The sequence below is a fragment of the Ruegeria sp. BG9 genome, assembly GCF_056538305.1.
This window is the reverse complement of record NZ_JBQFSY010000007.1, coordinates 57,458-172,800: the sequence shown is the minus strand read 5'-3', so window position 1 is coordinate 172,800 and position 115,343 is coordinate 57,458. Positions and strand designations below refer to the sequence as shown.

99 protein-coding genes and 1 pseudogene (2 of these 100 running past the window's edge) are annotated in these 115,343 nt (G+C 59.1%); 40 read left to right on the top strand and 60 right to left on the bottom strand.

The genetic code is table 11. The features are described from left to right. The 21 genes and pseudogenes from tssM to tssA all read right to left on the bottom strand — a co-directional run. Nucleotides 1-2,931 carry the 5' portion of a type VI secretion system membrane subunit TssM gene (gene tssM, locus ACR0I8_RS13600; RefSeq protein ID WP_170689099.1) on the bottom strand. Its footprint begins 639 nt before the window's first position, so the window shows 2,931 of its 3,570 coding nt (coding positions 1-2,931); it begins with the start codon at nt 2,929-2,931; its stop codon lies beyond the left edge, outside the window. Next, a complete protein-coding gene (gene icmH / locus ACR0I8_RS13595) occupies nt 2,931-4,367 on the bottom strand; it encodes a type IVB secretion system protein IcmH/DotU (RefSeq protein ID WP_170689098.1) in 1,437 nt (478 codons plus the stop codon). The genes tssM and icmH overlap by 1 nt, the downstream gene beginning before the upstream one ends. A gap of 98 nt (nt 4,368-4,465) precedes the next feature. Then, nucleotides 4,466-5,806, bottom strand: a complete 1,341-nt coding sequence (gene tssK / locus ACR0I8_RS13590; protein ID WP_170689097.1) for a type VI secretion system baseplate subunit TssK — start codon at nt 5,804-5,806, stop codon at nt 4,466-4,468. A gap of 39 nt (nt 5,807-5,845) precedes the next feature. Then, nucleotides 5,846-7,273, bottom strand: coding sequence for a type VI secretion system-associated FHA domain protein TagH (tagH, locus tag ACR0I8_RS13585; RefSeq protein ID WP_170643324.1), 1,428 nt, complete (start codon nt 7,271-7,273; stop codon nt 5,846-5,848). A gap of 10 nt (nt 7,274-7,283) precedes the next feature. Continuing rightward, a complete protein-coding gene (locus ACR0I8_RS13580) occupies nt 7,284-7,589 on the bottom strand; it encodes a PAAR domain-containing protein (RefSeq protein WP_170467447.1) in 306 nt (101 codons plus the stop codon). 2 nt (nt 7,590-7,591) lie between these two features. Next, nucleotides 7,592-8,203: a DUF6931 family protein gene (locus ACR0I8_RS13575; RefSeq protein WP_170689096.1), complete on the bottom strand. Its 612-nt coding sequence runs from the start codon at nt 8,201-8,203 to the stop codon at nt 7,592-7,594. 12 nt (nt 8,204-8,215) lie between these two features. Continuing rightward, the gene (locus tag ACR0I8_RS13570) at nt 8,216-10,318 is read right to left on the bottom strand and encodes a type VI secretion system tip protein TssI/VgrG (RefSeq protein WP_170689095.1); all 2,103 of its coding nucleotides are present in this window, start codon (nt 10,316-10,318) and stop codon (nt 8,216-8,218) included. A gap of 34 nt (nt 10,319-10,352) precedes the next feature. Further along, complete coding sequence (locus tag ACR0I8_RS13565; RefSeq protein WP_480703300.1) at nt 10,353-13,625, bottom strand: type VI secretion system contractile sheath domain-containing protein; 3,273 nt, start codon at nt 13,623-13,625, stop codon at nt 10,353-10,355. A 654-nt stretch (nt 13,626-14,279) separates the two neighbouring features. Further along, a pseudogene (tssB, locus tag ACR0I8_RS13560) lies at nt 14,280-14,768 on the bottom strand (type VI secretion system contractile sheath small subunit); the annotation flags it as partial. Continuing rightward, a complete protein-coding gene (locus ACR0I8_RS13555) occupies nt 14,761-15,618 on the bottom strand; it encodes an ion transporter (protein ID WP_170689289.1) in 858 nt (285 codons plus the stop codon). The pseudogene tssB (ACR0I8_RS13560) and the gene ACR0I8_RS13555, both read right to left, overlap by 8 nt. Before the next feature lie 57 nt (nt 15,619-15,675). Then, on the bottom strand, nt 15,676-16,893 hold the full coding sequence (locus ACR0I8_RS13550) for a hypothetical protein (RefSeq protein ID WP_170689093.1): 1,218 nt from the start codon (nt 16,891-16,893) through the stop codon (nt 15,676-15,678). Nucleotides 16,894-16,977: 84 nt separating this feature from the next. After that, nucleotides 16,978-18,534 carry a hypothetical protein gene (locus ACR0I8_RS13545; RefSeq protein WP_170378418.1) on the bottom strand — a complete coding sequence of 519 codons (1,557 nt, stop codon included), beginning with the start codon at nt 18,532-18,534 and terminating at the stop codon, nt 16,978-16,980. A 41-nt stretch (nt 18,535-18,575) separates the two neighbouring features. After that, a complete protein-coding gene (tssH, locus tag ACR0I8_RS13540) occupies nt 18,576-21,293 on the bottom strand; it encodes a type VI secretion system ATPase TssH (protein WP_170689092.1) in 2,718 nt (905 codons plus the stop codon). A gap of 2 nt (nt 21,294-21,295) precedes the next feature. Continuing rightward, entirely contained in the window at nt 21,296-22,366 is a 1,071-nt protein-coding gene (tssG, locus tag ACR0I8_RS13535) for a type VI secretion system baseplate subunit TssG (protein ID WP_170689091.1), read from the bottom strand. Further along, entirely contained in the window at nt 22,330-24,207 is a 1,878-nt protein-coding gene (tssF, locus tag ACR0I8_RS13530) for a type VI secretion system baseplate subunit TssF (RefSeq protein WP_170689090.1), read from the bottom strand. Before tssF ends, tssG begins: the two co-directional genes overlap by 37 nt. Nucleotides 24,208-24,212: 5 nt before the next feature. Next, nucleotides 24,213-24,707, bottom strand: a complete 495-nt coding sequence (gene tssE / locus ACR0I8_RS13525; protein WP_170378426.1) for a type VI secretion system baseplate subunit TssE — start codon at nt 24,705-24,707, stop codon at nt 24,213-24,215. Next, the gene (locus ACR0I8_RS13520; RefSeq protein WP_170378429.1) at nt 24,700-25,521 is read right to left on the bottom strand and encodes a type VI secretion system accessory protein TagJ; all 822 of its coding nucleotides are present in this window, start codon (nt 25,519-25,521) and stop codon (nt 24,700-24,702) included. Before ACR0I8_RS13520 ends, tssE begins: the two co-directional genes overlap by 8 nt. An 81-nt stretch (nt 25,522-25,602) precedes the next feature. Next, the gene (locus ACR0I8_RS13515) at nt 25,603-26,097 is read right to left on the bottom strand and encodes an Hcp family type VI secretion system effector (protein WP_170378430.1); all 495 of its coding nucleotides are present in this window, start codon (nt 26,095-26,097) and stop codon (nt 25,603-25,605) included. Nucleotides 26,098-26,193: 96 nt separating this feature from the next. Beyond that, entirely contained in the window at nt 26,194-27,690 is a 1,497-nt protein-coding gene (gene tssC, locus ACR0I8_RS13510) for a type VI secretion system contractile sheath large subunit (RefSeq protein ID WP_170378432.1), read from the bottom strand. A gap of 3 nt (nt 27,691-27,693) precedes the next feature. Further along, the gene (tssB, locus tag ACR0I8_RS13505) at nt 27,694-28,209 is read right to left on the bottom strand and encodes a type VI secretion system contractile sheath small subunit (protein WP_170378441.1); all 516 of its coding nucleotides are present in this window, start codon (nt 28,207-28,209) and stop codon (nt 27,694-27,696) included. Nucleotides 28,210-28,276: 67 nt separating this feature from the next. Beyond that, entirely contained in the window at nt 28,277-29,323 is a 1,047-nt protein-coding gene (tssA, locus tag ACR0I8_RS13500) for a type VI secretion system protein TssA (protein ID WP_170689089.1), read from the bottom strand. 367 nt (nt 29,324-29,690) lie between these two features. Between tssA and ACR0I8_RS13495 the strand changes: the two genes are divergently transcribed. The 5 genes from ACR0I8_RS13495 to ACR0I8_RS13475 are packed head-to-tail and all read left to right on the top strand — an operon-like array spanning nt 29,691 to nt 32,926. Beyond that, complete coding sequence (locus ACR0I8_RS13495; RefSeq protein ID WP_170666648.1) at nt 29,691-30,107, top strand: hypothetical protein; 417 nt, start codon at nt 29,691-29,693, stop codon at nt 30,105-30,107. 3 nt (nt 30,108-30,110) lie between these two features. Then, nucleotides 30,111-30,731 carry a MotA/TolQ/ExbB proton channel family protein gene (locus ACR0I8_RS13490; protein WP_170643312.1) on the top strand — a complete coding sequence of 207 codons (621 nt, stop codon included), beginning with the start codon at nt 30,111-30,113 and terminating at the stop codon, nt 30,729-30,731. A 10-nt stretch (nt 30,732-30,741) separates the two neighbouring features. Next, complete coding sequence (locus ACR0I8_RS13485) at nt 30,742-31,170, top strand: ExbD/TolR family protein (protein ID WP_170689088.1); 429 nt, start codon at nt 30,742-30,744, stop codon at nt 31,168-31,170. Continuing rightward, nucleotides 31,167-31,577, top strand: a complete 411-nt coding sequence (locus ACR0I8_RS13480; RefSeq protein ID WP_170378451.1) for an ExbD/TolR family protein — start codon at nt 31,167-31,169, stop codon at nt 31,575-31,577. Before ACR0I8_RS13485 ends, ACR0I8_RS13480 begins: the two co-directional genes overlap by 4 nt. Beyond that, nucleotides 31,574-32,926, top strand: a complete 1,353-nt coding sequence (locus tag ACR0I8_RS13475) for a DUF4384 domain-containing protein (protein WP_170689087.1) — start codon at nt 31,574-31,576, stop codon at nt 32,924-32,926. Before ACR0I8_RS13480 ends, ACR0I8_RS13475 begins: the two co-directional genes overlap by 4 nt. Nucleotides 32,927-32,938: 12 nt before the next feature. Here ACR0I8_RS13475 and ACR0I8_RS13470 read toward each other — a convergent pair whose 3' ends face one another. Beyond that, nucleotides 32,939-36,427, bottom strand: coding sequence for a PA14 domain-containing protein (locus ACR0I8_RS13470; RefSeq protein WP_170689086.1), 3,489 nt, complete (start codon nt 36,425-36,427; stop codon nt 32,939-32,941). Between the two features lie 243 nt (nt 36,428-36,670). On the opposite strand from ACR0I8_RS13470, the gene ACR0I8_RS13465 reads away from it, so the two are divergent. From ACR0I8_RS13465 to ACR0I8_RS13455, 3 genes are all read left to right on the top strand, one after another. Continuing rightward, nucleotides 36,671-38,377 carry an ABC transporter transmembrane domain-containing protein gene (locus ACR0I8_RS13465; RefSeq protein ID WP_170689085.1) on the top strand — a complete coding sequence of 569 codons (1,707 nt, stop codon included), beginning with the start codon at nt 36,671-36,673 and terminating at the stop codon, nt 38,375-38,377. A 215-nt stretch (nt 38,378-38,592) separates the two neighbouring features. Beyond that, entirely contained in the window at nt 38,593-40,464 is a 1,872-nt protein-coding gene (locus tag ACR0I8_RS13460) for an ABC transporter transmembrane domain-containing protein (protein ID WP_170689084.1), read from the top strand. A 2-nt stretch (nt 40,465-40,466) separates the two neighbouring features. After that, nucleotides 40,467-41,795 (top strand): HlyD family type I secretion periplasmic adaptor subunit, encoded by a 1,329-nt coding sequence (locus ACR0I8_RS13455; RefSeq protein ID WP_170689083.1) that lies wholly within the window; start codon nt 40,467-40,469, stop codon nt 41,793-41,795. 6 nt (nt 41,796-41,801) lie between these two features. Here the strand turns inward: ACR0I8_RS13455 and ACR0I8_RS13450 are convergent, their stop codons facing one another. Genes ACR0I8_RS13450 through ACR0I8_RS13440 form a run of 3 tightly spaced genes read right to left on the bottom strand, consistent with a single transcriptional unit; the run spans nt 41,802 to nt 43,851 of the window. Next, nucleotides 41,802-42,596: an iron chelate uptake ABC transporter family permease subunit gene (locus ACR0I8_RS13450; RefSeq protein WP_170378462.1), complete on the bottom strand. Its 795-nt coding sequence runs from the start codon at nt 42,594-42,596 to the stop codon at nt 41,802-41,804. Then, nucleotides 42,596-43,336, bottom strand: coding sequence for a metal ABC transporter ATP-binding protein (locus ACR0I8_RS13445; protein ID WP_170526947.1), 741 nt, complete (start codon nt 43,334-43,336; stop codon nt 42,596-42,598). The genes ACR0I8_RS13450 and ACR0I8_RS13445 overlap by 1 nt, the downstream gene beginning before the upstream one ends. Nucleotides 43,337-43,338: 2 nt before the next feature. Then, nucleotides 43,339-43,851 carry a transcriptional repressor gene (locus tag ACR0I8_RS13440; RefSeq protein WP_170689082.1) on the bottom strand — a complete coding sequence of 171 codons (513 nt, stop codon included), beginning with the start codon at nt 43,849-43,851 and terminating at the stop codon, nt 43,339-43,341. 57 nt (nt 43,852-43,908) lie between these two features. Between ACR0I8_RS13440 and ACR0I8_RS13435 the strand changes: the two genes are divergently transcribed. Then, a complete protein-coding gene (locus ACR0I8_RS13435) occupies nt 43,909-45,045 on the top strand; it encodes a metal ABC transporter solute-binding protein, Zn/Mn family (protein ID WP_170689081.1) in 1,137 nt (378 codons plus the stop codon). Nucleotides 45,046-45,200: 155 nt separating this feature from the next. Further along, on the top strand, nt 45,201-47,384 hold the full coding sequence (locus tag ACR0I8_RS13430) for a Tex family protein (RefSeq protein WP_170689080.1): 2,184 nt from the start codon (nt 45,201-45,203) through the stop codon (nt 47,382-47,384). Nucleotides 47,385-47,386: 2 nt separating this feature from the next. Here ACR0I8_RS13430 and ACR0I8_RS13425 read toward each other — a convergent pair whose 3' ends face one another. From ACR0I8_RS13425 to ACR0I8_RS13405, 5 genes are read right to left on the bottom strand one after another with little or no spacing between them, the layout of a single operon-like run. Beyond that, entirely contained in the window at nt 47,387-48,499 is a 1,113-nt protein-coding gene (locus tag ACR0I8_RS13425; protein WP_170689079.1) for a TonB family protein, read from the bottom strand. Continuing rightward, a complete protein-coding gene (locus ACR0I8_RS13420) occupies nt 48,496-48,873 on the bottom strand; it encodes an ExbD/TolR family protein (RefSeq protein WP_170378474.1) in 378 nt (125 codons plus the stop codon). The genes ACR0I8_RS13425 and ACR0I8_RS13420 overlap by 4 nt, the downstream gene beginning before the upstream one ends. 4 nt (nt 48,874-48,877) lie before the next feature. Beyond that, the gene (locus ACR0I8_RS13415) at nt 48,878-49,204 is read right to left on the bottom strand and encodes a biopolymer transporter ExbD (protein WP_170689078.1); all 327 of its coding nucleotides are present in this window, start codon (nt 49,202-49,204) and stop codon (nt 48,878-48,880) included. Between the two features lie 31 nt (nt 49,205-49,235). Further along, nucleotides 49,236-49,901, bottom strand: coding sequence for a MotA/TolQ/ExbB proton channel family protein (locus ACR0I8_RS13410; RefSeq protein WP_170689077.1), 666 nt, complete (start codon nt 49,899-49,901; stop codon nt 49,236-49,238). Beyond that, nucleotides 49,898-50,332, bottom strand: coding sequence for a hypothetical protein (locus ACR0I8_RS13405; protein WP_170689076.1), 435 nt, complete (start codon nt 50,330-50,332; stop codon nt 49,898-49,900). The genes ACR0I8_RS13410 and ACR0I8_RS13405 overlap by 4 nt, the downstream gene beginning before the upstream one ends. 231 nt (nt 50,333-50,563) lie before the next feature. Between ACR0I8_RS13405 and ACR0I8_RS13400 the strand changes: the two genes are divergently transcribed. The 9 genes from ACR0I8_RS13400 (at nt 50,564) to ACR0I8_RS13360 (ending at nt 59,869) form a co-directional block, all read left to right on the top strand. Then, a complete protein-coding gene (locus ACR0I8_RS13400) occupies nt 50,564-50,914 on the top strand; it encodes an MbcA/ParS/Xre antitoxin family protein (protein ID WP_170378480.1) in 351 nt (116 codons plus the stop codon). Further along, nucleotides 50,914-51,426 (top strand): RES family NAD+ phosphorylase, encoded by a 513-nt coding sequence (locus ACR0I8_RS13395; protein WP_170689075.1) that lies wholly within the window; start codon nt 50,914-50,916, stop codon nt 51,424-51,426. The genes ACR0I8_RS13400 and ACR0I8_RS13395 overlap by 1 nt, the downstream gene beginning before the upstream one ends. A 49-nt stretch (nt 51,427-51,475) precedes the next feature. Further along, nucleotides 51,476-53,029 (top strand): caspase family protein, encoded by a 1,554-nt coding sequence (locus ACR0I8_RS13390; RefSeq protein ID WP_170378484.1) that lies wholly within the window; start codon nt 51,476-51,478, stop codon nt 53,027-53,029. Further along, nucleotides 52,999-53,700 carry a hypothetical protein gene (locus ACR0I8_RS13385; protein ID WP_170378486.1) on the top strand — a complete coding sequence of 234 codons (702 nt, stop codon included), beginning with the start codon at nt 52,999-53,001 and terminating at the stop codon, nt 53,698-53,700. Before ACR0I8_RS13390 ends, ACR0I8_RS13385 begins: the two co-directional genes overlap by 31 nt. 11 nt (nt 53,701-53,711) lie before the next feature. Next, nucleotides 53,712-54,116 carry a hypothetical protein gene (locus ACR0I8_RS13380; protein ID WP_170378488.1) on the top strand — a complete coding sequence of 135 codons (405 nt, stop codon included), beginning with the start codon at nt 53,712-53,714 and terminating at the stop codon, nt 54,114-54,116. 221 nt (nt 54,117-54,337) lie between these two features. Beyond that, entirely contained in the window at nt 54,338-56,434 is a 2,097-nt protein-coding gene (locus tag ACR0I8_RS13375) for a hydantoinase/oxoprolinase family protein (RefSeq protein ID WP_170689074.1), read from the top strand. Next, the gene (locus ACR0I8_RS13370) at nt 56,431-58,071 is read left to right on the top strand and encodes a hydantoinase B/oxoprolinase family protein (RefSeq protein WP_170689073.1); all 1,641 of its coding nucleotides are present in this window, start codon (nt 56,431-56,433) and stop codon (nt 58,069-58,071) included. Before ACR0I8_RS13375 ends, ACR0I8_RS13370 begins: the two co-directional genes overlap by 4 nt. Then, complete coding sequence (locus ACR0I8_RS13365) at nt 58,068-59,135, top strand: pyridoxal phosphate-dependent aminotransferase (RefSeq protein ID WP_480703250.1); 1,068 nt, start codon at nt 58,068-58,070, stop codon at nt 59,133-59,135. The genes ACR0I8_RS13370 and ACR0I8_RS13365 overlap by 4 nt, the downstream gene beginning before the upstream one ends. Further along, nucleotides 59,132-59,869 (top strand): aspartate racemase/maleate isomerase family protein, encoded by a 738-nt coding sequence (locus tag ACR0I8_RS13360; protein WP_170689071.1) that lies wholly within the window; start codon nt 59,132-59,134, stop codon nt 59,867-59,869. Before ACR0I8_RS13365 ends, ACR0I8_RS13360 begins: the two co-directional genes overlap by 4 nt. A 4-nt stretch (nt 59,870-59,873) precedes the next feature. Here ACR0I8_RS13360 and ACR0I8_RS13355 read toward each other — a convergent pair whose 3' ends face one another. The 7 genes from ACR0I8_RS13355 to ACR0I8_RS13325 all read right to left on the bottom strand — a co-directional run bounded on the left by ACR0I8_RS13355 (nt 59,874) and on the right by ACR0I8_RS13325 (nt 68,530). Beyond that, complete coding sequence (locus ACR0I8_RS13355) at nt 59,874-61,229, bottom strand: MmgE/PrpD family protein (RefSeq protein ID WP_170689070.1); 1,356 nt, start codon at nt 61,227-61,229, stop codon at nt 59,874-59,876. Between the two features lie 126 nt (nt 61,230-61,355). After that, entirely contained in the window at nt 61,356-62,381 is a 1,026-nt protein-coding gene (choV, locus tag ACR0I8_RS13350) for a choline ABC transporter ATP-binding protein (protein ID WP_170549346.1), read from the bottom strand. A gap of 3 nt (nt 62,382-62,384) precedes the next feature. After that, a complete protein-coding gene (gene choW / locus ACR0I8_RS13345) occupies nt 62,385-63,215 on the bottom strand; it encodes a choline ABC transporter permease subunit (RefSeq protein ID WP_170378502.1) in 831 nt (276 codons plus the stop codon). 86 nt (nt 63,216-63,301) lie between these two features. After that, complete coding sequence (gene choX, locus ACR0I8_RS13340) at nt 63,302-64,228, bottom strand: choline ABC transporter substrate-binding protein (protein ID WP_170643286.1); 927 nt, start codon at nt 64,226-64,228, stop codon at nt 63,302-63,304. A 340-nt stretch (nt 64,229-64,568) separates the two neighbouring features. Continuing rightward, nucleotides 64,569-65,348, bottom strand: a complete 780-nt coding sequence (locus tag ACR0I8_RS13335; RefSeq protein ID WP_170689069.1) for a carnitinyl-CoA dehydratase — start codon at nt 65,346-65,348, stop codon at nt 64,569-64,571. 3 nt (nt 65,349-65,351) lie between these two features. After that, nucleotides 65,352-67,367: an acetate--CoA ligase family protein gene (locus ACR0I8_RS13330; RefSeq protein ID WP_170689068.1), complete on the bottom strand. Its 2,016-nt coding sequence runs from the start codon at nt 67,365-67,367 to the stop codon at nt 65,352-65,354. Nucleotides 67,368-67,369: 2 nt separating this feature from the next. Next, on the bottom strand, nt 67,370-68,530 hold the full coding sequence (locus ACR0I8_RS13325; protein WP_170689067.1) for an acyl-CoA dehydrogenase family protein: 1,161 nt from the start codon (nt 68,528-68,530) through the stop codon (nt 67,370-67,372). Between the two features lie 99 nt (nt 68,531-68,629). On the opposite strand from ACR0I8_RS13325, the gene ACR0I8_RS13320 reads away from it, so the two are divergent. After that, nucleotides 68,630-69,547: a GlxA family transcriptional regulator gene (locus ACR0I8_RS13320; RefSeq protein ID WP_480703247.1), complete on the top strand. Its 918-nt coding sequence runs from the start codon at nt 68,630-68,632 to the stop codon at nt 69,545-69,547. Between the two features lie 45 nt (nt 69,548-69,592). Here the strand turns inward: ACR0I8_RS13320 and ACR0I8_RS13315 are convergent, their stop codons facing one another. Continuing rightward, the gene (locus tag ACR0I8_RS13315; RefSeq protein ID WP_170689065.1) at nt 69,593-70,720 is read right to left on the bottom strand and encodes a TauD/TfdA family dioxygenase; all 1,128 of its coding nucleotides are present in this window, start codon (nt 70,718-70,720) and stop codon (nt 69,593-69,595) included. Nucleotides 70,721-71,115: 395 nt separating this feature from the next. Between ACR0I8_RS13315 and ACR0I8_RS13310 the strand changes: the two genes are divergently transcribed. After that, nucleotides 71,116-72,150 (top strand): MDR family NADP-dependent oxidoreductase, encoded by a 1,035-nt coding sequence (locus ACR0I8_RS13310; RefSeq protein ID WP_170378518.1) that lies wholly within the window; start codon nt 71,116-71,118, stop codon nt 72,148-72,150. Nucleotides 72,151-72,233: 83 nt separating this feature from the next. Here ACR0I8_RS13310 and ureG read toward each other — a convergent pair whose 3' ends face one another. From ureG to ACR0I8_RS13270, 8 genes are read right to left on the bottom strand one after another with little or no spacing between them, the layout of a single operon-like run. Next, a complete protein-coding gene (ureG, locus tag ACR0I8_RS13305) occupies nt 72,234-72,854 on the bottom strand; it encodes an urease accessory protein UreG (RefSeq protein ID WP_170461571.1) in 621 nt (206 codons plus the stop codon). Next, on the bottom strand, nt 72,851-73,504 hold the full coding sequence (locus ACR0I8_RS13300; RefSeq protein ID WP_170689064.1) for an urease accessory UreF family protein: 654 nt from the start codon (nt 73,502-73,504) through the stop codon (nt 72,851-72,853). The genes ureG and ACR0I8_RS13300 overlap by 4 nt, the downstream gene beginning before the upstream one ends. Next, nucleotides 73,488-73,940 (bottom strand): urease accessory protein UreE, encoded by a 453-nt coding sequence (ureE, locus tag ACR0I8_RS13295; protein WP_170378524.1) that lies wholly within the window; start codon nt 73,938-73,940, stop codon nt 73,488-73,490. Before ureE ends, ACR0I8_RS13300 begins: the two co-directional genes overlap by 17 nt. Before the next feature lie 18 nt (nt 73,941-73,958). Then, complete coding sequence (gene ureC, locus ACR0I8_RS13290; RefSeq protein ID WP_170689063.1) at nt 73,959-75,719, bottom strand: urease subunit alpha; 1,761 nt, start codon at nt 75,717-75,719, stop codon at nt 73,959-73,961. Then, the gene (locus ACR0I8_RS13285) at nt 75,719-76,024 is read right to left on the bottom strand and encodes an urease subunit beta (RefSeq protein ID WP_170643278.1); all 306 of its coding nucleotides are present in this window, start codon (nt 76,022-76,024) and stop codon (nt 75,719-75,721) included. The genes ureC and ACR0I8_RS13285 overlap by 1 nt, the downstream gene beginning before the upstream one ends. Beyond that, a complete protein-coding gene (locus ACR0I8_RS13280; RefSeq protein WP_170378529.1) occupies nt 76,021-76,182 on the bottom strand; it encodes a hypothetical protein in 162 nt (53 codons plus the stop codon). Before ACR0I8_RS13280 ends, ACR0I8_RS13285 begins: the two co-directional genes overlap by 4 nt. A gap of 15 nt (nt 76,183-76,197) precedes the next feature. Further along, nucleotides 76,198-76,500: an urease subunit gamma gene (locus ACR0I8_RS13275; protein WP_170378531.1), complete on the bottom strand. Its 303-nt coding sequence runs from the start codon at nt 76,498-76,500 to the stop codon at nt 76,198-76,200. A gap of 1 nt (nt 76,501) precedes the next feature. Further along, nucleotides 76,502-77,275, bottom strand: a complete 774-nt coding sequence (locus ACR0I8_RS13270; RefSeq protein WP_170689062.1) for an urease accessory protein UreD — start codon at nt 77,273-77,275, stop codon at nt 76,502-76,504. Nucleotides 77,276-77,718: 443 nt separating this feature from the next. Here ACR0I8_RS13270 and urtA point away from each other — a divergent pair, with 443 nt between their 5' ends. The 5 genes from urtA (at nt 77,719) to urtE (ending at nt 83,682) form a co-directional block, all read left to right on the top strand. Continuing rightward, nucleotides 77,719-78,999, top strand: coding sequence for an urea ABC transporter substrate-binding protein (gene urtA, locus ACR0I8_RS13265; protein ID WP_170378535.1), 1,281 nt, complete (start codon nt 77,719-77,721; stop codon nt 78,997-78,999). 61 nt (nt 79,000-79,060) lie between these two features. Further along, a complete protein-coding gene (gene urtB / locus ACR0I8_RS13260; protein ID WP_170689061.1) occupies nt 79,061-81,013 on the top strand; it encodes an urea ABC transporter permease subunit UrtB in 1,953 nt (650 codons plus the stop codon). Between the two features lie 3 nt (nt 81,014-81,016). Next, nucleotides 81,017-82,246, top strand: coding sequence for an urea ABC transporter permease subunit UrtC (gene urtC, locus ACR0I8_RS13255; RefSeq protein WP_170689060.1), 1,230 nt, complete (start codon nt 81,017-81,019; stop codon nt 82,244-82,246). Beyond that, a complete protein-coding gene (urtD, locus tag ACR0I8_RS13250; protein WP_170689059.1) occupies nt 82,243-82,983 on the top strand; it encodes an urea ABC transporter ATP-binding protein UrtD in 741 nt (246 codons plus the stop codon). Before urtC ends, urtD begins: the two co-directional genes overlap by 4 nt. Before the next feature lie 3 nt (nt 82,984-82,986). Then, the gene (urtE, locus tag ACR0I8_RS13245) at nt 82,987-83,682 is read left to right on the top strand and encodes an urea ABC transporter ATP-binding subunit UrtE (protein WP_170689058.1); all 696 of its coding nucleotides are present in this window, start codon (nt 82,987-82,989) and stop codon (nt 83,680-83,682) included. Nucleotides 83,683-83,697: 15 nt separating this feature from the next. On the opposite strand, the gene ACR0I8_RS13240 is transcribed toward urtE, so the two are convergent. From ACR0I8_RS13240 to ACR0I8_RS13195, 10 genes are all read right to left on the bottom strand, one after another. Further along, nucleotides 83,698-84,795, bottom strand: a complete 1,098-nt coding sequence (locus ACR0I8_RS13240) for a M56 family metallopeptidase (RefSeq protein ID WP_170689057.1) — start codon at nt 84,793-84,795, stop codon at nt 83,698-83,700. After that, complete coding sequence (locus ACR0I8_RS13235) at nt 84,782-85,177, bottom strand: BlaI/MecI/CopY family transcriptional regulator (protein ID WP_170378547.1); 396 nt, start codon at nt 85,175-85,177, stop codon at nt 84,782-84,784. The genes ACR0I8_RS13240 and ACR0I8_RS13235 overlap by 14 nt, the downstream gene beginning before the upstream one ends. A 65-nt stretch (nt 85,178-85,242) precedes the next feature. Further along, nucleotides 85,243-85,644, bottom strand: coding sequence for a DUF2160 domain-containing protein (locus tag ACR0I8_RS13230; protein ID WP_170378549.1), 402 nt, complete (start codon nt 85,642-85,644; stop codon nt 85,243-85,245). 8 nt (nt 85,645-85,652) lie between these two features. Then, entirely contained in the window at nt 85,653-86,450 is a 798-nt protein-coding gene (locus tag ACR0I8_RS13225; protein WP_170378551.1) for a carbohydrate ABC transporter permease, read from the bottom strand. Beyond that, nucleotides 86,447-87,310: a carbohydrate ABC transporter permease gene (locus ACR0I8_RS13220; RefSeq protein ID WP_085807799.1), complete on the bottom strand. Its 864-nt coding sequence runs from the start codon at nt 87,308-87,310 to the stop codon at nt 86,447-86,449. The genes ACR0I8_RS13225 and ACR0I8_RS13220 overlap by 4 nt, the downstream gene beginning before the upstream one ends. Next, nucleotides 87,310-88,383, bottom strand: coding sequence for an ABC transporter ATP-binding protein (locus ACR0I8_RS13215; protein WP_170689056.1), 1,074 nt, complete (start codon nt 88,381-88,383; stop codon nt 87,310-87,312). The genes ACR0I8_RS13220 and ACR0I8_RS13215 overlap by 1 nt, the downstream gene beginning before the upstream one ends. Before the next feature lies 1 nt (nt 88,384). Next, entirely contained in the window at nt 88,385-89,434 is a 1,050-nt protein-coding gene (locus ACR0I8_RS13210) for an ABC transporter ATP-binding protein (protein WP_170461603.1), read from the bottom strand. Nucleotides 89,435-89,520: 86 nt separating this feature from the next. After that, entirely contained in the window at nt 89,521-91,260 is a 1,740-nt protein-coding gene (locus tag ACR0I8_RS13205; protein ID WP_170378557.1) for an ABC transporter substrate-binding protein, read from the bottom strand. A gap of 172 nt (nt 91,261-91,432) precedes the next feature. Beyond that, nucleotides 91,433-92,143 carry an aspartate/glutamate racemase family protein gene (locus ACR0I8_RS13200; RefSeq protein ID WP_170689055.1) on the bottom strand — a complete coding sequence of 237 codons (711 nt, stop codon included), beginning with the start codon at nt 92,141-92,143 and terminating at the stop codon, nt 91,433-91,435. A gap of 73 nt (nt 92,144-92,216) precedes the next feature. Next, nucleotides 92,217-93,143, bottom strand: a complete 927-nt coding sequence (locus tag ACR0I8_RS13195) for a LysR family transcriptional regulator (protein WP_170689054.1) — start codon at nt 93,141-93,143, stop codon at nt 92,217-92,219. 91 nt (nt 93,144-93,234) lie between these two features. Here ACR0I8_RS13195 and ACR0I8_RS13190 point away from each other — a divergent pair, with 91 nt between their 5' ends. The 14 genes from ACR0I8_RS13190 (at nt 93,235) to ACR0I8_RS13125 (ending at nt 111,288) form a co-directional block, all read left to right on the top strand. After that, the gene (locus ACR0I8_RS13190; protein WP_170689053.1) at nt 93,235-94,368 is read left to right on the top strand and encodes an enolase C-terminal domain-like protein; all 1,134 of its coding nucleotides are present in this window, start codon (nt 93,235-93,237) and stop codon (nt 94,366-94,368) included. Beyond that, a complete protein-coding gene (locus ACR0I8_RS13185; RefSeq protein WP_170689052.1) occupies nt 94,365-95,615 on the top strand; it encodes an NAD(P)/FAD-dependent oxidoreductase in 1,251 nt (416 codons plus the stop codon). Before ACR0I8_RS13190 ends, ACR0I8_RS13185 begins: the two co-directional genes overlap by 4 nt. Nucleotides 95,616-95,665: 50 nt before the next feature. Beyond that, nucleotides 95,666-96,646 carry a TRAP transporter substrate-binding protein gene (locus ACR0I8_RS13180; protein WP_170689051.1) on the top strand — a complete coding sequence of 327 codons (981 nt, stop codon included), beginning with the start codon at nt 95,666-95,668 and terminating at the stop codon, nt 96,644-96,646. Nucleotides 96,647-96,725: 79 nt separating this feature from the next. Then, nucleotides 96,726-97,250, top strand: coding sequence for a TRAP transporter small permease (locus tag ACR0I8_RS13175; RefSeq protein WP_419738744.1), 525 nt, complete (start codon nt 96,726-96,728; stop codon nt 97,248-97,250). Between the two features lie 4 nt (nt 97,251-97,254). Beyond that, a complete protein-coding gene (locus ACR0I8_RS13170) occupies nt 97,255-98,568 on the top strand; it encodes a TRAP transporter large permease subunit (RefSeq protein ID WP_170378567.1) in 1,314 nt (437 codons plus the stop codon). Between the two features lie 6 nt (nt 98,569-98,574). Next, nucleotides 98,575-99,507, top strand: a complete 933-nt coding sequence (locus tag ACR0I8_RS13165; protein WP_170689050.1) for a hypothetical protein — start codon at nt 98,575-98,577, stop codon at nt 99,505-99,507. A gap of 148 nt (nt 99,508-99,655) precedes the next feature. Continuing rightward, nucleotides 99,656-100,240, top strand: a complete 585-nt coding sequence (locus ACR0I8_RS13160) for an ANTAR domain-containing protein (RefSeq protein WP_170689049.1) — start codon at nt 99,656-99,658, stop codon at nt 100,238-100,240. Continuing rightward, nucleotides 100,237-101,406: an ABC transporter substrate-binding protein gene (locus tag ACR0I8_RS13155; protein ID WP_170378570.1), complete on the top strand. Its 1,170-nt coding sequence runs from the start codon at nt 100,237-100,239 to the stop codon at nt 101,404-101,406. The genes ACR0I8_RS13160 and ACR0I8_RS13155 overlap by 4 nt, the downstream gene beginning before the upstream one ends. 270 nt (nt 101,407-101,676) lie before the next feature. Then, a complete protein-coding gene (locus tag ACR0I8_RS13150) occupies nt 101,677-103,041 on the top strand; it encodes a CmpA/NrtA family ABC transporter substrate-binding protein (protein WP_170689048.1) in 1,365 nt (454 codons plus the stop codon). A gap of 71 nt (nt 103,042-103,112) precedes the next feature. Further along, complete coding sequence (locus ACR0I8_RS13145) at nt 103,113-104,195, top strand: ABC transporter permease (protein ID WP_170378572.1); 1,083 nt, start codon at nt 103,113-103,115, stop codon at nt 104,193-104,195. Between the two features lie 5 nt (nt 104,196-104,200). Beyond that, nucleotides 104,201-105,880: an ABC transporter ATP-binding protein gene (locus ACR0I8_RS13140; RefSeq protein WP_170689047.1), complete on the top strand. Its 1,680-nt coding sequence runs from the start codon at nt 104,201-104,203 to the stop codon at nt 105,878-105,880. Between the two features lie 4 nt (nt 105,881-105,884). Then, nucleotides 105,885-108,320, top strand: coding sequence for a nitrite reductase large subunit NirB (gene nirB, locus ACR0I8_RS13135; protein ID WP_170689046.1), 2,436 nt, complete (start codon nt 105,885-105,887; stop codon nt 108,318-108,320). Then, a complete protein-coding gene (gene nirD / locus ACR0I8_RS13130; protein ID WP_170689045.1) occupies nt 108,317-108,649 on the top strand; it encodes a nitrite reductase small subunit NirD in 333 nt (110 codons plus the stop codon). The genes nirB and nirD overlap by 4 nt, the downstream gene beginning before the upstream one ends. Further along, nucleotides 108,649-111,288 (top strand): nitrate reductase, encoded by a 2,640-nt coding sequence (locus ACR0I8_RS13125; protein ID WP_170689044.1) that lies wholly within the window; start codon nt 108,649-108,651, stop codon nt 111,286-111,288. The genes nirD and ACR0I8_RS13125 overlap by 1 nt, the downstream gene beginning before the upstream one ends. Nucleotides 111,289-111,428: 140 nt before the next feature. On the opposite strand, the gene glnT is transcribed toward ACR0I8_RS13125, so the two are convergent. From glnT to ACR0I8_RS13105, 4 genes are all read right to left on the bottom strand, one after another. Beyond that, nucleotides 111,429-112,757 carry a type III glutamate--ammonia ligase gene (glnT, locus tag ACR0I8_RS13120; protein ID WP_170689043.1) on the bottom strand — a complete coding sequence of 443 codons (1,329 nt, stop codon included), beginning with the start codon at nt 112,755-112,757 and terminating at the stop codon, nt 111,429-111,431. An 81-nt stretch (nt 112,758-112,838) separates the two neighbouring features. After that, on the bottom strand, nt 112,839-114,167 hold the full coding sequence (locus tag ACR0I8_RS13115; RefSeq protein WP_170639835.1) for an FMN-binding glutamate synthase family protein: 1,329 nt from the start codon (nt 114,165-114,167) through the stop codon (nt 112,839-112,841). A gap of 20 nt (nt 114,168-114,187) precedes the next feature. Further along, nucleotides 114,188-114,871 (bottom strand): GltB/FmdC/FwdC-like GXGXG domain-containing protein, encoded by a 684-nt coding sequence (locus ACR0I8_RS13110; protein WP_170639776.1) that lies wholly within the window; start codon nt 114,869-114,871, stop codon nt 114,188-114,190. 1 nt (nt 114,872) lies between these two features. Further along, nucleotides 114,873-115,343, bottom strand: the 3' portion of a protein-coding gene (locus ACR0I8_RS13105) for a class II glutamine amidotransferase (RefSeq protein WP_170689042.1). The gene runs 453 nt beyond the window's last position; only the last 471 of its 924 coding nucleotides appear in the window; its start codon lies beyond the right edge, outside the window — the gene reads right to left on this strand; it ends in the stop codon at nt 114,873-114,875.

The following is a 115,343-nucleotide window of genomic DNA, read 5'->3' as shown; positions in this document are numbered from 1 at the left end:
GCGATCCCCGACAACCTGCTCGCAGAAGGGCAGAACCGTCGATTGCCACCGCGCGTTGATGGACGAACGGGTGCTGTCCGAGGTGATCCCGGACGATCCGTCGATGATCTGCAGCGCCCAGCGTTCCATTGGGCCAGGAATACGCGCGGCCTCTTGCTGGAACTGCTGCAATGCCTGCCCGGTTTCACCGCCCGAGACACCGCTGAACGACATTTTGTTCAGCTCCTGATACACGCTCGTCAGCGACCCCATCAGCATGTCCAACTGCGAAGGCTGCCCTTCTTGCCTTTCAACCAGCTGATGCAACCAATCGAAGCGATCCTCGACATACTGCCCCGGCGCCTGCACAGGTTCACCTGCATTGACACCGCTGGTTTTGGCCAAGGCTTCCAACAGGATCTGTGTCTGGGCTGAGGTCGCGGATTGCAACTCAATCGCGGCGGCCCCGGAAACACCTTCGCTGATCGCATCGTTGCCCGAGAGAATTGACCGGTTTTCGGTCAGTTTCGTCTCATCCGAGATCGAATTCAGGACATTCACAATAGGCGAGGTCGGGCCTGACAGCACATTGGTGACCTCAACTGCGTGGCTGAGGCTTTCCATCGGTACGATGTCGATATCCCCCAGCATCGCATCATAGCGGGCGATGTAGTCGTTGTAGTAGAGGTCCAGAACATCACGGCTGAGGGCAGCAAGAGCCTGCTCGGTCTGTTCAGCCTCACCTCGGGGTCCCAGAACCCAGCTTTCCTTCTGCACGCGTTTGGCGACGCCAATCGCCTCACCAAGGAAGACGTTATTGAAGCCATTATAGGTGAAAATACCTTCAATCCCGTCGTTCAGAGGTTTCCCGGAGGACCGCACCAGAACGCGACCAACAGCGGGGCCGCCCACTTCGGTGATCCGCCACTCCGGCAGCGCTGTGGCCGCGGGGCTGGAGACGATGCCGTTATAGACACGCTGCGCCAGTGGGAGTTCCGACAGGATACCCTGAATCTGATCCACCATTGGGCCATTCAGAGCGATCTCTTGCATCGGCTGGCTCAACATGGCGTCGAGATGATCGTTCAGATCCGCGCGGAATTCCTCACGCGATGGGCCGGGGAAGGACACGCTCCAGTCAATGTTCATCCATTCCTTGACCAAATCCTGGTTCATCGGCCCCTGCAGACCCAGCATCAGATAGACCTTCAGCGCCTCATAGAGCACATCGGGGTTGTTGATGTTGGCGCTCATCTGCTCTTCCAGACGCAGAAGAAGACGCGGTAACAGGCGTTGATTCAATGCAGCACGATAGGTTTGCGCCGCCTGTGTGCCGATCACGTCACCCTGATAAAGGCCATAGGTCAGACGTGTTTCGGGCTCAGGATCCGATAGGGTCGGGTTGGCCGGGAGGTCGCGCAGCGTGTTGAGCGCTTGAACGACCGGAACCAGATCGGTGTCACCAACGGGGCTGGGCGGCAAAGTCGCAGCGGCGGCCTGATAGGCGGATACACCCTCCTGCGCCTCGGCGATCAGGTCGGTATTGCCCATAAAGCTGCGAACCAGCAAGGCTCCGACCGTGACGGCGGCAATGACAGTCGCGGCGATTGAGGCCCATTTGGTGATCTTGTAGCGCTTTTCCACCTTGTCATCGGCGCTGACCAGACCAGCCTCGCGGAAGATCACCTGATCGAACAGGCGCGTCAGAAAATAGGAGCGACCAGATCCCTGCCCCGAACCGATGGCCTGACGGCCAATCCCAAAGGTCCGCGCCATGCCCAGCATAAGACGGTCGATCGGTGTGCCCTCTTGCGTACCCGACGTGAAATACACCCCGCGCAGCATGTGGCGGTGCTGATAGCGGCTGTCCTGAAACACCTCGGTGAGAAACTCATGCGCGACTTTACGAACCGACGCGACCTGCATCGGGAACCCGGCAATCAGCGCTCGGCGCTGCGGGTCTGTCTCGGTCTGCATCCGCTCCAAGGACTGCGAGTTCAAACGACCCAGAAGCAGGGCGAATTCCTCATCAAATGCCGCGACCGGGGATTGTTCGCTGCGCGATTTGTCCAATGGCAGGGTAAAGCCCCAAACCTGCTCGCGATCTTCTTTGCCCAGATTGTCGTGGAATTCGGCAAAACCTGCGATCAGGTCTGCCTTGGTGAACAGGATATAAACCGGGAACCGCACACCCAGTTTCTCGCGCAACTCTTCCAACCTGCGGCGGACGGCCTTTGCGTGTTCCTTCTGCGTGACTTCATCCTGCAAGGACAGATCAGACAGCGAAATCGCAATCATCGCGCCATTGATCGGCTGCCTTTTGCGGTATTTCTTGAGCAGGTTCAGGAACCCGATCCAGGCCGCATTGTCGACCTCGGCATCGCTTTCCTGCGTGGTGTAGCGACCGGCCGTGTCGATCAGAACGGCGTTCTCGGTGAACCACCAGTCACAATTGCGCGTGCCGCCGACACCGCCAATCGCGGTTTTGCCCAGCTCATCCGCCAGCGGGAAGTTCAGGCCCGAGTTCACAATCGCCGTCGTTTTACCAGCCCCCGGAGGGCCGATCATGACGTACCAGGGCAGCTCATTCAGATGCCGCCGCCCGTTCTTGGACTTGCGCAATGCCGCCATCGCGGTTTTCAGCTTGCCGCGAAGCTCAGAAATCTCGCTGTCGATCATATCGCCGCCATCGGCGACGGATTCAGTGATCTCTTCCGTCAGCTTCTTTTCGCGACGTCGGCGCAATAGGAAGATGGTCAGGCCGATCAGGAAGAAGACCAGATAGATCACCCCGCACCAGATCAGGCGCGTCCCGACCCCGTCCAAGGGCCGCCACTCGTCCGAGCCGATCCACGGGCCGAAATAGAACAGACACCCGGCCAGAACAGTCGCCGTGAAGAACAGCACGGTGTAGATCGACATGAAAACATATCTTAAAACGCGGCGGATCATCAGTTCTCCTCCTGAACCAGCAGGACTTCGATCCGGCGGTTCGTGGCCCGGCCTTCGCGGGTCGAGTTGTCGGCAATCGGTTCGCTATCGGCACGGCCTTCGGCGCTGAGGCGGTCGGGATCGGAAATCTCACCCGCCATCTGATTCATCACCGATTTAGCCCGCGCCAGAGACAGCGCGAGGTTGGACGGAAAGCGCGATGAGCGGATTGGCACATTGTCCGAATGCCCGGTCACGATGACCCCTCCGGGTTCTCCGTCTAGCGCCACAGCGACGCGGCGCACCGGTTCCTTGAATTTGTCCTGCAGGTGATCCGAACCCGATCCGAACATGCCCGATCCCTTGATCCGGATAATCAGCGTGTTGCCCTTCTCAAAGACCTCAACCAACCCTTCGTCGATCTCAGGCTGCAGGAAAGCAACGACCTTTTCGACCTGCGGCTGCACTTGCGGCGGTGGCGGAGGAGGCGGCGGGGCGCGGCGCTGCAGCTCCGTCACTCGGCCAGCATCAATCACTGACATCTGACCCACAAGGTTTTCTGTCCTGTTGGACAACAGATAAGACAGCCCACCAAATTCGATTAACAGCAGCAGCGCGGTCACGCCAACAGCGATCCAGACCGGTTTCCAAAGGCTTAGGGCGCGGTAGGGTTTGTCGACCCCTTCCCAATGCGGGGCGAGGTCCCGTTCCACGTCACCTCGTTGAGCGCGAATGATCCGCGCCAGACCCTGACGGATCTGCATATGCTTGTCCGCGCCGCCCTGTTCGACGCGCAAACGCCCCTCGAACCCAAGCGAGAGGCACATGTAGACGAATTCCAGCAGCTCAATATTGTTGGCCGGGTCCTGTTCGAGACGCGCCAGCAGGTCATAGAAGCGATCACCGCCGACGGTCTCTCGGTGGAAGGTGCCGACCAGCGATTGGGTCGCCCAGCTGGATTGGCCACCCCATGGCGTATTCAAAACAACATCGTCCAAAGTCGCGCACAGTGCATATCGTGCGATCTTGACGGTCTGCGCCGCTATGCCCGCCTGCAAAGCGGCATTTTCAAACGCGCGCACCTCGGCCACAACGCTTTGGCGCAGCTTGTCCGGATCCATATGCTGCGCGCGATTGCGAATGCGGCTGATCAACGAAAACAGCGATGCAGCGCAGGCGTTCAGCCGGTTCATACCGGTAGTGGCGACCTCTTCCCCGCCCGAGGCAGGCCGGGATTGAGGCGTCTGGGGTTGAGGCACCCCGTATCCCGCGCCGCCCTGCGCCGGTTGTGCCATGGGCTCGGGCTGTGGCACCTGCATCGGATCGGGATATCCGGCCGGTTGCTGCGGAGCCGGCTGTTGCGGCATGCCACCCGCCTGACGTCGCCCACCGGGATTGGGGCGAATGACCGTCTTATCGGTGTCGTCCGGTTCGGCAAATGGATCTTTGTCGGACATTCTTTGACCTGTTCCCCTAAGGCTTCCGCGTCACGAGTGTGACCCACATATCAAGCCCTATCAAATTGTTTTGGCACCGCCAGTGATCACGTTCACTCTTATTGGTTGCGGATCGCCCACAGCTCCATCTCAAGTCCCGGATATTGCCCCGATACATGAACCGCGATCCCACCCGAGGTGGTCATCTTGCCCCAGTATGGGCTGGCGGCATCCAGTTCGAAATAGACGACGCCGGAGTGATATGGAATCTGCCGCGGAGCGACCGGCAACGGGCGCAGCGTGATACCGGGAAGCGCCGAGTTCACCAACTGACGGATCTCCTCAACTGGTCCGGTTTTGGCTTGCCCGGCGAAATGGCGGCGCACGTCCTCGGCCGGGATATCTGCGTTCACGGCCAGCACGAAACCGGCGTTGCCGATAAGCTTGCGGTCGGCAATCACGCCCACACTGATGCCGTATTTCCTCGCCTCCAGCGGAATCGAGACCGCTGTCTGCTCCAACACGGAACTCAAATATTGCCGCAGGGTCCGAATGACCGGCGCGAACGAGGCGGTCAGGTCGTCATGCTGGTAGGCCGGGAATTGCACGGCCTCTTTCTCAGTGCTCATGAAGGTCGCCAGCTCACCGGCGAGCGCGGCGCAGACACGGTAGACATGTTCGGGATGCACGTTTTCGATATTGGCGAAATGGCGCACCAAGGGCAGGTTGCGGTTGATGGTCATCAGCAGCAGGAAGTCCGAAATCTCGGCCGCCCCTTTGGCTGGCCCGCCATCCGAAAGACGCCCTGCTAAGGCCTGCATGCGGTGCGAAAGCATCCCCTCAAGTTCATTCATGAAACCGGCCAGTGCAGCGGCGGCGCGCACGTCCAGCACCGATGGGATGAAGCCCCGATCCAGAATGATCTCTTTGTCCGGGCGCACTTCGATGATCTTGGCAATCGGGATCGCTAATTTATCCGCCAAATCATCCACTTCCAGCGCGAACTGCAAGCGAAGTTTGCCCACACCCAAAGTAGCGGGCTTTTTCTGCTGGCTCATCACATCGGTGATTTCCTGCTCGGCCGGACGCAGTCGGCTGACCGATTGCTCGGCCCCGCTCAGATCCACCTCGGATGCGCCCTGCCGCCGTTGAGGAACCGTCAGGTAAACAACGCAATCCTTGATCGTCTCGGGCACTTCCAGCGCAGGAGGGTGATCTTCAGCCTGCGGCACGCGAAACACCTGCCCGTCAGGTGTCAGCCCCGAGCAGGATTTCAAGGCAAACTGACCGACCTTGAGCACTTCATCATCGATCTCTAAGGCACTGACACCCCAACCATAAGGCGTAACCCTGCGTGCGAGACCGGCCACCAGCGCCTCGGTATACCGATCCGCCTGCTGGAAGTGATGGGGCTGCAGAAACAACCCTTCGGTCCAAAGCACCTTGCTGTCCCAGGACAATGGCTGCCCTCCCTTGTTCTTGCCGCCCGCGACGGGGCGTTACTTCAGCTTTTCCAGCTGTTCTTTATACGCGCGCGCGAATTCCCGGCTGAAGAGATCGTGAAAGTCATTCTCTGCCTGATCCGAGATATCGGCATACATCTTCTCGTAAACTTCCCAGTATTGGGCTTTTTTACCTTTAAAAAGTGACCCAAGTTTGCCGGAACCTTCAATTTTTCCTGCCAGCACCTCGGGGTCAAGCCGGGCCAGAACGCCCTTGAGAGCGGCCTCCATGCCCGTGACCATCGCGACCTCATGCGCCTTGATGTCGTTCAGCGCCTGTTCGGTCGCCTCTTCCGAGGCTAGGTAGCCTTTAACACGCGGCTTGACCAATGCCTCAATCGCCTGTTCGGGGCTGATCGAGAACTTCAACGGGTTGTTGCCGCCAGCATTGATCATGGTCTGTTCGATACGGAACTCGGACTTGATCGATGTGCGGGTCATCAGGATTTCCCGCAAACCAGTGATCATCACCCGCAACACACGGCCCATACGGCCCATTGTGGCAGGCAGATCAGCGTCGTCGATGCGCAGATCGTCGACCTCCAACGCCTCCAGCAAGGCACGGGCAGCGGATTGATCGCCACCGCTGGTCGGAACGGGATTCTCTGCCTCAACCGGTTCGGGGGGCGGAGCTACCTCGGCCTGCCCGCCCGGCTTTGGCTTGATCGGAGGCGGCGCGGTGGGTTCCGGACGCGCCGGTTCAGGCGCGGCAAATGGGTCCGAGGCAGAGCCGCCCGAGGGCGAAAGCAGATCATCGTCCCAGTCATCAGGGATCAGGTTCGCTCCGCCTGCGGAGGGTGCGGTAAACGCGTCGCTGGCCGAGGGGTTATGCATCGCATCGCTTGCGCCCATATCCGCATGCACATCCTTGGGCTTTGCAAAGAACGGATCGTCATCCTCCAAGGGCGGCAGCAGTTCATCCATCGGGTCGGGCGTGGAAATCTGCCCGGGCCCTTTGGCTTCACCGCCCAAAAGATCATCAAGAAAATCCCCGCCTGGAGCGGCATCGTCCAGCAATGCCATCGGATCCGGCGCGTTCTGGGACATACCCGGTGACACCCCCGCCTGTTGCGCAGGCTGGGGGATCGATTCTTCGAAACTGGGCAGGTCCGCCCCAATTTCGACAACCATCTCGTACCCACCCGCAACCAGCACGTCGCCATTGTTGAGCGGCGTCGGCGTCCGACCTAGTGGGATTTTCGAGTAGTTCAGAAAAGTTCCGTTCGTCGACAGATCAACAATCACCACGTTTCCATTGTGATCTTCAATCACGAAATGGCTTTTGCTTAGTGTCTTTTCAGGGTCAGGCAGGACCAAGTCATTGGCCGGCCCACGCCCCACGGTCAAAGAGCCCCCCTGCATCGAGACCGGGCGCCCGTCGCCCGGCACCACGCCGGTGGATTGGAATTTCAAAGTGACCGTCATTCGTTTGTCTTCATCCTCCGACCAGTACGGTAAACTCGCCCTTGATGATCGGACCACCACAAGCGCAGGTATCCGTTACACGGGCGGCAGGCAGTTTGCCGATCAGGACGGTGGCCGAACCCTTGATGATCGGGTGCGGAAACGCCGGCGTCGCCATATCTGACAGACGCGCTGCGGGCAGTTTTCCCACCAGAACCGTCGTACAGCAGGGCGGCATGATCGGCATCGGCACCGGAGCAGGCGGTGGCGGCGCTGGCGGAGGAGCAGGCAGCGTACACGCATGCAAATCCAAGATTCGTGCTTGCGGGAATCCCATGCTTACTCCTCTTTCTCAGCGCTGGCCTTCTCGCGGTCCAGCTTACCATTTCCACCCCGAGCAATATCGACCCCACGGTCAATCAGCAACTGCACGTAGGAGTCAAAATCCTCTTCATGTTTGTCCATTGCAACAACATTCATCGCAAAGGCCACAACTTCGGCCGCGCCGAGAGGGGCGGGAACGTTCGCCAGATCACCCGAACCCAAGGTTCCGTCCGAGTATAACACGCCCATGGCGCAATTTACCGTCTCATCATCTGGTTCGGCGAGATCAATCGTCGCGCCCGCCTTGTCGCGGTTTTCAGGCGTAGGGCGAAACACCCATTCCTCGGACGCCGCCAGTGCGGGTGTGTTGTTGTCCGGGGCCTCACCGATATAGTCGCGCGCGGCCAGACAAGACCACCACACACGCTCTCGGGCAGGCAAGGCCACCCCCAGAAGGCGTAGGATATCGATCACTGCGCCTTTCTCATCCAATTCAGTCAACACCACATCCAAGGGCGCACTGGCCGGGGCCTCAAGCTTGACGCTCAGACGAGCGTTGGCATCGGCCAGCATGCGCGCAGCTGGCATCTGGGGCGTTTTGGTCATTCCGGAAAAACGGTCTGTCATCGCGTTGCCCCCTTAGTTGATCATTGTCAGGCCGCCCTTGAGGGTCAGCATGGCATCACCGTTGACCGTCGTCATCGGGCTTTTTGCATCCAACTTGGCATTAGCCTGGACTTTGATCATCGTGCTCTTGATCGTAATACTTGTCGGGTCCAGTTTGATCGACGAGCCACCAACCTTCAATTCGATCGACTTCATTGCGGTCATTGTGATCTTGCCCAATTTGGCATCGACCTGAATGTCACCCATCTTGACCGTCGTGGATTTGTCGCCTTCCTTGATCGTCTCGGCATGATTGCCCGTGACGGTGCGGGTGGACTTGCCCTCGATGGTCTCGGTCTGGTCAGTCTTGATGCTGACCGTCTGGTTACCCTTCTCGATGGTGAAGGTATGGTCACCTTCCTTGATCGTCTCATCCACGTTCTTCTTGACCACTTGGCTGAGGCAGCCGTCGCCGCCATTGCCACCCTTGTCCAGCTTGTCATAGCCAATGGTAATCGTGGACATATTCTTGACCAGCTTCTCGTGATCCTTCTGCGCCTGAAAGCGCACGAGTTCAGCGTCTTTCTTGTCCTCGAACATCAGCTCGTTGAACGTCTCGGCGCTGCCCTGTTTCGAGGACCGCGTCTTGATCCCGGTTTGCGTCTGGTTTGCAGGCAAGGCATAGGGCGGCATCGTGTCGGCATTGTAGAGCATGCCCGTGCAGATCGGCCGATCGGGATCACCCTCTTCGAACTGGATCACAACCTCCTGCCCGATCCGAGGGATGCTGACCATACCCCAGTTCTTACCCGACCAAGGGGTGACAACCCGCACCCAACAGGTGGTCTTTTCGTCCTTCTTGCCTTCGCGGTCCCAATGGAACTGAACCTTGATGCGACCGTATTTGTCAGTCCAGATTTCCTCACCAGCCTTGCCGGTCACGATGGCCGTATGCAGACCCGAGATTTCTGGCCAAGGGATCGTGCGCAATGATTTGAATTCGGTTTTGCCGGGCTGGGCCTCAAACTCGACCATGAACATCTCATTGCTGTCCTCCGGAAACTCCAGCGCACCGGTGTCCAGATCCTTATCGTTCTTGGCAAATCCATAACCTTCGGTGGTCTGAAGAAAATACCGCGCCTTGGTTATCAGATATTCCGCGTTCTCGGCCTTGTCGGGATGATCCTTCAGCGTGAACTTGCGCCCGGTTTCCAGCGCCCGGACCGAAGCCCGACCACGCCGCCGGTCGAACAGAGCATCCTCGGCCGTCATCCGCACCTTGGCCAGCGTATTGCCCGGCCCGGTTTCCTTGTAGTGGCCTGGAGTATCGTAAAGCTCAAGTTTGTCCTTGAACCCGTGCTTTGCGCCGGTCGGCGTTTTGGCCCGCGCATCCAGCGATGCCTTGGGTTTTTCGAAATCAAAATCGCCTAGCGAGACAACTCCGGGCCGGATCGACTCGGACGCGGCCCATTCGGTGACCGAGTCACCAAGACGTTGGCTGTAATCATCCCCGCCCCGGAATTCGACCTTTGCGTCCCCGGCAATCGGCGTATGCGCGTTTGGTCCGTCGCACATGACCAGCGTCTCATTCTTGTCTTTGGCATTCGTGTAATCGAAATAGTAGTAAATGCCCTCTTCCTGCATCAGGCGCGAGATAAAGTCGAAATCTGTTTCGCGATATTGCACGCAATATTCGCGCTGCTGGTAAGTGGCGCGGAGGCTTTTTCTGAAATCCGTGAGCCCGTATTCACCGAAAATCTTTTCGATAATCTGCACGGCAGTCATCTCCTGAAAGATGCGACTGTCAGTGGTCTGCGTCAGCAACCAAAACCACGGGCGCAATTCGGCCAGAAACTGCACATAGCCATCGCGCAGCGCCAGCCGCTCCACCCTCACGATCGTGCCAGTGAATTTACGCTCGGCCCCGTCAGCAGCCAAATGGATGGTCATCACCTTGCCCAGTAGCTTGTCCAACGCAATCGTCGTCTTTTCCGACAGGAATTCGACCTGAATTTCGGTCAGTTTGCCCAGCTCTTCCGAGACGACGGCCCGCCTGATGACAAGATCATCCTCACCATAGCTATACGACCCCGTTATCCGAAGCGGCCACTCTTTACTTTGCAGACTCTCAGCCATTTACCGTTCCTTCCAGTTCTCGTTCACCGCGCCGTCACAAATCTTTCAGCAGTGCAGCAAGTTCGGGGTCCATATCTTCTTCATCACTATCGTCACCGTCATCATCGTCCCCGAATGACGCCAGCAGATCGTCAAGATCGCCGCTGTCGTCATCTCCAAGATCCAGATCGAGGTCGAAATCATCGTCGTCGCCTGTATCGAGATCCAGATCCAAGTCCAGATCGTCATCCTCATCGGCCTGGGGCGCAGCTGGTACATCCGGTGATGGCGCAGGAGCGGGCATACCGGCCCACGGGCCCAGAATCTCTTGCCCAGCAACCGAGTTGAACGAGCCCAGCCGGATTTCATCGCGGCCTTTGACAGACAGTACCGGCATATAGCCGCGCTGGACCGAGTGTTCGTGCTTGGCCAACGTGATATTGCGTTCCGTACAGGGCAGCGCCACCTGATCGCCATAGCGGTCATTAACGAAATGGTAAGGTATGCCACCCAAGCTCATGACCGAGCCCAAATTCATCGCCTTGCCATTTTGCTTGAAGGACCGCGCCAACAAGATCGTCACCAGAACCGCCGGATTGGCCCAAAGCATGCCGCGCAGGCCTTCAGACTCGGTGAATTCCTCAAAATCGAACTCATAGATCGGCTCGGACTTGGCGCCGTAAGGCCGCCGCAGCAGGAACCGGGGAGAGGCCAGGCCGACATGCCCGGCTTCGGGCATCGCCCGCAGGGTATCCCAGGCTTCGACTACCAGCGGGTGGCGATCCTCGGGCTTCACATCCAGATAGGCCGGGGTGATTGCGCTGATGAACGGCGCATCCACATGGGCCGCGACGCGGCCAATACGGCCCAGCAATTCCGCATGAGGCGGTGTTTCCTCAAAAGTATAAAGTCCGATCAACGCCGAATACCCGCCGCGCCCGTTTTCTTCGTCCAACGGCTCTTCGGTCAGCAACCGAACCAGACCGGTTTTTGCCAAATCTTCCTCGGCGGCCAAATCTGCCGCGATCTCTTCGGCCGAGACGTCATACAGAACCACGTCGAGCGTATCGTCATCCTCAACACTGCGTGCAATCAGATCGAGGCTTCGCCACTGCGCTTCGACGGATTGGAACTCCGGGTGATGCAGGACCATCCGCATGGCCGCGCTCAGCGCCTCATCCACGGCCTTTTGCATCGCCTGCACATCGGGGCTGGGCAGTTTGCGAATATGCGGGCCGACCACGCGTTTCAGCAAGTCATCAACTGGTGAGGCCTGCGCCAGCTCTCCCGACGTATCACCAATCAGCTTCTGAAAATCGCTGAGCTTCAGGTCAGCACGAACAGTGTTACCGCCCGAGGATTTGCGTGGCGGCACAACCGCCTGCCCGAACTCTTCCCCCCAACCAATCAGCTGTTTGGCGGCGTGATCTGCAGTCCCACCCGCGCTCAGCTGGCTTTTCAGACCCGAGAGGCCATCGAACAGTTCAACCTTTTCATAAAGCTCGTCGGGATGCAGATCGTCCAGCTCTTTCAGCTTCACTTCTATCCCGGCCCCGTCCTTGCCAATCGGCAGCACGAGATCGGTTGCGAACCCCTCGATCACCTCTTCGACCGTATCGGGGTCCAGAATGATCGGCTTACGTGCGGCCAAGGCGTCGCCGGTCTCGATTTGCCCACGCGCCGCTCGGCCAGAGAAATCGCCGAAGATCGCGATCCGGAATCGGGTGCGCTTCAGCCGTTCTGGGTCAGGTCGATCCGCGCTCATGCGGCCGAATGCCAATTGCGGCTCGTCCTCCAATTCCGCTGTGTCGCCTAAGGTGTCATCGGCGTCGAGGTCACCCAGCAGAGCGTCCAGATCATCAGATTCGCCCTCGTCGTCCAGATCTAGATCGCCCAGCAAAGCATCCAAGTCATCTGTCGCTTCGTCAGAGGATGCCTCGATATCCTCATCTGCGCCCAAATCGTTCAACAGATCATCAAGGTCGTCTGAACCAATTTCATCGTCGCCAAGATCCGCCAACAGAGCGTCCAGATCATCTTCTGAACCCTCCTCAGACGAACTGTCCTCATCCGACCCCAGGTCGTTCAGCAAGGTATCCAGATCATCCCCGCCTGCATCTTCATCCTCAACATCGTCGCCAAGGTCTGCCAGAAGCGCATCGACATCATCTGTATCCACGTCTTCGGTCTCATCACCGCCGTCAAGATCGCCCAGAAAGGCGTCAAGATCGTCCGCGCCAGTATCTTCATCCTCTAAATCATCGCCAAGGTCCGCCAGCAGCGCATCCAGATCATCTGTATCCGCATCTTCTGTCTCATCATCGCCTTCAAGATCACCCAGCAAGGAGTCCAAATCGTCTGCAGCAGCGTCGCTGTCCGGCTCGGATTCCAAATCACCCAGAAGCGCATCCAGATCGTCAGACGCATCATCTGACGTCTCTTCGAGATCGCCCAGCAGATCGTCCAGATCATCGCTCGCTTCATCACCTGATGCAAATGGATCCTCATCCGACCCAAGGTCATTCAAAAGATCATCCAGATCGCTGTCAGGCTCTTCGGCCAAATCCGCAAGAACATTTTCTACGTCGGCTTCGTCAACCTCATCAGCTTCGGCTTCCACCAAATCCCCGAGGATGTCATCCAGAACATCCTCCTCCGGCTGTGCCTCATCAGCTGAATCCGCCAGATCGGCAAGCAAATCATCTAGGTCGGACGTATCTGCCTCTGGATCAGGTTGATCGTCACTGGCCAGATCACCAAGGATGTCCTCCAACGGATCCGCCTCATCCGTGCGGTCCAGTTCGGGCACCGAGGCAAGTATATCATCCGCAGCAGGCTCATCAGCCTCATCGGGAGCCTTCTCCGCCAGATCATCCAACAGGCCGTCCAGATCAACGTCGTCCGCCACCTCATCTGGGGCAGTTTCGGCGAGGTCGGACAAAATGTCCGAATGATCTTCTTCGGCCTCTTCAGCGGCATCCGGAAGCGATGAAAGCGCCGCATCCAGTGCGCCGTCCTCTTCCGCCTCCTCCAGTTCCAGTTCGGCCAGTTCCGACAGGATATCATCGCTCTGATCCGTCTCAGATGCGGCTTCAACCTCGGGCACTGAGGCGAGAACATCGCCGAGCGTGTCCTCTTCGACCTCAATATCCAACGCAGAATCTGCAAGGTCTGACAGGATGTCATCGGACCCATCAACATCATCCGCGACATCAGTTTCCGGCAAAGACGCGAGGGCATCGGACACAGAGCTGTCTTCGACCTCTTCCGTGTCCAGATCGCTGAGGTCAGATAGAATATCGGAGGTCACATCCTCAACCTCGGCCATGTCGGGCGCGGCATCGGCCAGGTCGGCAAGAACATCCGCCGAGGCATCCGAAACATCAGGCAGCTCAACCTCTGGAACAGAAGATAGAGCATCCGCGACCGACGTATCCTCGGGCTCATCATCAGGCTCAGAACTGGCCAGATCGGACAAGATATCATCCGACGCGTCCTCTTCCGCCGTAGTCTCGACATCTGGCAGGCTGGACAGGATGTCATCTGCGGCGGTGTCTTCAACCTCATCCGCTGGTGCGGCGTCGGCCAACTCCGCGAGAATATCGCCTGACGTGTCGGCTACCTCAGTAACCTCGGTTTCAGGCAGCGAAGACAAAGCGTCCGTGAGAGAGGTATCCTGAGCCGTTTCCTCGGGTGCGGAGGCCGCTAAATTGGACAAAACATCCGCGCTGTCATCTACAGGCGCCTCGGGCTCAACCGCGGTGGGCAGAGAGGACAAAGCATCAGCAACGGCTGTATCTTCAGGCGCGTCCTCCGGAGCGTCAGCCGCCAGCTCAGACAAGACGTCAGTCGATTGATCCTGCTCCTCGGCGATCTCAACCTCGGGCAAAGACGCAAGCGCATCCTCCACCGAACTGTCGGCGGGCGCATCCTCGGGCATCATATCCCGCAATGCGTCCAACGTGGCCTCATTGTACTGCTCGGGGAGCGTGCTGCCCGCAAGCGCACCCAGAAGGGCCGGATCGGCCAGCACTTTTTCGATAAGTGTCTCGGCTCCGGTCTTCCCATCCATATAGGCCATCAAAGTCGACAATTGCGTGCGGGCCTCAAGCAATTTGCGTAGAGGCTCGATTTTTGACGCGATCTGGGCCGGGGTGAAATCAGCCATCTTCTCGAATGTCAAATCGACGGACAGATTGCCCTCACCCGTCAGTGTATTGGGCACGGCAAATTCAACGCGCGGGGCCATGGCCTTCATACGGTCGTCGAAATTGTCGACATCAATTTCAAGGAATTTACGATCCGAAACTGCGGGCGTTTCAACCGAGGACTTGCCGGAGAGATCACTCATCACGCCCATGACAAAGGGCAGTTGAACCTTTTTCTCGGCCCCGTAAAGCTCAACATCATATTCAATCTGAACGCGCGGAGAACGATTGCGGGCAATGAATTTCTGAGAGCTGTCAGCCATCGGTTTGACCTTTCAACTCGGACACTTCACGCCGCAGGGCGCGAACTTCGACCAGCAGTTCCTTGACGCGATCGTCTACGATATCGGTCTCGCTGCGCACCAGTTCTCGCAGATGCGAGAACTCCTCAACCGCCTCGTCCTCCACAGCGGATTGCATAGTGTTGACCAGCAGGCCGATGAACAGGTTCAGAACTGAAAAGGCAGTGATGACGATGAACGGTACGAAGAAAATCCAGGCGGTGGGATGAACCTCCATCACTGGACGGACGATGCCCATTGACCAGCTTTCCAGCGTCATGATCTGGAACAGGGAATAGAGCGATTTACCCAAAGAACCGAACCATTCCGGGAAATCCGGCCCGTACATCAACGTCGCCATAACAGCAAAAACATAGAACACGATAGAGATCATGATGATCACCGCGCCCATCCCCGGCAGCGCGTCCAGCAAGGCCTGGACCACAGCCCGCATCTGCGGGATGACCGATAGCAAACGCATCGCCCGGATGACGCGCAACCCACGCAGCGCGGACAGCCCATCGCGGTTGGGCAGCAAACCCAGCGTAACAACAACAAGGTCAAAGATGTTCCAGGCGTTGTTGAAGAAGCTCAACCGGTAGGCATAGAATTTCATCAACAGCTCGGCCACGAAAATGCCCAGCACGATCTTGTCGATCACAACCAGGGTCGGGCCGATACTCGACTGAACCGAAGGAGAGGTTGATAGCCCCAGCGTGATCGCGTTGAAAATGATCACACCAAGAATGGTGTTGGTCACAGCCTTACGCTCGACAAACTCGCGCACGGTGTCGCGGAGCGTTTCGCTCTTCTCGATACCGGGTTCCACCAACACCTCCTGTTGCTTTGGGTGTCGGGCGCGGCAACCCGCACCCGAAGATTTACGTGTTTAACCAACGACGTCGCTGATTCCGTCCACCAGTTTGTAGACCCCTTTGACCGAGGTAAACATGGTCTTGGTCTCTTTCAGAACCGTCATCTTGTCCAGCTTCTTCAGCTTATCCATGATCGTGGTGTCATCCACTTTCAGACCGTTGCCTTCCATCAGAGCCTCCATCTCGGCCAGGAACTTCTGACGTTCTTCGAGCTTGGCAGCCATGGCGCTGGCCTCACGCTTGACGGCCATACATTCGGCCCCCAGCTTGACGCCCTCTTTCAGGGTTTTCTGCGACTTCGCAGCCTTCATCAGCTTGTCAGCGGCCTTGCCCAGATCATCGACCTTGTGGCGCGTTTTCGTCGTATGCTCACGATAGAGCGCGCGCTTCTTGTTCGAGTCCTTTTGATAGACCTGATAGCCCTTGATCGCGAAATCCGCGATTTCTTTGGCGATCTTCTTGGCATCGCGGCCCTTGGTGACCTCATCCCCCATGGCGAGGGCCTTGGCAGTCAGTTTCTTGATTGCTTCCATCGGCTTCTTGACTGAGATTCCGGACGTATCGGTAATCCCCTGCCGCTCAGCCGCCTGCATGATCGAGGTGCCGCGTAGCTTGACGTATTTCTGGATGGCGCCTTCCAGATCCTTGCGCAGTTTTTCTTCACCCTTCAACTGCTGCTGAACCTCTTTGCCCAGATCGTAGACCTGTTTGACAATTGTCTTGTAGGCCATGACATCCGCGCCCGAGGTCGCAACCAGCCGCGTGACAGCCGTGCCGATCTTGATCACACCCGCGGTCACCTTCAGCGTGGTCTTGACCCGCGCTTCTTTCAGCAGCTTGTCCTTGTTCGCTTCAACCTTGATCTGCTTTTCGATCGCCACCTGGGCCGCCCCTTCGGCCGACCGCAGGGCGTTCTTGATCATCTGGTTGGTGGCCTGGATCATCTTCTCGGCTTCGGCCTGAGATTTCTGACCCGGCGTCTTCATCAGCTCGGCGACTTTCTTGTCGAGCTTGACGGCCTCTTGGCTGATCACCGTCTCATAGCGCTCCAGCTCCTTCATGCCGGCCGCTTCAAGACGTTTCAGCGTAGTCGACGGCACCGGACCCTTGGCCGTGACTTCGAATTTGACGTCAACGCGGTAGCTGGGGATCTCGATATACTGAAGCTTGGGCTTCGACCGGATGAGATCGACCACGTAAAACTTGTGAGGTGTAACTGTCTGCTTTGCCATTTTTTTCGCGCCTATATTCCGTTTCGTTCCTGCCGGGTGAGGTCGGCGCCACGTAGCTTTGGGCCACGGGCGCCGCCCCGCCGCTTAGCCGATCGCTTCTTCCAGCTGATCCTTGCCTTCCGAGGCAATGTCGTTGAACAGCCCAAGTGCCGTGTTGACCGTGTCGAGCGTGCTCGACGCTTCCTTGAAGCCAACCCCAGCATTTGCACCCGCCAGCGTCAGGTTAACGACAACCGGGAATACCTTGTCGAAGATCTGCGCGTATTTCGGATTGCTCGAATTCAGCGCATCCAGCATCTTCTTAAGGTTCGGCGCGTTCTTATCCGCGTCCGAGACCCGCTTCATCATATCCGAACACCCATCCAAACCCTTCTGCAACGAGGCACGGGCTTTCTTGAGCTTGTCCAGATACTTACCGGCCTTCTTCGCGTCAGCCTGTTTCATGGCTTTCTCAAGCTTGTCGCATTCCTGCAGGCCCTTCATGATCGCCTGAGACAGTTTGCGCCCGCCAACTTCAAGCCCGGCGACTTTGTTTTGCCACAGACCATAGTTCTTGTCGCATTTCGGCAGAGTGGCCAGGAACGGCGTATCGGTGCCCAAAATACCCTTTAGGACTGAGGCACCAACCTCGGCACCGCCCTGAACCTGCTTTTTGGCCTCGCCTTCCGCGGTGCGATACCGCTTGAGGAGCGTGTCCAGATCGCTTTTGAGGTTCTTTTCGACCTTCTCGGCCTCTTGCGCAGCGTCCTTGATCTTATCAGCCAGTTGCGCAACGCCCCGCACCAGCGAGACGATCCCCAAGGCCAGCGACGCGCCGCCTGTTGCGGCCGCACCTGCCACACCTGCGGCCCCACCGACGACACCCAACACGCCAAGCGTGATGTCAAAGCCGGTTTTGACCTTATAGTCCTTGTACTGCTGCTTGCGCTTCACAAAGGCCTGCCAGCGCTTGGCCGGGATCGACTCATAGTGCTTTTTGGCGCCGTTCATGATGGTCGCCAGCTTGTCGTCGAACCCCTTGATCAACGCCGCGCGTTTCTTTGCGTCGCTGGCCTTCTTGATCGCCGCATCCGTCGCCATCAGCTCTTTGGCGATTAAGGCAACCAGTTTGTCGGTCACCGCATTGGCGTCATCGACCATTTGCTGCGGCGTGACATAGTCGCCTTCATCTTCCAGGACATCCAGAAGATCATCGTTCAGCTTCAACTGGAACGCATAGCCCTTCAGCTCTTTCAGCCAGTCGGGCTTGTATTTCTTGGTAATCTCGGTGCCCAGGTCCTTTTTCCAGATAACAACCGACTTACCCAGTTTCTGCTTGGGCGCATCGGTCGAGGCCGACTTGGCCCGAGCCGCTGCGTCCTTTTTCTTTTCCTCGAGTTCCTTTTCTTTCTTGTCGATGATCTTGGGGTACTTTTTCAGGACCGTCACAGTATCCGAGTGCTTGCTGCCCGCGAGCTTCACAGCCTCGGCCACCTTGCGCTTGACGTTGGACAAGGCTTTCAAAGTCTTGTCCCAATCCATCTGATCTTCGGCGACCTGGTATGCTTTCAAAGCATCTCCCAGGCCGGTTTTCTTCATCAGCTTCGGTTTGTTCTTGGACCACCATTTCTGATCCAGTTCCGGTGTCATAGTCGCCTTCATAAAGTGTCCCCTTTCTCGGTCAGACGCATCATGCGTTGCGCTCAATCAAACCCGTAAGTGAAGTCCCCGTCTGTGACGTCGATCACGACTTTGGAAACTTCTTCGCCCTCCATCATTCTTTTTAGGAATTCTGCCGAAATATCCGGCAGCATTGTATTGGTCACGATCGCGTCGATCATACGACCACCGCTGTCCAGCTCCTGACAACGGTTGACGATCTCGTCCACCACGGCGTCGGTGTATTCGAATGGTACACCATGAGCAGATTCGACGCGCTTTTTGATTCGCCCAAGTTGTAGCTTTGTAATCTCGCCCAGCATTTCGGGGCTGAGCGGATAGTAGGGAATCGTCACCAAACGACCCAACAGCGCTGGCGGGAAAACCTTCAGCAACGGATCGCGCAGCGCCTTAGCCATGCCTTCCGGATCGGGCATCAGGTCGGGATCGGCGCACATATCCATGATCATCTCGGTACCGACATTCGAGGTCAGCAGGATCAGCGTGTTCTTGAAGTCGATCACGCGGCCCTCGCCGTCTTCCATGACGCCCTTGTCGAAGACCTGGAAAAAGATCTCATGCACGTCCGGGTGGGCCTTTTCGACCTCATCGAGCAGTACAACAGAGTAGGGCTTGCGCCGCACCGCTTCGGTCAGCACGCCACCTTCGCCATAGCCGACATAGCCCGGAGGCGCGCCTTTCAGGCTGCTGACGGTATGCGCCTCTTGGTATTCGGACATGTTAATGGTGATGACGTTCTGTTCACCGCCATAAAGCACCTCGGCCAGAGCCAGAGCGGTTTCGGTTTTGCCAACGCCGCTGGTGCCTGCCAGCATGAAGACACCGATAGGCTTGTTCGGATTGTCCAACCCGGCACGGCTGGTTTGAACGCGCTTGGCGATCATCTTCATTGCGTGATCTTGTCCGATCACACGTTGGGCTAGACGGTTTTCGAGGTTCAGTATCGTCTCGATCTCATCCTTGACCATGCGGCCCACGGGGATACCGGTCCAGTCACCAACCACGCTGGCCACCGCCTGATGATCCACGATGGGGAGGATCAATGGGCTATCGCCCTGCACCTCCTCCAACTCGACATTTTTGGCTTTCAGCTCCGCAAGCAGCGCCTCGCGGTCGATGGGCTGTGCGTCCGGGGCCTCCTCTGTCGCGGCTTCGCCTTCGGCCGTGCCAGTACCTTCAACCTCTTGCCCACCAGCACGCAGCTTGGCCCGCAGGTCGAGGATTTCTTCGACCACTTTCTTTTCAGCCTCCCAACGGCCATTGAGTTCGGCCAACCGCGCCTCTTCCGCCTCTTTCGCGGTATTCACGGCCTCGCGACGGTCGGCGACGTCATAGCCTGCAGTCTCATCGCGCTCGATGATCTCCAACTCTGTGGTCAGAGCCTCAATCCGACGCTGGCTGTCATCCACCTCAGCCGGAACCGCGTGCTGAGATACCGCGACCCGCGCACAAGCCGTATCCAGCAAGCTGACCGATTTGTCCGGCAGTTGCCGCGCCGGGATGTAACGGGCGGACAGGGTCACTGCCGCTTCGATCCCCTCGTCCAGCACCTGCACGCGGTGGTGTTTTTCCAGCATGGAGGCGATGCCGCGCATCATCAGAACCGCTTTTGGAATATCGGGCTCTTCCACGTGCACCACTTGGAAACGGCGGGTCAGAGCCGGGTCTTTCTCGATATATTTCTTATACTCGGCCCATGTGGTCGCGCCGATTGTGCGCAACGTACCGCGCGCCAGCGCCGGTTTCAGCAGGTTGGCCGCGTCGCCGGTCCCGGCAGCGCCCCCTGCCCCGACCAACGTATGAGTCTCATCGACAAACATCACAATCGGAGTCGGGCTGGCCTGAACCTCATCAATCACCTGACGCAGGCGGTTTTCAAACTCACCCTTCATCGACGCGCCCGCTTGCAGCAGGCCCACATCCAGAACCAACAGGCGCACATCTTTCAACGCAGGCGGCACGTCACCACGAGCAATCCGCAGAGCAAACCCTTCGACCACGGCAGTTTTACCAACGCCCGCCTCACCGGTCAGGATCGGGTTGTTCTGACGGCGGCGCATCAGCACGTCGACGATCTGGCGGATTTCCTCATCTCGGCCGACGATGGGATCAATCTCACCGTTGCGGGCCTGTTCGGTCAGGTCGGTGCAAAACTGCTCCAACGCCTCACCCTTGCCCATCGCGCCGGGGGCCATCGCGCCGCTGGCCTCACCGGGTTCCGCTCCGCCACCCACGTTCGAACCGTCCTGTGCACCCAGCGTATCCTCCGGTGAGCCATCTGTGGCTTCGCCAAAGCTGTCGGCCAGATCATCGGCGCCGATCTTGGCCAGTTCTGGCGACATGCTGGCCAGAATATTGCGCAGCGCAGGCGTCTTGAGCATGCCGAGGATAAGATACCCAGTCCGCACTTTGCTGTCGGAATACAGCAACGAGCCCCAGACCCAACCGCGCTCCATGGCATCCATCAGATGATCGGACAGGTCCGAGATCGACGACGCCCCGCGCGGCAGCATGTCCAGGCTGCGCGTCAGTTCAGAGGCAATCTTACCCGGATCCAGATCGTAATGCTGAATGATGCGGTGAATGTCGCTGTCCTGGCCGTTCAGGATCTGATGCAGCCAGTGTTGGATTTCGACATACGGATTGCCCCGCATCTTGCAGAACACGGTGGCCCCTTCGATGGCCTGATAGCCCAGCTTGTTCAGTTTGCCGAACAGCGACACACGGCTGATTTCCGTCATCTTCAATACCTCTCGTTATGGGCCAGTTCTTCGGCCTCGAATTCTTGTGATACATATCCGGGATACAGGATCAGATCGTCCGCATCCGGGCGGTTCTGTTCAGGATCATCGCGGGTTCTTATCCAGCTGGTATGACCCAGCTGCGTCGTTCCACCCAGCGAGGCGCGCGGCACCTCATCACCGGCCAGCACCAGATTGACCTCCCAATCCAACGTGTCACCGGCATAGGTGCGGATGATCGCCTCCATTCGTTCCTGAGAAACGCCGCCGGGCAGCAGGCGTTTGTAGTCTTCAAGCGACAGTGGCCCGATGCGAATACGGAACTTGGCCGCGCGCGACCAGACGCGGTTGCCGATGCTGGTGGATTGCCCCAATCGCGCGGGAGAGCCGAGCTGCCATGTGTCGTCCGGCTCCAGCTCCAACCACGAGCCTACGAACTGCTGCACATGCGCCTCGACCCCGAAATAGTCCGACAGGATCGCGATCAGGCCTTCGACCGTTTTCGTCCCTGACCCAAGATGCCCCGCAAAGAAACGGCGCAGCATATCCGGCATCGCGTCACGGTCGCTGTAGTCTTCGCCCTTGAACCCGGCCAAAGCCGCCACGCGCTGTTCGAACGGATCATCGCCTCGGTCGAAACTGGGCGCCGGTTCCGCTGCGGCCCAGGCACGATAGAGCAGACTCATCATCCGGTGCGTCAGCATATCGGCAAAGGCCACGAAAGTCGGGTCGCGGTGGTTGCGCTGTCGGTCGCGGGCGAACTCGGTCAGGTGCAGCGGCAGCGGGCCTTGCGGACCAAAAAAGCCAAAGAACAGGTTGTTGAGTTTGCCGGGTGCGCCGTCTGTCGCCGGCTCAAACCGCGTCAGCGTGTTGGGCGGAAAGGCCAGTGAGACATCCTGCCCCAAACGCACGCGATCCTCGCGCGGACGGCGCGATTCACCCAGGCGCGGCGCATCTGTATAATGCGCTTCGATCACCCGTAACGCCTGAAAGACATGATGCCTTTCAGGATCAGCCGCCAGCGCGGCAAGCAGGCTCAGATGATCCTGCCCAGTCCGGCCGCTGGTCGCCATCTGGCAATCTCTCCTCGTCGTTCAGTTTTCAGCACGGTTTCCGTGAAGCTGTTGATCGTGGTGTACTTGCGGAAGAACCGCTCGAGCACAGCGCCCAGCACATAGACGCTGGTGCCTTCGTAGAAACTTTCGTCGAAGCCCAGCGTTATCTCTAATCCGCGCACCGCCGTGCTGAGGACTTCGTCGCTCATCCGTCGCACGATGGGACGACTGGAGACCGAGACGACGCCCTCAAGCTGTTTCTCGGTCACGCGGTTGCCGAGCGGTGCATATATGCCGAGCAACTCACGTAAAGCGCCTGCCCCGCCTTCTTTCCCGTCGCCCGCAATGGACAGGTAGTTGAGGCTGAGATGGCTGATAAGCTTCCACGCGGCATCACCCTGCGCCAAGGTCGCATGCGGGCGCGTGGGTGTCACCGGCGTCCGGATTGTCTTGACCGGACCACCGTCCGGAAGATGAAAGACGTCATCTCCGCCTGCGGCCAGCAAAAGGGGCAAATCGCGGTTCGAACACAGCGCCTCGACCGCCAATTGCTCCAACGATCCGGGATAAGGCGCCTGCGCCCGGTCAACCAAAGTCAAGTAAACCTCGGACCCCAAATACGAGGTCCGCACGCCCCGTAGACGTTCCTTTTCATTTCGCTGCCGCATCCGGCGTTTGATCGTGTAATAGGCCGAGTGATTGTCACCCGCAGCCGTCAGATCGGTGTCGCTATAGAAGGGGCGGAAGGGAATGTCCCCCTCTTCATCCGATTGAATGCCGGTGACGCGTTCAATCCCAAAAATCTCATAGTCGAGACCCGCAGTACGGTTGGGCACCACGTGATGCTGCGTGTCCATCTGGGTGATATGCACCCGGTCGCAGCGGCGGTGGAACAGGTTCACTGCAGGCACCGCGTTCAGGGCAAAGGCCGCGGGTGTCACAGCTGGGGCGACGTCGCGCATCCCGTCCTGCAACAGGATGTAGATATCCACGTCTGTGCCTGCCGATTTTTCAAGCGCGGGCCGCAAGCCTGTCAGTTCCACAAAGAGGAACCTTTCCGGCATCGCAAAGTATTCCTGCAGTAGGCGATAACCGTCGAAGGACTGGCGCGGGGTTGGCAACAGAGCCTCATCCGCGTCAAACCCTTTGGGCACCACATCCGCAGTCGTCAGCCGGGTGGTCCAGTCGGCGCGGCGGTCTGTCGAACGACCGGTCAGACCAACGCATTGGGTGGCCAGCAACTCATGCAGCGCCCAGGCCTTTCCGCTTTGGGTGTCCAGATGCAGCACGAGGCTGTCCATACCCAGCTCGGCCATCGGCTCGCCGTCGGTACGGTTCAAACGCAGGCGAATACCGGCGCGCGCGTCGGTGTCGCGCGCCACCCCGGCAGCAACCAGCTCTCCCCGGCCGTCAATGTACTCGGCTTCGGTGATTTCAATCGGCCAGAGGGTCAGGTCAGAAGAGGTGGTGAACTCACACGCAGTTTGTTCGCCCTCGGCCAGGCGCGCACGCAAAGTGGTGCCGCGCGGGATTGGGTAGCCTTCTTTCAGCGCCGCGTTGCCGATGTCGGGCTCCATCTGCGCCACCATCATCGACGGTGTCGGGGCCAGGTAATGCGGATAGACAATCTCGAGCAGGTTCGAGGTGAAGGTCGGGAACTGCATGTCCAGTTCCAGCTGAACCCGAGCCGCCAGAAACGCGCTACCTTCCAGCAGGCGTTCGACATAGGGATCGACAACCTCGATCCCCTCCATCCCTAGGCGCGAGGCGATCTTGGGGTAGGCATTGGCAAACTCTGCCCCCATTTCACGCAGGAAGGCCAGTTCGGTTTCGTAGTGTTTCAGCAGACGTGTATCCATCGCGCCTAGCTCCGCTCGATCGAGACTTCGCCGGTGGTCACGTCGACCCGGCTGCGCAGATACAATTCCAAAGGCATGGGTTGTGCCCACATCACGGCGCGGATGTCGTAATCCACATGCATCTCGCCCGATTGCTTTTCCGAGCGCAATTCGACCGCGACCGAGCCTTTCACGATCCGAGGTTCAAACACCTCAATGGAATCGGCAATGGACTTTTGAATGCGCTGGGCCTGACGCAAGGTTGAGAACGAGCCCGAAGTCTGGCGGATACCATAGTTCAGGACGGACTTGGAGGCATAAGGATAGACATCCTCGTCAATCAAATCGGATTGATCGGTGGTGTTGAGCAACATGGACAGATCGCGCTGAATGATCTCGCGCAGGCGCCCAACGTCGATCACGCGGGAATCCCGTCCCTCTTTCAACTGATCCGGCGCGTCATCCGTCAACCGATCAAGAAGCGAGGGTTGCAGGCGTTCGGCAAGGGTCTTCTCAGCCATCTCCCGCCGTTTCCCCGGCACCGGTCGCCACGTCCAGAACCAGTTCGCGAATGTCCAGCAGCGCGATGTCGGACTTGTCCGTTGTCAGCAAACGCTGGCCCAGCCCGACATAGGTTTCACCGCCGGCATCGACCCAATTGGTCGCCCGCGCCAGACGCGCAGCATCATCACCCTGTTCGGTTGATCCGGCATAGCGTGTTGGGATCAGGGCAGCGAGTTCCCCTCCGCTGGCAACCGTCAGCGTGCAGGCCGTCCAGACCGCGTCACGCAGGTCGCTGGGCGGTTCGATATCGATCCGAACGATCTGAGAAAACGGCAGCCAGAAATAGCGGCCGTTCACGATCACTTCGAGGACTGGCCCCAGCCGCATATCGGCATCTGCGATCCATTCGAACGCTTCGCCATTGACTGTGCCGGATGTGGTCGGTGCAGCATCGAACGCTTTTGAGCGTAGCTCGGCGGCCTGGCCGAAATGACCGCCAGCTGTTAGCTTCTGCGCTTCGATCAGATGGGCCAGCCACTCTTCTGGCTCACCAAAAATCATCGGGGTCTTTTCCCCGGCAAAGACCTTTTCGCGATAGACCTCACAAATGATGGCCTCGCGATAGGTTTTGGCCATCATCGTGGCCGATTCATCCATCTCCGCGCTCAGTTTTAACTGGGTGATGGCGCGTTTCCAGTCGCCCATTACACAGAGCAGCTGAAACAGAAAAATCCGCAGCTTGGCGTCTGCGGGATTGGCACGGACTTTATCTTGCAGAGTGGCCAATGTGGCCGCCAGATCGCCTGATTTAAGATGCTCTTCCGGCGTCATGTAACCCTCGCGCAGTCAGGATGGAAAAAGTGCAAAAGCCCCGGCGGCAAATGCCACCGGGACCTGTAGTCGTTTGAAACCTTAGCTGACGTCGCCGGTTTCCAGGTTCCACAGGAACTCGTTGCAGTCGCTGAGCTTGCCGGTTTTGAAGTCGGCGATCTTGTACTTAACCGAGATGCCACGATACGCGACGGTCCAGGTTTCCGACGGGATCGAATCTTCGCCGCCATCTACCGAGTAGCTGTCCACGATTGCGTCACGCAGCTTGATGATCAGATAAGGCTCCATGCCTTTCTTTTCGTCATCGCCGGACCGGCACATGTGGATGAGCATTTCCGAGTTCGATTTGCCCGATGCAACATAGGTCATAATCTTGGCAGACGCTTTGCTGAGCTCGGTGTTCAGGGTCACTTTGCCGAAATTCGCGTTGGCATAGCCGCGCTGTGTGGTACCCATGTCGGACATGTCCAGCGTCCGCTCAACCTCCCACGAGATCGACTTAACCGCGATCCAATCTTTGTGCTGCTTTTCCCGTGCTTCGCCCGGGAAGTCCATCTGTACAAATACGTTTTCCATTTTAGCCTTCCTCTTTTCTAGTTTCTAAACCCGGTTTACCGGAGGGTCGTGACGGCGGCAGTGAAACACATCACATGCCGCCAATTTTTTTGACCTTTATCCAGCTTTTTCGGACGGAAGTTTCGATACGAGACGCAGAGAGACCGACAGGCCTTCCAGCTGATAGTGCGGGCGCAGGAAGAATTTGGACGTGTAGTAGCCTGGATTGCCTTCGACATCTTCCACAACCACCTCGGCCGAGGCCAAAGGCTTACGTGCTTTTTCCGCTTCGGCCGAGATATCGGCGTTGAAGTCCACGTATTGGTTGATCCAGCCCTGCAGCCAAGACTCCATATCCTGACGGCTTTTGAACGAGCCAACTTTGTCACGCACCATGCATTTCAGGTAATGCGCGAATCGGCAGGTCGCGAACAGATAGGGCAAGCGCGCAGCCAGGTTGGCGTTCGCGGTTGCATCCGCATCATCATATTCCGCCGGCTTGTGCAGCGATTGCGCGCCGATGAAGGTCGCCGAATCGCTATTCTTGCGGTGGATCAGAGGCATCATGCCGTTCTTGGCCAGTTCCGCCTCGCGACGGTCCGAAATCGCGATCTCGGTCGGGCACTTCATGTCCACGCCGCCATCGTCGGTTGGGAAGGTATGCGCGGGCAGACCCTCGACCGTGCCACCGCTTTCCACGCCGCGAATACGCGAGCACCAGCCATATTCCTTGAAGGACCGGTTGATGTTCACCGCCATACCATAGGCCGCGTTGACCCAGTTATATTTGTCACTGGTTGCACCGCTGGTGTCTTCTTCGAACGCGAATTCCTCAACCGGTTCGGTTTTGGAGCCATAAGGCAGACGACCCAAGAAGCGGGGCATTGCCAGACCGACATATTTCGCATCTTCACTGTCGCGCAACGACCGCCATGCGGCATATTCCGGAGTCTGGAAGATTTTGGTCAGATCACGCGGGTTGGCCAGTTCCGACCAGCTGTCCATCTGGAACAGGCTGGGCTTGGCCCCGGTGATCAAAGGCGCATGCGCGGCTGCGGCGATCTTGGACATCTCGCCGAGTAGCTCGATATCCTGCGGGCTGTGGTCGAAGTGATAGTCCGCTACCAGCGAGCCATAGGGTTCACCACCAAACTGGCCGAACTCTTCTTCATAGAGCTTTTTGAAGATGGGCGACTGATCCCATGCAGTTCCTTTGAACTTGCGCAGGGTCTTGTGCATGTCCTTCTTCGAGATGTTCATCACGCGGATTTTCAACATCTCGTCGGTTTCGGTGTTGTTCACCAGATAATGCAGACCACGCCACGCGCTTTCCATCTGCTGGAAATCCTCGTGGTGCAAAATCAGGTTGACCTGTTCGGTCAGTTTCTTATCGATCTCGGCGATGATCCCTTCGATCGACCGCAAAGCGTCGTCCGAGATCAGGCCGGTATTCGCCAGCGCCTGTTCGGCCAGCGTCTTGACCGCGCTTTCAACGGCGGTTTTCGCCTGATCCGACTTAGGGCGGAACTCTTTCGTCAGCAGCGCCTCGAATTCCGAGGATCCAAACGCGGTTGCGCCTTCGGCGGCTTCTACCTTGGCTTCTTCTTCGGCCATCTTTTACTCCTCCTCGGCGGCGTCAGCGCCGGGTTTGGGCTGGGCTGCCAGTGTCTTCAGCAGCGACGGGTCCTGCATGATCTTCGAAATCAGATCCTCGGCCCCGGTTTTACCATCCATATATGTCATCAAGTTGGACAGCTGGGTGCGCGCGTCCAGCAGCTCCTTGAGAGGCTCAACCTTCGCGGCAATCGCAGCGGGGCTGAAATCATCCATGCTCTCGAACGTGATATCGACGGCCAGATTGCCCTCACCCGTCAAGGTGTTCGGCACGGTAAAGGCCGCGCGCGGCGCCATCGACTTCATCCGGTCGTCGAAATTGTCGACGTCAATTTCCAGGAACTTGCGGTCGGCCACGGCGGGCTGCTCGACCTCGGATTTCCCGGCAAGGTCGCTCATGACACCCATGACAAAGGGCAGCTGGACCTTCTTTTCGGCCCCATAGAGTTCAACATCATATTCGATCTGAACCCTCGGAGCCCTGTTCCGGGCTATAAATTTTTGTGAACTGTCAGCCATCTGATGCTCCTCGATTCATCCATCAGTGTTTCTTTTCAATCCGGTGTTCGGCTTGCGCCCAAACGGATCAATAATCGTCATCGTCGTCTTCTTTTATGCCGCCGATCTGGCGCACCTCATCCAGACCTTCTTTTGCCATATCTTCGATAATTGTCAGAAAATCGGCATTCACAAGGCGCTTGGCGCGCTCAAGCAAAATTGGCAGCGGGCTGGAGGGCTCGCACCGGGCATAATAATCCATGATGCGTTCCAGCATCCGCGTGACATCCTCGGGCGTGTTGATCGCCCCGCCGCCGCCACCACCCGACGCCATCGGCGCGGCCGGGGCACCCGATGGGCCGCTTGGGCTGTCATCGTCGCCGGAATCGTCTTCTTCGGCCTCGCCCACATCGGCATAACTGGCCAACGCCTGCTTGATGCTCTTAAGCGCATCAGACAGAGGCGTCAGATCCGGGCCTTCGCCGGGCGTTTTGTCGCTGAATACAGCGTCGATTGCTTCGACATCATCCAGAGCCGCGGACGCCGCATCGGCATTGGCCTCCAATACCTCGTCATCGGTGTCTTTGAACGCGGCGGCAACCCCGGTTGCATCAGGCGCGTCGTCCAGATCTGCAGGCATGTTGATGCGACCCTCGGCGACATCCAGATGGCGCAGGGTTATCCGCCCGAACATGCGGCTGTCCGTCAAGGCGGTCCGACGCAAGGCGCGTACCATCCGATCGGACGAGGCCAGACCGCGCACCGCATTGATACGCATGGTGGCATCGCCGTCATCTTCATCCAGCTCGGGGTGGCAGGTATCCCAATTGTCTTCCAGCAGGGCTTTCACATAGCCCACGGCCGAGGCAAAGGCGGGCAGACCCTTGGTGTGCAAAACCGCCTCGGCCAGATAGATGGCAGCACGAATGTCATGGCTTTTGTCCATGACAGCCAAGGCCTTTTCCTCGACATCGCGCCAGTCCTGTTCTTCGGCCGCAACAACCTCATCGCCCATCTGACGCTCTTCGCCCGGCTGAGCCGCGATCTCAAGGTCCGTAAAGGCCGGATCGTATTCCAGATTTTCTCCGCTGGGGGGTTCGTCGTCTCTGGGCTCCAGATAAGATGAAAGGTCCATTTTATTCCCAATACCGTCCTGTTCGATCGCAGCTTGTTGTTCTTGTTGAATCGCTTACAGCAGCGCCTGCAATCTTGTGTATGAATTAGTTCACATGATGGCGAAACTCGCAAACACTTCCAGTTTCCTCTGCGGTTTGTGTGGTTAATCGGTCGCAATGCGCAGACCAGGTCGAGATCAATATACACATTTTCCCGACCCGCCGTACCGTTTGTTTACGCAAGGGCAAGTTCATCATTCCATCGCGAACGTGACCCATTGCAGAAATATCTTCCCGCATGCGCCCTGTTTCTGCAATGTTCAGTGCTAAGACCCGCGACGCAAGACATCGGATGTGGGTTCAACGACCGGCAGCAGAGGTAGGAAGATGAGAAAATCGCTTTTCGGCGCAGTTGCATTGACATTGATGGCCGCAACCGCGCAGGCCGATGAGGGCCGCCTTGGAATCGAGTTAAACAAATTCGAACCCGCCGACAACGGCGGATGCCGCGCGTTCTTCCTATTTCGCAACCAGACTGACAACAGTTTCGAAGAATTCGAGATGTCGTTGGCCATCCTCGACAGCAATGGCGTGATCGACCGGCTACTGTCCATCGACGCGGCCCCCCTGCCCGTTCAACGCACGGTGCTTAAACTGTTCGAAATCCCCGAGATCGAATGCTCCAATATCTCTGAGGTGCTGCTGCATGATCTGCCGGCCTGCAAGCCCCAGAACGCCGAACCTCTGGATTGCTTCCCCCTGCTGGCGCTGGGCAGCAAGACCTCAGCCAATCTGGCGCAATAGATCATGTTCGGGCTCGAGACACTGGGCGCAGGAGGCCCAATCATCGCAATCCTTGGCGCGTTGTCGCTGCTTTCGGTCACTTTGATCGTCATCAAGGCGATGCAACTGGCCCCAGTTCGATCCGGCGGAGGCGCGAGGGACACAGCACTGGTGCAGTGGTCCAAGGGCGACAAGCAGGCGGCACTGGCAGCCGTCGCTGCGGGGAAATCTCCGGCTGATCGCGTCTGCGCCTATGCCATGCAAGCGCTGAACGATGGGTTCAAGGGGCCCGCCTTGATGGCCGAGCTTACACGTCGCGGCAATCAGGAATTCGCTGCCATGAACACATGGATTCGTGTGCTGGAGCTGATCGCGATGATCTCACCCCTGCTTGGCCTGTTGGGGACCGTGACCGGGATGATCCAGTCGTTTCAGGAGCTGGAGTTGGCGCAAGGAGCGGCCAATGCCTCGGTCCTTGCGGGCGGAATCTGGCAGGCCTTGCTGACCACAGCCGCCGGTCTGTTGGTCGCCATCCCCGCCGCTGTCGGGGCATCGCTGCTATCGGGCCGCGCAGAAGCGGGAGCTCAGGCGATTGAGAACGCGGTTGGGCAGTTGATGGTGATCGAGGAACGCGGCACGCAGTAAGGGATCACACATGTCCGCCGAGCTTAGCCTGAACAGACGCAGACCGACACGGCCCCTGATCTCACTGGTGCCGATGATCGACGTGATGCTGATCCTGCTGGTGTTCTTCATGGTGACCTCGACCTATCTGAACCTCGACATGATCCCGGCATTGGCTCAATCGGATCGCCCTGCACCCTCCGGCACCTCAGGTGAACCCGCCAGCGCCGTGGTGATCCGTATCGGAGGCGACGGCGCGCCCTATTTCCGCGGGCAAGCGCTGACCTCTGAGGACCTTGAGGCGCTGTTGTCCGACAGAATCGCCCAGGCCCCGGCAACTCCGGTGATCGTGCTTCCAACCAGCAGTGCCCGCATGCAAGCGCTGGTCACTGTTATGGACGTGGTCACCCGCGCAGGCGTGACCAACATGCGCGTCGTCCGGCTGGAGGCGCGCCCATGAAGATCACCCGCCCTGCCCCACGCCACCACCCCGAAACCATAATCGCCCTGATAGATGTCGTCTTTTTTCTACTGGTCTTCTTCATGCTCATCGGACGCTTGGACGCCACCGCGCCATTCGACGTGACCCCGCCGGTGTCGCAATCCGGAACGGATATGCCAGCGGGAGGATTGACCCTGTCAGTCAGCGCTGATGGCCAATTGGCCCTGGACGGAACAGAGCTTTCGGCGGATCAGATCGCGCTATCGGTCGAGGAGTCGCTGTCCGAACAGCCCGACCTGCTGCTCCGCATCAACGCCCATCAGGATGCCGCTCTGCGCGAGGTCTTGCCCTTAATCGCCGCGTTCGAGGCGATGGGCGCACGGGATGTGGTGTTGGTCGTGACACCTCCGGGTCCGGTCCGATGACGCGCACTCCGTTGATATGGGGTGTTGCGCTATTCTGCTCTGTCGCTATTCACACTATGGCTGCGGTCGTTCTGCTTTGGTCTACGGAGCCTGAACCCGTGATCGAGCAGCCCGTACCGGAAACACGGATGCAGCTTTCGGCCCATCAGGTGAAACAAAGCACCGCCGCGCAAGCGCAACCGGATGCAGAGGCGACCTCAACCGAAGAAACAAGCGGCGCGCGATTGGCGCAGGGCGCTATACCTCAATCCTCGGCCCCAGAGATTGCCGCGAACGCTCTAAGCCTCGCGGCCAGCGATCAGGTGGCCAACCAAACGCAGGCTCTGGCAGCCGTTCAGGACAAACCGCAATCCGTGGTTGCCGAACAGGCGGTTCCGGTGACTCTGGCCTCGGCCGAGTTGCCGGCAACCACGTTGACTTCTAACCGTGCCCCGACGGACTCGGTGGCGTTGACCCAACCTTCTTTTGATGCCGCTCAGGCCGTGCAGGCGCGGCCCGTCGCTTTGACCCAAACCCAACCGGACGTCCCAAAGGCAAAGGCGGCCGATGTGTTTTCGGCAACCGGCGATTCCCCGATTGATCCCGTAAGCCTCACCGCCTTTCAAAGTTTCACGCGCCCCGAAGATGCGGGTCAAGCGGCTGAGGACCTGCGTGATGGCATAGACGGCCTGCTGGCCCAGGTACCGTGTTCACGCCTTCAGGTGCAGTTCCGCCCAGAAACAAACACCCTCGAGCTGATCGGTCATATCCCGGAAAACGGCCTTCGCGGGCCTGTCATGTCGGAGCTTCAGGCGCAGATGGGGGCCAATATTCAGGTCACTGACAATCTGCTCATCCTTCCCCGACCCCAATGCGGCGCGCTCAGCGGGATTGTCGATGTGGGCTTGCCACAATCCACCGACCAGATCACCAACCCCTTGCTAGTAGGCGATGATATTCACACGCGGGAGTTTCGCTACGCTTCAGGTCAGCAACTGGTCCTTGATCTGACCGGAGCCGACTACGACGCCTATATCTATGTCGACTATTTCGACGCCGACGGTCAGGTCATACATCTCAGCCCAAACGCATCGGTCCCGCTTGCCAGAACACCCGCCAAATCTGCATTCAAAATTGGCGCTGAGAAACAAGGCGACCCCGGCCTTTTTATCACCATCGGCCCTCCATACGGACAAGAAATCGCGGTGGCCTTCGCGGCGTCGACCCCCCTCTTTGACGAGGAAAGACCCTTGATCGAACCGGCAGGACCTTACCTTGAGTTCCTCAAAGATCGAGTCGCCGGCGCCCGCGCCAACGACCCGGAATTCAAGGGCGAGTGGGTCTATTTTTTCATAACCACGTCCGAATAGGCCAGCCACGGACTACCAATCGACTCTTTCATAGGCCTCCGTCTCAATGCTCGTGATCTCGGAGTGTGATGGCGAGATCACGTCTTCATTTAGAACATCGTCAGCTTCGTCATGCGCGGCTTCCGAAGAATCTGCATCCCAAGATACTACATCCCCGTTGTGCGAGGCACTCGCGAAGAACGCGAATTCATCCGGCGCATCGAGTTTCGTAAGCGCATCAACATCACCAACATCCATCGAAAACGCGGTTGTCGATGTCACCGGCGCGCCGTTAAAGCCGGTATCCGAGATCACGATCTGGCCATCAATTGCGCCCTCAAACCCCGGGGGCGGCGAGATTTCAAGATAGCCGATATCCCAGCCGCTCACATCAACCGGCCCTCCATCCGACATCACCGCCGCCTCAGCACCGACGATTAGGCTGTTGGCTGGCAACCCCGCAATTGCCACATCCGCCTGATCGCTGGCACCCATCAGGTCAATTCCAACCGCCAACGTCCCGTTTTCTTCAATCGCCAGTTCCGGGTCCGCCTGCACCAAAGCGCGACCCTTGGTATCAGGGCCTTCCCATTCCAGTTTTAGCCCTGCATGCCCGTAGTTCTCGAAATACCTGACCTCAATTTCGTGGGTGCCGGGGTCGAGTTCGATCTGACCGGCTCGGGTCTTGTAGGCGTGCAGCCCATCATTCTCGATCACCTTGACACCATTGACCAACAATACGACTCCATCATCCCCTCCGGCAAAGAAGGTGTATGTGCCGCCTTCTTCGACCGAAATACGCCCCTCCAAGCGGGCACCGAAGGTGTCTTTTGACCCCCCTTCCCAGAACGAGTCAGCGCTGTTTTTGTAGTGAATTTCTGACACGATTTCCTGATGTGTCGGGTCGGCGTTCCAATCAATGTCGTCCAATTTCGAAAGCCTATGTTCCAAATCGAAAAAGCTGGCCTGAAATCCACCACTCACTTGGGCAGTCGGGGCAAAAACCTGCGCCGGATGAACCTCGAACGACACTGTCTGGACAGCGTCTTGGCTACCACCGAATTCGGTTGGTGTAGAGGAACGTACCGCCACATCAATAGGGCCCGAGAAATCGAATGGAGGCTGTATGATCAGCAAGTCCCCCTGCCAGCCGCCCAGTTCCACGGTCCCGTCAGGCTCGGCAACATAGGTCTGACCGTGCACTTCGACCTGCGTTCCGGGCGGCAATCCATCCAAGGAAAACAGGGTATCTTGGCCAATTCCCAAAGCTGCTGTGTCGATATCGAAGGCCAGCGGAGTCCCCGCTACAACCTGCGCCTGTGCAACATCCGGGGCCGAAACAAGCTGTCGACCGTCAAGGCCTGGGCCATCCCATTCCAGCTTCAGGCCTGCTTGGCCCGAACCTTCAAAATACCGAACTTCGATAGCATGCGCTCCAGGTTCGAGGTCAATCTGGCCAGAACGTGTTTGATTTCCATGTGAATCGTCCTCATGGATGACCGGCACTCCATCAACAATCAGCATAACGCCTTCGTCTGCTCCGAGATGGAAAGCGAACGTCCCACCCTCGGAAACCTGTACCGTTCCGGTGACCTCAACGCCGAACGTGTTTCGCGACCCGCCTTCCCAAAAGGACCCGCGGCTGATTTCGTAGTTAACCTCCGTCGTGACCTCCTGATGCGTTGCAGGGGCGTCCCAATTCACATCCTCAAGTCGCGTCACGCTGTGGTCGGCATCGAAATGTTTGGCGTGAAACCCGGTGCCAATCGACATATCGGGCCTGTCTGCAATAGAGATCGAAAGTGTCTCGGTCGTGCTTAACCCGCCTTCGTCGATGACAGTCACGTCAATGGTCAAGGCCTCAGCCTCACTGCGATCAAGCGCAACATTTGGTTTCAGACGCAACTGCCCGCCGATCACTTCGAACCTTTCATCCGAAACTTCGATACGGTGCGTATCACCATCATCTTTATCATCGAACCGAATCTGACCAACCACGGCGCCCGCGACACGTTCAGCCACGGCGAGCTGCCTTTCGGTCAGAGTGATGTTGTCGACCAAAGCGCCATAGGAGTCGTTCTGGCCTTCGGCCTCACGCAGTTCCAGCTTGTCCTGGCCAGTACCAACAACCTGCAGTTGGAACGTCTCCCAATCCGACGATTTTGGATCCAGTTCTGCAACCAGAGTGTCGTTCCAAAACACCTCAACCGTATCGGTCCCATTCGCAATGCGTTCGCGCAGGTCGAGGCCCAGATCATAGAGCTGCCCCTCCTGCGTCTGCACAACCTGAGAGATGCTATCCATGCCCCAGCCATGGTCCATCTCCATTACCTGATCCCCGTCCGAGGCCTGCAGCCTTCCTAGTCGGTCCCATATCTCGATCCCGTTGGCATCGGTCCAGGCACCGGATTGATCATCGTCAAACCCCCTCCACCGGCCCTGTGCAAGGTCGAATTCCTCAAAGCTGCCGTTCCGGATCAGGTTTTCTGTTCCGTTTTGAACAGTCAGATCAATCGGCGCTTCGTTGATATCCTGAACCGATATCGAGAATGTTTCGGTGACGCTCAAGCCTCCGGCGTCGGTCGCTTTGATACTGATTTCAATGTGATTTTCACCCTCGTGGTCCAACGAGATCCCAGGCCGCAAGCGCAATTGCCCGTCCGAGATTTCAAAGCGTTCATCCGAGATGTCAAAACGGTGGGTGTCATTCAGATCAGGATCCACGACGGAAATGTTTCCCACCGCTGCTCCTATCGCGTTTTCAGCCACTGTCGTACCGTCCAACGACACTGTTTCCGGGCCTTCGTTCACATCCGCAACGTCGATTGTGAAACGTTCAGTCGAGCTTAAACCGCCCTCATCCGTGACGGTGACATCCACCTCAACACTGCCTGCGTCTTCATGGTCGAGCGCAACGCCGGGTTTCAATCGCAACTGACCGTCGAGGATTTCGAACCGAGGATCAGACACCTCAAACTGATGCGGCCCATCCGAATCCGGATCAAACACCGTAAGGGTCCCGACCACCGCGCCTTCATCGTCCTCTGATAGGCTTGAGCCGTCGAGCATGACATCCTTGGGGGCTTGGTTTTGTTCTTCCTGTGGTTGAGGGGGCGAGACCGCAGGAATTGTCGGAAGGGTGGGCGCGTTCGGCTCGACCTCAGGCGTAACGTCCGGAAATTCAGCCGATATATCGGCAGTAGGAAGCGGTCCGACAGTTGTTTCAGCAGAGGAGACCCTCTCTTGGTGATCCAATTGCCCACTTTCGCCAGATGGGCTTGTATTTAAGGGCGACCCAGCCCGTGCGACAACGCTTTGCGGTACGCTTGCTATGCCTGTTTCAACACCTTCTTCAACCACCGTTCTCTCAGCGAAATTGACGCCCGCCGAAGGTGCTCCGCCACTGGTCTGAGCTTCATCCAGCACCCCTTGCGCCTGTTCGCCGGTATGCAGAGTACTCCTGGTCGGGTCCTCAGCCGAAATTGCAGGTGCCCGTGAAAGATTTTCTGCAATATCCTGCATTTCGCTTTGCTCAGACTTCGCGGAATTCGCTTGAAAATTCAGATTGATGTCCGGCTTATTCATCGCAAAACCCCGATTTACCTACTGACGATTCCCAAAAACCAGTAGCATGTGGAGATTTCTCAAAAGTTACTGAAATACATGCAATTTTTTCTAAACTCAGCGCATCCTGTGACCTGATGTTTACTCGTTCTTAAACGCCGCGAACCCAGACCTAGGGTACAAATGAACGGGCGTTAACACATGAAAGCGAACAGGTCGGTCAAGCGCAGAACAAGGCTGCGGATGGGTATTCCTCTGCTGGCGGCGTCGCTGTCGCTTAACATCTTGTCCCTTCTCATGCCAATCACCATTCTGCTGATCTTCGACCGCATCATCCCCTTTAAGTCGACCGAGACGTTACGCATCCTGACCTGGGCACTGGTGATCGGTGCAGGACTTGAGTTTGCGTTGCGTTGGGCGCGTTCTGTTCTGTTGACAACCGCAGCCGAGGAGAGTGCCGTCGCCCGCCAGCGCCGGTTCCTTGAACAGGTTTTGAACGCAAATCCGATCCATTTCGCTCAGGACACCGCCAGCACCTATTTCGACCGATACATGGCGATCAACCAACTGCGAGAACACCAATCAGGTCAGAGCCAGACGCTCGCCATTGATCTGCCCTTTACGATCCTGTTCGCCCTCATGATCGGCTTGATCGGAGGGTGGTTGGTTCTGGTCCCGGCCGCTGCGTTCTGCATCGTTTTGGTTTTTGCGGGGGTGATGAAGCACCTTCAATGGTCCATGTTTGAGCGTCGCAAGGCGCTGGATACCCGTCGATATGCGTTCCTATCGGCCCTGCTGTCCAGCCTGTCCACGGTCAAAGCCAACCGAATGCAACCTCAGATGGCCCGAAGGTTTGAGTTGCTGGAGGACCAGACCGTAGACGTCAGCCGCAAGTTGATCCTGTTCTCGGGTTTTGCGCAGAGTTTTGGCGCTGTTTTCGGGCAGATCATGGTTGCTGCAATCGGCTTGCTGGGTGCGTATCTGGTCATTCAGAACATGATCGGAATCGCCGAATTGGCGGCCTGTATGCTTCTGAATGGTCGTATCATTCAGCCTTTGACCAAAATCATGGCGATCTGGGTTCAGTCAGAAAGTGTCGCTTTGTCCCGGCGGAAACTGCGCGAGATGGACAGTATCTCTCAGCAACCGCCAAACTGGATTGGGCACAAGAGACTCAAGGGTGATCTGCGGGTCGAAGGGCTATGCCTGTCGCACCCAAAAACCAAAGAGATCGCCAGTCGCCCCCTGAGTTTTCACGTGCCAGCTGGCACTGGAATACTGATAGAGGCGGAAGAAAGCTGGATGGTCGATGCCCTCTTTGCGACCATTCTGGGCAACCAAAAGCCCAACGCTGGCTCATGCCTGATAGATGAGGCTGCAACAACGGATCGGCCTGTCCTTGTCGGGCATGGCGGGATAGTAGCGCTGGAGCGCGACCCTGCGATCCTGTCAGCAACCTTGCTGGATAATTTAACCGCTTTTGGCGGCGCCGAAATGGCTGAGCATGCCAAACAGATTGCTGCGACGCTTGGCTTGGAGCAGCGTGTTCACCGGCTGCCAGAAGGCTACAATACCCAGCTGGGCAAGGGGTCCAGTTTTGAAAGCGATCCGGTCAACCGACAGCTGATCGCGCTGACCCGAGCCCTTGCTTTGCGCCCTCGGATGTTACTGATAAATGAACCGTCGTCTGTTCTGGACGCACCTGAGCGTCAGACCTTGGCAACCTGTTTGAAAACGCTTTCGCCGCGCCCCACTCTGGTGATCGCAAGCCCCGACCCCCGGTTGCGGCAGCTGACAGATCAATCCGCCCAGCTGGGCAATCCCCAGACCTCCGATCTGCTTCAATGGCAAGAGGATGCCCATCGGGAAACAGATGAAGCGTGCCGCATCAAGAGAGGTGCCGCATGACCGCCATAGCGATTGAAAACACTACTCAACTTTTCCAGTCGCTACTACAAGCAAGTGGTTGGAAACATGACCGAGACAGTCTGATCGAAGCCTTTCCACACTTTTCCCAGCGCTTGCAGCCGGGGGATATTAAACAAACCCTGGAAAACCTCGGAATACCGTTCGCGCAAGTCAGGTGTCGGATGCACGAGATCGCGGCTTCGGACTGCCCGGCTATGGTCGTACCCGATTATGGGCCAGCCTTTCTCGCGCTGGACAGCAAAGGCGCGCATGTGCTGGTTGATGACGCAAAGGCGGAAAATCCACGATTTCAAAAGCTTCCCCGTCACCGGTGCACCCTGTTTCGGATGGACCGTTTTGCCTTTGACCGCAGCGCGAAAGCGCAGATCACCGTAACACAGGCCTTTCGTGACCTGCGCCCGATCCTGCCGGGTCTTTTGTTTGTCTCCATGCTCAGCAACATCTTGGGCCTTTTCGCCCCGCTGCTCATCATGGCCGTATACGATCGGATCATCCCGTCGGGATCAGTCGATATGCTGCTGTCACTGGCCGTTGGGGTCGCCGTCATCGCGGCAACAGACATGGGTTTTCGCCACATGCGCACGCGTGCGCTGGCGTATATTGGATGGCGCGGCGAGCAAAAGCTAATGACAGCCTTATTCCGGAAACTGATGGCTCTGCCGATGGGCCAAATGCAAAGCTCGGACGTGAACCAACACCTGTCCCGGTTCCGCCAGTTCGAGGCCCTGCGAGAGATGTTTACCGGGCAGATGATCACCACGCTCCTGGACCTGCCCTTTGCCCTACTGTTCGTTGCCATTCTGCTCCATCTTGCGCCAAGCGTTGGGCTTTGGACACTTGCGCTGGCAGTGGCTTTGGCCATCTTGGGATTGATCACGATCCCGCGCCAGAAACAACTTGATAAGAAAGCGGCACAGGACGCCGCGCACGGCCAGCTGGCGGTACAAGACGCAATCGTCCATCAAGGCGCCTTCGCAAGCCTCGGAATGCAAACGCGGTGGCTCCAGCGCTGCATGCCCTTGATCGAAACCGGTGAGGAAAGCACAAAGCGCGCTCGGCAATTCCAAGCACTTGCGCAGTCATTGGGGCAAACGCTTGCGGCCTTGGCCACAACCGGTGCAATTATTTTGTTCGCCCATGCCGCCATGTCCGGGTCATTGAGTTTTGGCGCTCTGATCGCCTCAATCGCGTTGGTGTCAAAGATCTTTGGCCCACTACAGGCGCTGTATTCCGGATTTCCGCAGCTTTTGTCTTTCCAGGCCAGCCGCGAGCAGGCAGACCGGGTGCTGTCCCTGCCGCAAGAGATGGAGCTTGGGCTCGGCCGGTCCCACCAAAAAGCGCTGAACGGGTCCATCTCTTTTTCCTCGGTGACATATCGCCCGGACCCACTTCGCCCACCGATCCTGTCGCAAATCAGTATGGCGTTTAATCCTGGTGAACTCGTGGTCATGCTCAGCAGCGACACGGCCGCTCGGACTGCTGTTCTGGATCTGATCGATGGTCTGGCATCCCCGATTGGGGGAACGATCGAACATGATGAGATCGACATCCGCCAGATAGCGCGGGACGAGCTGCGCAAGTCGGTCACCTACGCCACCTACGAGAAATCACTGTTCTATGGCACAGTTGCACAGAATTTCCGTTTGGCCGCGCCGTCTCTTTCCGACATCGAAATTCAAGCCTCGCTGGATCGGATGGGCTTACGACAAGGGCACAGCATTCTGCCAGACGGTGTGCGGACGCGTCTTTCCGACGAAGCCCTTTCACAAATGCCAGATGAGATTTTGAAATCTCTTACCCTTGCACGCAGCATGGCGCGACCAGCCTCGGTCTACCTGTTCTCGGAACCGACAAACGGATTGAGCGACACGCGCCGTCAAGCATTCAAAACCTGGGTCAAAGAGCAGGCCGGAAATCGCACGGTGATCATCGCGGCAGCAGATCGATCGTTTCTGAACATCGCCGATCGCTTCATCTATCTCAACGCAGGTCAGATTGCTGTGAACGACACCGGAGATGTCGGGCGAAAGAAGATGTTGGCCGCCCTGAAAACGCTTGGAGCTTGACGATGGTTTTCCGAACAAAGTCCGCAAACCGAGAAGGACCGCTGGACCGCAGCGCACGACGAAAGCGTGCCCGCGCGCCTCGGTTCGCGGCGTTTCTCGCGCTTGCTATCACCGGTTTTCTTGCCAGTCTGATCGCTTTGTCATGGCGGACCGGTGTTCCACAGATCACACGCGCGTCGGGCACTATCGTTCCGATGGGCCACTATGTTCAGATCGAAACCATGGAAGGCGGGATTGTCCGTTCAGTCCATGTTCAAGACGGTCAAACTGTGGAAATCGGTGATGTCCTGGTCGAGTTGCACCACCCCGAGCTAACACAAGAGATGGAGGTCCTGTCCGCGCAAGCCTCCTCTGTCGCGCGGGATCTAGAAAATGCACAGGCCGTGCTGGCCATGCTTGAAGGTGAAGCTCCGCAGAGGTCTACCCAGATACAAACGCTCAGAAATGCAGGTCTGACGACGGCGGCGGCCCGTATTGAGCTATTCCTGGAAAGCCAGAAGGTTCAGCGCGTTTCGATTGAGCAGCAAACCAAGACCTTGCAAATTCTTGAAGACGCCGCAGAGTTCGCGCGCCAAAGGGTCACAAAGAAAGAGCAGGTTCTGGATCGCTACGCGAAGCTGCAGACACAGGGACTGAAATCTCTCAGTGATTTTCTGGAAGAAGAAGACGAAGTCGACGCCATGCACGCCGCTGCCGAGGACGCCCGTGTCCGCGCCGCCGAGGCACGAAACACTTTGACCCTTGCAAAGGCGGCCGTCGCAGAAGAGGCGCTGACGCTGAGAGAGGACGTGCTTACCCGCATAAACGCGCTGGAACACGAACATCACCAGTTGCAGACCTCGCAGAAACTCGTAGAGGCCAGACTCGCCGACCTGCGCCTGATCGCTCCGGTGCGTGGCGTGATCCAGTCGGTGGCCTCACCCAATCCCGGTGAGGTGATTGCCCCCGGCGAAACGCTCTTTGAACTGCTTCCGACCCGGCAGAACCTCATGGTCGAGGCCCGCATTCCCAATTCCGAGGTGGGGCACGTGGCCCCGGAACACCCGGTGGCGATCAGCGTCGATACGTTCGATGCCCGCCGCTTTGGTAAGGTCGAGGGACGGTTGCAGTCGGTGCATCCCCTGCCCATGACCGACGAACAAACTGGCGAGACCTATTTCCGGGCCTCCTTCGTTCTGGCGGACTCAACTATCGGCAACGGCGCGTTCAACCGTCCGCTGCAGGCGGGTATGACCGTTGTGGCCGAGATGACAACGGGTGAGCAGACACTTCTCAGCTATCTGTTGAAACCGGTCCAACTGACTTTGGAGCGGGCCTTCAATGAAAGGTAGGGCGTTCTATCGCTTGTGACCTTTCCATCCCATCAGGCTGAAACAGGCAAACAGGATTGCAGCGACGCACACAATTGACGGCCCTGCAGGTGTGTCGAACACGTAAGCAGCTCGCAAACCGGCTACGGCGGAAACCGCTCCGATGGCGGCTGCGATTAAGGCCATGGATTCGGGCGATCGGGCGAGGCTACGCGCAGCAGCGGCAGGAATGATCAGCAAAGCTGCGATCAGAAGAACGCCCACGACCTTGATTGCCACCGCAACGGTTACCGCCAGAGACAAGGTCAGGATCAATTGCTCGCGCTTTGGATCATAGCCGCTGGCATAGGCCAGCTCTTCGTTCAGGGTCGCGGTCAATAGCTGCGACCAACGCCAGCCGATCAGGGCAACAACCAGTGCCGCCCCGCCCCAAATCACAGCAAGATCCGTGCGCGAAACCGCCAAAATATCGCCGAAAAGATAGGCCATCAGGTCAATGCGGACGCCTGAAAGAAACGACACTGCGACGAGGCCAAAAGCCAGCGCAGAATGGGCGAGAACGCCCAAAAGCGTGTCCATCGCGTATCCTCGACCAGAAAGTAAGGTAACCGTCAACGCCATCAGCAGAGCTACGGCCAATGCGCCCGCGAAGATAGACATCTGGAAGGTTAGTGACAGCGCAACGCCCAGAATGGCCGCATGCGCGGTCGCGTCGCCAAAATATGCCATTCGGCGCCAGACCACGAAACATCCAAGCGGAGCCGCCGCAAAAGCCACACCAATCCCGGCAAGTGTCGCGCGGGTCATAAAATCATCCAGCATTATTCTGCAGCGTCCTGAGAGCTATGATCGTGGTCGTGATGATGATCGTGGTCATGTCGGTACAGCGCCAGCGCTCCTCCGGTCCCTGTCCCAAACAAGGCGCGATATTCAGGGGCTGAGGCCACAACAGCGGGCGAGCCTTCGCAGCAGACATGACCGTTTAGGCAGATCACCCTGTCCGAGGCACTCATGACCACATGCAACTCGTGGCTAATCATCAAAATGGCGCAGCCGGTCTCGCGGCGCACGGTTTCAATCTGCCGGTAAAAGGCCGCTGAACCGGGTTGATCCAAACCCTGCGTCGCTTCGTCCAGCAAAAGGATATCCGGGTGGTTGATCAAGGCACGCGCCAGCAACACGCGCTGAAACTGCCCGCCGGACAATTGTGTCATCTGCTGCTTCAACAGATCGGGAACGCCTGCTTCCTCAAGCGCCTCGGCGCAGCGGGCGCGGCTGACGTGATTGGTCAGGCGCATGAAGCGCTCGACTGAAATGGGCAGCGTCGGATCGATATGCAGCTTCTGCGGCACGTATCCGATCCGCAGGCCCTGTTTGCGTGTAATGCGACCCTTTGCAGGTTTGATGGCCCCGATAATTGCACGCAACAAACTGGTTTTGCCGGACCCGTTTGGCCCGACAATTGTCACGATCTCACCGGGTTCGATGATCATATGGACATGGCGCAACACGGTATTGGCCCCGTAGCTCACGCTCAGGTCTTCAACGGTGACAAGGGACATTGCTAGGCCTTTTCGGTGCAGTCAGAGCAGAGACCTTCGGCTTCTACTACAGTACGTTCGATTTCAAAACCCACGGCGCGGGCGACATCGCCAAGGGCCCCGCTATCAACGGCCGAGGAAGCTTCGGCCACCGCGTCGCAACCGCGGCAAATCATGAACACAGGTGAATGCGTTGCTCCCGGATGGGCGCAGGCCACAAAAGCATTCAAGCGTTCGATCTTGTGGACAAACCCGTTCTCTACCAGAAAATCCAAGGCGCGATAGGCCACGGGCGGCTGCGAGCCAAACCCCTCGTCCCGAAGGCGATCAAGGATGGCATAGGCGCCAAGCGCCCTGTGTTCCTGCAACAGCATTTCCAGCACCTTGTGACGCACGGGCGTCAGACGCAGCCCCTCGGCGCTGCATTTTGCCTCGGCCATGGCAAGGCCGGTTTCCACGCAGGACACGTGGTCATGATCATGGAACCCCACCGGCGCAGCTTCGTTGGTCGAGTTCTGTTGCCTCTGACTTGTCATGTTATCTTATATCATATATGCCGCGATTAAATGTTATAAAATCACACAGAGGGTCCAATGTCCAGAAACCTCCTTTCCATTTCGATCACCACTACACTGTTGGGCGGCACCGCCATTGCCGACGTCCCGAATGTGGCCGTTGATATTGCCCCGGTGCATTCGCTTGTGGCCCGCGTGATGGACGGCGTGGGCGAACCCAGCCTGATCGTTCAGCCGGGCGCCTCACCCCATGAATACAATCTGCGCCCGTCCGAGGCGGCAGCTCTGCAAGAGGCGGATCTGGTCTTCTGGATCGGCGAAGATCTGACGCCATGGATGGAAAACGCTGTCGAAACGCTCGCTGGAGGCGCGGCTGTAACAACGCTGCTGGAGGCGGACGGAACCACTCTACTGGACTTCCGCGAGGACGCGTTGTTCGAAGCGCATGATCACGGCGATGACGAGGATCATGACGACCACGGTCACGAAGATCATGGTGATGGTCACAAAGACGAACATGGGCATGATGATCATGACGATCACAAAGACGAACACGCCCATGATGATCACGACGACCACAAAGACGAACATGGTCACGATGATCACGACCACGACAAGGAAGACGATCACGCGCATGACGACCATGGCCATGAAGAGCACGCAGACCACGATGATCATGACGACCACGAAGGTCACGCGCATGGCGAACACGATCCGCATGCCTGGTTGTCGCCTGCAAACGCCAGCACATGGCTGAATGTGATTGCTGCTCAACTCTCGGCTGCTGACCCTGAAAATGCGGGCAAGTACTTTGAAAACGCAGCCGCGGCGCGCGCAGAGATGGAGGCGCTTTCAGCTGAAATCGCGGAAACGCTGGCCCCTGCTAAAGGCGGCAACTTCATTGTGTTCCACGACGCCTACCAGTATTTTGAAAACGCGTTCGACTTTTCGGCCTCGGGAGCGATCTCGATCGGCGATGCATCCGATCCAAGCCCTGCGCGCATTGCAGAGATTCAGGGTCGCATCAAAGAGGAAAGCATCGATTGCGTTCTGTCCGAGCCACAGTTCAACCCCGACCTGATCGCAACAGTCATGGAAGGGTCCGAGGCCAACACCGCCGTGATCGACCCGCTTGGAGCCGAACTTGAACCCGGCGCGGCGCTCTATCCCCAACTTCTGCGCAATATGGCGAACACATTGGCTGAGTGCCTCTAAGGCGCGCCAAAGCCCGGCCGGCTCAGCGGCCGGGCCTCGCACGCAGGCAAAGGGGCAGACCGTTTCAGGAAATCTTGCCCCAACGCGCTGACCCTCTTCCCCTCTGCCAAAACGCTGTCTAAGAAGTCCTTCCGACCCAGTATCAGGAGGCCCCCTTGGACCGTATCGCCCGCACAATCGCCACCGAAATCAACGCGCGCGCGGATCAGGTCTCGGCCGCCGTTCGGTTGCTGGACGAAGGCGCGACCGTGCCCTTCGTGGCCCGCTATCGCAAAGAGGCGACCGGCGGGCTGGACGATACGCAGCTACGAACCCTCTCGGACCGGTTGACCTATCTGCGAGAGCTGGAAGCGCGGCGGCAGACGATCCTGACGTCGATCAAAGATCAGGGCAAATTATCGGACGATCTGGCGAAAGCCATCGCCGGGGCCGAGACCAAGGCGCAGTTGGAGGATATCTACCTGCCATACAAACCCAAGCGGCGCACCAAGGCGATGATCGCCCGCGAAAACGGGTTGGAGCCGCTGGCCGACGCTATTCTGGCCGACCGCAATGCCGACCCCGAGGTCCTTGCTCAGGGCTATCTGTCCGAGGCTGTCGAAACGACCAAGGACGCCTTGAACGGCGCCCGTGACATCGTGACCGAGCGGCTGACGGAAAACGCCCTTCTGCTGGGTGAGCTTCGCAATTTCATGCAGCAAGAGGCGCTTTTGTCTTCGAAACTCGTTGAGGGCAAAGAAAAAGAAGGCGCGAAGTTCAGCGACTATTTTGACCATTCCGAGCTTTGGGCAACCGCCCCCTCGCACCGGGCGTTGGCCATGCTGCGGGCTTCGAAAGAGGGGATCGTCACGCTGGATATCGCCCCTGAACCCGAGGCGGGCGCGGCGCGGGCTGAGGCGATTGTTGCCTCGCATCTACAAACTCGTGGCGATGGCCCCGGAGATAAATGGCTACGCAAGGTTGCAGGCTGGACCTGGAGGGTCAAGCTGTCCCTGTCGATGATGGTTGAGCTGATGGCCGACCTGCGCAGCCGGGCGCAGGATGAGGCGATTCAGGTGTTCTCGCGCAACCTCAAGGATGTTCTGTTTGCGGCCCCGGCGGGCGCACGTCCCACGTTGGGTCTGGATCCCGGCATTCGAACCGGCGTCAAGGCCGCCGTGGTGGATGCAACCGGGAAAGTCGTTGCGACAGACACGCTCTATCCGTTTCAGCCGAAAAACGATCTGGGTGGGGCGCAGGCGGCGATCCTGAACCTGATCTCGGCCCATCAGATCGAGCTGATCGCCATCGGCAACGGAACTGCTAGCCGTGAAACCGAACGAATGGTCGCCGACACACTCAGCATGCTGCCCAAGTCGGTCAAAACCCCCACCAAAACAGTCGTATCTGAGGCCGGGGCCTCGGTCTATTCCGCGTCGGAACTGGCCGCGCGAGAGTTCCCGGAACTGGACGTATCCCTGCGCGGCGCGGTCTCAATCGCGCGCCGTTTGCAAGACCCGTTGGCTGAGTTGGTGAAGATCGAACCGAAATCCATCGGCGTCGGGCAATACCAGCATGACGTGGACCAGCATCGCCTGTCCCAGTCGCTGGCGTCAGTGATCGAGGATGTGGTGAACGCGGTCGGCGTCGACCTGAACACCGCCTCTGCCCCGCTGCTGTCGCATGTGTCGGGCCTTGGCCCCGGTTTGGCCGAGGCCATCGTACAGCACCGCGATCACAATGGCGCGTTCCAGTCTCGCAAAGACTTGCTGAAGGTGGACCGCCTTGGCCCACGTGCCTTTGAGCAATGCGCAGGATTTCTACGCATCCGGGAAGGAGAGGAGCCGCTGGATGCCTCATCGGTCCACCCCGAAGCCTATGACGTCGCCCGCCGCGTCGTCGCTGCCTGTGGTCGGGACATCCGGCAGATCATGGGACATGACGGGGCGCTGAAGGGCTTGAGGGCTGAACAATTCGCCAATGAGACCTTCGGCCTGCCCACCGTGCGCGATATCTTTGCCGAGCTTGAAAAACCGGGTCGTGACCCGCGACCCAGTTTTGTCACAGCGTCGTTCCGGGACGGCATTGAGGAGATCACCGACCTCAAACCTGGCATGCTGCTGGAGGGGACGGTGACCAATGTGGCCGCCTTCGGAGCCTTCGTGGATATCGGCGTTCACCAGGACGGGTTGGTCCATGTCAGTCAATTGGCGGATCGGTTTGTCAAAGACCCGCATGAGGTGGTTAAAACCGGTCAGGTCGTGAAGGTACGCGTTGTCGAGGTTGACGTCCCCCGCAAACGGATTGGCCTGACCATGCGCAAAGATGGCGGGGCGCAGCAACGGCGCGGACCACGCTAGGCTCAGCCGTTCTGGTAGTAGAAAGACAGTTTACGGCTGACACCACCGGGCGGCGGCGGGAACGGTGCGGCCCCCCTGACTTGCTCCTTCGCAGCTCGATCCACCTGGTCCGAGCCCGAGCTGGTGATGACCTCGACCCAGGCCAATGAGCCATCCGGGTCGATCTGAAAGAACACCTGCGCATAGCCGCGAACCGGTGCGTAAACCTGAGGCGCGCGGTTCAGATGCACCAGAACTTGTCCGGCATAGTTGGTCGTGGTGGAATTGCCCGGCCCTCGCCCGCCGGACTGGTTGCCCCGGTCATTGCGGGTGAACGCGTCAACCCCTTCGCGCTGATAGGCCGCCAGTGGGGATTCAATGGTTTGTTCTGGGAATTTCAGGTTATCGAATTTCCGCGTGCCGGGCAGCGCAGGTTGAACCTCGTCCGAGGGCGTCCGATTGGGCAAACGCGGTCGAAGAGAAGTTGCCACCGCCTGCTCGGTGCCTTCGCTGTCCTCCACAGGTTCGGCTTCTTCCGGTAAAGGCTCCACCGCGATTTCTGGCTCAACAGCCTCTTGTTCCTGCGGCACAGGCGCAACCTCGACGGGCGGCAACGCGGCCAGTTGCTCAGCCTCTGGCGTTTCGACCGGCTCAATCGGCTCTGCGGCACTGGCTTGCGGGATTTCGACGACATCAGATGGCTCGGCCAAGGGCGTTGCGTCGACCTCATCACTTGCTGCCGTTTGCGTCTCCGACTGGTCAACGGATTCGGTCACCTCCGGCTCTGGCACCTCGGCCTGACCGCCGTTGGAAGCGCCGGTGTCGGGCGCGAAAGTCTGCTCTTGCGGATCGGGCGAAGCAACCAGAGCTTCGCTTGTCGGAATCTCCGCTTCTTCAGGCTCAGGCGAGGTTTCGACCGGAGGTTCGGGCACCTCCGCTTCTTCTGGCACGATCGGCTCGGGTACCCGTTCGGCCAAATCCTCAAAGGCCGTACCGAGAGTCACCGCATCTTCGTCATCGCCCACAATGCTCGGCGAATGGGTCAAGCTGGCAGTGGTCATGCTCAGCCCCAGAATATGCACCAAGAGCGAAACCAGAACGGCCACTGCGGCGATGATGGCCGAAGTTCGGATCATTCGATCGCCTGCTGGGTGACCAGAAAGACCGATTTTGCCCCTGCACGCCGCAGCGCACCCGTCACCTCGATCAGACGCGGGCCCGAGGCCGCGCGGTCTGGCACGATGCGGACCTCTTCGCCCTCATGATCTACCATGTAGGTTTCCGCATCAGTGGCCTGCCCGCGAAAGCTGAGCGATCCGTCCGCATGCAGGACCAGCGCATCGGGCGGCTCACGCCCCTCAAGTTCTGCGGTGTCGACCAGCTCTAGATCGGGGTCCAAAGGGGGGGCCACGGTGCCGGCGATCAGGAAGAAGACCAGCATCAAAAACACCACATTGATCAGCGGGATTGTAGAGTCGCGTCTGCGGCGTTGGGATGTCTGGCGGATCATCGGCCTACTCCAACACCGTGACGGTCAACCCGTCGCGACCTCGTAGAGGAACCAATACATCGACAAGACGCTGCGCCGAGGTATCAGCGTCGAGGCTGATCAGAACCTGCCCGGTCTCAACTTGTGCCAGCAGATCATCCAACGTGATCGAGGCCCCGTTCAGAACCAACCGATCCGGACCAAGCTGCAAAAACACTCTGTCTGCTGGCGCAGTGCCCGCGCCACTGCCAGCAGCGGCCTGCGTTAATTCGATCTCAGCAAATCGCGAAAATGTGGATGAGAGCATGAAGAACAGCAGCAGCAGAAATATGACGTCGATCAGCGGCGTCATCGACAAAGGGCGTCTGACAAAGGGCGCCGTGTTACGCATGTTCGGGGGCGGCGCTCGGGGTCCGCGCCCCGGCCGTTGCCTGCAGCGCGTGACCGGGCACCAGAATGGTCCGAAGCGCTTTGTCCGCAAACACCCGCTCACGCGATGTGCGGCTTTCCAACCAGGACAGAACCATCGAGGTCGGCATCGCCACCGCCAGTCCTACGGCCGTTGTCACAAGGGCGACCCAGATACCACCGGCCAACAGCGACGGGTCCACCGAGGAACCGGCGGTTTGCAGGCTCTGGAACGCGTTGATCATGCCAAGCACTGTTCCAAACAAGCCAAGTAGCGGGGCAAGCTGCGCCACCGTGTCCAGCAGTCGAAAGCCGCGCTCCAACCCGGCCAAGGCCAGACCAGCCTCGGCATCCAAACGGTCATCCACGCCAGGCACGTCGACCCCATCCATCGCCGCGCCAACGATCGGCGCAAGGTAGCTGCTACTGTCGTTCAGCCGAGTACGCGCTGCGGCGCGATCCCCTGCATCCCAGGCATCCAGAGCTTCGGACAGAACCTTGTGCCGACCAACACCACAAGCCGCGAACTGCCACAGTTTATACAGCGTGACCGAAAGCGTCAGAACCGACATCACAATCAAGATTCCAACCACCGGCCCGCCAAGCGCCAGAATTTCACGCAAAGTGCCCAAGAAGTTCATCCCAAAAGCTCCACTTTGACCCGGCTGCTGAGGCTGAGCTTATCGCGACAGATAGTGCTATCCGCACCGTCGACCACGCAGGTATTTGCACCGTTGATCAAGGCTCGGCCCACCTGCGCGCAATCCCTTCCAGGCAGATCAAACTGCCGCACGCGCGGTCGATCCGCCGGAAGATCTCGGAAATCGAACAGGGACAGGCTAACCACACCGCCTTCAGAGTCGAAAATCACGGTCTCGAACACGGCCTTGTCGATTGAGACTCCAGTTCTGTTCTGCACCAGAAAGGTCAGTCGGCAGGCGTTGCCCACATTCTGCGCCGTGTTCAATTCGACGGACAGCGCCTCAGACGGTGCGCTTTCTGATTGCGCCCAACTGACGGCTGGCAACACGGCCGCGAACAATGCCGCAAAAGCGGTGCGATGAAACGACATGGATGGGCTCCTGCTGTTTTCTTGCCATTTGAGACCTCATACCCGAGGCTGCGAACAGGTAAAAGGGCCGCTCGGGCTGTCGTCAATCAACGGGTGGTCCCAAGTTGGTGAGGATCATGTCGTTTGCCAAGGGGTTTGGTGAGGTTTGAGAGGCAGTGACACGGTATGAAGCCTTGAAAATCAGTAATATTGACGCTATATACCGTGAAAGTAACAGGATTGGAGGGTGGTATGCAGATTGCTCAATTCGCCGAAGGCGGGCTGTTTGAGCCTCGGAAAATCGCGGCGGCTCTGCGTACATCCGCCGAAGAGGTCGCCTTGACAGTGGGGTTGGGCAAGGATGCCCTGCAACGCCGCACGCGCATTCAATCCGACAAGACCCAACGCCGCCTGCGCGAACTGGTCGAAGTCCTCAACAAAGTGCAACCGCGTTTTGGCTCGGATCTGATCGCCTATGCCTGGTATCGCTCGGAACCCCTGCCCGGCTTTGACGGGCGAACAGCCATGCAGCTGGTCCAGGAGGGCAAGGCGCAGCAGGTGTTGGAGTACATTGATGCCGTCGATGCCGGTGTCTATGCCTGATGCCGCTTGACGAGGGCTGGTATCGTGGGCCGCTTTTTCGCGCATTAAACCCGGTCTACGCGCGCGATCCCCTTTCGGGTCGCGGGGCAGAGAAATATGGTGGTCGGTTCAACGCGAAGGGAACACCTGCGCTCTACACGGCACTGGACCCGGCCACGGCCCTGCGCGAGGCCAATCAGGTCGGGGATTTGCAGCCGACGATACTGGTGTCCTACCACGCTGATTTAGGCCCGATCTTCGACACCCGAGACGAGGCCGCCTTGGCCCAATACGGAATGACCGCGCCCGGACTAGCCGATCCCGGTTGGCGATCGGCCATGCTGGACCGACGCGCTGTCCCGACGCAAGACCTGGCCGCGCAATTGATCAAGGACGGTTTTGCCGGTTTGCTGGTACGCAGCTTCGCACCTGGGACGACACCGGCGAACCTCAACCTCGTCCTCTGGCGGTGGAACGGGCTGGATACGCGGCTGACTGTTGTGGACGACGAGGATCGACTGGGCAGGCTATAGAACTCCAATCTGTCTGTGCAGTCCAAAACCCATGCGCTAAGGTGACGGTATGACTCGGTTCCGATTTTTGCTGGTTTGCATAATGTCCTGTCTGGTTCTGGCGACAGGCTCGGCCCGGGCGGCTGATCGTGTGGCCTTGCTGATCGGCAATTCCGACTACCGCGCCCCGGATATGGCCTTGCGCAACCCGGTCAACGATGTTGAGGCCCTCGGCGCAGCGCTACGCGAGCTTGGCTTTGCCGTGACCGAGGCCACCGATCAGAACGCAGCTTCGATGGATCGTGCGGTACACGCCTTTGGGCAGGCGGCGCAGGGCGCTGAAATGGCTGTCTTCTTCTATGCTGGTCACGGGGTTCAGATCGGCGGTCAGAACCACCTGATCGGCACCGAGTTTTCAGGGAATGACCTGACCGCTCTCAGCCGAAGTTCGATCACCATCGACCGCGTGCGCGATGTGCTTGCCAAGGCTGGGCCGGATGTCGGCATCCTTCTGCTGGACGCCTGCCGCAACAACCCGTTCTCGGAGAGAGGGATGGTCGAACAGGGTCTTGTCCGCATCCGGGGCGGTGCAGGTCTACTGATCGCCTATGCCACTGACCCCGGCAACGTGGCGTATGACGGGCTGGGCGACAACAGTGTCTTCACCTCGAGCCTGCTGGATCATATTGCAACGCCAGATCTGGATGTGCGGCTGATGCTCGGTCGGGTGCGTCAACAAGTGGTTCTGGACACTGAAGGTCGTCAGATCCCATGGGTCGAAGAATCCGTTCTGGATGAGCATAGTTTTGCGCCGGGTTTGCCCTCGGCCAGTCCCACGGACGCTTTTGAGGCCGATATGGCCCATTGGCGGAGCATTTCCGCAAGCAGCGATCAAGCAGACTTCAAAGACTATCTGCAAACCTATCCCGATGGCCTGTTCGCCGCTTTCGCGCGTGACCGGATTGAGCTGTTGAGGAACACCGAAACCGCCCCAGCCGCGCCGATCAGTGCAACGCTGGCTGCCGCGGAACCCGATAAGCTGGCTGCGGCCCTTTCCACCCTTGGGCTGATGCCAGATGGGCCAAGCCGCAACCTGGAACCGGCCCTCGATCAGTATCGCCGTCGCTTGCCGCTGCAGGAAACCGCAACGCCAGAGCGTCTGTTTGAAGACGCCGCCGAAGTCTCGGTCTTTCTGGCCGCCACGACATTGCAGAGCCTGCGTACCGATATCGTTGCACTGCGCAGTGTCGAACGCACTTTGGCCGTTGCCGAAAATGCCTTGGGCCAGATCGAAGAGATCGCCCGCTCGGACCCTGCCGCGCTGCCAGTACTGCAACAGGCCCGCAATGATATCTACGACATCTATCGCTCACGCGGTGTCATTCTAAGGCGGTTGGATCAAAGCCGCAGTTATTACGATGAACTTTTGACACGCGCCGTGGTGTTCTTTCCATCCGAGCCAGGCGCAGATTTCTTTGACGCTGCGGCGACTTCGCGTAACCTCGGGCAAGCACACGCGCGCCTGAGCGAGGATGCCGCATTGTTTCTGCGCCATGTGGCGCAGGCAGAAGACAGTAAAAAAGGGAGTTATCAATGGCTGGCAGATCTAATTCCACCCGGCTGATCGCCGCCGTGTTAGGGGCATCGTTGGCTCTGTCCGCCTGCGGTGGCAGCAGCGAGCCGGAAACGCTGAGATCCGTAGGCGCTGGCTCAAGCCAGGCCGAGGCCGATCTGGCAAAACAAGCGGCAGCCCTGCAAAAGACAATCCTGCAAGGGGCGATTGCAGGTGGTGTAGCGGGTGGCGCGATCGGCTTTGGGCTGGGCGGTTCTGACGACGTAGGCACAGGCGTCGCCCTCGGACTGGGTGCTGGCGCTCTGGCAGGCACCTATGTGGCCTATGTGCAGCGCAGCTATGCCGGGCGCGAAAGACGGTTGCGTCAGATCAAATCCGATCTGGACCGGAACGCCGCCGAAATGCAGACCACGTTGAACGTGATGAACGAAGTTCTGGTGGCTCAAAAGGCTGAGTTGGACGCACTGAACGCCCGCGCCGCAGCGGGAACCGTGGATCAGGCCGAGTTGCAACGCGAACTGACCGAGGCCAATGGCAATCTGAAACAGATGGAACTGGCCATCGACGGGGCAACCAGACGGCAGGCCGAATTTGCTGAGGCGCGCAGCCTGACGATCAAGCGCCGCCAAACCACTTCGCCCATTGACGGTGATCTGCAGGCTCTGTCCAACCAGATTTCGCAGATGCGCGGGATCGCCAGCGATTTGGCGTCGTCGCTGTGACAGGGCAAAACATGATCACACGCATTGCTCTGCCTTGCTTGCTTTTGGCCGCCTGCCAAACCACGACAGACCCGGCGGACGGAGGGTTCTTCGCCGGAGTATCCGGCATTGCGACCGGGGCCTATGATGACCGGATCGAGGCCGCCGAGGGCGATGTGGCGACAGCTCAGGCCCGCAACGACGCGTTGGCCGCGCAGATCAGATCCTCGGAATCGGAACTGGCGCAACTGAAATTGAAAATCCTGCAACAGCGCGATGCCATCGGCGGCGGAGACCCCGCCACAGCCGCCAGAATCGACAGGGTGCTTAACGCAAAGCCCCAAGGCACCACTGCCGAAGCGCAATTGCAGGCCTTGCAGCGCAGCATTTCTGAGGCCCGCGCGCTAAGTGCGGATTTGGCGCGGCTGTCGGGATAAGCCCTGCAGCGAAGTTCAGGTTTTTACGTCGTTGGAATGCCGCGATGTCGCAAATGCGCTAGCAGTGACGTAAAAACCGCCCGACAATTCCTCATGACTTGTCAGTGCATCCCAACTCGTATGGATCGCCGGGCCACCGGCTGCAACTTGGTGGCACCGCGTCGGTAACAGGCCGAACGGGCGCCATGCCCAAACTGTTACTGACGACAACGGACCCCTCCATGACAACTGCTCTGCGCCTTGCCATAGATATTGGCGGCACGTTTACCGATACCGTCCTTGTTTCAGGCAATGAGACGATATTGGCCTCGACCAAAACCCTGACCACGCACCAAAATCCGGCCGAAGGCGCAATGGAAGGGGCGCTGCGCGTCATGAAAAGCGCGGGACGGTCCCTGGCTGAGGTGACCGGCTTCATCCACGGCACCACACTGGCCACCAACGCTCTGATCGAGAGGCGCGGGGCCACCGTGGCAACTGTCGCGACCGAAGGCTTCCGCGATATCCTCGAAATCGCCTACGAACGGCGCTATGCGCAGTACGATATCAACCTGGAAAAACCCGACCTTCTCGTCCCACGTGAACGCTCGCTGACCGTTCGAGAGCGAATGTCCGCGACCGGTGAAGTTCTGATCGAACTGGAAGAAGGCGCTATTGACGCGCTTCTGGCTGAAATCGACGCCAGCGGGGCGGATGCGGTTGCGATCTGCCTCATGCATTCCTACGCGAACCCCATGCACGAACGCCGGTTGCGCGATGCTCTTGCCGAACGACGCCCCGATCTGACCGTATCGATCTCATCCGAAGTCAGCCCCGAGGCGCGCGAGTTTGACCGGCTCTGCACCACGGTTGCCAACGCCTATATCCAACCGCTGATGGAGACCTATCTGACCCGCTTCGTGAAAAAGTTCGAAGCCGAAGGGGTCAACTGCCCGATCCTGATGATGACCGCAGGTGGCGGGATGTGTACCGTCCAGACGGCCATGCGTTTCCCGATCCGGCTGGTCGAAAGTGGCCCTGCCGGAGGGGCTATTCTCGCCGCGCGTATCGCTGCTCGGGCCGGGTTGGATCAGGTTTTGTCCTTCGACATGGGGGGTACGACCGCCAAGCTCTGCCTGATCGACAATGCCCGACCCCAAACCTCGCGCCAGTTCGAGATCGCGAGGGCCGCGCGTTTCATCAAGGGCTCTGGTATGCCGGTGCGTATCCCTGTGATCGAGATGATTGAAATCGGCGCGGGCGGAGGTTCCGTCGCCGGGGTGGACCGGTTGGGCCGCCTTACGGTGGGGCCAAAATCGGCGGGCTCGGAACCCGGACCGGTGGCCTTTGGACGTGGCGGGACCGAACCGACGGTGACCGACAGCGATATCACTCTGGGCTACATCGTGCCCGACACATTTGCCGAAGGGTTCATCAAGATCGACCCCAAGGCGTCAAACGACACGCTGCAAAGCGTAATCGGCACAGCGCTTGAAACCAACGCGACAGGCGCCGCTGATGGGGTCAGCCGCATCGTGGATGAAAGCATGGCCAGCGCCGGGCGGATGCACGCGGTGGAGTCGGGCAAAGACCTCGGGCCGCGCACCATGATCGCTTTTGGCGGCAACGGCCCTCTCCATGCCAGCCGTGTGGCCCGATCTGCGGGTGTAAGCCGGATCGTGGTGCCTCCAAATCCCGGTGTTGGCTCAGCCGTGGGCTTTCTGTTCGCGCCCGTGTCGTTTGAGATCGTGCGCTCGCACTATTCTCTGCTGGGTACGTTGGATTTCACGGCGATCAACAACCTTTTTAACGATATGATCGCCGAGGCCAGCGCCGTTGTAACCCAAGGTGCCGGAGATGCACCGACCGAAATCGGACGCTCAGCCTTCATGCGCTACAGCGGTCAAGGGCATGAGATTGAGATTTCGCTGCCCGACCGCACACTTACCCCCGAAGACCTCGCCCCGCTGACCGAAGCGTTTGAAACGGAGTACCGCAAGCAGTTCTCACGCCCCGTGCCGGGCATGCAGATCGAGATATTGAACTGGGCCGTACAGGTCGCGACCCCGGACGGTGTCGTTCCTGATCTGCCTGCCACGCCGGCGCTGACCACGATGAAACCTTCAGAAACCCGGCCCATCATCTGTGATGTAGACGGACAGATGAAACAGGCTGGTTTTGTGGCGCGCACCAATCTCAAGCCCGGCGACCACATCCGCGGCCCCGCGTTGATCCATGAACCACAGACGACGACGCTCGTCTCAACCGATTTCTCTGCCCATGTGGACGCCATCGGAAACCTCGTCCTGATCCGGGACCAGAAAGGAGGCGTGCAATGACCCCTGCCCGACTACAAGTAATGTGGAACCGGCTGCTGGCCGTTGTCGAAGAACAGGGCCAAACCCTGATCCGCGCCGCCTTTAGCCCGATTGTTCGCGAATGCGGCGACATTTCTGCCGGGATTTTCGACGTGAACGGCCGGATGCTGGCGCAGGCCGTGACCGGCACACCGGGCCATATCAACACCATGGCCGAAGCCGTTCAGCACCTGCGCGCCGCCTTCCCGGTTCAAACGATGAAACCTGGCGACATCTATATGACGAACGATCCATGGCTCGCCTCGGGTCACTTGAACGACTTCCTGCTGATGATGCCTGCGTTCAAGGATGGCAAGGTCGTCGGCTTCACCTCCTGCACCTCGCATCTGGTTGATCTGGGCGGGCTTGGAATGGGGCCCGAAGGCTCGGACATATACGACGAGGGCCTGCTGATCCCGCCCTGCAAACTGGTCGAGGAAGGCACGCCAAACGCCCTGCTGCTGGACATCATCCGCGCCAACAGCCGTGAACCCGTGGCCAATGAGGGCGACATCTATGCCCTGATCGCCTGCTGCGAGGCTGGGGTGAACCGGTTGGTGTCGATGATGGAGGAATTCGGTATCGTCGATCTGGACGCGCTGGGGGCCTACATCATCGAGACCTCGCGCCGGGGCACTCTGGCCGCCATCGCCGAGGTGCCTGCTGGCGTCTATAAGAACGTCCTGAAGATGGATGGATATGAGAATGAACTGGAACTGCACGCCACCCTGACCGTAAGCGCCGACGGGATGCATGTGGATTTCACTGGCACCTCCAGCTGTTCGCGCAAGGGCATCAACGTGCCCCTGAACTATGCCACTGCCTATACCGTTTTTGCCCTGCGCTGCATTGTCGGGTCGGACATTCCCAACAATGCAGGATCACTGGAGCCGTTCACTGTCGATGGCCCCAAAGGCTGTATCCTGAACGCGCAGCGCCCTGTGCCCGTCGCAATGCGGCACACACTGGGTCAGGTAACCCCTGATTTGGTTCTGGGCTGCCTGCATCAGGCCCTGCCCGAACAGGTCCCCGCCGAGGGCGCATCCTGCATGTTCGATCTGCCCATGCGCCACGCACCCGAGGTCGCCCGTTACGGAGGGCGCGAATTCGCGGTTGAGCCTGTGCATAACGGCGGCACGGGCGCGCGGCCTCATGCGGACGGGTTATCGGCAACGGCCTACCCTTCGGGCGTGTTCGGCAGCCAGGTAGAGATCACCGAAAGCGTCGCCCCCGTCACGATCTGGCGGCGCGAGCTTCGGCCAGACTCGGGCGGTGCGGGCAAGTACCGCGGCGGGTTGGGGCAAAGGATCGAGATGACCTCGGCCAACGGAGCGCCCTTCATCGTCTTCCTCTCGGTCGAGCGGCTGAAATTCCCCGCGCTTGGTCGGATGGGTGGCCAACCCGGAGCACCCGGGCGCATCCGGTTCCGCGACAGCGACACTGACATCCCCGGCAAGGGCGAGCTGAGGGTGGAAGACGGCGACTACCTGATCTTTGAAACCCCCGGAGGAGGAGGCTTCGGCGATCCGACAGACAGGCACCCAGAGGCGCTGGCACTGGATCTCAAGCGCGGTCTGCTCAGCGCCGAAGGAGCCAAAGCATACGGAGATGGCTCATGATCCGGCCCGTCCCTCATGTTGGTGCCCTGGCCGCCTATGCGCTTGCCGATCTTGGCGGTCCTCAGACGATTTCACTGGCCCAAAACGAAAGCGCTTTTCCTGCCAGCCCTACCGCCATTGCCGCCGGACAGGCCGCGATGGCCGACATGCCGCTCTATCCTGATCCGGAATGGCCGGACCTGCGTTTGGCGATAGCCGAAGCGCATGGGCTGGACCCGAGCAACATCCTTTGCGGCGCGGGATCGATGGAGCTGATCGGTTGCCTGATCCGCGCTTATGCTGGGCCCGGAGACCGTGTGCTGGGCAGCGACTACGGTTACGCGTTTATCGCCTCGGCAGCCGCGCAGGTGCAGGCGGATTATGTCAAGGCGCGCGAGGTCGACTTGACTGTTTCGGTGGATGACATTCTGAGCGCAGTCACTCCAGAAACCCGCATCGTCTTCGTCTGCAATCCAGGCAACCCGACCGGAACGTTGGTCCCGAACGCTGAGATCGTGCGCCTGCGGACCAGCCTTCCCAAGAAAGTTCTGCTGGTCGTCGATCAAGCCTACGCCGAATTCTCGGATGCCGAACATGATCCGGCAGAGGTATTCGCTATGATTCAGCGCGGCGATACGGTCATCACCCGGACGTTTTCCAAAGCCTATGGGCTGGCGGGCGCTCGGGTCGGGTGGGCCTACGCTCCGCCCGAGATTGGAGCAGAACTGCGCAAGCTTTTGAACCCAAACAATGTCTCGATCCCCTCGCAGGCTGCAGCCGCCGCTGCAATGCGTGATCAGACGCATATGCGAGAGGTTGTGGAAAAAACTGCCCACATCCGCGACGCGTTCACCGAAAACTGCCGCGCTATGGGGTTAACCGTTCCGCAAAGCCACACAAATTTCGTCTTGTTGCGTTTTTCGTCAATCGATCAGGCGCAGCGGGCCGATGTTGCATTGCGTGCAGAACACCTGCTGATGCGGGGGATGCGCGGCTATTGCCTAGGCGATTGCCTCCGCGCCACGATTTGCACACCAGACGTGATGAACCGCGCCCGCGATGTGCTGAAAGGAGTGCTGACATGACCGAGACCCGAACCGCGGCCAAGATCGGCGTTCTGGTGCCTTTCACCAACACAAACCTGGAGCCGGATCTGGCATTGATGCGTCCACCCAACACCACGCTGCATTTCCAGCGCATGGGCGGGTATGACGTGGATGAAATCCCCGGCTCGGATCAGATGGCCGGTTTGGGCGCTTCGGATATCAGCCATGATTTGCGGATGATCTCCGGCGTGCGGCCCGACATCGTTCTTTACGGCTGCACCTCGGCAACGCTGACCCATGGACCGTCTTTTGACGCCAAGCTGGCCGAGCAGATCAAATCCGGTGCCAATGCCAAATCAGTCACAGCCGCTAGTGCTCTGATCGCGGGCATTCAGGCGTTTGGGGCCCGCAAAGTCGGCTTTTCGTCGCCCTATCTGGGCGAGATCAATACGCAGGCCATCGCGTTCATGGCCCAAAATGGGATTGAAACGGTTAAATGCGCCGATGTGGGCCGGGAACTGGGAAATTACGGTCAGGGAGAATTGACCCCGAACGAAGTTTTTGACCTCGCCTGCCAGGCCGACGATCCGCAGGCCGAGGCGATCGTTCTAAGTTGCACCGATATGCGGTCCGTCGAGGCCATCGAGCGGGTTGAATCCGCGCTGGGCAAACCCGTTATCACATCCAATCAGGCGATGATGTTCTGCTTGCTGCGCGAGCTCGGGCTACCACAGCATAAGGGGCTCCCGGGGCGATTGTTCAACAGTATTTGAGGGACTAGGACCCGGACGGGGCGTCATAGATCACCGCGCCAAGATCCGAGAAAGCCGATACCGAATCTTTCAACCCCAGGACGGCGTCACGTATGGCGGAGGCCCTTGTTTCACCGAGCGACGGCACCGCGAACTCCATGAATTTTGCGACCACTTCGGCTTGATCCATCGGGGCCTCGGGGCCGCCGCGCGCATGGACGTCGCCAGTTTCCAGCACCCGCCCGTCGTGCAAACGGATCGTGACATCGGCAATACGACACTCGGGGAAGCGGGCCGAGTGCCGCTCGTCTTCGGCAACGGAAATACGCTCCAACAAAGAGGTCACCAAAGGATCGGAAAGACCCGCGCCCGATATATGCTCAACCCCGATCCTCCCATAGGCCATCATCACTGCCACCGCGAATGGCAGCGAATACTGTGCCTTTGAGGTGTCGTCTGGCATGCCCTGAAACAAACAGGCGCTCTCGCGGAAGGTATTGACCTGCACCGAGTCGATATCTTCATGGCTCAGGTCATGGTCGCGCATGAGCTGACGGACAGCGTCGATCGCAGCGTGTGCCCAACGGCAGATCGGGTAAGGTTTCACATATTGATGCTGCATCTGCCAGAACTGGCCAAGGTCCTGCCAATGGATCGTGACCTCTTCGGCTTCGATTGTGATCGCCGGCGCGCCGGTAAAGCCTTTCTCGGCCAAAACCGCCGCAGACACACCGACCAAAGCCCCCCAGCCCGATCCGTCATGCAGCATTGTGGGGTTGGCGATCTCGCGCATCATCTGGCTGCGGGGGCCGTGATATTCAGCGATGCCCATGGCCTGCCGCAATTGGTCCACTCCCAACCCACGCAACCGAGCCGCGACGGCCACGACGCCCAAGGCGTTCCATGCCCCTGACGTGTGATAGTCGCTGACTGTATCATGCAGAGAAATCCCGGCGCGCCCAGCGACCTCATACCCGATGGTGACAGCGGTCAGAGCTTCGGGGCCCGAGAAATCCGGAACCGTTTCCGCCAGCGCGCAAAGCGCCGGTACGACAGCGACACCGATATGCCCTTTTGTCGGGTTATAGCCGTCATGCCCATCCAGATTGTCAGTCTGCGTTGCGGCAGCATAGGCAGACCCTGCGGCGCTGACCCGGCGGCCATCAAACAGCATCCGCGCGCTGAGCGCCGGATCACCTGCCCCGTAGAGCGCAAAAGCCGTTTCTCTGGCGATACTCCCAGCCGCCATAGGACCCGACGCTATCGTAATGCCCAGCGTGTCGAGCAGCATCAACGCGGCGGCGTCAAGCGTCGCATCGGGGATATCCTCGGGTGTTATACCAAGGGTGAAATCAGCAACTCTTTGGAAGGTATCTGTCACGGCCTGCTCCTAGCTCAACACCTCTCGAGGCAGGTTAGGAGGTTTCGAATGGGATGGCACGAAAACATTTGAGAACGAACGGTCCGGCGTCGTAGTGCCGGACCGCCCATGTCTACCGTCAGAGGGCTACTGCCCCATCGGATCAACCAGCTTGTTCAACACACGGTCTTTTGTGACCTGACCGATGATCGCCCCGTTCTCGATCACGCCAACCGGTGCGTTGTTCTGGTCAAAGCCCTGAATGACATCGCGAATATCCGTATCAGCATCAATCGAGCGGTCCGGCGTACCGGTTGCAGGCTCCATCACGTCCCGCGCGCGCAAAACGCCCAGAGGGTTCATATGCGCAACAAAGTCGGCCACGTATTCGTCCTCAGGCTTCGAGTAGATCTCGGACGGGGTGCCGCATTGTACGATGCGACCGCCCTCCATGATGGCGATACGGTTACCGATCTTGAAGGCCTCATCAAGGTCGTGGGACACGAAGATGATCGTACGTTTGAGCTTTTCCTGCAGGCGCAGCAGTTCATCCTGCAGCTTGGTCCGGATCAGCGGATCGAGGGCCGAGAACGGCTCGTCCATCAGCAGGATCGGCGCCTGAGTGGAAAAGGCACGGGCGAGACCGACGCGTTGTTGCATACCGCCCGACAGCTCTCCGACCTTGCGATCCGCCCAGTCGGACAGACCGACCAGAGCAAGTTGCTCATCGGTGCGCTGCAACCTCTCAGTGCGGGACATGCCCGACAGCTCCAGCCCCAGCCAAACGTTTTCACGAACCGTACGCCACGGCAATAGGCCGAATTGCTGGAACACCATCGCAATATGGTTCTGGCGCATCCGGCGCAGGGTACGGGCGTCGGCGTTGGTGACATCTACCATCTCCGATCCGTCCGAGACCCGAACCGCGCCGCGGATCACCGGGTTCAACCCGTTCACCGCCCGCAATAACGTGGACTTGCCCGAACCAGACAGCCCCATCAGCACCAGCGTTTCACCCTCATGCACGGTCAGCGAGCAATTGTGGACGCCCAGCACCTGACCACAGGCTTCTTTCACGGTTGCTCGGTCTTTGCCTTCGTCCATGAAGGGCAACGCGCTTTTGGGGTCGTTGCCGAACGCGATTGAAACATTGTCAAATTCAACTGCAGTCATGGATCAATGCTCCACTCTGAGGACGCGATCGAGGATGATCGCAACAACAACGATGACAAAGCCGGATTCGAAACCAAGGGCCGTGTTCACCTGATTGAGCGCCCGCACGACCGGCACACCCAAGCCGTCAGCACCGACCAGAGCGGCGATCACAACCATCGACAGCGACAGCATGATGGTCTGGTTCAGGCCGGTCATAATCTGCGGCAGCGCGTAAGGCAGCTCGACCTTCCACAGAGTTTGGGATTTGGTCGCGCCAAAGGCCTCTGCCGCCTCAAGCAGCGGGGTCGGCGTCGAGGACACACCCAGATGGGTCAGGCGGATCGGAGCGGGCAACACGAAGATCACGGTTGCGATCAGGCCCGGCACCATGCCGATACCAAAGAATACGATCGCGGGGATCAGGTAGACGAAGGTCGGCAGGGTTTGCATCAGGTCCAGCACCGGCCGCATCGCCACGTAAAGCTTAGGCCTATGCGCCGCCGCGATGCCAATAGGCACGCCAATCGCCATACAGACCAGACAGGAAGATAGAACCAGCGTCAGGCTTTCCGTCGTTTCTTCCCAATAACCTTGATTGAGAATGAACAGGAACCCCAGCGCCACAAACAGGCAAACCTTCCAATTGCGCTGCAACAGCCACGTGATGCCTACGAAGACGCCCACAACGATCAATGGGTGCGGGGTTTGCAGCACCCATAATATGCCATCAATCAGCGCCTCAAGAACCCAGGACAACCAATCGAAAAATGGCTCCCCTATTTCTTGGAGCCATTCAAAAACCGCTCGGGCCGTCTTGCCGACGGGTATCTTGTTGTCGGTCAGCCAATCCATCTGTCTGCCTTTCAGAGTATTCCGGGCCTGAGATCAGGCCACAAAAAAGCCCTCCGCCACAGACACGCGGCGAAGGGCGTTTAAGGTTATTGACCCAGTGCTGCGCTTACTGCGGCGACTGCGTCACCACCGTCGCGGGTCGTGACACCGTCCAGCCATGGGGTATAGGCATCCGGGTTGGCTTTCAGCCATGCGCTGGCTGCGTCCGCCGGATCTTCGCCACCATCCAGAATCGCGGCCATGATCTCGTTTTCCATTGCCAGCGAGAATTCCAGGTTGTTCAGCAGCGCGCCAACATTCGGGCACTCTTCTGCATAGCCTTTGCGGGTGTTGGTGAACACGGTCGCGCCGCCGAAGTTGGGGCCAAAGAACTCATCGCCACCCGTCAGGTAAGACATCTCGAAATTGGCGTTCATCGGATGCGGTTCCCAGCCCAGGAACACGATCGGATCGCCCTTGCGCGAGGCGCGGTCCACCTGCGCCAGCATGCCTTGCTCCGAGCTTTCTGCGACTTCAAAACCGGAGAGACCAAACGAATCGCCATCGATCATGGATTGAATCAAGCGGTTGCCGTCATTGCCCGGCTCGATTCCGAAGATTTTGCCGTCCAGAGCGTCGGAGTGCGCTGAAATATCAGCGAAATCCTTGATGCCCAACTCGGCGGCAGCCGCGTTGACGGCCAGCGTGTACTTGGCGCCTTCCAGGTTCGCGCGCACGGTTTCAACCGTTCCCGCCTCGCGATACGGCGCGATATCGCCTTCCATGGTCGGCATCCAGTTGCCCAGGAACACGTCGATATCGCCTTCGGCCATCGAGGTGTAAGTCACTGGAACGGAAAGGATCTTGATCTCGGTATCGTAGCCCAACGCGTCAAGAATTGTTGTCGTTGCGGCAGTGGTCGCAGTGATATCGGTCCAACCGACATCCGAGAATACGACCTCGTCGCAATTGGCCAATGCCGCCCCGGCAGATGCCAGAATGGCAAGGGTTGAAATGGTTGTTAGGGCTTTCACTGGAGCCTCCCTGTTTTTTTGATTGACTGGTTAGTTAGGAAAAATAAATGACACATAGTCAAGTCTAATTGTTCACATGCAGCCGGATTCAGGCAACAGTTTCTGTCGCGCGCTGAACAATTCATGGATTACGTGGCATGGATTTCAGTTTGGCTGCGTGCGGTTTGTGTCGCAGGTTTGAGTTGCTGACGCCCCGTGGGGCAGGCGTGTCCTAATTCAATATGACACGAGCATGCAATCCGTTAGCAGGCCTCCCAAGCAACCGTTGGGCGCAGCTACTTGGGTGTTGCGGCCCCATCAAAGACGGAGCCGCTGAAAGGAGTCAGACCCCCAGATTTGCTTACTTGCCTTTCCAGACAGGATCACGCTTTTCCGCAAACGCACGCGCGCCTTCCAGCTGGTCCTCACTGGCATAGAGAGTGTCGACGGTGCGAAGCTGTCGCTTGGTAATACGGTTCATGGCGTCCTGAAACTTGCTGTCTTCGGCATCGCGCACGACCTCTTTGATCGCAGCATAAACCAGCGGCGGGCCCGAGGCCAACAGGCGGGCCAGTTCCCACGCGCGGTCCATCAGTTGATCCGCGGCCACGATCTCATTCACCAAACCCCAGCGGTTGGCCTCTTCCGCGTCGAACCAGCGGCCCGTGAGCAGCAGCTCCATCGCGATGTGATACGGGATGCGCTTGGGCAGTTTGACGCTGGCCGCATCCGCCACGGTGCCCGAGCGGATTTCCGGCAGGGCAAAACTCGCATGGTCTGCGGCGAGGATCATGTCGGCGGACAGCGCAAGCTCCAGCCCTCCCCCGCAGGCAATGCCGTTTACAGCTGCGATGACGGGTTTGTTCATGTCGCGCAATTCCTGCAAGCCACCAAAGCCGCCAACGCCATAGTCCCCGTCGACCGCATCGCCATCGGCTGCGGCTTTCAAGTCCCATCCGGGGCAAAAGAACTTCTCTCCCGCACCTGTCAGGATCGCAACGCGCAGGTCCGGGTCGTCGCGGAACTCGGCAAAGACGTCGCCCATGATGCGGCTGGTCGCCAGATCAATGGCATTGGCTTTGGGCCGGTCCAATGTGACCTCAAGAATCGCGCCATCACGGCGGGTTTTGATCGGGTCCATATCTCAGGCCTTTCTGATGAGGGCATCCACGGCCACCGCCTTGTCGGGCGCGCAGAGGAGCGGGTTAATTTCGACCTCGCCAAGCGTGTCGGCGTTTTGCATGACATAGGCCTGAACGGCCTCAACAGCGGCCACGATGGCATCCATATCAGCCGCTGGTTGGCCGCGATAGCCCGTCAGAAGCGGTGCAATCTTCAATTTACCCAAGGCGTTGCGGATGTCATCAGCAGAACTGGGCACCAGCAGGGAGGCAGTATCGCGCAGCACTTCGGTCAGCACACCGCCTGCGCCCAGAGTCAGGACAAACCCATGCGCTGGATCGCGCACCACGCCCACAAGAAGCTCGGCCACTGTTCCGGTGATCATCTCTTCGATCAGAATTTCAGGGGTGCCGATGTCCGCGGCGACGTCGGCCACGTCTTCGGCAAGAACACCCAATCGCACGGCCGCGTGTTCTGACTTATGAGCCAGCCCCACGCCCTTGACCGCAAAGGGTGCGTCCATGTCCTGAGCGGCAGCACGAGCCTGGTCGGCACCTGCGACTGTGCGGTTTTGCGGGATGCGCAATCCGTGCTCGGCCAGAACGCGTTTGGACTCGCCTTCGGTGAGAGTCCGATTGGCCTCGGCCGTTCCGGGCAGTGTGACCGGTGTGTTTGAAGGAGCTGTGATCTGGCCCGCCGCTTCGGTTGCGGCAAGAGCTTCGCGCAGCCCCATGAAGGGCACCACGCCGCCGTCCATAAGCTCTTGCGCTACATCTTCGGGCATCAACTCGGGCAAAGTCGCGGCAACGGCAAATCGCCCGCCGGTCTCCGCACGCACTTTCATTGCCGCACGCGAGGCATAGACCCAGTCGCTCGCATCCGTGGTTGGATAGTCGAGGATCGAGAACGTCAGATCAATGTCATCACCCGTCATCCCGGTCCAGGCCCGCGCCATCGCCGCTTCATCCCGCCAAATATAAGTGTGGTAGTCCAGTGGGTTATTTAGCGCCACCATCGGTCCGAGTGCCTCTCGCAGGTGGGCTTTCTGACCGTCGCTTAGGCGCGGGAAGGATAGCCCGGTTCCAACAGCCATGTCCGCGATCAGGCTCGCCTCCCCCCCGGAACAGCTGATCGAGGCTATGTTGCTGCCCGAAAGCGGGCCATAGCAATGCAGCAGTTTCAGCGTCTCCAGAAAATCGGGCAAGGCGGATAGGCGTGGAATGCCGAGACGCTCCAAAAGGGCCTGCGCACCCGCGTCGCTTCCGGCCAGAGAGGCGGTATGCGACACGGTTGCGGACTGAGCCTGCTCGGACGCACCGACCTTGAGCGCCACCAGAGGGATGCCTTTGGAATAGGCCTTCTGGGCCAGAGCCTCCCATTCGCGGATGTCCTTGAAGCCTTCGATATGCAGGCCTACAGCCGTAACGCGCGGATCTTCCAGCAAGGCGGATGCAATTTGTGCCTGACTGGTCTGCGCCATGTTCCCGCAGGTCACCATATAGGCGATGGGCAGCGCGCGTTTCTGCATGGTCAAGTTGATCGAGATGTTCGAGCTTTGCGTTAGGATCGCAACGCCGGACTCGACCGGCTTGGCCCCGTGCTGGTCGGGCCACAGCAAAGCCCCATCCAACGCGTTGATGAAACCATAGCAATTGGGTCCCAGAATGGGCATGTCGCCCGCAGCTGCGACCAGTTGTGCTTGCAGATCGCCCCCTGTGTCATCCTCGGCCACGGCCTCGGAAAAGCCTGACGCAAAACATACAGCACCGCCGGCGCCGGTGGCAGAAAGGGTGCGAACCGCCTCAATCGTGGCATGGCGGTTGATGCCAATGAAAACGGCGTCTGGCGGTGCTGGCAGGTCTTCGAGACTGGCATAGGCCCTATGGCCAGCGATCTCGGTCGCTTTGGGATGAACAGGCCAGATCTGACCCGCATAACCCGTACGTTCAGACTGTAGAATGACCTGCTGACACCAAGCTCCACCACCGATCACAGCGATGGAGTTCGGGCGCAAAAGCCGGGTGAGGTCTTTGGTCATCGTCAGGCGCCCAGTGGACGCAGAAGATCACGGCTGATGATGTGACGCTGGATTTCGCTGGTGCCATCCCATATCCGCTCAACCCGCGCGTCACGCCAAAAGCGTTCGATCGGGAAGTCGTCCATCAGACCCATGCCACCATAGATTTGCAGCGTCGCGTCGGTGACCCGCGCCAGCATTTCCGAGGCATAAAGCTTAGCCGAGGCGATTTCGCGGTTCGAGGGCAGGTTTTCGTCCAGGCGCCAGGCAGCAGACAGAGTCAGCCAATCCGCGGCATCAATCTCGGTGATCATATCGGCGATCTGGAAACCAATGCCCTGGAATTTACCGATGGGCTGGCCAAACTGTTTGCGCTCAGCAGCATAGTTCAGCGCATAGTCGAAACAGCGCCGCGCCCGACCGACCGAGAAGGCCGCAACCGTCAGGCGAGTCGCATAGAGCCACTCGTTCATGACAGCGAAACCGCCATCGACCTCGCCTAGAACCTGCGCGTCAGGCAGCCGGCAATTGTCGAAGTAGAGGATGTAGTTCTTGTAGCCCTTGTGGCTGACCGAGTTATACCCCTCGCGCACCTCAAACCCGGGCGTGCCGCGATCCACCAGGAAGGTTGAGATCCGCTTTTTGGGCCCTTTTGGTGTCTCATCCACACCGGTCGCAATGAAGACGATGAAGAAATCCGCGTGCTCCGCGCCCGAAATGAAGTGTTTGGAGCCGTTGATGACCCAATCGCCACCATCCTTCACAGCCTGACACTTCATCCCCCGCACATCCGAGCCCGCATCCGGTTCGGTCATCGCCAGCGCATCCATCCTTTCGCCGCGCACAGCAGGCAGCAGATAGCGTTCGCGCTGTTCATCGTTGCAGGCCATCAGAATGTTCTGCGGTCGACCGAAGAAATGGGTCAGAGCCATCGATCCACGACCCAGCTCACGTTCGACCAGCGTAAAGTCGAGATGCGAAAGGCCTGCGCCGCCAACCTCTTCGGGGAAGTTGCAGGCATAAAAGCCCAGGTCGATGCATTTCTGTTTGATCTCTTCGCCCAGCTCGTGCGGCACCTGACCGGTGCGTTCGACCTCGGCCTCATGCGGGTAGATTTCGTTTTCGACAAAACTACGGACTGTCGAGACGATCATGTCCTGTTCTTCGGTCAGACCAAACTGCATGGCGCGATATCCTTGGATAGGTGATTGACGCAGGAAACGAGATTCCTCATGGTCGCGGCATGCAGTTTTCGCCGTAAATCATGCAGAGATGGTAAAATATTGAACCACAGATTTAACATCCTGCTGTTCGATGGATTCTCGAACCACTGCCTCGCCAACATGGTCGAGCCTCTGCGGGCGGCCAACACTCTGTCCCGGCAGTCTTTGTATGAGTGGCGGTTCTGTTCCGTTGACGGAGACCCCGTCCACAGCTCCAGCGGGCTTGCGGTGACGCCGGATACCGCCCTGACCGACCAGCGAGGGGATGTTCTGGTCGTGATGCCCTCCTACGGGTTCTTGCAATTGGGCACACCCCCGACCCTGCGCGCCCTGCTGGCGGCTGCAAAGAGGCACGCTCAGGTGGCCGGGCTGGACACAGGCAGCTGGTTGATGGCGCAGGCCGGGTTGTTGGATGGACACCGCGCGACCATTCACTGGGACGAGCTTTCCCGATTTGAAGAAGGTTTTCCCTCCGTGGACGTCGTGCAAGAGCGCTACGTCGTTGACGGCGCGCGTCTGACCTGTTCCGGGGCGATGGCGGCGTTTGATCTTGCGCTTGCGCTTATCCGCAAGGATCACGGCCCACTGTTGTCGATGGAGGTCGCCCATTTGCTGATGAGCCGTGGCCGGAGCGACCACTATGCCTTACCGATGCAAACCGAAGACATTCTGGTCAACCGTGCGCTGGCCATCATGCAGGCAAATCTGGAAACACCGCTGTCGATCACACAGGTCGCGCGCAAAGCGGGCTGCACTCAGAAACGGCTGGAAATGCGCGTTCAGGCGGACCTGAAAACGACACCGCAAGCGCTCTATCGTCGGTTGCGTCTGAACCTTGCGCGCAGGCTGACTGAAGAGACCGAGCAATCCATCGCCGAAATCGCCAGCCGGTCGGGCTATGAAAACGCAAGCGCGATGACCCGCGCGTTCAAGGCCGAGTTCGGGCACACCCCCTCGGCCTTTCGCAACAGGGTGTAGAGGGACAGCGCCGCCCCAAGACGGCGCTGCCTTAACGTTAGGCGTTTAGCGCGACAGAACGCGTAGGCGGCTTTCGAATTCACCACGGTCCACGTAGCACCCATGCAGGTGGCGGCGGCCTGTATTGGGATCGAAGGCCGACCGCCCGTGCAGCACGCGGCGGTTGTCGAAGACCACCATTTCGCCCCCCTTCAGCTTGAGCTGAAGCAGGTATTTGGGGTCGCGCGTCATCGCCATGAATTTCTGATAGGCGCGGTAATAGCGCGGCATCAGAGCGGGCTCGATATCAAGGAAATCGGCCAGATGCGCGTTGAAGCAGATCTCGATCACGTCGCCGTTTTCATCGCAGGTGACGACCCGTTTACGCGAGCGGATATCCGTTTCTCCATCATGGAACCGGAACGGGATCGAGATGTCGCACAGGGCGTCAAAGGCATCGGGATCTTCCAGTTTCAGGTCCTCTGCCACCGCATAGCCGTCACAGAACAGCGACTCACCGCCCTTAGCCTCGTTGGCGAGACAGTGCAGGAACTGGAACCCCGGAGGCAGTTCCTGATTGGTCAGGTCGGTGTGCAGCGGCAGCGCAACCGGCGTGTAGGCTAGGTTATTCGGGTTGGGTTTGGATTTGACCTCGAAGGTCAGTCCAAAATTGGTCTCGCGCAAAAAGCCGATCCGGCGTGCGACATCCATGCCAGCCTCGGTGCTGTCGGCCAGATGGTCCACGATGCTCAGCCCGTATTGACGCGCGGCGATCAGCCAGTCCTTCAAAGCACTGTCTTGTGTCAGCACCCCATCGGCGTTCGCGCGGGGAATACCGGCGGGCGAAAGTTCGGCCCGCCATGTGACAAAACCGGTATCGGCCGGATCGAAAGCAGGTTGCCCCGGGCGGCGATCGCGCAGCCTGTCCAGATCAAAACCGGTGGGCGCCTGATCTTTGGCCCAAACAACATGCAGGCTGTTGTCGGACTGGAAGGCCTGCACGGGTTTGATATCGAGCGCAATGGCGGTGAGGTCGGTCAGGCGCTCCTGCGTCTGTGGGTGGAACCCAGCGGGGTCGTTTTCGCGTAGCCAGATGAATGGGAAATCCCCGGTCATATGGTCGGGCCAAGTGATACGCACATGTGTTTCGGCCAGTTCAACCTGAACCGGTTTCGAGAGAGTTTGAGTTGTCATGTTAGTCTTTCGCGTTGAGTTGAAATTCGGGTTCAATCTCAGCGCGGGGATGGGGGCGGCCACCAATCATAGGCCTTCCTGTAGGGATGCCCGGGTCGGCGGCCCAACGTCGCTGGTATTTCTAAGCTGGATGGCATGCGAAGGTCTGCTTTGGGGGGCTATCTCTTTGCGAAGGCTTAAATTGTTTTGCGTCGCAGTCAAACGGAAAACGCGCCGGAAAATGTAGAACCTACGGCAATCTTCAACCCTGCTGTTTTGCTGAGCAAACCCTGCGGCACAAAGGTGTGAAAAGATTGACGCGCCGCCCGAAATACAGAACGGTATCACAAAATCCGACGCCCCGATCCTTGTGACGTGCCGGCGCGACAAACCAGCCTCAGTAGAGAGAGAAGACCATGCCCCAGACCGCAGACACAAACCGCCGCATCGTTCTGAACGAACGCCCCAAGGGGGAACCCGATGACAATACGCTGCGGCTTGAGACAAGGGATATCCCTACTGCGGGTGCAGGAGAGATGCTGGTCCGCACCTGCTACTTGTCACTGGACCCGTATATGCGCGGGCGGATGAATGACGCGAAGTCCTACGCCGAGCCAGTGGCGATTGGCGGGGTCATGACTGGACAGGTTGTGGGAGAGGTTGTGACCTCGAACCTCGACGGATTCGAAGCAGGTGACTATGTGCTGTCTGGTAGCGGTTGGCAGGACTATGCGATCTCGGACGGGACCGAGGTCATAAACATGGGCAAAGCACCGCAAAACCCGTCTTGGGCGTTAGGTATTCTGGGTATGCCCGGCTACACCGCTTATGCCGGGTTGCTACAGATCGGCGAACCCAAGCCCGGAGAAACCGTGGTCGTTGCCGCCGCATCCGGCCCGGTCGGAGCAACCGTGGGGCAGATCGCTAAGATCAAAGGGTGCAGGGTCGTGGGCGTTGCTGGCGGAGCCGAAAAATGTGCGCATGTGGTGGAAAATCTGGGCTTCGACGCCTGTATCGACCACAAAGCTGCCGATTTCGCTGATCAATTGCGGGCCGCCTGCCCGGATGGGATTAACGTCTACTTCGAAAATGTTGGCGGCAAGGTGCTTTACGGTGTCCTGCCTTTGCTGAACGCTTTTGCGCGCATCCCGATCTGCGGCGTGGTCTCGTGGTACAACCTGCCTGGCTTGCCGGACGGTCCGGATATGGGGCCTGCGATCATGGGCACGCTGCTGCGGATGAAAGTGAAGGCGCAGGGCTTCATCATCTTCGACAGCTTCCCGGCGTCGCTCTACAAGGAGTTCGTCCGGGATATGACCGGTTGGATTCAGGACGGATCGGTCAAATATCGAGAGCACATGGTCGAAGGGCTAGAGGCCGCACCCGAAGCGCTAAACCAGCTGCTGCGCGGTGAGAATTTCGGCAAGATGGTGGTGAATGTCGGGGCCTGATGGCCCTGGTCAGCCTCTAGTTGGCACCCCACTCCAAATTGGAAACAACAGTCGCCGCTCCAATCTGCGGCGACTGTTCTCCTTCAAGCCGTTTCAAGCCCACCAATCGCAGCCAGCGCGCTAACGATTTCGGGCACGCCCTGCCGTTGACGCAGTGAGGCGAACAAGAACGGTCGACCCTTGCGCATACGCGTGGCGTCTTCCTGCATCACCTCTAGCGACGCGCCCACATGTGGGGCGAGGTCGGTTTTGTTGATGATCAACAGATCCGATTTCGTGATCGCAGGCCCACCCTTGCGCGGGATTTCTTCGCCCGCAGCCACATCAATCACGTAGAGCGTTACATCTGCCAGTTCAGGGCTGAAAGTCGCCGACAGGTTATCGCCGCCGCTTTCGATCAGCACGACCTCAATCTCCGGATGGCGCGACTGCATTTCGGCCACAGCCGCAAGATTGATAGAAGCGTCCTCACGGATCGCGGTATGCGGGCAACCGCCGGTTTCCACGCCGATGATCCGGTCCTGAGGCAGTATCTGCATCCGCATCAGCGCCTCGGCGTCCTCTTGGGTGTAGATGTCATTGGTGATCACGCCCACCGAGCAGACATCACGTAGCGCCTCAGACAGCGCGGCAGTGAGGGTGGTTTTGCCCGCGCCGACGGGGCCTCCGATGCCGACACGAAGGGGGCCGTTCGTACTGCTCATGTTCGGAAAATCCTCGAATACTGTGTTTCATGCTTCATTGCCGCGATATCCGCGAGGAACGCCGTTGAACTGAGGTCCTCCAGACCCGCGTCCTGCGCCTTTGCGGCAATCGTTGCACAGAGGGGTGTCAGATCCCGTATCAGCCGCTGCGCATCGGTTTGACCCAAGGGCACAAGGCGCGTTGCGCAGGCGACCAGATTGCTCAGGAACGCCTGCAGGAACATCTCAGTAACCAATGGCAACGGCAAATTCTGCAATCGTGCCGCACGCCCTACCGCCACCGGATAGGTCAGGTGCTGCAAGTCCAAGCCCCAGACATCCCCGGTCACGGCTCCAAACGCCTGCCCGAGCAAACTGGTTTCCATCAACCGCTCAGATGAGGCGCTGAACGCGCGGGCTGTGGCGTCGATGTCGGTCAAGTCGACCGGGATTTCAGCGGCGTAAGCCGCCCCCAGAAAAAGCGCGTCGTTCCAGCCAGAGCCATGCTCTAATACGTCCGACACCCAGGCGCCCGTATCCTGAGGGCAGGTAACCGAACCAAGTTCAATAGCGGCCTCCAACCCATGAGAATAGGCGAAGCCGCCAACCGGATAGGCCGGAGACAACCACTGCACCAAGGTTAGGATATCGGAGTTAGTGGGCGTGGCCATGTGTCCTGCCATGACCATAAGCGCCGCCTTCGGGGGTGAAGGGTTCAACGACCTCTTGGATTTCGGCCCCCAGTTTCAGCAGCATATCTCGAATGACATGATCGCGTTGTATCAGGAGCCGGTCGGCTTCGATCTGACAGGGGGTGTGGCGATTACCAATATGCCACGCAAGGTGCAGCAGATTGTCCCCGCTGATTTCCAGCAACTCTTCCGGGGCAGCGATGATTTCAATCTCGCGCCCATCCTCCAGCACCAGAACGCCGCCATGGTCGAGGGATTTCGTGTGCGCCAGATCGACCAAAAAGGACTCACCATCATCTGTGGCCAGCATTTTACGGCGCAGGAAACGCCCGTCATAGTCCAGCGAGACCTGAGCATGCGCCGGATCGTGGTGGTGATCGTGATAGATTCGGGCGGTTTTGATCGCAGTGGTCATCGTGGCCTCCTTTTCAAATCAGAACATGAAATAGCGCTGCGCCATCGGCAGCACTTCGGCAGGTTGACAGGTGAGCAACTCCCCATCGGCTCGGACCTCATAGGTTTCCGGATCAACCTCGATCTGGGGCGTTGCATCATTCAGCAGCAAATCCTGCTTGCCGATATCGCGCGTGTTGCGCACGGCGACGATTTGTTTCGCCAGTCCCAGTGTATCACCGATCCCGCTCGCTTGCGCGGCCTCCGAGACAAATGTGATCGCCGAGTTTTCAACCGACCGGCCGTATGCTCCGAACATGGGGCGGCTATAGACCGGTTGCGGCGTAGGGATCGAGGCATTCGGGTCGCCCATCTGCGCACAGGCGATGGTGCCACCCAACAAGACCATCTCGGGCTTCACCCCGAAGAAAGCCGGGTTCCACAGGACCAGATCGGCGCGTTTGCCTTCCTCAATACTGCCGATCTGATGGCTCAGGCCATGCGCAATCGCCGGGTTGATGGTGTATTTCGCGATGTAGCGACGTACGCGCAAGTTGTCATTGTCACCTGTTTCCTCGGGCAGGCGGCCGCGTTGTTTTTTCATCTTGTCGGCGGTCTGCCATGTACGGATCAGAACCTCTCCGACCCGTCCCATCGCCTGACTGTCCGAAGCGATGATGCTGAACGCGCCCATGTCGTGGAGGATGTCCTCGGCCGCGATCGTCTCACGCCGGATGCGGCTTTCGGCAAAGGCCACGTCCTCGGGGATGGATTTGTCGAGGTGGTGGCACACCATCAGCATATCCAGATGCTCTTCGACCGTGTTCACAGTGAAGGGGCGCGTGGGGTTGGTCGAAGACGGCAAAACGTGGTTTTCGCCGCAGATCTTGATGATATCGGGGGCGTGGCCACCGCCTGCGCCTTCGGTGTGAAAGGCGTGGATCGTGCGGCCTTTCATTGCGCCCACGGTGTTCTCGACAAAACCGGATTCGTTCAGCGTGTCGGTATGGATCATGACTTGCACATCCATCGCGTCGGCCACCGAGAGGCAGCAATCGATGGCGGCGGGGGTCGTGCCCCAATCCTCATGCAGTTTCAGAGCGCAGGCACCTGCGTTGACCTGCTCCTCCAGCGCAGCAGGCAGAGAGGCGTTGCCTTTACCCGCAAAGGCCAGGTTCATCGGGAACGCGTCGGCGGCTTGCAACATACGCCCGATATGCCATGGGCCCGGTGTGCAGGTGGTGGCCAGAGTCCCATGCGCAGGGCCCGTCCCGCCGCCCAACATAGTGGTCAGGCCGGAATGCAGCGCATCCTCGATCTGTTGCGGGCAGATAAAGTGGATATGGCTGTCGAAGCCACCTGCGGTCAGGATGCGCCCCTCGCCCGCAATGGCCTCGGTGCCGGGACCGATGATGATATCTACGCCAGGTTGGGTATCGGGGTTCCCGGCCTTGCCGATCTTGGCGATAAGCCCGTCTTTCAGACCCACATCCGCCTTGTAGATACCCGAGTGGTCAACGATCAGCGCATTGGTGATAACCGTATCCACGGCCCCCTCGGCCCGAGTGGCCTGAGACTGTCCCATCCCATCGCGGATCACCTTGCCACCGCCGAACTTGACCTCTTCGCCGTAGAGCAGCGCATTGTCGCCAGTCCCCCCGGTGGCGGCAGCGCCCGCGCGTTCGGCGGTCAGGTCGCGTTCGACTTCGATCACCAGATCGGTATCGGCCAGCCGCAGCTTGTCGCCGGTGGTCGGGCCGAACATGGCGGCATAGTCAGAACGTTTGATTGTTGCCGGCATCAGAGCGACCCCATGACCTTTTGATTGAACCCATAGACTTTGCGCGCGCCCCCGATGGGAATCAGAGAAACCTCGCGCGCCTGACCGGGCTCAAACCGAACAGCGGTGCCGGGGGCGATGTCCAAACGCAGCCCGTGTGCCGCTGCACGGTCGAAGTCGAGCGCCGGATTTGTTTCGGCGAAATGATAGTGCGAGCCGACCTGAACCGGGCGGTCGCCGGTATTGGCGACCATCAGGGTGATTGCCTTTGCACTTGCGTTCAGGGTGATCTCACCCTCGGCCGGGAACAGCTCTCCTGGGATCATTTGTTCAACTTTACCATCAGCGCGATTGCGGCCAGTGCGACAACCGCCAGACCAACGCCAAGGGTCGCATAATCCGTGCCGTGCGCATGGATATGCGTATCGGTGTGTGCGGCGGCAGGGCCAGCAACGATCAGGGCGGGGAAAAGCATACGGGTCATATCTTGGTTCCTTTGTTAGCGAATTGGGTTGTGGACGGTCACAAGCTTGGTGCCGTCGGGAAAGGTGGCTTCGACCTGAACCTCGTGGATCATCTCGGGCACGCCCTCCATGCATTGATCCCGGGTGATCACTTCGGCCCCGGCCTGCATCATGTCGGCCACCGAACGGCCATCGCGCGCACCTTCGACCACAGCATCGGTGATCAATGCGATGGCCTCGGGGTGGTTCAGCCTAACGCCTCGGGCAAGGCGCTTGCGGGCAACTTCGGCGGCCATGGCGACCATCAGTTTGTCTTTTTCGCGGGGAGTCAGGTTCATCTCAGATCATCCAGCATCGGGGAAGAGTGTTGTTGTTGAGCTGCCGCAGAATCGGCATCAGCGCACGGCGCAGGGCAAAGCTGTTTTCGGCCAGCATCCGGATCACCAGCAGATCGTCTTGGATCAGCGTGGCACCCGCTGTATCGGGCAGCATCTGGCGCACCGTGTCCAATTGACCCTCGGCCGAGCTGCAGGCAAAGACAACCAGCGCCATTGCACCCGCCCCGTCTGCGATATGAGGTTTCGCGAGATGGGCGTGCAGGTCGCCGTCAAATCGCATCGTATCCAAGAACAGAGGGGCTCCGCCGCGCCGAATTTCGATCCGGTCCCGCAGACGGATATCGGTCAGAGTTTCACCCATCGCCGCGCGCCCGAAGACCAAAGGCTCCACCATAAGCAGCGTCGCGTCCGGCTCCATTTCGACCAATAGTCGACGATCCAGAGCACTGCCGTTGAACAGGATTGTCTCTTGCGGCAGCCAGTTCATGCGAGCGCCGGGCGCGACGGTCAGGTGATTGACGACCTGACCATAGGGGCCGGGCTGCGCCTTGTAGGCGCGCTCACACGCCTGCGTCGTCATCGTCAGAGTGGTACCTTCGCCCGCTGTTCCGGTGAACCGAAACGCATCCCCACCGGTGACGCCGCCAGCAGTGTTCAGCAGAACCGCATCCAACGTGTGCGATTCTGCACGCGGGAACAAGCACTTAAAAGAACCGGATTGGCGGAATACGTCCAGAACCGACCGCCTGCCCAACGGTTTGGTGCTGATCGACACGGCCCCCTTGGCACGGGGAGGGGTTTTGTCCGCTGTGGGCGTTATATGGGCAAGTTGCGTAATTGGGCACCCCCGAGGCGTCAGTTCATGCCCTGTGTTTCGGGTCTCGGATGGCGGAAAACCATTCTTGGGTGTCGCAATCGACCAAAAAACCGATGCAGGTGACCAAATTTTTGGCACACAGTCGGGCAATGGATTAAAAATTAATCAGATGCGGCTGATTCTTGCATTTACCTGACCGACAGGTTGCCAAGATTGCCGCGATGCAGAAACCGTATGGGTGCTCGTCGGGGGAAACATCTCGAAGGGTGTGTGACGGCTGCGCGAATTGGACCTCGAACACAACCGCCACACGATAACGCAACAACAGTTGCGGGGATCAGGTAGAAGAAGAGTGCGCCTTTGTGCAAGCCCTCTCTCCCGGCCCCGCCCAGGAGGATTACATGAAATCGCTCAAATCCACGCTCGCCGGATCAATGGTATTTGCTGCCATGGCCACCGCCGCATTGTCGGCTGAAGACACGATCAAGGTTGGCGTGCTGCATTCGCTGTCCGGCACGATGGCAATCTCCGAAACGACGCTGAAAGACACGATGCTGATGCTGATCGATCAGCAAAACGCCAAGGGCGGCCTGCTGGGCAAACAGCTTGAGGCGGTTGTTGTCGACCCGGCCTCGGACTGGCCGCTATTTGCTGAAAAAGCGCGCGAGCTGCTGACCGTGCATGAAGTGGACGTGATCTTTGGCAATTGGACCTCGGTTAGCCGGAAATCGGTTCTGCCGGTGATCGAAGAGTTGAACGGCCTGCTGTTCTACCCGGTTCAGTATGAAGGCGAAGAATCCTCGAAAAACGTCTTTTACACCGGTGCCGCCCCGAACCAGCAGGCGATCCCTGCGACTGACTACTTCCTGGATGAGCTGGGTGTTGAGAAATTCGCTCTGCTCGGCACAGACTATGTCTACCCCAGGACCACCAACAATATTCTGGAAAGCTATCTGAAGGGTAAAGGCATCGCGGACGAGGATATCTTCGTCAACTACACCCCCTTTGGTCACTCTGACTGGTCCAAGATCGTGGCGGACGTTGTTGCGCTGGGTGCGGATGGTAAGAAGGTCGGCGTGATCTCGACCATCAATGGCGATGCAAACATTGGCTTCTACAAGGAGCTGGCGGCCGCGGGCGTTTCGGCGGATGACATCCCGGTCGTAGCCTTCTCAGTCGGTGAGGAAGAACTCTCGGGTCTGGATACCACCAACCTGGTCGGCCACCTGGCCGCGTGGAACTACTTCCAGTCGGCAGATACCGACGTGAACGCCGAATTCGTTGAGACGTGGAAAGCCACCATGGGTGAAGACCGCGTGACCAACGACCCGATGGAGGCGCATTACATCGGCTTCAACATGTGGGTGAACGCCGCGACCGAGGCGGGCTCGACCGAGGTCGACGCTGTCCGCTCGGCCATGTACGGGCAGGAATTCCCGAATCTGACAGGTGGCACTGCCGTAATGCTGCCGAACCACCACCTGGCCAAGCCGGTTCTGATCGGTGAGATTCAGGAAGATGGCCAGTTCGATATCATCAGCGAAACAGACGTCGTTCCAGGTGATGCATGGACCGATTTCCTGCCAGAATCGGCGGTTCTGATCTCGGATTGGAAAGACCTGGGTTGCGGTATGTACAACACCGAGACCAAAACCTGCGTTCAGACCCTGTCGAACTACTAACCTTCTCGCAAGGCGGGTATCATCGCCCGCCTTGCCCTAAAGACACCTCGGGTTTCACCACATGTTACGACTATTCCTTGCGGGTCTCGCAATCCTATGCGCCTGCCTAACGGCCAATGCGCAAGAGAGCGGTTTGCAACCGATCCTGCAAGAGCATCAGGAAATCATCACCAAAAGCTCGCGCAAGACGATCAAACCGGCGATTGATGCGATTGCCAGCAGCGGTCTACCGCAAGCGCAGGTGATGCTTGAGACATGGGCCGCCAAAGACGTGTGGATGCGCAAGTCGGACGGCCTGTTCTTTGCAGGTAAAAAGGCCGAGGGCCGCTCGTATGAGCTGACCGATTTCGACACCGGAGAGGTTGTTGGAACGTATCAAAAATCCGACCTGAAGCAGTTGAAACCCAATAGCGGCATCCGCGCGATGATTGGAACAGCTTTGGTCCAGTTCCAACTGACCGACCCGGACCGGGCAAAACGTCTGGCAGCTTTGACTTCTATTCAACGCGATCCCGAAGGCGCTCTGCTGGTGCCGCTGCGCGCCTCGATTGAGGACGAGCCCGATGCCGATCTGAAAGCGCAGAAGCAACGTCTCGAGCGGTTGCTGACCATCGGCTACGACGAAGATACCGCAGCACGTGTGGCTGCGATTGAAGACATGTCCGACGATCTGGGGGTGGACGTCCGCGCGGCTCTGAACCCTTTGGTCGTGACGAATCGACATACGGGCACAGATCTGCCCTCTGATGCGAATATCGCCGCCATTCTAGATCCCGGATCAGAAGCCCTGACGAGGGGCGAGGCATATGATCTGTTGGTTGCCAATGAACTTGCCGCACCGCGCACATCGCCCGACGACATACGCGCCGCACTGGCCGCCAATATCGACGGAGGCCGCGTGGGGGGCATTCCTGTCGCGCAGCTGAACTCTGACACCACGCGTGCTCAGGCTTACGCTGTTTTAGCCGAAGCCGGCCTTGTGGCTGCTTTGATCACCGAGGCCGACATCGATTCTGCGTTGGAAACGCATGTCTTCTTTGAGACCTATGCCGAACCCTCACCCGAAATCACAACCGCAGCCGAAAAGGCGCTGGAACAGATCGAGCTGAAGGTCGGTTTGAACCAGACCCTCGACCTGACACTGGACGCAATCTCATTGGCGTCGATCTATTTCCTCGCTGCCATCGGTCTGGCTATCACCTTTGGCGTGATGGGTGTGATCAACATGGCCCACGGTGAGTTCATCATGATGGGCGCCTACACCGGCTACGTCGTGCAGCAGTTCATCCCCGACCATACGCTCTCAATCATCGTCGCCATCCCCATGGCCTTCGCGGTCACCTTCGCCATGGGCGTCGCGATGGAGCGGTTGGTGATCCGCTGGCTCTATTCGCGCCCGTTGGAGACGCTGCTGGCGACGTTCGGCATCTCGATTGCCCTCCAACAGCTGGCCAAGAACATCTTTGGTACGCAGGCCCGACCGCTGACCGCGCCCGGCTGGCTGGACGGGGCGTGGGTGCTGAACGATGTGGTCTCGATCAGCTATATCCGTATCGCGATCTTCGTTCTGGCGCTGATCTTTCTGGGACTGTTCCTTTACATCATGAAGCGCACCCGGCTGGGGCTAGAAATGCGCGCGGTGACTCAGAACCCACGCATGGCGGGGTCGATGGGGATCAATCCGGGGCGGGTGAATATGCTGACCTTCGGGCTTGGTTCCGGCATTGCCGGGATCGCCGGGGTTGCGATAGGTCTGTTCGCCAAAGTCACCTCGGATCTGGGCAGCGACTATATCGTGCAAAGCTTCATGACCGTGGTCGTTGGCGGTGTCGGCAACATCTGGGGGGCGCTGGCAGGCGCAGGCATGATTGGCTTCCTGCAAAAGGGCATCGAGTGGATGAACCCGTCGAACACCCTCGCGGCGCAGACCTACATGATCATCTTCATCATCATTTTCATCCAGTTCCGGCCAAGAGGCATTATCGCCCTCAAAGGCCGCGCGGCGGGGGATTGAGCCATGGAACGCAGCTTTGTCGCCAAGAACCCCTCCGTACTGGTCTTTCTGGCCATCCTGTCGCTGTTCACTTTGGGCGTAACCGTCCTGTCCGAAGGGTTCGGAATCGGCGTGATCTCGACCAGTTTCGTCAAGACGCTGGGCAAGACCCTGTGCCTGTGCCTGATCGCCGTGGCGATGGATCTGGTCTGGGGCTTTACCGGCATCCTCTCGCTGGGTCATTTCGCATTCTTCGGGTTAGGAGGCTACATGATCGGCATGTGGCTGATGTACGAACGCACACGCCTGATCGTGGTCGAGTCTCTGTCTCAAGCCGAAATCCCACCGACCCCGGCTGAGGTCGTGGACGCCATCGGAACGCAGATATTCGGTGTGGTCGGGTCATCGGATTTTCCGCTGATTTGGGCCTTTTCCCATAGCCTGACCCTGCAACTGATCCTGGTCGTTTTGGTGCCTGGACTTCTGGCGCTGATCTTCGGCTGGCTGGCCTTCCGCAGCAGGGTCACCGGCGTCTACCTGTCGATCCTGACCCAAGCCATGACGCTGGCGCTGGCCCTCTACCTTTTTCAGAACGACAGCGGATTGCGCGGCAACAATGGCCTGTCGGGCCTGCAAAACCTGCCGGGTGTGACCGCCTCGCAGGACGTGGTGTCGATCTGGTTCCTTTGGGCCTCGGCGCTGGCACTTGGCTTGGGCTATATACTCGCGGCGTGGGTTGTGTCGGGCAAGTTCGGGTCGGTCATCCGTGGCATCCGAGATAATGAGGCGCGGGTGCGATTCCTTGGCTATTCTGTCGAGGTCTACAAACTGGCCGTGTTCACCCTGACCGCCTGTATCGCCGCCATCGCGGGCGCGCTCTACTACCCTCAAGCTGGGATCATCAACCCCGAAGAGATGGCCCCCATCGCTTCGATTTATCTGGCCGTTTGGGTCGCCATTGGTGGGCGTGGTCGCCTGTATGGTGCGGTGATCGGGGCGGCTTTCGTCAGCCTGCTCAGCACATGGTTCACCGGCGGACAGGCCCCTGATATCCCACTTGGGTTCTACACGATCAAATGGGTCGACTGGTGGCAGGTGCTGCTGGGCATCTCCTTCGTACTGGTAACTCTGTTCGCACCAAAGGGCATCGGAGGGCTGTTCGACCTCTGGAGCAACCGCCGTGCGCCGCAGCGCCATGGTGCGCCGCTTGGCCCCGACGACAGCGCCCTACGCGAAAAGGAGGCAACGGAATGAGCACTCTGCTAGAGGTTAGCGGCGTTTCGGTTACCTTCGACGGGTTCCGTGCCATCAACAATCTCTCCTTCCAGATCGGCGAGGCCGAACTGCGCGCAGTGATTGGCCCGAACGGGGCCGGAAAAACGACCTTCATGGACATCGTCACAGGCAAGACGCGGCCAGACGAAGGCCGCGTGATCTGGGGGGAAAAATCCGTCTCACTGCTGCGGATGAGCGAGGCGAAAATCGCGCAGGCCGGTGTCGGCCGGAAATTCCAAAAACCTACCGTGTTCGAGGACCAAAGCGTTAGAGAAAACCTGCTGATGGCCCTCAAGAACAAACGCGGTTGGCTGGGCGTCCTATTCTATCGCCCCACGAACAGCGACCTGGGAAAGGTCAAGGAACTGGCGGATGAGATCGGCCTGAAGGACGAACTTGACCGTAAATCCGGTGAACTCAGCCACGGGCAGAAACAATGGCTCGAGATCGGGATGTTGCTGGCACAGGAACCACGCCTTCTGCTGGTTGATGAGCCTGCCGCCGGGATGACCCCGCAGGAGCGCGAGCACACGACCGACCTTCTAGTTCAGGCCGCCAAGACCCGCGCCGTGGTGGTTGTCGAACATGATATGGAGTTCGTCCGCCGCCTGAACTGCAAGGTTACCGTTCTGCATGAAGGAGCAGTTCTGGCCGAGGGGTCGCTGGACCATGTGACATCAAATCAGGACGTCATCGACGTCTATCTGGGGCGTTGAGCGATGCTGAAACTGAACGATCTGACCCTGCACTATGGCCATTCACAAATCCTCAACGGTATCTCGATGGAGGCCGAGAGGGGTGAGGTGACCTGTGTGATGGGCACCAATGGTGTCGGCAAGACCAGCCTGATCAAGGCGATCTCGGGCACCCATCCCCGCTCTGGCGGGTCGCTGACACTGGACGGCGAAGACCTCGGCCCGCTGCCTGCGCATCAGATGGCCTGGAAAGGTGTCGCCTATGTCCCGCAAGGGCGCGAGATTTTTCCGCTTCTGACGGTGCGCGAGAATCTCGAAACCGGGTTCGCCTGCCTTCCCGCGGCTGAACATTTCGTGCCGGATGAGATCTTTGATCTGTTCCCGGTTCTGGCCCAGATGCAGCATCGGCGCGGAGGAGATTTGTCCGGTGGCCAGCAGCAACAGTTGGCGATTGCCCGGGCACTGATCACAAAGCCCCGGCTCTTGCTGCTGGACGAACCTACCGAGGGCATTCAGCCCAACATCATCCAGCAGATCGGCGAAGTGATCCGCCACCTGCGCGATCAGAGTCAGATGGCAATCCTACTGGTCGAGCAATATTTCGACTTTGCCTACGACCTCGCCGACCGATTTGTCGTGCTGCGTCGGGGCGAAATCCTGCTCGAAGGCCGCAAGCAGGATGTGTCACGGGATCAAGTTCTTCGAGGCGTCTCGGTCTGATCGAGACGTCGCTTGTCAGTTGCCGCTGTTGCGACGTTCCAGCCGCTCAAGGTTGACCACGGTCGAAAGCATAAGCCGGTCTTGGCTCCATCCGTCGGTCTCGCGCAAACTGGCCGAGCCCCAAGCCAACACAATCGCAAAGATCAGGCTGAAAGTCAGGACCATCGCATGCAGCGGATGCCCCCCTTTTGGTCCGTCTGCCAAAGCGATCACACGCTGTCGCAGCACCCGCTTCGCCTTGTTCCCATTGACCAGCGCAACATTCAGAACCTGCGGACGCTCGCGCGAGACAGTGCGGGCACAATAGTCCAGCAGGCATTTGGCATAGTCCACCGTATCCAGTCTGCGTCTGGCGACAATGGCCTGGTCGCAACCAAGCTCACGCAGCCGCTCAAACTGATAGCGCAGGATGTGATAGGCCGGATTCCAGAAGAACAACGGGCGCAGAAACTCCAGCACCAGTTCCCATTCGACGTCTCCGCTGCGCACATGCTGGAACTCATGCGCAATCGCGAACCGCAATTCGTGACGATCGTTCAGCAGGTTGCTAGGCAGGATTACGTGACGACGGCGCAGGCCCCGCACGGCAAAGGGAACTTTGATGTGATCCGACAGACGGACATCCACCTTGGCCGAACGCTTCCACAGGAAACTGTCCAGGACCGTCTGACGAATTTGCAGCGCAGCCCAGATCACGCGGATGACCAGCATGGCCGAGACTAAGGCTAAAGCCGCAAGAGCAGCAATCGCCCAGATTGAGCTACCATCCAAAGCCGCCTCGACCCAGCGCTGGCGCGTGTTCAGCAGCGTCTCAAACTGGGTTGCAGGCAGCGCGATCTCACCCCTCAGATAGGCCGCAACGGCCACGTCGCCGATGGCCATCGGCTGACCGGGCCAGACAAGTTCGAACAGATGCGCCACCCCAAAGGCCAGCACCGGGCTGAGCATAAGGCAAAGCACCAGCGCCCTGAGCAGGCGAAACTGATCGGAAAAGGACAGTCGCATCGAGGTTCGCGACAGTACAAATCGGGCTGCGAACCACAACACGACCGATAGGATCAGAACAAAATTCAGTTCGAGATAGGCATCGAGAACCGGCTTAACCGCTGTCATTTTGCAGTCTCCTTTCTACCAATGCCCGAATATCCTCAAGATCCGCCTCGCTCAGACCCGCATCATCCACCAAGCGCGCAACCAGCGAGGCTGGTGTGTTGTCAAACAACGTCCGCGAGAGATTCTGAAGCGAGCGGGCCTGGTACCGATCCTTGTCTAGAAGAGGGCTGTAGATCAGGGTTTTTCCGTCCTTGCGGCTTTCGACAAAACCTTTTTCGTCGAGAATACGCAGGATCGTTGCACCTGAAGTATAGGCCAGATTCCGTTCCGGTGGCAGGCGGTCCAATACATCACGCACCGAGCCTTCCCCTAGGGCCCAAAGCTCGTTCATGAACTCCAGTTCAACCTCGGTCAGCAGATTTGTCGTCTTTTTCTTTCGCATTGCTCTTGGTGTCGTCATGATTGGTGTGCCTGTCAGACAAGCATCCTTTCGTGTTTTGTCAAAGCCTAAACTTTCCAGAAAACGAAGAAACCCCAGCCGATGGACAGAAACAGCGGTGTCCAGACCGGTTGGCCCACGAAACCGAGCCACGCCAGAAAGATATAGGCCGAGCCAAGCAGCGTGATGAACAAGCGGTCGCCCAATGTTGTGGTCAGACCCAGCACGCCCTTGCGTTCAATGCCATCGCGGAATTTGAATCCTTCCAGCACGCCGATCAGCGCAATGGCCGAGAAGATGCCGACGAACAAAGCCAGCGTGGCTGGCGTCCAAGCCATCCAGAAATCAGGCCACAGCGGATCGGTCCATGAAAAGCCTTTTTCCTCTTGCTGGCCGACGCTGCCCCAACCCGCCTGCTGGGCAAATGCCGCAGAGGGCAGGAAGGGAAGGATGATAAGAAGTTTGCGCATATCGAACCTCATACACGTCCCATCGCGAAACCACGCGCGATGTAGTTGCGGACAAACCAGATGACGATGGCGCCGGGAATGATGGTCAGTGTTCCGGCAGCTGCCAGCAGGCCCAATTCATACCCCGCGCTGGATGCAGTACGAGTCATCACGGCGGCAATGGGCTTGGCCTCAACCGCCGTAAGCGTCTTGGCCAACAGCATCTCGACCCACGAGAACATGAAGCAGAAGAACGCCGCCACACCCACGCCCGCTTTGATGTTGGGCAGGAAGATCGTCACGAAGAAGCGCGGGAAGGAATAGCCGTCGACATAGGCGGTCTCGTCCAGCTCTTTCGGGATACCCCGCATGAACCCTTCCAAAATCCACACCGCCAGCGGCACGTTGAACAACGTATGCGCCAAAGCCACGGCCAAATGGGTGTCAAAGAGCCCTATCGAGGAATAGAGCTGGAAGAACGGCAGCGCGAACACCGCAGCCGGAGCCATCCGGTTGGTCAGCAGCCAGAAGAACAGCTGCTTGTCGCCCAGAAACCGATAGCGCGAGAACGCATAAGCCGCAGGCAAGGCCACACAGACCGACAGCACCGTGTTGATCGTCACATAGATGATCGAGTTGATATAGCCCCAGTACCACGTCGGATCGGTGAGGATGGTGGTGTAGTTCTCAAGCGTGAAGGTCTGGGGGAACAGGGAAAAGCCCGACAGGATCTCATTCGTGGTCTTGAAGGACATCGCTACCAGCCAATAGATCGGCAGCATCAGAAACGCGATATAGAGGATCGGGATAAGAGACCGCTTCTTCATTGCGCGTCATCCTTTGTCATCAGAGTGTAGAAGACCCAGCTGACCAGCAGCGTGATAGCGAAGTAGATCAGGCTCATCGCGGCTGCAGGGCCAAGGTCGAACTGTCCCAGCGCGATCTTCACAAGGTCGATCGACAACAGGGTAGTTGAGTTGCCCGGGCCACCGCCGGTCAGAACGAAAGGCTCGGTATAGATGTTGAAACTATCCATGAAGCGCAGCAGAACGGCGATGGTCAGGACGGTCTTCATCTTGGGCAGTTGGATATAGCGGAACACCGACCACGGGCTGGCGCCGTCGATCTTCGCCGCCTGATAATAGGCGTCCGGGATCGACACGAGGCCCGCGTAGCACAGCAGCACAACCAGCGACGTCCAGTGCCAAACATCCATGACGACGACCGTGATCCAAGCCGACAGAGGCTGTTGCGTCATGTCATAGTTGATGCCCAGGACGTCATTCAGGAAGTAGCCCAGCAGGCCGATCTTGGGCAGCGTGAAGATGTTCCACATCGAGCCAACCACGTTCCAAGGGATCAGCATCGGCAGGGCCATCAGGACCAGACAGACCGGCACCCAGAACCCTTTGCGCGGCATCGACAGGGCGACGATGATGCCCAAGGGCACCTCGATCAAAAGGATCAGGAAGGTGAACAGGAACTGCCGTCCCAGCGCGGCCTGAAAGCGGTCCGAGCGCAGGATTTGCTCGAACCAGCCCAGACCTTCCCAAAAGAACTGGTTGTTGCCGAAGGTTTCCTGCACCGAGTAGTTGACCACCGTCATCATCGGCACCAGCGCGTTGAACGCGACCAGTGCCAGCACCGGCAGGACAAAGAACCAGGCTTTTTGGTTTTCTGTTCTCATCAGCTGCGCTCCTCGGTTGCGATCCAGCCGTCGCGGTAAACGCGAGATTGTTCTGGTTTGAATTGCAGGAAGACCTCTGAGCCCGGTTCAGGCACAGAATGTTCGGTCACGGCCTTGAGGGCCGTATTGCCGACCATCGCGCTGACCACATAGTGGCGACCGATATCGGACACTTTGGTGACATGCGCCGGAATGCCGGTATCGCCGAAGCCCACATATTCCGGGCGGATACCCAGATCGGTGCGTCCTCCGTCGCCATGGGTGGGACCCTCCAGCATCACTTCATGGCCCTCAAACACAGCCCGGTCGCCTTTGGCGTCGCAGGGCAGAACATTCATGCCGGGGGAGCCGATAAAGTGGCCAACAAAAGTGTGCTGCGGGCGCTCAAACAGCTCAACAGGTGTGCCGATCTGAACGACTTCGCCGTCTTGCATCACGACCACCTCATCCGCGAAGGTCAGCGCCTCGGTCTGGTCGTGGGTCACATAGATCATGGTTGCCTGCACTTTCTGGTGCAGTTCCTTCAGCTTCGAGCGCAGCTTCCATTTCAGATGCGGGTCAATCACGGTCAGCGGCTCGTCAAACATCACCGCGTTCACATCATCGCGCACCAGCCCGCGCCCCATCGAGATTTTCTGCTTGTTGTCCGGGCTGAGGCCGCTGGCGCGGGTGTTCAGCATGTCCGTGACGTCCAGCATCTCGGCGATCTCATCGACGCGCCGTTTGATCTTGGCGGGGTCGACGCCTCGGTTTTTCAGGGGAAAGGCCAGGTTTTCACCGACGGTCATCGTGTCGTAGATCACAGGAAACTGGAACACCTGCGCAATGTTGCGCTGATCGGGTGGAAGGGCCGTAACATCCTGACCGTCAAACAGAATCTTCCCCTCAGACGGCGTCAGCAGCCCCGAGATAATATTCAGCAGAGTGGACTTGCCGCAGCCAGACGGCCCCAGCAGCGCATAAGCTCCGCCGTCGCGCCACGTGACATCGACTTCTTTCAGCGCATAGTCCTCGGGGCCTTTCGGCGCGGGCATGTAGCTGTGTCGCAGATTGGAAAGCTTGATCTGTGCCATGTCAGGCCACCCTTTGGCCGTCTTGGCCGAAATACCGGCAATGCGCCGGGTTCATGTAGAAACTGTGATCCTCGCCGACCTGATAGGGGTGAACCCCTGCCGCCAAAGACACCCAGTCGTCCGAGCCATGCCGGAAATGCGCGCTGGAATCCGATCCCGACAGTTCGGTCACAATCACGCGGCCTGTCAGTTCAACGTCAGCCTCAGATGTCCGGATTGGAGTGACGCGATGCGGACGCACGGCGACCATGTATTCGCCATCGGCCATATTCTGAACCGCCCAGCCGCCGCCTCCGGCAAGCTGCGCTTGTGCGCCGGATACCGTGATACGCGCCACGTTGATCGGCGGGTCCGAGAATACGCGTGCCGCAGCCAGATTTTCGGGATTGCGGTAGATATCAGCCGTCGGGCCGAACTGCGTCACATACCCGTCTTCCATCAATGCGGTATGTCCACCCAGCAAGAGCGCCTCTTCGGGTTCCGAGGTCGCATAGACCACCACGGCGCCACGCCCGGCGAACAGATCGGGCAACTGCTCACGCAGCTCTTCGCGCAGTTTGTAGTCGAGGTTGGCCAGCGGCTCATCCAGGAATACGGCGCGGCTTTCTTTCGCAATCGCACGGGCCAAGGCGGTGCGTTGTTGCTGGCCACCAGACAGTTCGTGCGGGCGGCGATGCAGCATCGGGCGCAGTTGCAACAGGTCGGCAGCCTCTTCTACGCGCCCTTCGATTTCGGATTTCGCCATCCCGGCAACGCGCAGGGGCGAGGCGATGTTGTCGAAGACGGTCATATGAGGGTAGTTCACGAAGAACTGGTGGACCAGGCTGATCTGCCGCTTCTGCGTGTTCAGCTTTGTCACATCCTGCCCATCCATGAAGACCTTGCCCGAGGCGATCGGGTCCAGCCCGGCCATCATCTTGATCAGAGAGGTCTTGCCCGATCCCGTCGCACCCAGCAGCACATTGAAATGGCCGGTCTGCAGCGTCAGGGATGTGGGTTTGATATGGATGACGTTCCCGACCCGTTTGGTCGCGTCTTTAAGTTCGATCATGTCCGTGAATTCCGATCCCGCAGCGCCATGCGCTGTCTTGGTCTTGGGATGGGGATGCCGCAATCGGCACCCCCGGTTTCAATCGCTTACTGAGACTGCCAGCGCTGAACCAGTTCGTCATAGTTGACGGTCTGGCCTTGCGGCTTTTCGTTCTCAAGCTTGGCCTTGGGCGAGCCCTCTTTCTCCAGCCAGAAGGCAGGATCCTGCGGCTCGTTCAGACGTGGGCCGCAGCCACCGTAGACACCGGCACTTTCATCCGCGGCCTGCATACGGGCCATGGTGATGTCCATTTCCTCGGCCAGACGATCCATCGCCTCTTGCGGGGTGAAGGCGCCCGAGTTCACGTCACCGATCTGCTGCCACCAGATTTGGGCCAGCTTCGGATAATCCGGAACGTTGATGCCGGTCGGCGACCATGCCACACGGTCAGGTGAGCGGTAGAACTCGACCAGACCACCCAGCTTGGGTGCGCGTTCGGTGAACGACTCGTGGTTGACCGAGCTGTCGCGGATGAAGGTCAGACCCACATGGGACTTCTTCACGTCAACAGTCTTCGACGTCACGAACTGAGCATAGAGCCAAGCCGCCTGGGCACGATCCTCGGGGGTCGATTTAAGGAACGTCCAGGAGCCCACGTCTTGGTAGCCGACCTTCTGGCCTTCTTCCCAATAGGGGCCGTGCGGGCTGGGCGCCATCCGCCACAGCGGCGTGCCTTCGTCGTCCACGGTGTTGTTGCCTTCGGACTTCGGCTTCACCATGTCAGCGGTAAAGGCGGTGTACCAGAAGATCTGCTGGGCCACGTTGCCTTGGCTAAGCGCTGGCAGCGACTGGTAGAAGTCATAAGACGCCGCACCCGGAGGAGCGTATGCCCGCAGCCACTCATCCCACTTGCGGATCGCGTAGACCGCAGCCGGACCGTTGGCCGCACCACCGCGCGAGACGGAGGCCCCGACAGGGTTACAGGTGCCCGCTTCCATGCGGATGCCCCACTCGTCAACGGGGATACCGTTCGGCTCACCCACGTCACCGGCACCGGCCATCGACAGCCACGCGTCGGTCATTCGCCAGCCAAGGTCAGGCGCGCGTTTGCCGTAGTCCATGTGACCGTAGATTGTCACACCGTCGATCTCTTTCACGTCGTTGGTGAAAAATTCGGCAATGTCTTCGTAAGCGGACCAATTGACCGGAACGCCAAGGTCATAGCCATACTTCTCTTTGAAGGCGGCCTTGTTGGCCTCGTCATCGAACCAGTCTTTGCGGAACCAGTAGAGGTTCGCGAACTGCTGGTCGGGCAGCTGATACAGCTTGCCATCCGGACCGGTGGTGAACTGAATGCCCATGAAGTCATCCAGATCCAGCGTCGGCGAGGTTGTCGCCGCCCAGTCGCCTGCCATCATGTCGGTCAGCGGATAGGCCAGTTGCAGGCGAGAGTGCGTCCCGATCAGGTCACTGTCATTGACGTAACCGTCATAGAGGTTCCGGCCCGTCTGCAGCTGGGTCTGAACCGCCTGAACCACTTCGCCCTCGCCGAGGATCTGGTGGTTGACCTTGATCCCGGTGATCTCTTCGAACGCCTTGGTCAGCACCTCGGATTCATACGAGTGCGTTGGAATACCTTCTGACAGAACGTTGATTTCCATGCCCGCATAAGGCTGTGCAGCTTCGATGAACCACTTCATCTCGCCCATCTGTTCGTCTTTCGACAGAGTCGATGGCTGGAATTCGTCGTCGATCCAACGTTGTGCTGCGGCTTCGTCGGCCCAAACGGGACCGTGCCCCGCAATGACGGCAGCCGCCGCCACTGCGGAAAGTAGATGTCTCCGCATCTGTTTCCTCCCAAAAACTATGGATTCCGGCGCGAACCGGATGGCAACCAACATCAGCGATTTACCGCGCATCTGTCAAACTAAATTTTTAGTAATTGACGCGAGGGCAGAAAATTTCTGTCTTATGCATTGTTATTATTTAATTTTCCCAACCGAGTGCCGTACCGCGTTTTCAGAACCTTGGCGGCAAAAGACCGGAATGGAACCACGTCACAAAGCTGACAATCGAGAAAACAGGCAACCCCGTCGCACTTTGAATATCGGCCGCATAGGGGCACATATTGGTGCATTCCAGAACGATTGCGCCAAGCTCAGGGTGGTTTTTTTGCAGCCGCAAAGCCGCCTCGACATTGTCAGCGCGCGCCTTTTCGACATTCAGAGACTCCTCATTCTCCAGAATTGCGCGCGTGAATTCCTGCCCCCCTTCCGTCGTTCCGATCGGCGTTCCTTCGGGCACCTGTGCTTTTCGCAAATGATCCTCGGTCAGGGTCGAGGCCGAGATGGTCAGGACCCCAGCACGCTTTCCAGCTGGGAGGGTGCGATTGACCATCTCAACCTGCATCAACGACGAGGTCACGACTGGAACCGGAACGGCCTCGGACAATTCTTGCTGGAACAAGGACAGAAAACCGCAATTCGTGGTGATGCCGTCCGCGCCATCGCGAACAAGGTCACGGGCTGCATCGACAAACGCGCTCAACATGCCCTCGGCCCCACGCCTCACAACAAGGTCAGGCGAGGCATCGCGCACGATCCGATACAGCACCGGAAACGGCCAGGTCGTCGCGTTGCCCATGTCGCCCGGAATGCGCGGAAACCGCGCGTCGAGCATCAAAATACCCACCGACGCTCCGTAGATGGATTTCCCCCCCTGTGCGATCATCTGCCCTCCTCCTGCGTTCTGAGCGTCGAATTCGCCCGACAGTTTCACATCCTCATGCGACTTGCCAACAGCGTTATCCGCTCGTCTGCCGTTCGTCAGGTACCACGCCCTCGGCAAAGGTCTCAATCGAGGTCATCAACTGCGCCAGAAACGCCTGCCCAATGGCGGAGAGCGGGCGGCCTTTGGCGGTGATGACCGCAAGATCCAGCATCACAGGCGGCTGAAACTGCCGGGTTCGATAGCCGTCCTCGCCATCGAATGAGACGGTAAACGGGTCGATTAGGGCTACACCCATGCCCTCCTTGACGAAGCTGAGCAGGTTTTCCGACAAATGCGTGTGGATCTTTGTCCGCCAATCGCACCCGGCCTTCTGGAATACCTCGCGCGTCCGGCGGTGGGTTTGATGCTCCGGCCCCATCACTATGAAGGGCTCCTTTTCAAGCAGTTCCGGCGTCAGGACCTCATGCGCGGCCAGAGGGCTGTTTTCGGGAAACGTCGCCAGCGTTTCAAACCGAAAAACCTTTGCATTTAGGGTATCGTGCAGAATGGGCATCTCGACAATGCCGATCTCGAACAGGCCCGACGTCACCCATTCCTGAATCTTCGACGAATATTGCGATTGAAAACTGACCGACAGATTGGGGCGGGATTGCGAGAATCGCGCAATCTCGCGCGGCATGAAGCCGAAGGACAGCATGTGCGGGGCGGCGACCTGCAATTGGCCGGGGTGTTTGTTCTGCAAATCCGTAACCGCCTGCGCCACGTGATCCAGCCCGCGCACCACGGTATCGACCTCACGATAAAGAAGCTCGGCCTCGGGCGTTGGCAGCAAGCGTCCTTTAGTGCGTTCGAACAATGGCAATCGCGCCTCGCGCTCTAGCTGAGACAGAAGATTGCTTATACCCGGCTGCGAAATGCCAAGCACTGACGCGGCGCCAGTGACTGTCCCGGTCTCCATGATCGCGTGAAAAGCCTGTAACTGACGAAATCTGAGGGACATTAGATCATCATTTTTCCTGATAGTATAAGCAAGATATAGTATTTGAAATGATATTCTGGTCAAGGCAGGCTGCGTCCTGACCGGAGGTGGGATGTCTGATCTACAACAGAAAATTACGGGCTATGATCTGTGGCACCTTGCGCTGCCGGTGACATCGCGTCGGGATCACGGCATCGGCTCCGTCGAAGGAGTCTGCGAGGTCGTCATCCTCAGACTGACCGCTGAGGACGGCACACAGGGGTTTGGTGAGGCCTCGCCCTGGTCGGTGTTTACCGGCACGCCCGAGGCCACGTTTGCCGCGCTGGACCGCTATCTGCGCCCGCTGGTTTTAGGCGCGCGCCTGTCCGACCGGGCCGCGATCATGGCCCAGGCCGCTTATGCAGTCGCCCATTGCACCGAGGCCAAAGCCGCGTTGGAGGCCGCTCTACTGGACCTGACTGGCCGCATCTCCTCACTGCCGGTTTGGGCCTTGCTGGGCGGCAAGTGCCGTGATGCGATCCCGCTGAGCTGCTCCATCGCCAATCCTGATTTCGCGCAGGATATCGACCTGATGGCGCGATTGCATGATGACGACGTTCGCATCGTGAAACTCAAGACAGGGTTCAAGGATCATGCGTTCGACATCATGCGGCTTGAATATCTGGCCCAGAACCACCCCGAGATGGCCGTCCGCGTGGACTATAATCAGGGGCTGAGCATCGAGGACGCCCCGGCGCAGGTGCGCGACGTGGCCCAGTTTCAACCCGACTTCATCGAACAACCGGTACGGGCGCAGCACTTTGGCATGATGGCCCAGCTGAAGCAGATGATCGACGTCCCTCTGCTGGCCGATGAAAGCGTCTTTGGCCCCGAGGACATGGAGCGCGCAGCAAACGAAGGGATCTGCGATGGCGTTTCGATCAAGATCATGAAGTCTGGCGGTCTGACACGGGGTCAAACGGTCGCCCGCATGGCCGCCGCCCATGGGTTGAGCGCCTATGGCGGCGACATGTTCGAAGCAGGCTTGGCCCATCTGGCCGGTACCCACATGATCGCCGCAACGCCCGAGATCACATTGGGCTGTGAGTTCTATCAGGCCAGCTATTTTCTGAAAGAAGATATCCTCGAAACCCCTTTCGAGGTGCGGAACGGTCAAGTCATCGTGCCAGACGACCCCGGACTGGGCGGCAAGCCGGATCTGGCCAAGCTCAACCACTATGCGGTCGAAAAATCGGGGGCAGCATGAGCGACAAGAAAACCATTGCCATCATTGGCGCCGGGATTGTCGGCGTCTCGGCCGCGGTCTGGCTGCAGCGGGATGGACATGATGTAATCCTGATTGACAAAGCAGGACCTGCCGAGGGGACGTCTCATGGCAATGGCGGGGTACTTGCCTCCTGCTCAATCGTTCCGGTGACAGTGCCGGGCCTGCTAGGCAAAGCCCCTCGCATGCTGTTCAGCCCATCTGAGCCGCTGTTCATGAAATGGGGTTACCTCCCCAAGCTTGTGCCTTGGCTGACCCGTTATCTGAGCCATGCAAAAGCCCACGAGGTAGACCGGATCGCCGCCGCCCTGACTCCGATCATTGGCGACAGTTTGAACGACCACAAGGCCCTAGCCGAAGGGACAGGGGCGGAGAAATGGCTGCTCCCGTCGGACTATCTGTTCCTTTACCGCGACCGGGCTCATTTCGAAGGGGACGCCTTTGGGTGGGGCATCCGGCGCAAGCATGGGTTTCACTGGGATGAGCTCGAAGGGCAGGCCTTGCATGACTATGACCCTGTCTTCAGTCGCGACATCTCATTTGCGACCCGGCTGGCGGATCACGGCCATATCAGAGATCCGGGCCGCTATGTGAAAGACCTTGCCGCCCATGTTGAGGCCAATGGCGGGCGCATTCTGCGCGCCGAGGTTGAGGATGTCATACGTGAAGCAGGCAAAGTCACCGGCGTGCGCGCGGGCGGCGAGACCATCTCCTGCGACACGGCCATCGTCAGCGCGGGCGTCTGGTCCGGGCCTTTGGCCAAACGGCTGGGCATCACGGTCCCGCTGGAAAGCGAGCGCGGCTACCATCTGGAACTGGTTGAACCATCGGCCATGCCCCGCAGCCCGGTCATGGTGGCCTCCGGTAAATTTGTTGCCACACCGATGGATGGGCGCATACGGTTGGCGGGTATTGTCGAATTTGGCGGGCTGGACGCTCCGCCCTCACGCGCGCCGTTTGAATTGCTGCGCAAGAACGCCCGAGCAGCCCTGCCCGGCGTGACATGGAAGGAGGAAATTGAATGGATGGGGCACCGACCGGCCCCTGCGGACTCGATCCCGATCATCGGTGAGGTTCCCGGTATTTCCGGTGCCTATATGGGCTTTGGCCACCACCATATCGGCCTGACCGGCGGCCCAAAAACCGGCCGTTTGCTGGCTCAGATGATCGCAGGGCGCACGCCAAACACCGATACCAGCGTCTACGCGCCAGCACGGTTCGCAACATGAATAAATTGGCTCAAAAGGCCAGTCCAACGCATAACAATAGGGAGACTATCATGAAGAAACTCACCAGCCTTCTTGCGGCAACCGCATTGACCGCCGCAGCGGCCGCCCCCGCCGTGGCCGAGAAATGGGACATGCCGATGGCCTATTCGGCCTCGAATTTCCATTCGGCCACGGGTGCTGAATTCGCCAAATGTGTAACAACCGGAACCGGCGGCGAGATTGAGATCGTGACCCACCCCTCGGGTTCTCTGTTCAAAGGCGCCGATATCAAGCGCGCGATCCAGACCGGGCAGGCCCCGATTGGCGAGCGCCTGTTGTCCGGACACCAGAACGAAAATGCGCTGTTCGGCTTCGACTCGATCCCCTTCCTTGCCACGTCCTTTGACGACAGCGCCAAGCTGTGGGAAGCGGCCAAGCCCTCGATCGAGAGCCTGCTGGCCGAGCAAAACCTGACGCTGCTTTACGCCGTGCCTTGGCCGCCGCAGGGACTGTATTTCAAGAATGAGGTGAACTCGGTCGCCGATATGAAGGGCATCAAGTTCCGCTCCTACAACAACGCCACCTCGCGTCTGGCCGAGTTGACGGGCATGCTGCCGGTGACGATTGAAGCCGCCGAGATCAGCCAGGCCTTTGCTACCGGTGTGGCGGACTCGATGGTGTCCTCCGGGTCGACCGGCTATGACCGCAAGGTCTGGGAAAGCCTGAACTATTTCTACGAAGTCGACGCCTGGCTGCCGCGCAACTACGTGATGGTCAATTCGGACGTCTGGTCGGGTGTGTCTGACGCCAACAAGAACGTCATCAAAGCCTGCGCGGAACTGGCCGAATATGCCGGCAACTGGCGTGCCAAGGAATATACCGGCTTCACACTGCAGGGTCTGCGCGATGGTGGCATGACCGTTGGCCCGGCCTCTGACCAGATGGTGGGTGAGCTAAAAGAAATCGGCGTCACCATGACCAATGAATGGCTTGAGGCTGCAGGCGACGAGGGCAAAGCCATCGTCGATGCGTTCAACGCCGCGCAGCAATAACGCCAAATCGGGCGGCAGGTCCTTCTGCCGCCCGCACCATCTCAAAAAAAGCAAACCAAGCGGGGACAGTATGGCGGTTATGCGTGGGCTTCGGTCCGTTCTGGATTTCATTTATCAGGCCGCAGGCGTTCTGGCTGCACTGAGCCTGATCGCCATATTGCTGCTGATCGTGGTGCAGATGCTGGCCCGCTGGACCGGAGAGGTCTTTCCCGGCGCGCCCGACTATGCCGGCTACGCCATGGCGGCCGCGTCCTTTCTGGCTTTCGCCAATGCACTGAACCGAGGCAGCCATATCCGTGTGTCCATCCTGTTGAACGCTGTTCCAGACGGGTTCAGGCGTGTTCTGGAAATCTGGTGTTTCGCCATCGGCACAGCGGTCATGTGGTATTTCTGCTGGTACGCCTACCGCTTTGTCTATTGGAGTTGGAAATTCAACGATGTCAGTCAGGGGCAGGACAGAACTGCCCTGTGGATTCCTCAATCCGCCATGCTGATCGGCGCCGTGATCCTCGCGATCGCACTAACCGACCATCTGCTCCACGTGCTGTTCAAGGGGGATCACCGCATTACCCCCGATCTGGCCGACCAAAGCCAGGGGGAATGAGCGCATGGAAAACCTGTCGATCATAATCCTGTTCATCTTCGTCCTCTTCACCCTGCTGGGCACCGGCGTTTGGGTCGGCCTTGCCCTGATGGGCGTCGCCTGGGTCGGGATGGAGCTGTTCACGACCCGCCCCGTCGGCGATGTCATGATAACCACGATCTGGTCCGCGTCCTCGTCCTGGACCCTGACCGCCCTGCCGATGTTCATCTGGATGGGGGAAATCCTGTATCGAACGCGACTATCCGAGGATATGTTCAAAGGGCTTTCGCCATGGATGGCCCCTCTTCCCGGCGGGTTGGTGCATACCAATATCGTCGGGTGCACGGTATTCGCTGCGGTTTCCGGCTCATCCGCTGCCACGCTGACCACCGTGGGCAAGATGTCGATCCCGGAACTGCGCAAGCGCAACTACCCCGAACGCATGATCATCGGCACTCTGACCGGAGCGGCTACTTTGGGCCTGATGATCCCACCCTCACTGACGCTGATCGTCTATGGTGTCACCATCAATGAATCCATCACCAAACTGTTCTTTGCCGGCATCTTGCCCGGCCTCGTTCTGGCCGCGATGTTCATGGGCTATGTCGCGATCTATTCGAAACTTGGTAAGGACTGGCAGCCCAACGTCGAAGCCAAGCTGAGCTTCCGCGAAAAAATCCACAACTCTCGGTTCCTGCTACCGGTGATACTGCTGATCACGGTGGTGATTGGCTCGATGTATCTGGGCTATGCCACTGCGACCGAAGCCGCCGCCTTTGGCGTGATCGGAGGGCTGTTGCTGGCCGCCGGTCAAGGCTCGCTCAACTGGAAGACCTTCACCGAAAGCTTGATGGGCGCAACGCGCACCAGCGCGATGATTGCCCTGATCCTTGCAGGCGCGGCCTTCCTGTCGTTGTCGATGGGCTTCACTGGCCTGCCCCGAGGCCTCGCCGACCTCATTGCCGGGTGGGAACTGACACGGTTCGAGCTGCTGATGGTGCTGCTGGTATTCTACATCATTCTGGGATGTTTTCTGGATGGTATCTCCTCAGTCGTGCTGACCATGGCCGTGGTCGAGCCGATGATCCGCGATGCGGGCATTGACCTGATCTGGTTCGGCATCTTCATCGTCGTTGTCGTCGAGATGGCGCAGATCACGCCGCCCATTGGGTTCAACCTGTTCGTGATGCAGGGCATGACCAACCACGAGATGAGCTATATCGCCCGCGCCGCCATTCCGATGTTCCTGATCATGGTGCTGATGGTATTTGTTCTGATCTGGTTCCCTGAGCTGGCCACTTGGCTGCCCGAGAACCTGCGCCAGAGCCCCGGCGAGTAGCGCCACTTGAACCCGCTACATCTGGCGGCCCGCAATGGCCCCATTGTACTGGTCGCGGGGCTGGTTGCCGGTCTGCTCTTGCCCAGCCTCGCCGAACCGATGCGCCCGCTGTTGCCGCCGCTCGTCATGGTGCTTCTGTTCGTGACCGTCCTGAGGATGGAGCCAAAAACACTCATTGGCTCGCTGTCAGACCTGCGCAGCGTGATCCGCACGATTGCAGCACTGCAACTTGCGGTGCCGCTGACGCTTCTGGCCATTGGATACACGGCTGGCTGGATGAGTTCGCCGATCTTCCTGTCACTGCTCATCGTCGCCGCAGCGCCCTCGATTTCCGGCAGCCCGAACATGTGCCTTATGATGGGTCACCCGGCGGAACACGCAGTGCGGCTGGTGGTGGTGGGAACCGCGCTTTTGCCCCTGACGGCGCTGCCCGTCTTCTGGCTCATGCCAGAGCTAGAGGATATTCGCGCCGTCACCGGTGCCTCGGCCCACTTGTTCCTGACCATCGCCATTGCGGCCTCCGCCGCGATCGTCTTGCGCCTGACTGTCCTCAGAAACCCGTCCGCGTCCACGCTCAGCAATCTTGAAGGGCTGGGCGCGATCACATTGGCTGTCTTTGTCATTGGCCTGATGCCATCGCTCAGCGCGACGGCACTGGAGGCCCCCCGCATCGCGCTGTTCTGGGTCGCTTTTGCCTGCGTGATCAACTTTGGCGCTCAGGCCGTGATGTTCAGCCTGTTGCGCAGGCGCGGCCCACCAGCACAAGCGACGGCTATTTCTTTGATCGCAGGCAATCGCAATATTGCCCTGTTCTTTGTTGCTTTGCCGCCCGAGGTCATTGCGCCGATCATGGTCTTTATAGGGGCCTACCAGATTCCGATGTACCTGACCCCGACTCTGATGCGGCGACTGTATCGAACGAACGCGTTTGACCCCTAGGCAATCCCAATAGCTGCGCCCTGTGATTGCCTGAAGAATACGCACTCAGACGTTGTTCGCCCAAAAATTGATCTACACTTGTGGTCCCTTTGCAAGCGCAGCAATCGATCTGTTGCCAACCCCATGCAGCGCGCCCAACTGACTCCGTATGAGCCAGAACCTGACAGTTGTTGTCGTAGAACAAAACCAAGACCGGGCCTTTGCCATCGTGGATGCGCTGAAGGAGTCCGGCGATGTCGATGTATTCGTGATCGGAAACGCCTCGGGACTGGCACGTAAAATTGCCACTCACAGCCCCGATATCGTCCTGATTGATATCGACAACCCGTCGCGCGACATGCTCGAGGAATTAACGGTCGCGACCGGCCCACTGGAGCGTCCCGTCGCCATGTTTGTGTCCGGAGCAGCCGGAGGGTTGGCGAAAGCCGCTGTTGAGGCGGGTGTCTCGGCCTATGTGGTCGACGGCCTTCAGGCCGAGCGGATCAAGCCGGTGATCGACACGGCCATCGCTCGGTTTCAGGTCCTGCGCCAGATGCGGACGGAACTGGCTGAAACTCGCCGCGCATTGGACGAACGCAAGGTGATCGACCGCGCCAAAGGCTTGTTGATGAAAGCCAAAGGCGTGCCCGAGGATGAGGCCTATGCCCTGCTCCGCAAAACCGCGATGAACCAGAACCGCAGGGTGGCCGAGGTTGCCGAGGCGCTGGTTACGGCCTCGGGGTTGTTGTCATGAGGACCGTCACCCTTCCCGTGGCCTACATGCCGCTGGTCGATGCCGCCCCATTAATTGTCGCGCGCGAAATGGGGTTCGACCATGCCGAGGGCGTTTCGCTGGATCTGCGCCCTGCCCCATCCTGGTCGTCCCTGCGCGACATGCTGGCCTTTGGACATGTCGATGCAGCGCATCTGCTTTCTCCGGTGCCGGTTGCCATGGCCTTGGGACTGGGCGGCATCGCAACGCCGCTTTCGGCCGTGTCGGTGCTTTCGATGAATGGAACCGTGATTGGAATTGGCACGCAATTGGCCGGGCGGCTAGCACATCAGGGATATGGTTTTGATTTCGCCGATGCCGCCAAAGCCGGCGCAGCATTGGCAAAAGCCGCCGGAGACGTTCTGGTCTTTGGTGTGCCCTTCCCTTTCTCGATGCATGTCGAACTGCTGCGCTACTGGGTGGCGGGAACCCCGCTGGCCTCGAAAAAGGTGGAAATCCGAACCGTACCGCCGCCATTGATGGCGCAGGCGCTCGCAGGAGGAGAAATCGACGCCTTCTGCGTGGGTGAGCCCTGGGGATCCTTCGCGGTCGACGACAATGTCGCTACCCTACTTCTACCGGGCCAGGCGATCTGGACCTGCGCGCCGGAAAAGGTGCTGGCCGTGCGCAACGACTGGGCCGAGACCGAGCCGCATCTCCTCGGCAGTCTGATGCGGGCCGTCTGGCGCGCCGGGCGTTGGCTATCAAGTGAAGACAGCCGCACAACCGCGTCCGAGATGCTGTCCCGCAAATCCTATCTCAACGTCTCGCCCGAACTGATCGACCGCGCCCTGATGGGAGAGTTCACGATCTCTGCCCGCGGCGAACAGCGCCATCTTGAGGGGTTCGTCGAGTTCTTTGATGGGGCCGCCACCTTCCCATGGCGCAGCCAGGCGAAATGGATTGCGCATCAATTGGCCCTGCGAAACGGGCTGGATGTCACAACCGCCGAGCGTCAGGCCGCCAAGGTCTTTCGCAGCGATCTTTATCGTCGTGAACTGCAAGGGCTGGGCGTGGAATCACCAGGCGCCTCGGAAAAGCTGGAGGGCGCACTACCCACTTCTACCGCTGTGGCCTCAACCCATGGCAGCCTGATTCTACCCCCGAATGTCTTTTTCGACCGGCGCATTTTCGAGCCGACCGCCTAAGATTGCCTAATTTTTTTGCAGTGCAGCATTCGATAGTGCTGCATTGCAGAAAAAGTACCTCTGAAATGCCAAAAAAGGATGACGACCCAAACCCGACAAGGCTTAATCGGGTCAACGGCAGGCAACGACGCCCACCGTAAGAATTCGCCCGCCGAAATGGGCATCCACTAAGAGCAGAGCCGCTCGACCACCCGCCAATCCTCCCGGCGGTGTGTGTCGGCGGCTTTTTTGTTTGCCCAAAGCGATTGGGCTGAACCGAAAGGGAACGAGATGAAAAAGCTACTTCTGGGCCTTGTTGCGTCTACCGCGCTTGCCTCTCCGGCATTGGCCGAGCTGGAACTGGAAAAAGACGAGCTGACCTTTGGCTTTATCAAACTGACGGATATGGCCCCGTTGGCCGTCGCCTACGAACAGGGCTACTTCCTCGAAGAGGGTCTGTTCGTGACGTTGGAAGCGCAAGCCAACTGGAAAGTGCTGCTGGACGGCGTGATCGGCGGGCAGCTGGACGGCGCGCATATGCTGGCGGGTCAGCCTTTGGCGGCGACCATCGGATACGGGACCGAAGCCCATATCATCACGCCTTTCTCGATGGACCTGAACGGCAATGGCATCACCGTCTCGAACGAGATTTGGGAAGAAATGAAGCCCAATATCCCAAAGATGGATGACGGTCGCCCGCAGCACCCGATTAGTGCTGAGGCCTTGGCACCGGTCGTTGAGAAATACAAGTCCGAAGGCAAGCCGTTCAACATGGGCATGGTCTTCCCAGTTTCGACCCATAACTACGAGCTGCGCTACTGGCTAGCCGCTGGTGGTCTGCATCCGGGGTATTACAGCCCCGAAAACGTGACCGGTCAGATCGGCGCGGACGTCTTTCTATCTGTGACGCCTCCGCCGCAAATGCCCGCCACTTTGGAGGCCGGTACGATCTATGGCTATTGCGTGGGCGAGCCGTGGAACCAACAGGCCGTTTTCAAAGGCATCGGTGTTCCCGTCATCACCGACTATGAGCTGTGGAAGAACAACCCTGAAAAGGTCTTCGGCATCACAGCCGAGTTCGCCGAAGAGTACCCAAACACCACTCTGGCCGTGACCAAGGCGCTGATCCGCGCGGCACAGTGGCTGGATGAAAACGACAACGCCAATCGCCCCGAGGCGGTCGAGATCCTCAGCCGCCCGGAATATGTGGGCGCGGATTATGACGTCATCGCCAACTCGATGACCGGCACGTTCGAATATGAAAAAGGCGACAAACGCGAGGTTCCCGATTTCAACGTGTTCTTCCGCTACAATGCGACCTACCCGTTCTACTCGGACGCGGTTTGGTACCTGACCCAGATGCGCCGCTGGGGTCAGATCGCCGAGGCCAAGCCCGACAGCTGGTATGACGAAGTCGCCAAGTCGGTCTACAAGCCCGAGATCTACCTTGAGGCCGCGCGCTTGCTGGTCGACGAAGGGCTGGCGAACGAGGCTGATTTCCCGTGGGACAGCGACGGCTACAAAGCACCGACTCCGGCCGAAGATATCATCGACGGCATCGCTTATGACGGCCGCACTCCCAACGCCTATCTCGAAAGCCTCTCCATCGGTTTGAAAGACGGTCAGACGATCGTCGGCTCGGACGTGCAAGGCTAATCCCGAAAACCTGCGCCCGGCCTCGTCGGGCGCGGACCCCAAAGTGCCCCGCCATCGCAAGGACACATCAGATGACAACGGTCGATCCCGAATTCAACGCAGACGCCGCCCGCGAGGAACGTCGCGCCCGCCTTTTCACCCGCATCAACGCAGCCGACAAGTGGTTCCAGGTGTTGGGCCTCAGCTGGGCTACGCCCGTCCTAAAGGCCGCCGCAGGAGACAACCCACGCGCCCAGATGACCGAGATTTGGCGATTGTTGATCGTTCCCCTGCTGTCGATCTGTGCCTTTCTGCTGCTCTGGGCCACGCTGGCCCCGAAAGTACAGACTTCGCTTGGTGCGGTCCCCGGACCCGCGCAGGTTTGGAGCGAAATGGTCAGCCTGAACGAAGACGCACAGGCCAAGGCCGCCAAGCGCGCCAAATTCGAAGCGATGGTCGAAAAGCGCAACCAAAAGTTCATTGATGCCGGTCAGCCCGAAAAGGTGAAGGAAGTCGCCTTTACCGGGGCGCCCTCCTACTACCAGCAAATCTGGACCTCGATCAAAACGGTGTTTTTCGGCTTTCTCATCGCCACAGTGGTCGCCGTGCCGCTTGGCATTGCCGCCGGTCTGTCTCCGACCGCCAATGCTGCGCTGAACCCGCTGATCCAGATCTTCAAACCGGTGTCTCCGCTGGCCTGGTTGCCGATCGTCACCATGATCGTCTCAGCCGTTTACGTCACAAATGACGGCTGGTTCGCCAAGTCTTTCCTGATCTCTGCGATAACCGTCACCCTGTGTTCGCTGTGGCCCACGCTGATCAATACATCGCTGGGTGTAGCCTCCATCGACAAGGACCTAGTGAATGTCTCCAAGGTGTTGAAAATGAACACCTATACCAAGATCACCAAACTGGTGCTGCCCTCTGCCCTGCCGCTGATCTTCACAGGCCTGCGCCTGTCGCTGGGCGTCGGCTGGATGGTTCTGATCGCCGCGGAAATGCTGGCGCAGAACCCCGGTCTGGGCAAGTTTGTCTGGGATGAGTTCCAGAATGGCTCGTCCAGCTCGCTCGCCAAGATCATGGTCGCAGTATTCACCATCGGCATCATCGGCTTCCTGCTGGATCGCGTGATGTACGCGCTTCAATCCTTGTTTACCTTCACAAACAACCGGTGATCGAGATGAGCATTCTGAGCTTCAAGAACGCCTCGAAATCCTTCGGTGAAGGCACCGCACGCACCGATGTGCTGAAAGGCATCGACCTTAACGTGCAAGAGGGTGAGTTTCTGGTGATCCTCGGCTTCTCGGGCACTGGCAAGACGACCCTGATCAACCTGATGGCCGGTCTGGATACGCCAACCAAGGGCGAGGTCACGTTCAAAGGTACTCCGATCAAGGGGCCGGGCCCTGAGCGTGGCGTGATCTTCCAGAACTACTCGCTGATGCCATGGCTGACGGTCAGCGGCAATGTAGGCCTGGCGGTGGATACGGTCTTCCCCGGCCTCAGCAAGGCCGAAAAAGCCGAGAAAGTCGCGCATTATGTGAAGATGGTGGGTCTCAGCCATGCCGCGGCGCGCCGCCCTGCAGAACTGTCCGGCGGGATGCGCCAACGGGTCAACGTGGCGCGCGCCTTGTCGATGAACCCCGAAGTTCTGCTGCTGGATGAGCCTTTGTCGGCGCTGGACGCGCTCACCCGCGCCAATCTGGCCGATGAGATCGAACACATCTGGGAAGCCGACAAGAAGACCTGCGTTCTGATCACCAATGACGTGGATGAGGCGATCATTCTGGCCGACCGGATCATTGCATTGAACCCCGATGGGACCCTGGGGCAGGAGTTTCGCGTTTCGATCCCCCGCCCACGAGAACGGGGTGCGATGAACAACGACGAAACCTTCAAACGCCTCCGCGCCAACGTCACCAAATACCTGATGGATGTAGGAATCGAGGCCAAGGTCGAAGGCTCTCGTATCCTGCCGGATGTCACCCCGATCCATGGCGTACCGACGGCGGTGGCCGAGGCGCAAAAGGGGATGATCGAGAACCGCTTCCTCGACTTCTCGCAATTGCACAAGGTGTATCCGACGCCCAAAGGCCCTTTGACTGTGGTCGAGGATTTCGACCTGAAGATCGACAAGGGTGAGTTCATCTCGCTGATCGGCCATTCGGGCTGCGGCAAATCCACGGTTCTGACCATGGCCGCCGGGCTGAACGAAATCTCGAAAGGTGCAATCAAGCTGGATGGCCGCCATGTCGAAGGGGCCGACCCCGAACGCGCGGTGGTGTTCCAATCGCCAAACCTGTTCCCGTGGCTCAGCGCCAAGGAAAACGTCGCGATAGGCGTTGATAAGGTTTACCCCAAGGCCAGCATGGCCGAGCGGCAGGACGTGGTCGAATACTATCTGGAGCGGGTCGGTCTGGCTGATGCGATGGACAAATCCGCAAGCGATCTGTCGAACGGGATGAAGCAGCGCGTCGGCATTGCCCGCGCTTTTGCCCTGTCTCCCAAACTGCTGTTGTTGGATGAGCCCTTTGGGATGCTCGACAGCCTCACACGCTGGGAATTGCAGGAAGTCCTGATGGAGGTCTGGTCCCGCACCAAGGTCACCGCGATCTGTGTGACTCATGACGTGGATGAGGCGATCCTACTGGCCGATCGCGTGGTGATGATGACCAACGGCCCGCAAGCAACCATCGGCAAGATCACCAAAGTCGACCTGCCGCGTCCGCGCACCCGCAAGGCACTGTTGGAGCACCCGGACTACTACGCCTACCGGCAAGAGGTCCTCGATTTCCTCGAAGAATATGAACACGGCGCCAAGCCAAAAACACCGGCCCCCAAGGCGATTGCAGCGGAGTGAGATCATGAAGCAAAGACTTGTTGTCATTGGCGCAGGGATGGCCTCGGGTCGGGTGCTGGAACACCTGACCGACGCCGCGCCCGATGCGTTCGACATCACCCTGTTCAACGCCGAGCCGCGCGGGAACTACAACCGCATCATGCTCAGCCCAGTCCTGTCGGGCGAGAAGACCTATGAAGAGATCGTCACCCATGACGACGCTTGGTATGCCCAGCGCGGCATCTCCTGCCGTTTTGGCGAGCAGGTTGCCAAGATCGACCGTGAGATGAAGGTGGTCGAGGGTGAGAACGGCCACGTTCCCTACGACAAGCTGGTGATCGCGACAGGGTCGAACCCTTTCATCATCCCTCTGCCGGGGTATGATCTGGAGGGTGTGATTGCCTACCGTGATCTGGAAGATACGCAGCGGATGATGGGCATGGGGCCCGACAACAAGGTGGTCGTGATCGGTGGCGGCTTACTGGGGCTTGAGGCCGCTGCGGGCATGGCGGCGCATGGCGTGGACGTGACGGTGGTGCATATCATGGGCCACCTGATGGAGCGTCAGTTGGACGAAGCCGCAGGCTATCTGCTGAAAAAGTCGCTGGAAGACAAAGGCATCAAGATTTGCCTGCAGGCGAACTCCGAAGAAATCCTCGGGCAAGACGGCAAAGTCCGCGCGCTGCTTCTGGACGACGGAACCGAATTGCCCTGTGACCTGTTGGTCATGGCCGTGGGGATCCGCCCGAACACGGCGCTGGCGCAAGAGGCCGGTCTGGCCACCGGGCGCGGTATCCATGTGGATGACCAGATGCTGACCTCGGACCCGGATGTCTACGCCGTGGGCGAATGCGTCGAACATGACGGGGCGGTCTTTGGCCTTGTCGCGCCGCTCTATGATCAGGCGAAAGTGGCCGCTCAGGCTCTATTGGACGAAGAAGCTGCTTTTGTTCAGAAAACCCTCTCGACCAAGTTGAAGGTCACCGGCTGCGATTTGTTCAGCGCGGGAGATTTCGCGGACGGGCCGGGACGAGAAGATATCGTGTTTCGCGACCCCTCGCGCGGGGTCTACAAACGCCTTGTGATCAAAGAGGATAGCCTGATTGGTGCTGTTATGTATGGCGACACTGCCGATGGCAGCTGGTTCTTCGGGCTGATCAAGGACGGCACCAGTATCGAAGACATGCGCGAGACGCTGATATTCGGGCCCGCCTATCAGGGGGGCGACACTGCGGACCCTCTTTCAGCCGTTGCAGCATTGCCGCCTGAGGCGGAGATTTGCGGCTGCAACGGCGTATGCAAAGGTGACATTGTCGAAGCGATCAACGCGGGTTCCAGCGATCTGGGCGCCGTGCGTACTAGCACCAAGGCCAGCGCCTCGTGCGGGACATGTACGGGGCTGGTTGAGCAAGTTTTGCAGGTCACTCTGGGTGATGAGTTCCAAATGCCAACGGCGCAACCGATCTGCGGCTGCACCGACCTGACCCACGAGGTCGTGCGCCGACTGATTAAAGGGCAGGAGTTGAAAAGCCAGGCCGCCGTTTGGCAAGAACTGGGTTGGACAACGCCGAATGGCTGCCATTTCTGCCGTCCGGCGATCAATTATTACCTGCTGGCCGACTGGCCTCTGGAATATCAAGACGACCCGCAAAGCCGCTTCGTCAACGAACGCAAGCACGCCAACATCCAGAAAGACGGCACTTTCAGCGTTGTCCCGCGTATGTGGGGAGGCATCACCACCCCCGAAGAATTGCGTGCCATCGCGGATGCGGCGGACAAATACGACGTGCCCACGGTGAAAGTCACCGGCGGTCAGCGCATCGACTTGTTGGGTGTGAAAGGTGAAGATCTGCCCGCCATCTGGTCGGATCTGAACCAGGCTGGTCTGGTCTCTGGCCACGCCTATTCCAAAGGGCTGCGTACCGTAAAAACCTGCGTCGGCACCGATCATTGCCGCTTTGGCACGCAAGACAGCACCGGCCTTGGCATCAAGCTCGAGAAAATCCTGTGGGGCTCCTGGACCCCGCACAAGCTGAAATTGGCGGTGTCAGGTTGCCCGCGCAACTGCGCTGAGGCGACCTGCAAGGATATCGGTGTGGTCTGCGTGGACTCAGGGTACCAGATCAGCATCGGCGGGGCCGCCGGTATGGACGTCAAAGAGACCGAGCTGCTGTGTCAGGTTCCAACCGAAGACGAAGCGATTGAGGTAGTGATGGCCGTCACTCAGGCTTATCGAGAAGGCGGCAAGTATCTGGATCGCTTGTATAAATGGTTAGGCAAGGTGGGCATGGACTGGGTCAAGGCTCAGGTCGTGGACGATCGGGAGAACCGCGCCGCTCTGGTCGAACGGTTCGAACTGTCCCAAAGCATCTACCGCAAAGACCCCTGGGCGGAACACGTCAAGGACAAGGCGCAGACCTATGCGCCGATCGCAGATTTCACACTGGAGGCCGCTGAATGAGCTGGATCGACATCGGACATATCGACGACATCCCCCTGCGTGGCGCGCGTTTGGTGAAAACGCATATCGGCTGTATCGCGGTCTTCCGCACCGCCGAGGCCGAAGTCTTCGCCGCCACCAACAGCTGCCCCCACAAAGGCGGGCCGCTGTCCGAAGGGATCGTGCATGGGCAATCGGTCACCTGCCCCCTGCACAACTGGGTTTTCGACCTGAACACCGGCCAGGCACAGGGCGCTGACGAGGGGCAGATCGCCACCTATCCAGTGCGTCTCGAAGGCGGGCGTATCTTGTTGGATGCCAGCACAGTCTCTCACCGGAGCGCCGCCTGATGGACGGCACTGGCCTGCCCGAGGTCCGCTCGACCTGCGCTTATTGCGGGGTCGGCTGTGGCGTCCTGCTGCGCCCCGACGGGGCCGGAGGGCTGGCTGTACGTGGTGACCCGGACCACCCGGCCAATCATGGTCGGCTCTGTTCCAAGGGTTTGGCTTTGGGTGAGACCGTTGGCTTGGACCACCGGCTGCGAAACCCGCGCGCGTTTGGTCAGGATGTCGGCTGGGACTACGCCCTTCAACTGGTCGCTGATCGGTTCTCAGCGGCGATCAAGGCGCACGGGCCGGACAGTGTTGCCTTCTACGTCTCGGGGCAATTGCTGACCGAGGACTACTATGTCGCCAACAAGCTGATGAAGGGATTCATCGGTTCAGCGAATATCGACACCAATTCGCGGCTCTGCATGGCGTCCACCGTCGCCGGGCACAAACGCGCTTTTGGCACCGATACCGTGCCCGGAACCTATGAGGATCTGGATCAGGCCGATCTGGTTGTTCTTGTCGGATCGAACCTCGCTTGGTGCCATCCGGTTCTCTATCAACGGCTCATGGCGGCACGTCAAGCGCGTGGGACCCGGATCATTGTGATCGACCCGCGCAGAACGGCAAGTTGCGATCAGGCCGATCTGCATCTACCGCTGGCACCGGGCGGCGACGTGGCCGTGTTCAACCATCTGCTTGGCCGCATTCACGAAACCGGACAGGTCGACGCGGGTTTTCTGAGCCATACGACAGGGTTCACGGACGCACTGGCCGCTGCGCAAAAGGACGACCCAAGGGCGACAGGTCTGGATCAAAAAAACCTCGACGCCTTCTGTGACATGTGGATCGGGACCGAGCGCGTGGTCACGATCTTCAGCCAGGGTGTCAATCAATCCTCGAGCGGGACGGATAAGGTCAACGCGATCCTGAATTGCCATCTGGCCGCGGGCCGAATCGGTCGACCCGGCATGGGGCCGTTTTCCGTCACTGGGCAGCCGAACGCCATGGGTGGGAGAGAAGTCGGTGGCCTAGCCAATATGCTAGCCTGTCATCTGGACATCGAAAACGAAAGCCACCGCACGGCGGTTCAGAAGTTCTGGGCCGCACCAAATATGCCCAAGAAACCGGGGCTGAAAGCCGTCGACCTGTTTCGAGAGATCGAGAGGGGGCAGATCAAGGCCCTCTGGGTGATCCATACCAACCCCGCCGTCACCATGCCCGAGGCCGACCGGGTGCAGGCTGCCATCAAAGCCTGTCCCTTCACGGTTGTCAGCGATCTGACCGAACACACAGACACAGCCCGCGTCGCAGATGTCGTGTTGCCCGCAGCAGGATGGGCAGAGAAGAGCGGCACCGTCACCAACTCGGACCGCACGATCAGCCGCCAGCGCGCCGTCCTGACCCCTCCGGGCAATGCGCGGGCCGATTGGGATATCCTCGCCGAAGTGGGCCGCCGTATGGGGTGGCAAGAGGCATTCGACTATACCTCGCCCGCGCAGATTTTCCGCGAATACGCTGCCCTGTCATTGGTGGCCAAACCCTTTGGGCGCGATTTCGACATCTCCGGATATTCTGACCTGTCGGACGAGGACTATGCTGAACTTCAGCCAACCCGCTGGCCGGTGACGCCTGACGGCACTGGAGGGAGGTTCTTTGGCGACGGGCAGTTCTTCCACCCTGACGGCAAAGCCCGCCTGATCGCGGTCAGCCACAGACCGCCCGAGGCGAAGGCCTCGGACCGCTACCCGTTCCTTCTGAACACCGGGCGTACACGGGACCAATGGCACACCATGACCCGCACTGGCCTGTCACCACGCCTGTCGTCGCACCTTGCTGAGCCTTTCATTGAGGTTCACCCGGATGATGCGGATCGTCTCGGGCTAGACCCCGACAGCTTGGTCGAGGTCAAAAGCGCGGTCGGGGCATGTATCTTCCGACTAAAGACATCCGATGCCGTCGCGCCCGGACAGGTGTTCGCGCCGATCCACTGGACGGGTGAAACAGCCCCCTCGGCCCGTGTCGATGCATTGATACCCGGCGTTACTGACCCGGTATCAGGCCAACCCGAAAGCAAAGCCGCCGCTGTGTCCCTGCAACCCATGAAGGCGGGTTGGTACGGTTTTGCAGTCTCCGCGACACCTCCGTCACCGTCGGCAGAGTATCGGGCAACGGCGAAAACCGAAAACGGCTACAGAACAGAGCTGGCGGGCTATGAGATGCCCTCCGACTGGGAGAAGACGGCCCGAGACTGGTTCCAACTACCGGACGCCCTGTCCACATCGGTCGAAGACCACAAGCGAGGGTCGTTCAGGATAGCACTGTCAGACGGTCCGCGCGTTCTTGCCGTTCTCTATGTATCTCGAGAACCTGTGACCTTAATGAGGGAGTATCTTGCAACCCTGCCCGATGCCGAACCTCATCATCTCCTGTCCGGACGATCCGCAAACGGCGTCGAGGATGGCGGGCCGATCGTCTGCTCCTGTTTTGGGGTCGGACTTAATACGATCGTCCGGGCCATCGGCACCCAGAACATCGGTGATGTCGATGAAATCGGCAGGCTCTTGCAGGCGGGCACTAACTGTGGATCATGCCGCCCGGAACTGTCAGGATTGCTCGACAAGCATTCGGTCCCGGTTTTGCAGGACGTCGAACTTTAGGCGCGGGATCTATTCTGGGTCCTCAGATGCCGCCAAATTCCGGGCACGCAGATCGGCATGTTTGGCGCATGGTCCAGCGCACTTACGCCATGGCCGAAAAGACCGAGGCCGCAGCACTCGCTGCGGTCTCTTTTTCGCTCTCAGATATCGAGAGTATGCTGTTTTTCCCAGTTCGAGAAGTGTGACACAAACGAGTTCCACTCCTGATGCTTCATCTTCAGGAAAGCGCTGGAGAACTCCTGCCCCATCATCTCTTTAAGTTCAGCATCCTTGTCGAATTCGCGCAAGCCATCGAGCATGTTCAGCGGCAGTTTGGGCGCGTCAGTGACCGTGTGACCTTCGGCATACATGTCGATGTCATAGCGCGGTCCCGGATCAGCCTTTTTTCGGATGCCCGACAGACCGGCGGCGATGATCACAGCCTGCAGCAGATACGGGTTCGCCGCCCCGTCGGGCAAGCGCAGTTCGAATCGGCCCGGGCCGGGGACGCGCACCATATGAGTTCGGTTGTTGCCTGTCCATGTCACAGTGTTGGGCGCCCACGTGGCCCCTGACATGGTGCGCGGTGCGTTGATGCGTTTGTAGCTGTTCACCGTCGGGTTGGTGATCGCCGCCAGCGCGCTGGCATGTTTCATGATGCCGCCGAGGAAGTATTTGCCCTGCTCGCCAAGACCAACCTCTCCGGTCGGGCCGTCGCCTTCGCCAGCAAAAACGTTGGTCTTCGCATCCGCACCCGGCGCGTCCCAGACCGAGATATGGGCGTGGCAGCCATTGCCCGTCAGCCCCTCGACCGGTTTGGGCATGAAGGTGGCACGCAGCCCATGCTTCTCGGCCACGGACTTGGTCATGAACTTGAAGAAGGAATGCTTGTCGGCGGTTCTCAGAACATCATCGAATTCCCAATTCATCTCGAACTGGCCATTGGCGTCCTCGTGGTCGTTCTGATACGGGCCCCAGCCAAGGTCCAACATGTAGTCGCAGATCTCGCGCACCACGTCATAGCGGCGCATTACAGCCTGCTGGTCATAACAGGGTTTTTCCGCGGCATCGAACGGGTCGCTGATCTGCTCGCCATCGGGGGTCAGCAGGAAGAACTCGGCTTCGATGCCGGTTTTTACATGCAGGCCCATATCGGCAGCCTCGTCGATCAGGCGGCGTAGCACGTTGCGTGGGGCCTGGGCCACATCCTGCCCCTCCATCACGCAATTACCGGCAACCCAAGCGACTTCGGGCTTCCATGGCAGTTGAATCACCGAGGACGGGTCCGGCACCGCCAGCATGTCGGGATGCGCGGGGGTCATATCCAGCCAAGTGGCGAACCCGGCAAAACCGGCGCCCTCTTCCTGCATGTCGGCAATGGCTTGTGCGGGAACCAGTTTGGCCCGCTGTCCACCGAACAGGTCGGTGAACGAAATCATGAAATATTTGACGCCTTTTTCTTTGGCGAAAGCTGCCAGATCTGTCGTCATGGTCGGCCTTCCTTTCCCTGTTTATCAATCCCAATAGAAGAAAGGCGCAGCCTCGTGGGACCGCGCCTTCCGAATGTCAGATCAGAACCCGGCCTTGCCCGGATACCAGTCGGTGCCTGCCAGGGGCACTTTTGCCATCGCAGCCGCCTCCATCGTCAGGGCACACAAGTCCTCGGGTTCCAGATTGTGCAAGTGATTGTGGCCGCAGGCCCGCGCGATGGTCTGCGCCTCAAGCGTCATGACCTTCAGGTAGTTGCGCAGCCGTCGCCCGGCATCAACCGGGTCAAGACGCGCGGCAAGCTCGGGGTCCTGAGTGGTGATGCCCGCGGGGTCCTTCCCTTCATGCCAGTCGTCATAGGCCCCGGTTGTGGTGCCCAGCTTCTGATACTCAGCTTCCCATTTCGGGTCGTTGTCGCCAAGGGCAACTAGAGCCGCCGTGCCTATCGCCACCGCATCCGCGCCAAGCGCCATCGCCTTGGCCACGTCTGCCCCGGTGCGGATACCGCCCGAGATCACAAGCTGCACCTCGCGATGCACCCCCAAATCCTGCAGCGCCTGCACTGCGGGTCGGATACAGGCCAGCGTCGGAATGCCCACATGTTCGATGAACACATCCTGCGTGGCCGCCGTGCCGCCCTGCATGCCGTCCATGACAACCACATCGGCTCCGGCTTTTACCGCCAGTGCGGTGTCATAGTAAGGCCGCGTCGCGCCGACCTTGACGTAGATTGGCACCTGCCAGTTGGTAATCTCACGCAGTTCGAGGATCTTGATCTCAAGATCATCCGGCCCGGTCCAGTCCGGATGTCGGCAGGCCGAGCGCTGGTCGATCCCTTTGGGCAAGGTCCGCATTTCGGCCACGCGGTCGCTGATCTTCTGACCCAGAAGCATGCCGCCTCCGCCGGGTTTGGCCCCCTGCCCCACCACGATCTCGATCGCGTCAGCCTTGCGCAGGTCGTTGGGGTTCATGCCATAGCGCGAGGGCAGATACTGATAGACCAGTTTGCTGGAATGACCGCGTTCCTCGGGCGTCATGCCGCCATCGCCGGTTGTCGTCGAAGTGCCGGCCGCTGAAGCGCCGCGTCCAAGGGCCTCTTTCGCCGGTCCCGACAGCGCGCCGAAGCTCATGCCAGCGATGGTGATCGGGATATCCAGCTGGATCGGATTCTTGGCAAAGCGCGTGCCCAGCGTCACCGAGGTGTCGCAACGCTCACGATAGCCTTCCAGCGGGTAGCGACTAACGCTCGCCCCCAGAAACAGCAGGTCATCGAAATGCGGCACCTTGCGTTTGGCGCCTCCACCCCGGATGTCATAGATGCCGGTGGCCGCCGCGCGGCGTATCTCGGCGTTGATCGGGTTGGAAAAGGTCGCCGACTGGATCGGCACGGTGCGCGGGGTCTGATCGTCCATATCTTTCATACCCTTCATCCTTAGTAAGCGGCCGAGTTGTCGACGTCGAAGTTATACAGCTGACGCGCCGAGCCATAGCGTTTGAACTCTTCCGGTTTGGCATCGCTGCCTGCGCGGTCAAGCAGATCCTTCAGGATCTCAAGATGTTCAGGGCGCATCTCTTTCTCGATACAGTCCGCGCCAAGGCTCTTGACCGAGCCGCGTACGAACAGACGCGCCTCGTAGAGGGAATCCCCCAGCGCGTCGCCCGCATCGCCGCAGACCACCAGATTGCCCGCCTGCGCCATGAAGGCCGACATATGGCCAATATTGCCATGCACCACGATGTCGATCCCCTTCATCGAGATCCCGCAGCGCGAGCTGGCATTGCCCTTGATTACTAACAGCCCGCCGTGGCCTGTGGCCCCGGCGTACTGGCTGGCATCGCCATCGACGATGACCTGACCCGACATCATATTCTCGGCCACGCCCGGCCCAACCGAGCCTTCGACCCGCACAGTGGCCTGCTGGTTCATGCCTGCACAGTAGTACCCGGTCGAACCTTTCACGGTCACCTCGATCGGTGCGTCCAGCCCGACCGCGATGGCGTGGCTGCCCTTGGGGTTCACCACCTCCCAGCTGGTCTGGTTGGTCTGTTTGCTTTGCTCCTGCAAGGACGCGTTCAGCCCGCGCAGGCCGTCGGCCTCAAGATCATAGGTCTGCATGTCACGCGGCCTTTTTGTTAGGAGAGTCTGTGTGGGACCAGAAATACACCGTCGCCGGCTCCGGCTCCCAAACGCGGGCGTCTTCGATGCCGGGCAGATTCACCAGGGCGCGGTTTTCGCTGCCGAAGGCCACATATTGATCGGTTTCCGCCATTACCGCCGGTTTGCAGGCTATCGGGTCACGGACAACGCCGAACCCGTCCTTGGTGCCAACGACAAAGGTGAAAAAACCATCCAGATCCTCAAGGCTACTTTCCAGCGCCTCGCCCAGAGACGCGCCATTCATCATTTTCCACGTCAGGTAAGCGGCGCCCACCTCGGTGTCGTTCTCAGTCTGGATATGTACCCCTTCACGGCGCAACTTGCGCCGCAGCGAGTTATGATTGGACAGCGATCCGTTATGCACCAGACACTGGTCATCCCCAGTGTTGAACGGGTGCGCACCCATCGTGGTCACCGCTGATTCAGTGGC

Bases quoted from the DNA above. Each gene is read 5' to 3' on its own strand.
- ACR0I8_RS13410 (WP_170689077.1), bottom strand. From the start codon at position 49,901: ATGAACTTCTTGGGCACTTTGCGTGAAATTCTGGCGCTTGGCGGGCCG.
- urtC (WP_170689060.1), top strand. From the start codon at position 81,017: ATGGAACGCAGCTTTGTCGCCAAGAACCCCTCCGTACTGGTCTTTCTG.
- ACR0I8_RS13110 (WP_170639776.1), bottom strand. From the start codon at position 114,871: ATGCAGACCTATGATCTTGAGGCCGACGGCCTGCGCGGGCTGAACGCG.
- ACR0I8_RS13495 (WP_170666648.1), top strand. From the start codon at position 29,691: ATGAGAAAATCGCTTTTCGGCGCAGTTGCATTGACATTGATGGCCGCA.
- ACR0I8_RS13180 (WP_170689051.1), top strand. From the start codon at position 95,666: ATGAAGAAACTCACCAGCCTTCTTGCGGCAACCGCATTGACCGCCGCA.
- ACR0I8_RS13460 (WP_170689084.1), top strand. From the start codon at position 38,593: ATGGTCGTACCCGATTATGGGCCAGCCTTTCTCGCGCTGGACAGCAAA.
- ACR0I8_RS13570 (WP_170689095.1), bottom strand. From the start codon at position 10,318: ATGGCTGAGAGTCTGCAAAGTAAAGAGTGGCCGCTTCGGATAACGGGG.
- ACR0I8_RS13220 (WP_085807799.1), bottom strand. From the start codon at position 87,310: ATGAGAACAGAAAACCAAAAAGCCTGGTTCTTTGTCCTGCCGGTGCTG.
- ACR0I8_RS13370 (WP_170689073.1), top strand. From the start codon at position 56,431: ATGACCCCTGCCCGACTACAAGTAATGTGGAACCGGCTGCTGGCCGTT.
- nirB (WP_170689046.1), top strand. From the start codon at position 105,885: ATGAAGCAAAGACTTGTTGTCATTGGCGCAGGGATGGCCTCGGGTCGG.
- ACR0I8_RS13445 (WP_170526947.1), bottom strand. From the start codon at position 43,336: ATGTCCCTTGTCACCGTTGAAGACCTGAGCGTGAGCTACGGGGCCAAT.
- ACR0I8_RS13310 (WP_170378518.1), top strand. From the start codon at position 71,116: ATGCCCCAGACCGCAGACACAAACCGCCGCATCGTTCTGAACGAACGC.
- ACR0I8_RS13230 (WP_170378549.1), bottom strand. From the start codon at position 85,644: ATGCGCAAACTTCTTATCATCCTTCCCTTCCTGCCCTCTGCGGCATTT.
- ACR0I8_RS13170 (WP_170378567.1), top strand. From the start codon at position 97,255: ATGGAAAACCTGTCGATCATAATCCTGTTCATCTTCGTCCTCTTCACC.
- ACR0I8_RS13140 (WP_170689047.1), top strand. From the start codon at position 104,201: ATGAGCATTCTGAGCTTCAAGAACGCCTCGAAATCCTTCGGTGAAGGC.
- ureG (WP_170461571.1), bottom strand. From the start codon at position 72,854: ATGAGCAGTACGAACGGCCCCCTTCGTGTCGGCATCGGAGGCCCCGTC.
- ACR0I8_RS13325 (WP_170689067.1), bottom strand. From the start codon at position 68,530: ATGCAGTTTGGTCTGACCGAAGAACAGGACATGATCGTCTCGACAGTC.
- ACR0I8_RS13580 (WP_170467447.1), bottom strand. From the start codon at position 7,589: ATGGGATTCCCGCAAGCACGAATCTTGGATTTGCATGCGTGTACGCTG.
- ACR0I8_RS13280 (WP_170378529.1), bottom strand. From the start codon at position 76,182: ATGACCCGTATGCTTTTCCCCGCCCTGATCGTTGCTGGCCCTGCCGCC.
- ACR0I8_RS13390 (WP_170378484.1), top strand. From the start codon at position 51,476: ATGACTCGGTTCCGATTTTTGCTGGTTTGCATAATGTCCTGTCTGGTT.
- ACR0I8_RS13225 (WP_170378551.1), bottom strand. From the start codon at position 86,450: ATGAAGAAGCGGTCTCTTATCCCGATCCTCTATATCGCGTTTCTGATG.
- ACR0I8_RS13365 (WP_480703250.1), top strand. From the start codon at position 58,068: ATGATCCGGCCCGTCCCTCATGTTGGTGCCCTGGCCGCCTATGCGCTT.
- ACR0I8_RS13240 (WP_170689057.1), bottom strand. From the start codon at position 84,795: ATGACAGCGGTTAAGCCGGTTCTCGATGCCTATCTCGAACTGAATTTT.
- ACR0I8_RS13415 (WP_170689078.1), bottom strand. From the start codon at position 49,204: ATGACGCCGCTGATCGACGTCATATTTCTGCTGCTGCTGTTCTTCATG.
- tssG (WP_170689091.1), bottom strand. From the start codon at position 22,366: ATGGCGACCAGCGGCCGGACTGGGCAGGATCATCTGAGCCTGCTTGCC.
- ACR0I8_RS13300 (WP_170689064.1), bottom strand. From the start codon at position 73,504: ATGGCCACGCCCACTAACTCCGATATCCTAACCTTGGTGCAGTGGTTG.
- ACR0I8_RS13155 (WP_170378570.1), top strand. From the start codon at position 100,237: ATGAGGACCGTCACCCTTCCCGTGGCCTACATGCCGCTGGTCGATGCC.
- tssE (WP_170378426.1), bottom strand. From the start codon at position 24,707: ATGGCTGAGAAGACCCTTGCCGAACGCCTGCAACCCTCGCTTCTTGAT.
- tssA (WP_170689089.1), bottom strand. From the start codon at position 29,323: ATGGACCTTTCATCTTATCTGGAGCCCAGAGACGACGAACCCCCCAGC.
- tssH (WP_170689092.1), bottom strand. From the start codon at position 21,293: ATGACGGAAATCAGCCGTGTGTCGCTGTTCGGCAAACTGAACAAGCTG.
- tssB (WP_170378441.1), bottom strand. From the start codon at position 28,209: ATGGCTGACAGTTCACAAAAATTTATAGCCCGGAACAGGGCTCCGAGG.
- urtE (WP_170689058.1), top strand. From the start codon at position 82,987: ATGCTGAAACTGAACGATCTGACCCTGCACTATGGCCATTCACAAATC.
- ACR0I8_RS13480 (WP_170378451.1), top strand. From the start codon at position 31,167: ATGAAGATCACCCGCCCTGCCCCACGCCACCACCCCGAAACCATAATC.
- nirD (WP_170689045.1), top strand. From the start codon at position 108,317: ATGAGCTGGATCGACATCGGACATATCGACGACATCCCCCTGCGTGGC.
- ACR0I8_RS13330 (WP_170689068.1), bottom strand. From the start codon at position 67,367: ATGACCAAAGACCTCACCCGGCTTTTGCGCCCGAACTCCATCGCTGTG.
- ACR0I8_RS13385 (WP_170378486.1), top strand. From the start codon at position 52,999: ATGGCTGGCAGATCTAATTCCACCCGGCTGATCGCCGCCGTGTTAGGG.
- ACR0I8_RS13360 (WP_170689071.1), top strand. From the start codon at position 59,132: ATGACCGAGACCCGAACCGCGGCCAAGATCGGCGTTCTGGTGCCTTTC.
- ACR0I8_RS13215 (WP_170689056.1), bottom strand. From the start codon at position 88,383: ATGGCACAGATCAAGCTTTCCAATCTGCGACACAGCTACATGCCCGCG.
- urtA (WP_170378535.1), top strand. From the start codon at position 77,719: ATGAAATCGCTCAAATCCACGCTCGCCGGATCAATGGTATTTGCTGCC.
- ACR0I8_RS13145 (WP_170378572.1), top strand. From the start codon at position 103,113: ATGACAACGGTCGATCCCGAATTCAACGCAGACGCCGCCCGCGAGGAA.
- ACR0I8_RS13185 (WP_170689052.1), top strand. From the start codon at position 94,365: ATGAGCGACAAGAAAACCATTGCCATCATTGGCGCCGGGATTGTCGGC.
- ACR0I8_RS13190 (WP_170689053.1), top strand. From the start codon at position 93,235: ATGTCTGATCTACAACAGAAAATTACGGGCTATGATCTGTGGCACCTT.
- tagH (WP_170643324.1), bottom strand. From the start codon at position 7,273: ATGACGGTCACTTTGAAATTCCAATCCACCGGCGTGGTGCCGGGCGAC.
- ACR0I8_RS13205 (WP_170378557.1), bottom strand. From the start codon at position 91,260: ATGCGGAGACATCTACTTTCCGCAGTGGCGGCGGCTGCCGTCATTGCG.
- ACR0I8_RS13115 (WP_170639835.1), bottom strand. From the start codon at position 114,167: ATGGACGATCAGACCCCGCGCACCGTGCCGATCCAGTCGGCGACCTTT.
- ACR0I8_RS13285 (WP_170643278.1), bottom strand. From the start codon at position 76,024: ATGATCCCAGGAGAGCTGTTCCCGGCCGAGGGTGAGATCACCCTGAAC.
- ACR0I8_RS13235 (WP_170378547.1), bottom strand. From the start codon at position 85,177: ATGCGAAAGAAAAAGACGACAAATCTGCTGACCGAGGTTGAACTGGAG.
- ACR0I8_RS13520 (WP_170378429.1), bottom strand. From the start codon at position 25,521: ATGACGCCGGAAGAGCATCTTAAATCAGGCGATCTGGCGGCCACATTG.
- ACR0I8_RS13160 (WP_170689049.1), top strand. From the start codon at position 99,656: ATGAGCCAGAACCTGACAGTTGTTGTCGTAGAACAAAACCAAGACCGG.
- ACR0I8_RS13175 (WP_419738744.1), top strand. From the start codon at position 96,726: ATGCGTGGGCTTCGGTCCGTTCTGGATTTCATTTATCAGGCCGCAGGC.
- ACR0I8_RS13200 (WP_170689055.1), bottom strand. From the start codon at position 92,143: ATGATCGCACAGGGGGGGAAATCCATCTACGGAGCGTCGGTGGGTATT.
- ACR0I8_RS13470 (WP_170689086.1), bottom strand. From the start codon at position 36,427: ATGCAGGATATTGCAGAAAATCTTTCACGGGCACCTGCAATTTCGGCT.
- ACR0I8_RS13275 (WP_170378531.1), bottom strand. From the start codon at position 76,500: ATGAACCTGACTCCCCGCGAAAAAGACAAACTGATGGTCGCCATGGCC.
- ACR0I8_RS13575 (WP_170689096.1), bottom strand. From the start codon at position 8,203: ATGACAGACCGTTTTTCCGGAATGACCAAAACGCCCCAGATGCCAGCT.
- ACR0I8_RS13335 (WP_170689069.1), bottom strand. From the start codon at position 65,348: ATGGACCCGATCAAAACCCGCCGTGATGGCGCGATTCTTGAGGTCACA.
- ACR0I8_RS13485 (WP_170689088.1), top strand. From the start codon at position 30,742: ATGTCCGCCGAGCTTAGCCTGAACAGACGCAGACCGACACGGCCCCTG.
- ACR0I8_RS13150 (WP_170689048.1), top strand. From the start codon at position 101,677: ATGAAAAAGCTACTTCTGGGCCTTGTTGCGTCTACCGCGCTTGCCTCT.
- ACR0I8_RS13435 (WP_170689081.1), top strand. From the start codon at position 43,909: ATGTCCAGAAACCTCCTTTCCATTTCGATCACCACTACACTGTTGGGC.
- tssF (WP_170689090.1), bottom strand. From the start codon at position 24,207: ATGGATACACGTCTGCTGAAACACTACGAAACCGAACTGGCCTTCCTG.
- ACR0I8_RS13210 (WP_170461603.1), bottom strand. From the start codon at position 89,434: ATGATCGAACTTAAAGACGCGACCAAACGGGTCGGGAACGTCATCCAT.
- urtD (WP_170689059.1), top strand. From the start codon at position 82,243: ATGAGCACTCTGCTAGAGGTTAGCGGCGTTTCGGTTACCTTCGACGGG.
- ACR0I8_RS13405 (WP_170689076.1), bottom strand. From the start codon at position 50,332: ATGTCGTTTCATCGCACCGCTTTTGCGGCATTGTTCGCGGCCGTGTTG.
- ACR0I8_RS13425 (WP_170689079.1), bottom strand. From the start codon at position 48,499: ATGATCCGAACTTCGGCCATCATCGCCGCAGTGGCCGTTCTGGTTTCG.
- tssC (WP_170378432.1), bottom strand. From the start codon at position 27,690: ATGGCCGAAGAAGAAGCCAAGGTAGAAGCCGCCGAAGGCGCAACCGCG.
- glnT (WP_170689043.1), bottom strand. From the start codon at position 112,757: ATGACGACAGATCTGGCAGCTTTCGCCAAAGAAAAAGGCGTCAAATAT.
- ACR0I8_RS13465 (WP_170689085.1), top strand. From the start codon at position 36,671: ATGAAAGCGAACAGGTCGGTCAAGCGCAGAACAAGGCTGCGGATGGGT.
- ACR0I8_RS13550 (WP_170689093.1), bottom strand. From the start codon at position 16,893: ATGGCAAAGCAGACAGTTACACCTCACAAGTTTTACGTGGTCGATCTC.
- ACR0I8_RS13545 (WP_170378418.1), bottom strand. From the start codon at position 18,534: ATGAAGGCGACTATGACACCGGAACTGGATCAGAAATGGTGGTCCAAG.
- ACR0I8_RS13395 (WP_170689075.1), top strand. From the start codon at position 50,914: ATGCCGCTTGACGAGGGCTGGTATCGTGGGCCGCTTTTTCGCGCATTA.
- ACR0I8_RS13565 (WP_480703300.1), bottom strand. From the start codon at position 13,625: ATGGCCGAGGTTGAGGATGTGACCTCCGATATTCTATCTGACCTCAGC.
- ACR0I8_RS13420 (WP_170378474.1), bottom strand. From the start codon at position 48,873: ATGATCCGCCAGACATCCCAACGCCGCAGACGCGACTCTACAATCCCG.
- ureE (WP_170378524.1), bottom strand. From the start codon at position 73,940: ATGACCACTGCGATCAAAACCGCCCGAATCTATCACGATCACCACCAC.
- ACR0I8_RS13125 (WP_170689044.1), top strand. From the start codon at position 108,649: ATGGACGGCACTGGCCTGCCCGAGGTCCGCTCGACCTGCGCTTATTGC.
- icmH (WP_170689098.1), bottom strand. From the start codon at position 4,367: ATGTCCGACAAAGATCCATTTGCCGAACCGGACGACACCGATAAGACG.
- ureC (WP_170689063.1), bottom strand. From the start codon at position 75,719: ATGCCGGCAACAATCAAACGTTCTGACTATGCCGCCATGTTCGGCCCG.
- ACR0I8_RS13455 (WP_170689083.1), top strand. From the start codon at position 40,467: ATGGTTTTCCGAACAAAGTCCGCAAACCGAGAAGGACCGCTGGACCGC.
- ACR0I8_RS13450 (WP_170378462.1), bottom strand. From the start codon at position 42,596: ATGCTGGATGATTTTATGACCCGCGCGACACTTGCCGGGATTGGTGTG.
- choW (WP_170378502.1), bottom strand. From the start codon at position 63,215: ATGGATTGGCTGACCGACAACAAGATACCCGTCGGCAAGACGGCCCGA.
- ACR0I8_RS13315 (WP_170689065.1), bottom strand. From the start codon at position 70,720: ATGACAACTCAAACTCTCTCGAAACCGGTTCAGGTTGAACTGGCCGAA.
- choV (WP_170549346.1), bottom strand. From the start codon at position 62,381: ATGACTGCAGTTGAATTTGACAATGTTTCAATCGCGTTCGGCAACGAC.
- ACR0I8_RS13380 (WP_170378488.1), top strand. From the start codon at position 53,712: ATGATCACACGCATTGCTCTGCCTTGCTTGCTTTTGGCCGCCTGCCAA.
- ACR0I8_RS13195 (WP_170689054.1), bottom strand. From the start codon at position 93,143: ATGTCCCTCAGATTTCGTCAGTTACAGGCTTTTCACGCGATCATGGAG.
- ACR0I8_RS13375 (WP_170689074.1), top strand. From the start codon at position 54,338: ATGACAACTGCTCTGCGCCTTGCCATAGATATTGGCGGCACGTTTACC.
- ACR0I8_RS13490 (WP_170643312.1), top strand. From the start codon at position 30,111: ATGTTCGGGCTCGAGACACTGGGCGCAGGAGGCCCAATCATCGCAATC.
- ACR0I8_RS13515 (WP_170378430.1), bottom strand. From the start codon at position 26,097: ATGGAAAACGTATTTGTACAGATGGACTTCCCGGGCGAAGCACGGGAA.
- ACR0I8_RS13440 (WP_170689082.1), bottom strand. From the start codon at position 43,851: ATGACAAGTCAGAGGCAACAGAACTCGACCAACGAAGCTGCGCCGGTG.
- urtB (WP_170689061.1), top strand. From the start codon at position 79,061: ATGTTACGACTATTCCTTGCGGGTCTCGCAATCCTATGCGCCTGCCTA.
- ACR0I8_RS13400 (WP_170378480.1), top strand. From the start codon at position 50,564: ATGCAGATTGCTCAATTCGCCGAAGGCGGGCTGTTTGAGCCTCGGAAA.
- ACR0I8_RS13475 (WP_170689087.1), top strand. From the start codon at position 31,574: ATGACGCGCACTCCGTTGATATGGGGTGTTGCGCTATTCTGCTCTGTC.